This window comes from Kitasatospora sp. NPDC023120 (genome assembly GCF_055560835.1).
Genome location: NZ_JBVHHY010000012.1, coordinates 1 through 112,388 on the forward strand (window position 1 = coordinate 1; position 112,388 = coordinate 112,388).

The 112,388-nt window shown below is 73.2% G+C and carries 100 protein-coding genes and 1 pseudogene (1 of these 101 running past the window's edge); 58 read left to right on the forward strand and 43 right to left on the reverse strand.

All coding sequences use genetic code 11. The features are described 5' to 3' along the window. The first annotated feature begins 236 nt into the window (after nt 1-236). Entirely contained in the window at nt 237-995 is a 759-nt protein-coding gene (locus tag ACZ3TI_RS18905) for a DeoR/GlpR family DNA-binding transcription regulator (RefSeq protein ID WP_465727465.1), read from the forward strand. Nucleotides 996-1,023: 28 nt separating this feature from the next. Here ACZ3TI_RS18905 and ACZ3TI_RS18910 read toward each other — a convergent pair whose 3' ends face one another. Continuing rightward, nucleotides 1,024-2,715: a GMC family oxidoreductase gene (locus tag ACZ3TI_RS18910; protein ID WP_465727467.1), complete on the reverse strand. Its 1,692-nt coding sequence runs from the start codon at nt 2,713-2,715 to the stop codon at nt 1,024-1,026. A 21-nt stretch (nt 2,716-2,736) separates the two neighbouring features. Beyond that, nucleotides 2,737-3,144 (reverse strand): hypothetical protein, encoded by a 408-nt coding sequence (locus ACZ3TI_RS18915; RefSeq protein ID WP_465727469.1) that lies wholly within the window; start codon nt 3,142-3,144, stop codon nt 2,737-2,739. 97 nt (nt 3,145-3,241) lie between these two features. On the opposite strand from ACZ3TI_RS18915, the gene ACZ3TI_RS18920 reads away from it, so the two are divergent. Next, entirely contained in the window at nt 3,242-3,874 is a 633-nt protein-coding gene (locus tag ACZ3TI_RS18920) for a nucleotidyltransferase domain-containing protein (protein ID WP_465727471.1), read from the forward strand. Nucleotides 3,875-3,907: 33 nt separating this feature from the next. Here ACZ3TI_RS18920 and ACZ3TI_RS18925 read toward each other — a convergent pair whose 3' ends face one another. Continuing rightward, a complete protein-coding gene (locus tag ACZ3TI_RS18925; RefSeq protein ID WP_465727473.1) occupies nt 3,908-5,473 on the reverse strand; it encodes a PucR family transcriptional regulator in 1,566 nt (521 codons plus the stop codon). A gap of 199 nt (nt 5,474-5,672) precedes the next feature. Here ACZ3TI_RS18925 and ACZ3TI_RS18930 point away from each other — a divergent pair, with 199 nt between their 5' ends. From ACZ3TI_RS18930 to ACZ3TI_RS18950, 5 genes are all read left to right on the forward strand, one after another. Further along, nucleotides 5,673-6,743 (forward strand): ABC transporter ATP-binding protein, encoded by a 1,071-nt coding sequence (locus tag ACZ3TI_RS18930; protein WP_465727934.1) that lies wholly within the window; start codon nt 5,673-5,675, stop codon nt 6,741-6,743. A gap of 39 nt (nt 6,744-6,782) precedes the next feature. Then, on the forward strand, nt 6,783-7,979 hold the full coding sequence (locus tag ACZ3TI_RS18935) for an ABC transporter substrate-binding protein (protein ID WP_465727475.1): 1,197 nt from the start codon (nt 6,783-6,785) through the stop codon (nt 7,977-7,979). Nucleotides 7,980-7,982: 3 nt separating this feature from the next. After that, nucleotides 7,983-8,912 carry an ABC transporter permease gene (locus tag ACZ3TI_RS18940; protein ID WP_465727477.1) on the forward strand — a complete coding sequence of 310 codons (930 nt, stop codon included), beginning with the start codon at nt 7,983-7,985 and terminating at the stop codon, nt 8,910-8,912. 9 nt (nt 8,913-8,921) lie between these two features. Next, nucleotides 8,922-9,734 carry an ABC transporter permease gene (locus ACZ3TI_RS18945; protein WP_465727479.1) on the forward strand — a complete coding sequence of 271 codons (813 nt, stop codon included), beginning with the start codon at nt 8,922-8,924 and terminating at the stop codon, nt 9,732-9,734. A gap of 227 nt (nt 9,735-9,961) precedes the next feature. Next, nucleotides 9,962-10,315 carry a zinc ribbon domain-containing protein YjdM gene (locus tag ACZ3TI_RS18950; RefSeq protein ID WP_465727481.1) on the forward strand — a complete coding sequence of 118 codons (354 nt, stop codon included), beginning with the start codon at nt 9,962-9,964 and terminating at the stop codon, nt 10,313-10,315. Between the two features lie 87 nt (nt 10,316-10,402). On the opposite strand, the gene ACZ3TI_RS18955 is transcribed toward ACZ3TI_RS18950, so the two are convergent. From ACZ3TI_RS18955 to ACZ3TI_RS18975, 5 genes are all read right to left on the reverse strand, one after another. Then, nucleotides 10,403-11,161: a maleylpyruvate isomerase family mycothiol-dependent enzyme gene (locus tag ACZ3TI_RS18955; RefSeq protein ID WP_465727483.1), complete on the reverse strand. Its 759-nt coding sequence runs from the start codon at nt 11,159-11,161 to the stop codon at nt 10,403-10,405. Between the two features lie 231 nt (nt 11,162-11,392). Then, nucleotides 11,393-13,552 (reverse strand): bifunctional polysaccharide deacetylase/glycosyltransferase family 2 protein, encoded by a 2,160-nt coding sequence (locus ACZ3TI_RS18960; RefSeq protein ID WP_465727485.1) that lies wholly within the window; start codon nt 13,550-13,552, stop codon nt 11,393-11,395. A gap of 61 nt (nt 13,553-13,613) precedes the next feature. Beyond that, nucleotides 13,614-14,426 carry a hypothetical protein gene (locus ACZ3TI_RS18965; RefSeq protein ID WP_465727487.1) on the reverse strand — a complete coding sequence of 271 codons (813 nt, stop codon included), beginning with the start codon at nt 14,424-14,426 and terminating at the stop codon, nt 13,614-13,616. A gap of 209 nt (nt 14,427-14,635) precedes the next feature. Further along, nucleotides 14,636-15,325, reverse strand: a complete 690-nt coding sequence (locus tag ACZ3TI_RS18970) for a phosphonatase-like hydrolase (protein WP_465727489.1) — start codon at nt 15,323-15,325, stop codon at nt 14,636-14,638. A 4-nt stretch (nt 15,326-15,329) separates the two neighbouring features. After that, a complete protein-coding gene (locus tag ACZ3TI_RS18975; protein WP_465727491.1) occupies nt 15,330-16,091 on the reverse strand; it encodes a GntR family transcriptional regulator in 762 nt (253 codons plus the stop codon). Between the two features lie 197 nt (nt 16,092-16,288). Between ACZ3TI_RS18975 and ACZ3TI_RS18980 the strand changes: the two genes are divergently transcribed. The 3 genes from ACZ3TI_RS18980 (at nt 16,289) to ACZ3TI_RS18990 (ending at nt 20,967) form a co-directional block, all read left to right on the forward strand. Next, a complete protein-coding gene (locus ACZ3TI_RS18980) occupies nt 16,289-17,485 on the forward strand; it encodes a TIGR03364 family FAD-dependent oxidoreductase (RefSeq protein WP_465727495.1) in 1,197 nt (398 codons plus the stop codon). Nucleotides 17,486-18,010: 525 nt separating this feature from the next. Further along, nucleotides 18,011-19,381: an alpha/beta fold hydrolase gene (locus ACZ3TI_RS18985; protein WP_465727497.1), complete on the forward strand. Its 1,371-nt coding sequence runs from the start codon at nt 18,011-18,013 to the stop codon at nt 19,379-19,381. Then, nucleotides 19,378-20,967 carry an alpha/beta fold hydrolase gene (locus ACZ3TI_RS18990; protein ID WP_465727499.1) on the forward strand — a complete coding sequence of 530 codons (1,590 nt, stop codon included), beginning with the start codon at nt 19,378-19,380 and terminating at the stop codon, nt 20,965-20,967. The genes ACZ3TI_RS18985 and ACZ3TI_RS18990 overlap by 4 nt, the downstream gene beginning before the upstream one ends. 108 nt (nt 20,968-21,075) lie before the next feature. On the opposite strand, the gene ACZ3TI_RS18995 is transcribed toward ACZ3TI_RS18990, so the two are convergent. Beyond that, complete coding sequence (locus ACZ3TI_RS18995) at nt 21,076-21,567, reverse strand: DUF1269 domain-containing protein (RefSeq protein ID WP_465727501.1); 492 nt, start codon at nt 21,565-21,567, stop codon at nt 21,076-21,078. Nucleotides 21,568-21,901: 334 nt separating this feature from the next. On the opposite strand from ACZ3TI_RS18995, the gene ACZ3TI_RS19000 reads away from it, so the two are divergent. The 4 genes and pseudogenes from ACZ3TI_RS19000 to ACZ3TI_RS19015 form a co-directional block, all read left to right on the forward strand. Then, complete coding sequence (locus ACZ3TI_RS19000; protein ID WP_465727503.1) at nt 21,902-22,054, forward strand: cation-transporting P-type ATPase; 153 nt, start codon at nt 21,902-21,904, stop codon at nt 22,052-22,054. Next, entirely contained in the window at nt 22,051-23,817 is a 1,767-nt protein-coding gene (locus ACZ3TI_RS19005) for a SulP family inorganic anion transporter (RefSeq protein ID WP_465727505.1), read from the forward strand. Before ACZ3TI_RS19000 ends, ACZ3TI_RS19005 begins: the two co-directional genes overlap by 4 nt. 175 nt (nt 23,818-23,992) lie before the next feature. Then, complete coding sequence (locus ACZ3TI_RS19010; protein ID WP_465727507.1) at nt 23,993-24,796, forward strand: DUF2182 domain-containing protein; 804 nt, start codon at nt 23,993-23,995, stop codon at nt 24,794-24,796. Nucleotides 24,797-25,015: 219 nt separating this feature from the next. Beyond that, nucleotides 25,016-25,516, forward strand: a pseudogene (locus ACZ3TI_RS19015) (coagulation factor 5/8 type domain-containing protein); the annotation flags it as partial. Between the two features lie 58 nt (nt 25,517-25,574). Here the strand turns inward: ACZ3TI_RS19015 and ACZ3TI_RS19020 are convergent. Both ACZ3TI_RS19020 and ACZ3TI_RS19025 read right to left on the reverse strand, forming a co-directional pair. After that, nucleotides 25,575-26,594, reverse strand: a complete 1,020-nt coding sequence (locus tag ACZ3TI_RS19020) for an outer membrane protein assembly factor BamB family protein (RefSeq protein WP_465727509.1) — start codon at nt 26,592-26,594, stop codon at nt 25,575-25,577. A 415-nt stretch (nt 26,595-27,009) separates the two neighbouring features. After that, nucleotides 27,010-28,170, reverse strand: a complete 1,161-nt coding sequence (locus ACZ3TI_RS19025) for a polyprenyl synthetase family protein (protein ID WP_465727511.1) — start codon at nt 28,168-28,170, stop codon at nt 27,010-27,012. A gap of 409 nt (nt 28,171-28,579) precedes the next feature. Here ACZ3TI_RS19025 and ACZ3TI_RS19030 point away from each other — a divergent pair, with 409 nt between their 5' ends. Beyond that, a complete protein-coding gene (locus tag ACZ3TI_RS19030) occupies nt 28,580-30,244 on the forward strand; it encodes a phospholipase D-like domain-containing protein (protein ID WP_465727513.1) in 1,665 nt (554 codons plus the stop codon). Nucleotides 30,245-30,346: 102 nt separating this feature from the next. After that, the gene (locus ACZ3TI_RS19035) at nt 30,347-31,894 is read left to right on the forward strand and encodes a long-chain-fatty-acid--CoA ligase (RefSeq protein ID WP_465727515.1); all 1,548 of its coding nucleotides are present in this window, start codon (nt 30,347-30,349) and stop codon (nt 31,892-31,894) included. Between the two features lie 101 nt (nt 31,895-31,995). Here ACZ3TI_RS19035 and ACZ3TI_RS19040 read toward each other — a convergent pair whose 3' ends face one another. Next, entirely contained in the window at nt 31,996-32,829 is an 834-nt protein-coding gene (locus tag ACZ3TI_RS19040; RefSeq protein WP_465727517.1) for a PIG-L family deacetylase, read from the reverse strand. A gap of 162 nt (nt 32,830-32,991) precedes the next feature. Then, nucleotides 32,992-33,657 (reverse strand): TetR/AcrR family transcriptional regulator, encoded by a 666-nt coding sequence (locus tag ACZ3TI_RS19045; RefSeq protein WP_465727519.1) that lies wholly within the window; start codon nt 33,655-33,657, stop codon nt 32,992-32,994. Nucleotides 33,658-33,776: 119 nt separating this feature from the next. Here ACZ3TI_RS19045 and ACZ3TI_RS19050 point away from each other — a divergent pair, with 119 nt between their 5' ends. The 5 genes from ACZ3TI_RS19050 to ACZ3TI_RS19070 all read left to right on the forward strand — a co-directional run bounded on the left by ACZ3TI_RS19050 (nt 33,777) and on the right by ACZ3TI_RS19070 (nt 38,239). Next, nucleotides 33,777-34,181, forward strand: coding sequence for a cupin domain-containing protein (locus tag ACZ3TI_RS19050; protein WP_465727521.1), 405 nt, complete (start codon nt 33,777-33,779; stop codon nt 34,179-34,181). Nucleotides 34,182-34,346: 165 nt separating this feature from the next. Beyond that, entirely contained in the window at nt 34,347-35,300 is a 954-nt protein-coding gene (locus ACZ3TI_RS19055; protein ID WP_465727523.1) for an ABC transporter ATP-binding protein, read from the forward strand. Continuing rightward, nucleotides 35,297-36,157 (forward strand): ABC-2 transporter permease, encoded by an 861-nt coding sequence (locus ACZ3TI_RS19060; RefSeq protein WP_465727525.1) that lies wholly within the window; start codon nt 35,297-35,299, stop codon nt 36,155-36,157. Before ACZ3TI_RS19055 ends, ACZ3TI_RS19060 begins: the two co-directional genes overlap by 4 nt. 97 nt (nt 36,158-36,254) lie before the next feature. Then, the gene (locus ACZ3TI_RS19065; RefSeq protein WP_465727527.1) at nt 36,255-37,565 is read left to right on the forward strand and encodes a sensor histidine kinase; all 1,311 of its coding nucleotides are present in this window, start codon (nt 36,255-36,257) and stop codon (nt 37,563-37,565) included. Next, nucleotides 37,562-38,239, forward strand: coding sequence for a response regulator (locus ACZ3TI_RS19070; protein ID WP_465727529.1), 678 nt, complete (start codon nt 37,562-37,564; stop codon nt 38,237-38,239). Before ACZ3TI_RS19065 ends, ACZ3TI_RS19070 begins: the two co-directional genes overlap by 4 nt. A 4-nt stretch (nt 38,240-38,243) precedes the next feature. Here ACZ3TI_RS19070 and ACZ3TI_RS19075 read toward each other — a convergent pair whose 3' ends face one another. The 4 genes from ACZ3TI_RS19075 to ACZ3TI_RS19090 all read right to left on the reverse strand — a co-directional run bounded on the left by ACZ3TI_RS19075 (nt 38,244) and on the right by ACZ3TI_RS19090 (nt 40,694). Continuing rightward, nucleotides 38,244-39,011, reverse strand: coding sequence for a phosphatase PAP2 family protein (locus tag ACZ3TI_RS19075; RefSeq protein ID WP_465727531.1), 768 nt, complete (start codon nt 39,009-39,011; stop codon nt 38,244-38,246). Between the two features lie 140 nt (nt 39,012-39,151). After that, the gene (locus ACZ3TI_RS19080; protein WP_465727533.1) at nt 39,152-39,391 is read right to left on the reverse strand and encodes a hypothetical protein; all 240 of its coding nucleotides are present in this window, start codon (nt 39,389-39,391) and stop codon (nt 39,152-39,154) included. Between the two features lie 34 nt (nt 39,392-39,425). After that, a complete protein-coding gene (locus ACZ3TI_RS19085; RefSeq protein ID WP_465727535.1) occupies nt 39,426-40,121 on the reverse strand; it encodes a hypothetical protein in 696 nt (231 codons plus the stop codon). A gap of 159 nt (nt 40,122-40,280) precedes the next feature. Continuing rightward, nucleotides 40,281-40,694, reverse strand: coding sequence for a MarR family winged helix-turn-helix transcriptional regulator (locus ACZ3TI_RS19090; RefSeq protein ID WP_465727537.1), 414 nt, complete (start codon nt 40,692-40,694; stop codon nt 40,281-40,283). A gap of 54 nt (nt 40,695-40,748) precedes the next feature. Between ACZ3TI_RS19090 and ACZ3TI_RS19095 the strand changes: the two genes are divergently transcribed. Continuing rightward, entirely contained in the window at nt 40,749-41,558 is an 810-nt protein-coding gene (locus tag ACZ3TI_RS19095) for an SAM-dependent methyltransferase (RefSeq protein ID WP_465727539.1), read from the forward strand. Nucleotides 41,559-41,734: 176 nt separating this feature from the next. Then, on the forward strand, nt 41,735-42,517 hold the full coding sequence (locus ACZ3TI_RS19100; RefSeq protein ID WP_465727541.1) for a VOC family protein: 783 nt from the start codon (nt 41,735-41,737) through the stop codon (nt 42,515-42,517). Between the two features lie 186 nt (nt 42,518-42,703). Here ACZ3TI_RS19100 and ACZ3TI_RS19105 read toward each other — a convergent pair whose 3' ends face one another. Continuing rightward, nucleotides 42,704-43,318, reverse strand: a complete 615-nt coding sequence (locus ACZ3TI_RS19105; protein WP_465727543.1) for a helix-turn-helix transcriptional regulator — start codon at nt 43,316-43,318, stop codon at nt 42,704-42,706. 227 nt (nt 43,319-43,545) lie between these two features. Between ACZ3TI_RS19105 and ACZ3TI_RS19110 the strand changes: the two genes are divergently transcribed. Continuing rightward, on the forward strand, nt 43,546-46,755 hold the full coding sequence (locus tag ACZ3TI_RS19110) for a bifunctional cytochrome P450/NADPH--P450 reductase (RefSeq protein ID WP_465727545.1): 3,210 nt from the start codon (nt 43,546-43,548) through the stop codon (nt 46,753-46,755). 83 nt (nt 46,756-46,838) lie between these two features. Here the strand turns inward: ACZ3TI_RS19110 and ACZ3TI_RS19115 are convergent, their stop codons facing one another. From ACZ3TI_RS19115 to ACZ3TI_RS19135, 5 genes are all read right to left on the reverse strand, one after another. Then, on the reverse strand, nt 46,839-47,732 hold the full coding sequence (locus tag ACZ3TI_RS19115) for a S1 family peptidase (protein WP_465727547.1): 894 nt from the start codon (nt 47,730-47,732) through the stop codon (nt 46,839-46,841). Nucleotides 47,733-48,419: 687 nt separating this feature from the next. Beyond that, a complete protein-coding gene (locus ACZ3TI_RS19120; protein ID WP_465727549.1) occupies nt 48,420-49,220 on the reverse strand; it encodes a metal-dependent hydrolase in 801 nt (266 codons plus the stop codon). Between the two features lie 122 nt (nt 49,221-49,342). Further along, nucleotides 49,343-49,894: a GNAT family N-acetyltransferase gene (locus ACZ3TI_RS19125; RefSeq protein WP_465727552.1), complete on the reverse strand. Its 552-nt coding sequence runs from the start codon at nt 49,892-49,894 to the stop codon at nt 49,343-49,345. Nucleotides 49,895-49,919: 25 nt separating this feature from the next. Next, nucleotides 49,920-50,633, reverse strand: a complete 714-nt coding sequence (locus ACZ3TI_RS19130) for a hypothetical protein (protein WP_465727555.1) — start codon at nt 50,631-50,633, stop codon at nt 49,920-49,922. Nucleotides 50,634-50,720: 87 nt separating this feature from the next. Then, nucleotides 50,721-51,404 carry a phosphoribosyltransferase gene (locus tag ACZ3TI_RS19135; RefSeq protein ID WP_465727557.1) on the reverse strand — a complete coding sequence of 228 codons (684 nt, stop codon included), beginning with the start codon at nt 51,402-51,404 and terminating at the stop codon, nt 50,721-50,723. Nucleotides 51,405-51,623: 219 nt separating this feature from the next. Here ACZ3TI_RS19135 and ACZ3TI_RS19140 point away from each other — a divergent pair, with 219 nt between their 5' ends. The 8 genes from ACZ3TI_RS19140 (at nt 51,624) to ACZ3TI_RS19175 (ending at nt 61,859) form a co-directional block, all read left to right on the forward strand. Then, complete coding sequence (locus tag ACZ3TI_RS19140) at nt 51,624-52,067, forward strand: STAS domain-containing protein (RefSeq protein ID WP_465727559.1); 444 nt, start codon at nt 51,624-51,626, stop codon at nt 52,065-52,067. An 11-nt stretch (nt 52,068-52,078) separates the two neighbouring features. Beyond that, nucleotides 52,079-52,540 (forward strand): ATP-binding protein, encoded by a 462-nt coding sequence (locus tag ACZ3TI_RS19145; protein WP_465727561.1) that lies wholly within the window; start codon nt 52,079-52,081, stop codon nt 52,538-52,540. A gap of 149 nt (nt 52,541-52,689) precedes the next feature. Next, nucleotides 52,690-53,061 carry an STAS domain-containing protein gene (locus tag ACZ3TI_RS19150; protein WP_465727563.1) on the forward strand — a complete coding sequence of 124 codons (372 nt, stop codon included), beginning with the start codon at nt 52,690-52,692 and terminating at the stop codon, nt 53,059-53,061. 154 nt (nt 53,062-53,215) lie between these two features. Continuing rightward, entirely contained in the window at nt 53,216-57,040 is a 3,825-nt protein-coding gene (locus tag ACZ3TI_RS19155; RefSeq protein ID WP_465727565.1) for a HAMP domain-containing protein, read from the forward strand. A 22-nt stretch (nt 57,041-57,062) separates the two neighbouring features. After that, complete coding sequence (locus ACZ3TI_RS19160; RefSeq protein WP_465727567.1) at nt 57,063-59,420, forward strand: SpoIIE family protein phosphatase; 2,358 nt, start codon at nt 57,063-57,065, stop codon at nt 59,418-59,420. A 94-nt stretch (nt 59,421-59,514) separates the two neighbouring features. Continuing rightward, nucleotides 59,515-59,964 carry a hypothetical protein gene (locus tag ACZ3TI_RS19165; RefSeq protein ID WP_465727569.1) on the forward strand — a complete coding sequence of 150 codons (450 nt, stop codon included), beginning with the start codon at nt 59,515-59,517 and terminating at the stop codon, nt 59,962-59,964. 39 nt (nt 59,965-60,003) lie between these two features. Then, nucleotides 60,004-60,534, forward strand: a complete 531-nt coding sequence (locus ACZ3TI_RS19170) for a hypothetical protein (protein WP_465727571.1) — start codon at nt 60,004-60,006, stop codon at nt 60,532-60,534. A 167-nt stretch (nt 60,535-60,701) separates the two neighbouring features. After that, nucleotides 60,702-61,859 carry a baeRF2 domain-containing protein gene (locus ACZ3TI_RS19175; protein ID WP_465727573.1) on the forward strand — a complete coding sequence of 386 codons (1,158 nt, stop codon included), beginning with the start codon at nt 60,702-60,704 and terminating at the stop codon, nt 61,857-61,859. A gap of 139 nt (nt 61,860-61,998) precedes the next feature. On the opposite strand, the gene ACZ3TI_RS19180 is transcribed toward ACZ3TI_RS19175, so the two are convergent. After that, nucleotides 61,999-62,910 (reverse strand): S41 family peptidase, encoded by a 912-nt coding sequence (locus tag ACZ3TI_RS19180; protein ID WP_465727575.1) that lies wholly within the window; start codon nt 62,908-62,910, stop codon nt 61,999-62,001. A 58-nt stretch (nt 62,911-62,968) separates the two neighbouring features. Between ACZ3TI_RS19180 and ACZ3TI_RS19185 the strand changes: the two genes are divergently transcribed. Next, nucleotides 62,969-63,511, forward strand: a complete 543-nt coding sequence (locus ACZ3TI_RS19185; protein ID WP_465727577.1) for an ArsR/SmtB family transcription factor — start codon at nt 62,969-62,971, stop codon at nt 63,509-63,511. Between the two features lie 22 nt (nt 63,512-63,533). Here the strand turns inward: ACZ3TI_RS19185 and ACZ3TI_RS19190 are convergent, their stop codons facing one another. Then, the gene (locus tag ACZ3TI_RS19190) at nt 63,534-64,160 is read right to left on the reverse strand and encodes a DUF4937 domain-containing protein (protein ID WP_465727579.1); all 627 of its coding nucleotides are present in this window, start codon (nt 64,158-64,160) and stop codon (nt 63,534-63,536) included. Nucleotides 64,161-64,420: 260 nt separating this feature from the next. Here ACZ3TI_RS19190 and ACZ3TI_RS19195 point away from each other — a divergent pair, with 260 nt between their 5' ends. Both ACZ3TI_RS19195 and ACZ3TI_RS19200 read left to right on the forward strand, forming a co-directional pair. Then, entirely contained in the window at nt 64,421-65,116 is a 696-nt protein-coding gene (locus ACZ3TI_RS19195; RefSeq protein WP_465727581.1) for a scabin-related ADP-ribosyltransferase, read from the forward strand. Between the two features lie 281 nt (nt 65,117-65,397). Further along, the gene (locus tag ACZ3TI_RS19200; RefSeq protein WP_465727583.1) at nt 65,398-66,129 is read left to right on the forward strand and encodes a ribonuclease H family protein; all 732 of its coding nucleotides are present in this window, start codon (nt 65,398-65,400) and stop codon (nt 66,127-66,129) included. Between the two features lie 99 nt (nt 66,130-66,228). Here the strand turns inward: ACZ3TI_RS19200 and ACZ3TI_RS19205 are convergent, their stop codons facing one another. Beyond that, a complete protein-coding gene (locus ACZ3TI_RS19205) occupies nt 66,229-67,485 on the reverse strand; it encodes a hypothetical protein (RefSeq protein WP_465727585.1) in 1,257 nt (418 codons plus the stop codon). Nucleotides 67,486-67,890: 405 nt separating this feature from the next. On the opposite strand from ACZ3TI_RS19205, the gene ACZ3TI_RS19210 reads away from it, so the two are divergent. Further along, the gene (locus ACZ3TI_RS19210; RefSeq protein WP_465727587.1) at nt 67,891-68,598 is read left to right on the forward strand and encodes a hypothetical protein; all 708 of its coding nucleotides are present in this window, start codon (nt 67,891-67,893) and stop codon (nt 68,596-68,598) included. 79 nt (nt 68,599-68,677) lie between these two features. Here the strand turns inward: ACZ3TI_RS19210 and ACZ3TI_RS19215 are convergent, their stop codons facing one another. Together ACZ3TI_RS19215 and ACZ3TI_RS19220 are read right to left on the reverse strand one after the other, a co-directional pair. Next, on the reverse strand, nt 68,678-69,250 hold the full coding sequence (locus ACZ3TI_RS19215; protein WP_465727589.1) for a PH domain-containing protein: 573 nt from the start codon (nt 69,248-69,250) through the stop codon (nt 68,678-68,680). 144 nt (nt 69,251-69,394) lie between these two features. Beyond that, nucleotides 69,395-69,547: a DUF6183 family protein gene (locus ACZ3TI_RS19220; protein WP_465727936.1), complete on the reverse strand. Its 153-nt coding sequence runs from the start codon at nt 69,545-69,547 to the stop codon at nt 69,395-69,397. Nucleotides 69,548-69,731: 184 nt separating this feature from the next. Between ACZ3TI_RS19220 and ACZ3TI_RS19225 the strand changes: the two genes are divergently transcribed. Next, entirely contained in the window at nt 69,732-70,994 is a 1,263-nt protein-coding gene (locus ACZ3TI_RS19225) for a YncE family protein (protein ID WP_465727591.1), read from the forward strand. Nucleotides 70,995-71,230: 236 nt separating this feature from the next. Here the strand turns inward: ACZ3TI_RS19225 and ACZ3TI_RS19230 are convergent, their stop codons facing one another. Beyond that, complete coding sequence (locus ACZ3TI_RS19230; protein ID WP_465727593.1) at nt 71,231-71,932, reverse strand: DUF3592 domain-containing protein; 702 nt, start codon at nt 71,930-71,932, stop codon at nt 71,231-71,233. A 259-nt stretch (nt 71,933-72,191) separates the two neighbouring features. On the opposite strand from ACZ3TI_RS19230, the gene sph reads away from it, so the two are divergent. After that, nucleotides 72,192-73,169 (forward strand): sphingomyelin phosphodiesterase, encoded by a 978-nt coding sequence (sph, locus tag ACZ3TI_RS19235; protein ID WP_465727595.1) that lies wholly within the window; start codon nt 72,192-72,194, stop codon nt 73,167-73,169. Nucleotides 73,170-73,332: 163 nt separating this feature from the next. Then, nucleotides 73,333-74,145 carry a thioesterase family protein gene (locus tag ACZ3TI_RS19240; protein WP_465727597.1) on the forward strand — a complete coding sequence of 271 codons (813 nt, stop codon included), beginning with the start codon at nt 73,333-73,335 and terminating at the stop codon, nt 74,143-74,145. Nucleotides 74,146-74,191: 46 nt separating this feature from the next. Here ACZ3TI_RS19240 and ACZ3TI_RS19245 read toward each other — a convergent pair whose 3' ends face one another. Together ACZ3TI_RS19245 and ACZ3TI_RS19250 are read right to left on the reverse strand one after the other, a co-directional pair. Beyond that, a complete protein-coding gene (locus ACZ3TI_RS19245) occupies nt 74,192-75,517 on the reverse strand; it encodes a radical SAM protein (RefSeq protein ID WP_465727599.1) in 1,326 nt (441 codons plus the stop codon). A gap of 261 nt (nt 75,518-75,778) precedes the next feature. Then, a complete protein-coding gene (locus tag ACZ3TI_RS19250; protein WP_465727601.1) occupies nt 75,779-76,099 on the reverse strand; it encodes a hypothetical protein in 321 nt (106 codons plus the stop codon). A gap of 485 nt (nt 76,100-76,584) precedes the next feature. Between ACZ3TI_RS19250 and ACZ3TI_RS19255 the strand changes: the two genes are divergently transcribed. After that, a complete protein-coding gene (locus ACZ3TI_RS19255) occupies nt 76,585-77,883 on the forward strand; it encodes a family 2 encapsulin nanocompartment cargo protein terpene cyclase (protein WP_465727603.1) in 1,299 nt (432 codons plus the stop codon). 74 nt (nt 77,884-77,957) lie between these two features. After that, nucleotides 77,958-78,836 carry a geranyl diphosphate 2-C-methyltransferase gene (locus ACZ3TI_RS19260; RefSeq protein ID WP_465727938.1) on the forward strand — a complete coding sequence of 293 codons (879 nt, stop codon included), beginning with the start codon at nt 77,958-77,960 and terminating at the stop codon, nt 78,834-78,836. Between the two features lie 76 nt (nt 78,837-78,912). On the opposite strand, the gene ACZ3TI_RS19265 is transcribed toward ACZ3TI_RS19260, so the two are convergent. Further along, nucleotides 78,913-79,557, reverse strand: a complete 645-nt coding sequence (locus ACZ3TI_RS19265) for a dihydrofolate reductase family protein (RefSeq protein WP_465727605.1) — start codon at nt 79,555-79,557, stop codon at nt 78,913-78,915. A 300-nt stretch (nt 79,558-79,857) separates the two neighbouring features. On the opposite strand from ACZ3TI_RS19265, the gene ACZ3TI_RS19270 reads away from it, so the two are divergent. Continuing rightward, nucleotides 79,858-80,928 carry a phosphatidylinositol-specific phospholipase C domain-containing protein gene (locus tag ACZ3TI_RS19270; RefSeq protein ID WP_465727607.1) on the forward strand — a complete coding sequence of 357 codons (1,071 nt, stop codon included), beginning with the start codon at nt 79,858-79,860 and terminating at the stop codon, nt 80,926-80,928. 125 nt (nt 80,929-81,053) lie between these two features. Beyond that, nucleotides 81,054-81,404, forward strand: a complete 351-nt coding sequence (locus ACZ3TI_RS19275; RefSeq protein ID WP_465727609.1) for a 5-carboxymethyl-2-hydroxymuconate Delta-isomerase — start codon at nt 81,054-81,056, stop codon at nt 81,402-81,404. Nucleotides 81,405-81,488: 84 nt separating this feature from the next. On the opposite strand, the gene ACZ3TI_RS19280 is transcribed toward ACZ3TI_RS19275, so the two are convergent. Next, nucleotides 81,489-83,102, reverse strand: coding sequence for an alpha/beta hydrolase (locus ACZ3TI_RS19280; protein WP_465727611.1), 1,614 nt, complete (start codon nt 83,100-83,102; stop codon nt 81,489-81,491). A 145-nt stretch (nt 83,103-83,247) separates the two neighbouring features. Here ACZ3TI_RS19280 and ACZ3TI_RS19285 point away from each other — a divergent pair, with 145 nt between their 5' ends. The 3 genes from ACZ3TI_RS19285 (at nt 83,248) to ACZ3TI_RS19295 (ending at nt 87,401) form a co-directional block, all read left to right on the forward strand. Next, nucleotides 83,248-84,603, forward strand: a complete 1,356-nt coding sequence (locus tag ACZ3TI_RS19285) for an MFS transporter (RefSeq protein ID WP_465727613.1) — start codon at nt 83,248-83,250, stop codon at nt 84,601-84,603. A 161-nt stretch (nt 84,604-84,764) separates the two neighbouring features. Then, nucleotides 84,765-85,592: an SAM-dependent methyltransferase gene (locus ACZ3TI_RS19290; protein WP_465727940.1), complete on the forward strand. Its 828-nt coding sequence runs from the start codon at nt 84,765-84,767 to the stop codon at nt 85,590-85,592. A 165-nt stretch (nt 85,593-85,757) separates the two neighbouring features. Further along, complete coding sequence (locus ACZ3TI_RS19295; protein ID WP_465727615.1) at nt 85,758-87,401, forward strand: purple acid phosphatase family protein; 1,644 nt, start codon at nt 85,758-85,760, stop codon at nt 87,399-87,401. A 102-nt stretch (nt 87,402-87,503) separates the two neighbouring features. On the opposite strand, the gene ACZ3TI_RS19300 is transcribed toward ACZ3TI_RS19295, so the two are convergent. From ACZ3TI_RS19300 to ACZ3TI_RS19320, 5 genes are all read right to left on the reverse strand, one after another. After that, complete coding sequence (locus ACZ3TI_RS19300; protein ID WP_465727617.1) at nt 87,504-89,006, reverse strand: cytochrome P450 family protein; 1,503 nt, start codon at nt 89,004-89,006, stop codon at nt 87,504-87,506. An 11-nt stretch (nt 89,007-89,017) separates the two neighbouring features. Further along, complete coding sequence (locus tag ACZ3TI_RS19305; protein ID WP_465727619.1) at nt 89,018-89,641, reverse strand: GTP-binding protein; 624 nt, start codon at nt 89,639-89,641, stop codon at nt 89,018-89,020. Next, complete coding sequence (locus tag ACZ3TI_RS19310) at nt 89,622-89,981, reverse strand: DUF742 domain-containing protein (RefSeq protein ID WP_465727621.1); 360 nt, start codon at nt 89,979-89,981, stop codon at nt 89,622-89,624. The genes ACZ3TI_RS19305 and ACZ3TI_RS19310 overlap by 20 nt, the downstream gene beginning before the upstream one ends. Nucleotides 89,982-90,043: 62 nt before the next feature. Then, entirely contained in the window at nt 90,044-90,430 is a 387-nt protein-coding gene (locus ACZ3TI_RS19315) for a roadblock/LC7 domain-containing protein (protein WP_396545994.1), read from the reverse strand. Between the two features lie 17 nt (nt 90,431-90,447). Next, the gene (locus ACZ3TI_RS19320) at nt 90,448-92,091 is read right to left on the reverse strand and encodes an ATP-binding protein (protein WP_465727623.1); all 1,644 of its coding nucleotides are present in this window, start codon (nt 92,089-92,091) and stop codon (nt 90,448-90,450) included. Nucleotides 92,092-92,483: 392 nt separating this feature from the next. Between ACZ3TI_RS19320 and ACZ3TI_RS19325 the strand changes: the two genes are divergently transcribed. From ACZ3TI_RS19325 to ACZ3TI_RS19370, 10 genes are all read left to right on the forward strand, one after another. Beyond that, nucleotides 92,484-93,254 (forward strand): Crp/Fnr family transcriptional regulator, encoded by a 771-nt coding sequence (locus ACZ3TI_RS19325; protein WP_465727625.1) that lies wholly within the window; start codon nt 92,484-92,486, stop codon nt 93,252-93,254. 131 nt (nt 93,255-93,385) lie between these two features. Next, entirely contained in the window at nt 93,386-94,312 is a 927-nt protein-coding gene (locus ACZ3TI_RS19330; RefSeq protein WP_465727627.1) for a hypothetical protein, read from the forward strand. Next, nucleotides 94,309-96,456 carry a hypothetical protein gene (locus tag ACZ3TI_RS19335; protein WP_465727629.1) on the forward strand — a complete coding sequence of 716 codons (2,148 nt, stop codon included), beginning with the start codon at nt 94,309-94,311 and terminating at the stop codon, nt 96,454-96,456. The genes ACZ3TI_RS19330 and ACZ3TI_RS19335 overlap by 4 nt, the downstream gene beginning before the upstream one ends. After that, nucleotides 96,446-97,402, forward strand: coding sequence for a hypothetical protein (locus tag ACZ3TI_RS19340; protein WP_465727631.1), 957 nt, complete (start codon nt 96,446-96,448; stop codon nt 97,400-97,402). Before ACZ3TI_RS19335 ends, ACZ3TI_RS19340 begins: the two co-directional genes overlap by 11 nt. Before the next feature lie 101 nt (nt 97,403-97,503). Continuing rightward, nucleotides 97,504-97,947 (forward strand): Pycsar system effector family protein, encoded by a 444-nt coding sequence (locus tag ACZ3TI_RS19345; RefSeq protein WP_465727633.1) that lies wholly within the window; start codon nt 97,504-97,506, stop codon nt 97,945-97,947. Nucleotides 97,948-98,083: 136 nt separating this feature from the next. Continuing rightward, nucleotides 98,084-99,019 carry a class I SAM-dependent methyltransferase gene (locus ACZ3TI_RS19350; protein WP_465727635.1) on the forward strand — a complete coding sequence of 312 codons (936 nt, stop codon included), beginning with the start codon at nt 98,084-98,086 and terminating at the stop codon, nt 99,017-99,019. Next, entirely contained in the window at nt 99,003-99,638 is a 636-nt protein-coding gene (locus ACZ3TI_RS19355) for a GNAT family N-acetyltransferase (protein WP_465727637.1), read from the forward strand. Before ACZ3TI_RS19350 ends, ACZ3TI_RS19355 begins: the two co-directional genes overlap by 17 nt. 87 nt (nt 99,639-99,725) lie before the next feature. Next, complete coding sequence (locus ACZ3TI_RS19360; protein WP_465727639.1) at nt 99,726-100,175, forward strand: hypothetical protein; 450 nt, start codon at nt 99,726-99,728, stop codon at nt 100,173-100,175. Nucleotides 100,176-100,190: 15 nt separating this feature from the next. Beyond that, nucleotides 100,191-101,336: a sensor histidine kinase gene (locus ACZ3TI_RS19365; RefSeq protein WP_465727641.1), complete on the forward strand. Its 1,146-nt coding sequence runs from the start codon at nt 100,191-100,193 to the stop codon at nt 101,334-101,336. Continuing rightward, a complete protein-coding gene (locus ACZ3TI_RS19370) occupies nt 101,333-101,941 on the forward strand; it encodes a response regulator transcription factor (protein WP_465727643.1) in 609 nt (202 codons plus the stop codon). Before ACZ3TI_RS19365 ends, ACZ3TI_RS19370 begins: the two co-directional genes overlap by 4 nt. 210 nt (nt 101,942-102,151) lie before the next feature. Here the strand turns inward: ACZ3TI_RS19370 and ACZ3TI_RS19375 are convergent, their stop codons facing one another. Then, nucleotides 102,152-103,159 (reverse strand): NADP-dependent oxidoreductase, encoded by a 1,008-nt coding sequence (locus ACZ3TI_RS19375; RefSeq protein WP_465727645.1) that lies wholly within the window; start codon nt 103,157-103,159, stop codon nt 102,152-102,154. A gap of 203 nt (nt 103,160-103,362) precedes the next feature. On the opposite strand from ACZ3TI_RS19375, the gene ACZ3TI_RS19380 reads away from it, so the two are divergent. Then, a complete protein-coding gene (locus ACZ3TI_RS19380; RefSeq protein ID WP_465727647.1) occupies nt 103,363-103,929 on the forward strand; it encodes a Uma2 family endonuclease in 567 nt (188 codons plus the stop codon). 71 nt (nt 103,930-104,000) lie between these two features. Here the strand turns inward: ACZ3TI_RS19380 and ACZ3TI_RS19385 are convergent, their stop codons facing one another. The 4 genes from ACZ3TI_RS19385 to ACZ3TI_RS19400 all read right to left on the reverse strand — a co-directional run bounded on the left by ACZ3TI_RS19385 (nt 104,001) and on the right by ACZ3TI_RS19400 (nt 111,159). Further along, entirely contained in the window at nt 104,001-105,032 is a 1,032-nt protein-coding gene (locus ACZ3TI_RS19385; RefSeq protein WP_465727649.1) for an LLM class flavin-dependent oxidoreductase, read from the reverse strand. A 222-nt stretch (nt 105,033-105,254) separates the two neighbouring features. Beyond that, nucleotides 105,255-105,644 carry an SCO5389 family protein gene (locus ACZ3TI_RS19390; protein WP_465727651.1) on the reverse strand — a complete coding sequence of 130 codons (390 nt, stop codon included), beginning with the start codon at nt 105,642-105,644 and terminating at the stop codon, nt 105,255-105,257. Nucleotides 105,645-105,830: 186 nt separating this feature from the next. Then, complete coding sequence (locus ACZ3TI_RS19395) at nt 105,831-107,363, reverse strand: MFS transporter (protein WP_465727653.1); 1,533 nt, start codon at nt 107,361-107,363, stop codon at nt 105,831-105,833. Between the two features lie 187 nt (nt 107,364-107,550). Further along, nucleotides 107,551-111,159, reverse strand: a complete 3,609-nt coding sequence (locus tag ACZ3TI_RS19400; protein WP_465727655.1) for a hydantoinase B/oxoprolinase family protein — start codon at nt 111,157-111,159, stop codon at nt 107,551-107,553. 160 nt (nt 111,160-111,319) lie between these two features. Here ACZ3TI_RS19400 and ACZ3TI_RS19405 point away from each other — a divergent pair, with 160 nt between their 5' ends. Then, nucleotides 111,320-112,388, forward strand: the 5' portion of a protein-coding gene (locus ACZ3TI_RS19405) for a Rossmann-fold NAD(P)-binding domain-containing protein (RefSeq protein WP_465727657.1). The gene runs 113 nt beyond the window's last position; the window shows 1,069 of its 1,182 coding nt (coding positions 1-1,069); its start codon is at nt 111,320-111,322; its stop codon lies beyond the right edge, outside the window.

A 112,388-nucleotide genomic window follows, 5' to 3' on the forward strand; every position in this document is an offset into this window, starting at 1 on the left:
GATCCGGTCGCCCTCGACGGCCAGGCGGCCGCCCTCGGCGACGACGCCGTCGGGCAGGACCAGGCGGGCTCCGGCCAGGGCGGTACGGTCACGGTTCGTGATGATCGCGATCTCCTCGGCCTGTGCTCACAGTTGCTCGAATCTGCGCAAGTATAAGCAGGAATCGACGGTCGGATCGCGGCTGCCCGACTGCTTCCGGAATCCACCCCACCTGTTGCCTGACCTACACTCCGTTCATGCTCAAAGCTGATCGCGCCGCCCGGATCCTGTCCCACATCACCGAGGTGGGGAGCGCGGATGTGCACGCGCTCTCCGAACTGCTCGGGGTGTCGGGCGCGACCGTGCGCCGCGACCTCCAGGAACTGCACGACCAGGGCCTGCTCCACCGCACCCACGGCGGAGCGGTGACGGGGTCGGTGAACCTCGAGCTCCCGCTCCGGCACCGCAGCGGCAAGCAGCAGGAGGAGAAGCGCGCCATCGCCCGCGCGGCGGCCGAACTCGTGCCGGAGGGCGCCGTGGTCGGCCTGTCCGGCGGCACGACCACCACCGAACTGGCCCGGATCCTCGGCGAGCGGGGCAACGTCACCGTCGTCACCAACGCCGTCAACATCGCGGCCGAGCTGATCGTGCGCCCCGAGGTCCGGCTGGTCGTGATCGGCGGCATCGCCCGCTCGGCCAGCTACGAACTGGTCGGCCCGGCCGCGGACGCCATGCTCCAGCGCTACCACCTCGACCTCGCCTTCATCGGCGTGGACGGCCTGACCGCCCGGGAGGGCTGCACCACCCACGACGAGATGGAGGCCCAGACCGACCGTACCTTCGTGCGCCGCAGCGCCCGGGCGGTCGTCCTCGCCGACCGGACCAAGGTCGGCCAGGTCACCTTCGCGTCGATCTGCCCGCTCTCCGACGTGCACGACCTGGTCACCGACAGCGGGCTGTCCGACGCCCAGGAGAAGGCCATCGCCGACTCCGGCGTGCGGATCCACCGGGCCTGACGCCAGGAGTCAGGCCCGGCTCGGTGCGCTACAGCGCGGCGGCCAGCTTGTCGGCGGCGCGGAGGGTGACGGCGGCCAGGGTGATGGTCGGGTTGGCGGTGCCGCCGGTCGGGAAGACCGAGGAGCCGACGACCCAGATGCCGGGGTGGTCGTGGGACTGGCCGAACTCGTCCACCACCGAGTCCGCGCCCGTCGTCCCCATCCGCATCGTCCCCATCAGGTGGCCCGAGCCCTTGTACTTCCCGGTCGGGGCCGCCGGGGAGATCTCCTCCGCGCCGATGGTGCCCTCCAGGTACTGCCAGATCCGGTGGGCGACGCTGTGGCCGTACGCCAGCGCGGCCTTGGAGTAGGCGTCGATCCGGTAGTCGAGCCTCGGGCGGGGCAGTCCGAGTGCGTCGAGCTTGTCGGACAGCGTGACCCGGTTGTCCGGGTTCGGCAGCTGCTCGGTGGAGTAGCTGAAGCGCAGCATCCGGCTCACCCGGTGGTTGAGGGCGTCCCTGAGCTCGGTGCCGGTCGTGCGGATCTTCTTGGTGGCGGTGTCGAACAGCAGGTGGTCGAGCGCGGTCTCGGGCGATTCGGTCCGCCCCCAGCCGTCGTTGCCGACGGTCATCCGGAAGCCGCCGGTGTCCCTGCGGAACGCGCCGTCCCGGAAGTTCTCGATGCCGAGCGTGCTCTGCGGGCCGCGGAAGGGGAAGACCGGTTCGCCGAGCAGGCCGACGACCTCGTCGGTCAGATGGTCCATCAGGTTCCGGCCGACCTGGTCGCTGGTGTTCTTCAGGCCCGAGATCAGCCAGAGCTTCGGCGTCTCGACGGCGTTGACGGCCAGCACCACGTGCCGGGCGGTGACGCTCTCCTCGGCGAGGTCGGGCACGGACCAGTTCTTGAAGGTGACCGTCGACGCCTCGTCCTGCTGCTGGGCCACCTTCGTGACCACGCGGGCGCCGCGCAGCTCGACCCCGAGGCCCAGCGCCTTCCGCACGTGCCGCCCGGCGTCGTACTTCGCGCCGGACGGGCAGATCGGCAGACAGCTGGAGTTGCCCTGGCAGGAGCTGTACCCCTGGTACTCCCGGGAGTTGCGGGCCTGCGGCGTGGTGATCGGGACCACCTCGACGTTGTCGACGGGCGGCATGTCCGCCAGCGCCGCCCGCACCCGCAGATCGCCGTAGCTCGGTGCGATGCCGGGCATCGGGAACCGGCTGCTGCGCCGGGTCAGGCCCGCCCACTCGGCGTCGTTGCCGGAGACGCCCAGCTCCTGCTCGGCCCGGGCGAAGAAGGGCTCCAACTCGTCGTAGTCGAACGGCCAGTCCACCCCGCGGCCGTAGACCGTGGCGAGCCGGAAGTCGTTCGGCAGCCAGCGCGGGCAGTTGCCCCGCCAGACCCAGGTGCTGCCGCCGGTCATCCGCTGGAAGCCGCTCTTGAACAGGTCGGGGCCGACCTGGTCGTAGTAGAGGTTCATGACGGTCCTGTCGCCGACGCCGTCCTGGGAGGGCGCGAAGCCGTCCTTGTTGTTGAGCAGGTCGGCGTACGGCGTCGGAACGGCCTTGGTGGGGGAGAGCTGGTAGGCCTCGACGAACGCGGCCCGTTCCGCCGGGCCCGTGTCGTTGTTGCCGGCGTCCAGGATCAGGATCCTGGCGTCGGGCTTGGCGGTCTTGACCGTGCAGGCGGTGAGCGCGCCGGCGACGCCGGCGCCCACGATGACGAGGTCGAAGTCGAAGTCCATGGTGGTCGGTTCCTCTCCCGCTCAGGGGTGCTGGGTCCAGTAGCCGTAGCCGCTGGGTTCGGGCGGGACGGGGGCGGCGGAGCCGGGGTGGGCCTGGATCACCTTCCAGATCAGGCCGGAGCGCCACTGCGCGGAGGAGCCGGGCGGGTCCGTCGTCTCGTCCGGCCGGGCGAACTGCCCGGTGAACCAGACGGTGACGGTCGCCCGGGCGGCGAGCGCGAGCGCGGTGTCGCCGTCGAGCGCGGTCTTCAGCGCCTTGTCGGTGTCGCCGGTCGCGGTGGCGGCGCGCCAGGCGTCCAACAGGCGGTCGAGGTCGGCGGGATAGGCCGCTTCGAGTCGCAGCCGGAAGGCCTCGGCGAGCTGCTCGTCGAGGGCGGGCTCACCGGTGAGGTGCTCGGAGAGCGCGAGGAAGTCCGTGGCGGGTGACATGTGGCGGGTGCCTCTCGTGATCGAGTCGGCACCCAGTGTGACGGCGTTCGCCCGCAAACCACGGGAGGGCCTCCGGCGAGTTGGGTAGGCTGACGGGATGACCGAAGGACTCCCTCCGGGAGGCGTCGAGCTCAGCGAATCGGCCGCCGAGGCCAGGTGGACGAACGCCTGGACACCCACCCAGGTGGCGGCCCGGCTGGCCGGGGTGTCCGTCCCCTGGTGCGTGGCCGGGGGCTGGGCGGTCGACCTGTTCAGGGGCGGGCGGACCCGTCCGCACGGTGACCTCGAGATCGCCGTCCCCGCCGAGGGCTTCCCCGAGATCCGGGCGCGGTTCCCCGGGTTCGCGTTCGACATCGTGGCGTCCGGGCACATCTGGGAGACGCCCGCACCGGAGGTCTGGGAGCTGACCCACCAGACGTGGCTGCGCGACCCGTCCACCGGGGACTTCCTGGTGGACGTGTTCCGCGAGCCGCACGAGGGCGACACCTGGATCTGCCGGCGCGACCCGTCGATCCGCCTGCCGTACGGCGCCGTCGTCCGCCGCACCTCCGACGGGATCCCCTATCTGGCGCCGGAGTTGGCGCTGCTGTTCAAGGCCAAGGCCCTCCGCCCCAAGGACCGGCACGACTTCACCGGCGCGGTCGCCCTGATGGACGAGGCCCAGCGGCGGACCCTCGCCACGCTGCTCGCCCGGGTGCACCCGGGGCACGGCTGGCTGGACGCCCTCTAGCCGCCGCGAGCCGGTAGCCGGATCTTGGGGCGGTCAGTCCTGCCGGGAGACCGCCGACTCCCGGTCGGGGTAGGCGGCGAGGAGGGCGAGCCAGAGCTGGAAGCGGTCCTGCATGGACTGCAGGGACCGGCCGGTGAGGCGCTCGATCTGGTCCAGGCGGTAGCGGACGGTGTTCCGGTGGACGAACAGCCGGTCCGCGACGGTCTGGACGGAGCAGTCCGCGGCCAGGTAGGCGTGCAGGGTCGAGACGAGCTCGGCCTGGTTGGCCCGGTCGAAGCGGGTGAGCGGGCGCAGCACCTCGGCGGCGAGCTGCTTCAACGGCAGATCGGGGCTGGACAGCAGCAGGCACGGCAGGTTGAGCGGGTCGCCGGCGTGGACGCCGGGGCCCCTGGTGAGGGCCGCCTGCGCCTCGAACCAGCTCCAGCGCAGACCGTCGACGCCCCGGTAGCAGCCGCCGATCCCGACCGAGGCGCGGGTGTCCAGACCGGACAGGGCGGTGCCGAGCCGCCGGGCCGGCTCCTCCGCGGGCGCGGACTGCGGGAGCACCGCCACCAGGTACCGGTTGACGACGGCGGTGAGCGCCGGCTCGGGGGAGTCGGGGCGGTCGGCGGTCAGCCAGGGCAGCCGCGCCAGCCGCCGGTCCGCCGCCGGCCCCTCCTCCTCCGGCGCCAGGCGGCCCAGGACGACCCGGTGGGCGGCCTTGGCGTCGAGCCCGAACGCGGCGAGCCGGCGCTCGGCGGCCGCCGGTGCGAGCACGTCCCGCACGATGTCCTCGAGGACCTGGCCGACCAGTTCCCGCCGCCCGGCCAGGTGGGCCTGACGGCGGGCCAGCTCCAGCCCGACCAGCCGTACCGCGTACGGGAGCACGTCCGCCGCCCGGCCGGGCGAGCGCAGGCAGAGGAACGCCAGGACCACCCCGTCGACCTGCACCGGCAGCCGCAGCGGTCCGGCGCGACCGGGCCGGTCCGGGCCCTCGGCGCCGTCCGGTCCCACGGCGTGATCCGAGGACAGCGGCCCGGCCGCCCGTACCTCCGCGAGCAGCGCGCCGGACCGCTCCGGGGCGGCGGCGAGGACCGTGCCGTGGCGGTCGACCACGGCGACCTCGGACCCGCAGGCGCGCCGCAGCACCCGCAGCAGCGCGGGCAGCCCCTCGCCGGTCAGCAGGGCCTGGACCAGCAGGTCGTGCTGGTCGACCAACCGCCGCTGCGCGCTGTGGTCCTCGGTCGCGATCCGCTCGGCGACCAGGCGGTTCACCGCGATGAACGGCGTCTCGTACGGGACCTCCAGCACCGCCAGACCCAGCCGCTCCGCCTCGGCCACCGTCGCCCGCGGCACGGTGGTGTGGCTCAGCCCGGTGCCGAAGCCGATCCCCGACGCACCGGCGGCCGCCACCCGCTGGACGAAGGCGGTCTGCGCGGCGGTGGTCCGCTGCCGCAGTCCGGTGGTGAGGAGGAGCTCCCCGCCCGTCATCCACGGTGTCGGATCGGCGAGTTCCGTCACCGCGACCCAGCGGACGACCCGTTCGACCCCGGCCGCGCCGGTACACAGCCGCAGGCCGAGGTCCTGTTCCCGAAGCAGTTCGCGCAGCGTCACCGACATGCGCCGGACTGTAGTGCCGCACAACTCGGGGAGGGAAGACCGTGCAGGCGTCCATGGCCGGATCGAGGGAATCTCCCTACGTTTTCGTACGCCCCTCTCGCACCACCAGCCCCGCGGCACCGTCCCCGCGACACCGACCGTGGCGAGACCGACCATGCGACACCGACCGGAAGGGCCGTACGAGTTGACGCAGGACGTGATGGACGACAGCGAGCGCTCGCCGCGACCGGCCCCGGCCCCGGCCCCGGGCGCGGTCCGGCTCGAAGCGCTGGCGAAGACCTTCGACGGCCAGGTCCGCGCGGTCGACGGCGTGGACCTGGAGATCGGCGAGGGCGAGTTCTTCGCGATGCTCGGCCCGTCCGGGTCCGGGAAGACCACGGTGCTGCGCATGATCGCGGGCTTCGAGGCGCCGACCTCGGGCCGGGTGCTGCTGGGCGGAGCCGATGTCACCGGTCTCGCCCCGTTCGACCGGGACGTCAACACGGTGTTCCAGGACTACGCGCTCTTCCCGCACATGACGGTGGAGCGCAACGTCGGCTACGGCCTGATGGTCCGCCGGGTGCCCAGGGCCGAGCGGGCGGAGCGGGTGCGCGCGGCGCTCGCGATGGTCCGGCTCGAGGGCTTCGAGCGGCGTCGGCCCGCCCAGCTCTCCGGTGGACAGCGCCAGCGGGTGGCGCTGGCACGGGCGTTGGTGAACCGCCCGAAGGTGCTGCTTCTCGACGAGCCGCTCGGCGCCCTCGACCTGAAGCTCCGCCACGAGATGCAGGCGGAGCTCAAGCGGATCCAGCGCGAGGTGGGGATCACCTTCGTGTTCGTCACCCACGACCAGGACGAGGCGCTGACGATGAGCGACCGCGTCGCGGTGTTCAACGCGGGGCGGATCGAGCAGGTCGGCTCGCCCGCCGAGGTGTACGAGCACCCGGCCACCGCCTTCGTCGCCGGTTTCGTCGGCACCTCCAACCTGCTGGACGGTGCGGCGGCGGAGCAGGTCGTGGGCGAGGCCGGGCTGTTCAGCGTGCGGCCGGAGAAGATCCGGATAGCGCACCCGGACGATCCCGCCGGGCCCGACGAGCTGTCGGCGGTCGGGCGGGTGGCCGAGGTGGTCTACGCGGGCGGGCACACCCGGCTCCTGGTCGACCTGGAGGCCGGCGGGCGGCTGACCGCCGTCCGGCAGAACCTCGACGAGGGCTCGGCCGACGTCCTCCGCCACCGCGGCACCGACGTCGTGCTGGCCTGGCAGCGCAGGCACACCGTCCGCGTCGGCGCCTGAACCCCCCCATCGCCTCCTCGAAGATCGGAACACACCGCCATGCGCATCCCCGCCACCGCCCGTACCGCGGCCGCCGCCGCGGCCGTCGTCCTGCTGGCCGCAGGGTGCGGCAGCTCCGCCGGGACGAGCAGCACCGCCCACGGTCTGAACCCGCCGAAGCTTCCGATGCCGCAGTCCCTGGGCGCCGGTGAGGGCCAGGTGAACCTGGTCGCCTGGGCGGGCTACGCCGAGGACGGCTCGGACGACAAGAACGTCGACTGGGTCCACCCCTTCGAGCAGCAGACCGGCTGCAAGGTCAACACGAAGATCGCCGGCACCTCGGACGAGATGGTCTCGCTGATGAAGACCGGCCAGTACGACGCCGTCTCGGCGTCCGGCGACGCGACGCTGCGGCTGATCGCGGCCGGCGACGTCGCACCCGTCAACACGGGCCTGGTGCCGAACTACGCCGACGTCTTCGAGGGCCTGAAGAACCAGCCGTGGAACTCGGTGAACGGCCAGATGTACGGCATCCCGCACGGCCGCGGCGCCAACCTGCTGATGTACCGCACCGACAAGGTCTCGCCGGCGCCGGACTCCTGGCGCGTGGTCTTCGACGGCTCCTCGTCCTTTGCCGGGCACGTCACCGCCTACGACTCCCCGATCTACATCGCCGACGCGGCGCTGTACCTGATGCAGGCCAAGCCGGACCTGGGCATCAAGAACCCCTACGCCCTGGACGACACCCAACTCAAGGCCGCCGTCGACCTGTTGAAGGCCCAGCACCAGGCGGTCGGCGAGTACTGGAGCGATTACCAGAAGGCCGAGAACTCCTTCAAGACCGGTGACACCGTGGTCGGCACCACCTGGCAGGTGATCGCCAACATGGCGCAGGCCGACAAGGCGCCGGTGCAGGCGGTGCTGCCGAAGGAGGGCGCCACCGGCTGGTCGGACACCTGGATGGTGTCGGCGAAGGCCGCGCACCCCAACTGCGCCTACCAGTGGATGAACTGGATCGTCTCGCCGAAGGCCAACGCCCAGGTCGCCGAGTGGTTCGGCGAGGCCCCGGCCAACGCCAAGGCCTGCGACCAGACCTCGGACAAGAACTTCTGCACCACCTTCCACGCCACCGACGAGCCGTACTGGAAGGACGTCCACTACTGGACCACCCCGGTCAAGAACTGCCTGGACGGCCGCGGCGCGTCCTGCACCGACTACGCCGCCTGGACCGCCGCCTGGACCGAGATCAAGGGCTGACCGATGGCGATCAACGCCCAGCGGCAGGTCGGCACGGGGCACGGCGGCACACGGCGCGGCGGCGTGCGGCGGGGCGCCGTGCGGCAGGCGGCCTCCGTCCTGCACCGGCACACCCGGCTGCGGCTGGCGCTGCTGCTGGCCGCGCCAATGGCCTGGCTGGTGCTCGCCTACCTGGGCTCGCTCGCGGTCCTGCTCCTCTCGGCCTTCTGGGCGGTCGACGACTTCACCTTCGACGTCGTCCGGGTCTGGAACACCGCCAACTTCCACACCGTCCTCACCGAGCCGGTGTACCGGTCGATCGCCCTGCGCACCCTCGGCATCGCCGCCGCGGTCACGGTGATCGACGCCGTGGTGGCGTTCCCGATGGCCTTCTACATGGCCCGGATCGCTCGCCCGCGCACCCGCAAGCTCCTGGTGGTCGCGGTGCTGACCCCGCTCTGGGCGAGCTACCTGGTCAAGGCGTACGCCTGGCGGACCATCTTCAGCCAGGGCGGGGTGCTCGACTGGCTCGGCGGCCCGGTCGGGGTGGGCAGCCCCGGGTACGGCACGACGGCGGTCATCGTCGTCCTCGCCTACCTGTGGCTGCCGTACATGATCCTGCCGATCCACGCGGGGCTGGAGAACCTGCCGGCCAACCTCCTCGACGCCTCGGCCGACCTGGGCGCCTCCGCCGGACGGACCTTCCGCTCGGTGGTCCTCCCGCACGTCCTGCCCTCGGTGTTCGCCGGGTCCGTCCTCACCTTCTCGCTGAGCCTGGGCGACTACATCGCCGTGCGGATCGTCGGCGGGAAGACCCAGATGCTGGGCACCGCGATCGCCGACAACGTGACGCTCAACCTGCCGCTGGCCGCCGCGCTGTCCTGCGTACCGGTGGCCCTGATCGTCGGCTACCTGCTCGCCGTGCGCCGGACCGGCGCCCTGGACTCGCTGTAGGGGAGCACCGTGGTCTTCTCCCGCCGGACCCGCATCGCGCTGCGCGCGGCCACCGTCGTCGGCCTCGCCGTCGTCTACCTACCGCTGCTGCTGGTCCTCCTCAACTCGCTCAACCGGGACCGCTCCTTCGCCTGGCCGCCGACCGGGCTCACCACCGAGTGGTGGGTCCGGGCGTGGCAGTCCGACGGCGCCCGCAGCGCGCTGCTCGCCTCGCTGCGGGCGGGGGCGGGGGCGACGCTGGTGGCGCTGGTCCTGGGCACCATGACCGCCTTCGCGGTCCAGCGCTACCGGTTCTTCGGCCGGCAGACGGTGTCGTTCCTGGTGATCCTGCCGATCGCGCTGCCCGGCATCGTCACCGGCATCGCCCTCAACGCCGCGTTCCGCACCGTGCTGGGCCCGGCGGGCATCGGCTTCGGCATGCTCACCGTCGTCATCGGGCACGCCACGTTCTGCATCGTCGTGGTCTTCAACAACGTCATCGCCCGGCTGCGCCGGATGTCGCCCTCGGCGGAGGAGGCCTCCGCCGACCTCGGCGCGCACACCTTCCAGACCTTCCGGTACGTCACCTTCCCGGCCGTGCGGTCGGCACTGCTGGCGGGCGGGCTGCTGGCCTTCGCGCTCTCCTTCGACGAGATCGTGGTGACCACCTTCACCGCCGGGCCCGGCGTGCAGACACTGCCGGTCTGGATCTACGCCCACCTGGCACGGCCCAACCAGGCCCCGGTGGTCAACGTGGTGGCGGCGGTCCTGGTGCTGCTCTCCGTCCTCCCGGTGTACCTGGCCCAACGGCTGTCCGCCGACACCCCGGGCGGTCGGCCCTGACCCCGGCCGCCCGGCATCGCGGTAGGCGCCGGCGACCGCAGCCTGCCCGAACGCCGTCGGGACCCGGGCATCCGTGTCGGCATCCGCCACATGACGAACAAGCGATTTGAAAAATTATTCATATCCATAGATCCTGACGTGACCGCGGTGTTCGACGGGGAACGGTGCGAGCGGCCGGCCCAGTCCCGCTGACCACGGAAAACCCCGAGCGACTGGATCCTGTGAGCATGAGCGACAATCTCCCCGCCTGCCCGAAGTGCGGCGGCGAGTACACCTACGAGATGGACGCGCTGATGGTCTGTCCGGAGTGTGGCCACGAGTGGGCGCCGGGTGACGCCGCGGCTCCGGCCGGGGCGGGCGAGCGGGTGATCAAGGACTCGGTCGGCAACGTGCTGAGCGACGGCGACACGGTGACGGTCGTCAAGGCGCTCAAGGTCAAGGGCAGCGCCTCCGGTATCAAGGCGGGCACCAAGGTCCGCAACATCCGCCTGGTCGACGGTGTGGACGGGCACGACATCGACTGCCGCATCGAGGGCTTCGGCGCGATGCAGCTGAAGTCCAGCGTGGTCAAGAAGGCCTGACCCGCCGGCCCCGCCCGTACCGCGGCCCGAGGGCCCGTCCGCCACGCGCGGACGGGCCCTCGGGCTTTCGGTGCCCGTACGGCCGGGTCAGAAGGCGGAGTTGGCGAACCAGTGGGCCAGCAGGTCCTCGTCGCCGGTCACCTCGACGCGGTCGGCGGTGCGGTCGAGGCGGCCGTAGAGGACGAGCAGCAGGTCGGCGGCGGTGGCCCGGAGGGTGGCGTCGGCGGGCGTGTCCGTGGCGTCCTCGTCGAGGGCGAAGCCGTCGGGGCGCAGCCGGACCAGCCAGTCGCCGGCTCCGTCGGTGCGGGTGAAGCGGATGGTCCGGTGGTCGGCGCGCAGCTCGGCGGTCCTGGGGGCGAAGAGGGCGGCGAAGGGCAGGTTGGTGAGGAACTCGGCCACGCCGTCGGCGGCGAGGGCCGGGTCGAGGTCCGGGGTCAGGCCGAGCGCGAGTTCGGCGTCGACGCGGTGGACGAGGGTCTCGAACAGCATCCGGCGCACCCAGAAGCGGGCGTGCTGGTCGGCACCCCAGGCCCACATCGGGGCGTCGAGGTCGGTCTCGGCGAACGCCTTCGCGGCCTGCTCGGCGGACTCGGCGAGCCAGGCGGGGTAGTCCTCCGGCCGTTCGGGCAGCTGCAGGTCGACGTCGCGGCTGCGCGGCGGCTCCTGGATCCGCTGCCGGAGCAGGACGGTGAACCAGCGGTGCACGCTGCCGGTGTGGCGGACGAGGTCGGCGAGGGTCCAGCCCGGGCAGCCGGGCACCGGGAGCGACGGGTCGGCGTGCTCCACGGCGGCGACGAAGCGGGCGGTCTCGGCGGCGACGGCGGTGCCGTGGTCGAGCGGGGTCATGAACGGTTCTCCCAGGGGTGCGGGTCTGGCGGGCGCCCAATGTTTCAGCACATGAAGCAATCGGGGTGACGCTAGGCCTGAAAGGTTGAACCTGTCAAGTATTTCCCGAGCCCGCCCGGGTGGAGAGCCGGTCCCCGCCCGGACGGAGACCCGGTCCCCGCCCGGACGGGCAGCACGGCTCAGGGCAGCACAGCTCAGGGCAGCAGGGCTCAGGGCAGCAGGGCTCAGGACTCAGCCACCCGCCGGGACCCGCAGGGTGCCGTACCGCTGCATCCGCTGCCAGCGCAGCCGGGATCCCGCGAGCGCGGTGAAGACCGACTGGATCACCACCAGGTACATCAGCTGCCGGTAGACGAACTGCTGCAGCGGCAGGCTCCACAGCGGTCCGAGGCGTTCCTTGTCGAGCCGGAACGCGTAGGCGCCCATCAGCATCTGGACCAGCAGGAACCCCGCCCAGAGCCCGATGATCCGCACCGGGTCGAGGAAGACCAGCCCGTACAGCGCGAACACGTCGACCACCGGGGCGAGCAGGGGCAGCAGCACCTGGAACGTCAGCAGGTAGAGCAGCCCGCGTCGGCCGAGCTTGCCGGCCTGCCCGCCCTGGACGAGCGCGCCGCGGTGCTTCCACATCGCCTGCAGGGTGCCGTAGCACCAGCGGTAGCGCTGGCGCCACAGGGCGCCCAGCGAGGCGGGGGCCTCGGTCCACGCCTTGGCCCGCTCCTCGTAGACGACCCGCCAGCCGGCCCGGCAGAACGCCATGGTGAGGTCGGTGTCCTCGGCGAGGGTCTCCTCGCCCACACCGCCGACGGCCAGCAGCGCCGAGCGGCGGAAGGCGCCGACCGCGCCCGGCACGGTGGGCATGCACTCGGCGAGGTCGAAGAGCCGGCGGTCCAGGTTGAAGCCGACCACGTACTCGATGTGCTGCCAACGGCCGAGCAGGCCGCCGCGGTTGATCACCTTGGCGTTGCCGGAGACCGCCCCCACCGTCGGGTCGGCGAACGGCTGCACCAGTCGGCGGACGGCGTCCGGCTCGAACACGGTGTCGCCGTCGACCATCACCAGCAGCTCCGCGCGGGCGGCGGCGATGCCGGTGTTGAGGGCGGCCGGCTTGCCCGCGTTCTCCTGCCGGATCACCCGGGTGTACGGCAGGTGGAGCGATTCGACCAGGTCGGCGGTGCCGTCGGTGGAGCCGTCGTCGACCACGATCAGCTCCACCGGGTGGTCGGAGGCGAGCAGCGAGCGCAGCGCGGCCTCGATCCCGGCGGACTCGTTGTACGCGGGCACGATCACGCTGACCGGCTCGGTGACCGGCGGTCCCCAGGGGCGGCGGCGCAGCCGCTTGTGCCTGCGGGCGGCGACCAGGACGGCGACGGCGCGCAGCACGCTGATCGCGCCCGCCGCCCACAGCAGCCAGCCCAGGGCGGTGAGCGTCCAGTCGCCGCCCCGGAGGAGCCAGATGAACGCGGTCCCCTGGAGCCGGTCGGCGGTCCCGGCCGGGTGCACCGGGTCGGCGAGGCCGACGGCGTCGCTGACGGTGGTGACGTGCAGGCCGCGCGCCTTCAGCTGCGGCAGCAGGGTCGAGAGCGCCGCGACGGTCTGCGAGCGGTCCCCGCCCGCGTCGTGCATGAGCACGATCCGCCCCGGGCCGCCCGGGGCGTCGTCCAGGGTCTTGACGATCTGCGCGGTGCCCGGGCGGCGCCAGTCCTCGCTGTCCTGGGTGGTGAGCACGGTCAGGTATCCCGCCTGCCCGGCCTGCCGCACGGCGTCCCACTCGCGGTCGTCCAGGGCGTCCGCGCCGGAGGAGTACGGCGGTCGGAGCAGCGAGCTGGTCACCCCGGCCGAACCGGCCAGCGCGAGCTGGGTCTCGCGCAGCTCCAGCGAGCGGCGCCAGCCGGGTGCCGGGCCGAGGTCGGTGTGGGTGAAGGTGTGTACGCCGATCTGGTGGCCCTCGGCGACCATCCGCCGGACCAGGTCCGGGTGTGCGGCGGCCTGGGTGCCGACCACGAAGAAGGTCGCGTGCACCCCCTCCCGCCGCAGGACGTCGAGGATCTGCGGGGTCCAGGTCGGGTCCGGGCCGTCGTCGAAGGTGAGGGCGATGGTGCCGGGCCCGGGGGTGGCGCTGCGCGGCTGCGGACCGGCGGCGTCGATCACCGGACCGCCGTCGCGGATCGCCGCCGGGACGGTGCCCGCGCCCGCGTGCGTGGCCGACTGGTCCGGGCGGTCGTCGAAGGTGTGCTGGGTGTAGCCCTGGAGCAGCAGGGCGCCGGAGAGGGTGAGCATCAGGGCGGTCAGCAGCAGCCAGTGGGTGCGCAGCGGGCCCTGCCGGACCACGCCGCGTCGGCCTCTGCGGTTGCGGCCGGGGGCGGGGGTTCGTCGTCGGGTTGTGCTCATGGTGCTGCTTTCGGGGGTGCGGGGGGTGTGGGCGGTGCGGGGGAGTGTGCCCGGTCGGGTGTCAGGGTTTGGCGGGCTTGTTTCCCGAGTTACCCGGCGGGATGCTCGGGCGGCCGTGTCCGGGGGTGGGCGTGGGCTTCGGCGGTGTCGTGGGGGTGGCGGCCGGCGCCGGCGCACTCGGCTGGCCGGTGCCGGGCTCGGTCGGTGCCGCCCCGCCGGGCGTGGTCGGGCGCTGGAGGCCGACCGGAGTGGTGCCGCCCTGGCGGGTCGGCGTCGTCGTGTGCGGCGCGCCGGGCGCGGCCTCGGCTGCGGCCTCGGGGGTGTCGGACGGCGTGTCGGACGATGTGTCGGACGGTGTGGGAGCCGACGCGGGCATGCTCGGCGCGGGTGGCTGGGGCAGCGGGAGGAACGGCGCGTTCACGGTCGGGCCGCCGAGCAGGGTGCTGCCCAGGAGCATGAGGTACCCGCCCGCCGGCACGGCCAGCACCGCGCCGAGCCGGCGCATCCGGCGCTGGCGGCGGCCGGAGGAGTCGACGAACACGGGCGGGGGCGCGGCCTGCTCCTCCGTGGTGTCGGTGACGGCGGGCAGCTCGGCGGTGGCCGGACCCTCCGCGATGACCGGGTACTCCGCGGTGGCCGGGCCCTCCGGGTGGCCGGACCACGGGAGGTGCCCGGTGGGATCGACCGCGACGGCGGGGTCGACCACGGGGGCGGGGTCGGCCGCGGGGGCGGGGTCGGCCGCGGGGGCGAACTGCTCGGTCGGCGCCCCGGCAGCCGCGTCGCCGGGCGAGGGAGCGGGGAAGTACCGCGGGACCAGCGGAGGCTGGGGCTGCTCCTCGGCGGTCGGCCACGGGCCGTACGACGTGACGGGCACGGTATCGAGTCCAGGTGTTGTCGGTTCACAGGGTTGCCACGGCCGTACCCGCCGGTCACTGCGGGACCGGCGGTGCGATGGTCGTACCTGTTCAGCGCCGACTCGCGGTGTGTTGTCACACCCCTTTCCGCGGAGCTCGGTCGGGAAGCATCCGAGCCGCCGGGGCGGCGCACGCCCCGGCGGCTCGGGTGAGGGCCCGTGTGACGGAATCAGGCCGTGGGCCGGACCTCCGGGAGGGACGGGATATCGGCGACGCTGTCCAGCACGTAGGTGTGCGGGTGCCCCTCGAAGTCGCCGCGGCCGAGTTCGCCGGTCAGCACACCGATGACCACGCCCGCCCCGGCGTTGGCGGCGGCCTCGACGTCCACGACGGTGTCCCCGGCGGCCAGGACCCGGCGGACGTCGACGACGCCGGTCTTCTCCATCGTCCGGTGGATCATGTGCGGCGCCGGGCGCCCGCGCGGGACCTCGTCCGAGGTGACGACCGCGTCGAGGTTGCCGCCCTCGCCGGTGGACCAGCCGAGCGACTCCAGCAGCGGGTACGCGACGTCGTCGCTGAAGCCGGTGGTCAAGGCCACCTTGATGCCCCGCCGGCGCAGCTCGGCGAGGGCCGCCTCCACCCCGGGGATGGCCTGCGGGGGAGTGGTCCGGTACGCCTCGCGCAGGAACTCCGCGAAGGCCGCGTAGCTCTCCTCGACGAGCTCCGGGGTCGGGGTGCCGCCGCCGAGGCGGACCAGGGCGGTGATGGCCTCGCGCTTGTCGGTGCCCATCCAGGTCTGGAGGTCGGCCTCGGTGACGCCCACTCCGGTCCGCTCGACGGCGGTGCGCAGCGCCCGGTAGACGGCACCGGCTTCGTTGACGGTGGTCCCGGCCATGTCCAGGGCGACGAGCTCGATCACGGTGTCAGTCCTCTTCGGTGCGGTAGCGGCCGATGACGGTACGGCCTTCGATGGTGTTCTCGATGGTGAAGGTGGCCATGGCGGGCAGGTAGCGGTCGTCCGCGTCCTCCAGCGGCACGCCGAGGCTCGACGTGGTCAGCCGCCGTACCCGCAGCAGCGGGTCGCCGACGGGGACCCGGAGCAGCTCGGCGTCCTGCGGCTCGGCGGCGACGGCGTCGATGGTGTGCCGGGCGCGGTGCAGGTCGACCTCGCGGCGCAGCAGTTCCTCGTAGACGGAACCGGTGTCCGGGTCGAAGTCGAACAGGATGCGGCCGACCTCGTGGACGAAGGTGGAGCGCTCCAGCATCGCCGGGACGCCGTCCAGCAGCCGCAGCCGGACGAGTTCGACCACCGGTGCGCCCTCGGCGAGGCCGAGCCGGGCCGCCGACTCAGGGGTCGCCCGGCGGCGGGCCACCTCGATGGTGGTCTGCCCGGGTTCGCGGCCGATGCCGCGGGCCCACTGGGTGAAGGACAGGAAGGTGCCGAACGGCTGGGAGGGGGTCGTGCGGCGGGCGACGGGCGGCTTCCCGCGGCCGCCGACCAGGCTGCCCTCGTGGCGCAGCAGGGCCAGGGCCTGGCGGACCGGGCCGCGGGAGGTGCCGAACTCGGCGCAGAGCTGCGCCTCGCTGGGCACCGGCCGGCCCTCGGGCCACTCGCCGGACTCGATGCGGCGCTGGAACTCGGCGCCGAGCCGTTGGTGGAGCGGGAGCTCCTCACTTGTCTGCACAAGTGGACTATGACACCCGAGGGCGGAACTTCTCAAGGCGGCTCCACCGGTCGGCTGCCGGGCCCGTCACCTGGTCGTTCACCCGGCTGTTCACCCGGACAACCGTCCCCGACCGCCGGTCGTCAGGTGGATGAACGCACGGTAACTTGTATAGACACCCCTTGACGTTGAGGCCGACGAGCCCGGAATCTGGAGCCATGAGCAGCAGCCCCGAACTCACGACCGCCTCCGCCGCCTCCCGTCCGTCCGCGCCCGGCACACCCGGCCGCAGCGACGTGGTGATCGTCGGCGCCGGCATCATCGGCCTCGCCCACGCCTTCGAGGCGCTGAGCCGCGGACTGTCCGTCACCGTCCTCGAACGCGACCGGCAGCCCGTCGGTGCCTCGGTCCGCAACTTCGGCCACTGCTGCATCAGCGCCCAGGACGGCGAACTGCTCGCCCTCGCCCAGCGGTCCCGGCCCGGCTGGCTGCGCGCCGCCGAGGCCGCCGGCATCTGGGCCGAGGAGGCCGGCACGCTGGTGGTGGCCCGGTCGGCGACCGAGGTGGCCGTCCTGGAGGAACTGCGCGCCGAGCGCGGCGGCGACGAGGTCAGGCTGCGCACCGCCGCCGAGACGGCACGGCTCCTCGGCCGCGCGGACGGCGAAGCCGGTGATCTGGTGGGCGGCGCGCTGCTGCCCGCCGACCTGCGGGTGAACCCGCGCGAGGCGGCGCCCGCCCTGGCCCGCTGGGTGGACCAGCAGCCGGGGGGCCTGGTCCGGTGGGGCACCGCCGTCACCGGCGTCGAGCCCGGCACCGTCCACACCACCCGCGGCCCGGTCCACGGCGACCGGATCCTGGTCTGCGTCGGCCACGACCTGGACTACCTGTTCCCCGACATCGCCGAGGACCACGAGATCCAGCGCTGCCGGCTCACCATGGCCCGCGCCGAGGCCCCGGCCGGCTTCCGCACCGACTCCGCCGTGCTGACGGCCACCTCGATGCTCCGCTACGACGCCTTCACCACCCGCCCGTCGGCCGCCCGGCTACGGGAGGAGGTCGAGGGCCACAGCCCCGAACTGCTCGGGATCGGCGCCAATGTGATGTTCACCCGGCTCCCGGACGGCACCCTGCTGGTCGGCGACTCGCACCACTACGACGCCACCACCCCGCCGTTCGTGGAGGAGCGCACCCACGAGCTGCTGACCGACGCCGTCGCCCGCGTCCTGGGTGGGGAGCGCCTGCGGATCCTCGAACGCTGGCAGGGCGTCTACGCCAGCAGCCCCCGCGGTCCCCTGCTGGTGCGCGACCTGGCACCGGGAGTGCGCGCGATCTCCGTGACCTCGGGCATCGGCATGACACTGTCCTTCGGGCTCGCGGCCGCCACCTTCGACGGCACCCTCGCCCCGAGCGCCTGACCCCGACGCGGACCGCCCGGTGGCACCAGCCACCGGGCGCTCCACGTTCGCGTCCCCAGGCTCACCCTGCACGGCCCGGTCCTCGCCCCCGTGCTCCAAGTGGCGTTCACGAGTGGTGGACGACGGCCCACGAACGCAGGCTGGCTCCCGGTGATGCCCACCCGAACCACAGGGGCGGCGGGCGGGCGCCGCACGGCGTCGTCCCGAACCGGGGCGGCCGGGAACACCGGGAGTCGGTAGCACATGGTCGAACAGGGCATCAGTCCGAGCCGCCCGCCGTCCGTTCGCGGAAACGGCAGATCCGCACGGAGACGGGCGAGACACCGGCCCCCACGGGGGCGCTCCCGGGGAGCACGCAGCGGGGCGGCGCTCGCCGCGGCCGGACTGGCCTTCCTGGGGGCGATCGGGCCGACACCGAGCAGCGCGGCCTCACCATCCGTCCATGAGTCCGGGTCAGGAACGCGGGCACACTTCGTGCCTGGCCCCTGCCCCCAGACCGCCGAGCCGGTCCCCGGGCGGTGCGGGATGCTGGAGGTGCCCGAGAACCGCTCCCTGCGCCACGGGCGGACCATCCGGCTGGCCGTCGCGCTCATCCCCGCGGCCTCCGCGACGCCGGCCGGGGAGCCGGTGGTGTTCATGGAGGGGGGACCGGGCGGAGACGCGTTCGGGAACATCCCGTTCCTGATCGACGCCGGCGTGAACCGGGACCACGACCTGATCGTCATGGCCCAGCGCGGGACCCTCCACTCGGAGCCGAACCTCGCGTGCCCGGAGGTCGACCGGTTCGAGGCGCAGGCCGTGGGGCTGCCCTTCACCGCGCCGTCGACCGGGGAGCTCCGGGTGCGGGCGTCGAAGGAGTGCCGGGACCGTCTGACCGCCGAGGGCGTCGACCTGAGCGCCTACAACACCACCGAGAACGCCGCCGACTTCGCCGACCTCCGCAGGGCGCTGGAGATCGACCGGTGGAACGTCTACGGGTACTCCTACGGCACCAACCTCGGCCTCACCTACCTGCGCCTGCACCCCGAGGGGATCCGCTCGCTGGCGATCGACTCGGTCGCACCCCCGCCGGTGGTGACGCTGCCGTGGACCTGGGACAGCTTCCGGGAGGGGGTCGACGCGGTCTTCGCGGCGTGCGAGGCCCAACCCGCCTGCCGGAGCCGCTACCCGGACCTCCAGCGGACGCTGACGGAGCAGGTCCAGCGGCTGGAGGAACACCCCCTGACGCTGACGGTGCCGCCACCGGGCGGCGGAAGCCCGGTGAAGGTCGTCCTCGACGGGGGCACGCTGGTGGACCTGGTGGTGGCCAAGGCCGTCCCGTTCGTCGACCTCCCCGCGGCACTCGACGAACTCGCCCACGGAAATCCGGACCGCTTCGCGCGGGCCCGCGCCGCGGCCGCGACGCCCGTCATCGGCGAGTTCGCCACCGGGATGAAGGAGTCGATCGCCTGCAGCGAGTGGGCGCCGGGCTACTCGCAGTCCGACGTGCTGGCGGCGGGGCGCCGGAACTACCCCGACTGGCCGGATGCCGTCCTGGCCCAGGCGCCGCAGCTGCCCTTCCAGTACGACGTGTGCCGGATCTGGGACGTCCCGGACCGCACGTCCGTCCAGCGGGTGACCACCGTCAGCGACGTGCCGTCGCTCGTCGTCTCCGGCACCTTCGACTCCAAGACCGGGGCGAGCTGGGGCCAGTACGCGGCCCGGACGCTGTCCCGCTCGACCGTCGTGCGGATCCCGGGCATCGGCCACTGGGTGGTTCCCCAGTCGTGCTGCGCGCAGAGCGTCCTGGCCTCCTTCCTCCGCAACCCGACCGCGCCCGACACCGCCTGCGTGGCGGATCTCGCTCCCGCACCCTTCACCATCACCCCCGTCACCCCCGAAACGGAAACCGCATGATGCCCGTCCCCCCGCCCCGCCGCCGCACCGCGCGAGGGCTGCGCGCCACCCTGTCCGGGGCCGCCGCCGGGCTCCTCGTCGTCGGCCTCGCCGCACTGCCGGCCCGGGCCGAGTCCGGCGCCAGGGAGCGGCTCGGCACCGTCGCCCACACGGTGGGCCACGCCCACTTCGAGCCTGGCCCCTGCCCCCGGACCGCGGACCCGGCACCCCCGATCGAGAACCCCCGCTGCGGAACGCTCACCGTGCCCGAGAACCGCTCCCGGCACGACGGGCGGACGATCACCCTCGCGGTCGAGATCGTGCCGGCCGCCAACGGCAGACCGGCGCCCGACCCGATCGTGTGGCTCGCCGGCGGCCCCGGCGACGACGCGGTCTCCGAGATCCAGCTGGCGCTCAACGGCGGCCTGAACCGCGACCGGGACGTGATCTTCATGTCCCAGCGGGGCACCTACTCGGCCGACCCGGCGCTCACCTGCCCGAACATCGACGAGTTCAACGCCCGTGCGCTGAACCTGGTCTACGGCGCGCCCTCCACCGGGCGCCTGCACGTCGACGCGACCCGGGCCTGCCGCGACGAGCTGGCGAGCCGAGGGGCCGACCTCAGCGCGTACAACGGCACCGAGAGCGCCGCCGACTACGCCGACCTGCGCGAAGCGCTCTGCATCGAGCAGTGGAACGTGTTCGGCATCTCCTACGGCACCGACCTGGCCCTGCTCTACATGCGCCTGCACCCGAAGGGGATCCGGTCGGTCGGCATCGACGGCGTCCTGCCGCCGTCGCTGGCCGGAGGGGCCGTGACCTGGAAGGCCGCCCGAGAGGGCTTCGACGGCCTGTTCGATGCCTGCGCGCGGCAGCCCGCCTGCAACGACCGCTACCCGGGTCTGAAGGGCACCTTCGAGCGCCTCGTCGGTGAGCTCGAAGCCCGACCGCTCACCACCACCGTCACCGTGCCGGGGCAACCGGCGCCGGTGGAGGTCGTGCTGGACGGCGGAGTCCTGGTGAACTGGCTGGTCTCCGCCACCCACCTGGCGGCCGGCGTGCCCCGCTCCATCGACGAGCTGGCCCACGGCAACCCGCGGCGGATCGCCGAACAGTGGGCGGGCGGCAAGCTCAGCCCGCAGGCCATCGGCAGGGTCTCCCACGGGCTCGCCTACGGCGTCTTCTGCCGCGAGTGGACACCGTTCGAGAGCCAGGCGGACGTGACCGAGGCGGGGCGGCGCGAGTTCCCGTCGTTCCCCGACTCGGTGCTGGTCAACGCCCCGCTGCTCGCCTGGCTGCACGCGGACTGCGACGCCTGGGACGTGCCGCCGGCAGCGTCCTCGATCCGGGACGTGACCCGCAGCGACATCCCGACCCTCGTGCTGTCGGGCGGGTTCGACGCCCAGACCGCACCGAGCAGCGGGCCGTACGCCGCCCGCACGCTGAGCCGGTCCACCGAGGTGACGGTCCCCTACGTCGCCCACGTGGTCTTCGCCGACTCGGCGTGCGCGCAGTCGATCACGCGGTCGTTCTTCGAGACTCCGATCACGCCGGACACGGGCTGCCTCGCGGGTCTCCAGCCGCCCGCGTTCGAGATCGCGCCGTAAGGCCGCATGTCCGCAGGGCCGGCCGACCCGGGTGACAGGCCCGCCGCGTGGGGGAGCGGCGGGCCTGCGGGCAGGGCCCGGGGTGCCGGTCGCGGGGGCGCCGGGGTCTCACTCGCCCTCGGTGAAGGCCTCGCGCAGCCGGGCCTCCTCCTCCGCCGAGAGGTTCGTCTCCAGGAGTTCGGCGTGCAGGCCCTCGAACGCGGACCTGACCCCGTCGATCACGGCGTCCGAGCTGAGGACGAACAGCGCGGAGGTACCGGGCGTCACCTTCTTCCGCAGTCGCTTGACGAAGTCCTCGTCGATGCCCACGTGCGCGAGGTGGCCCCCCAACGCGCCGCCGGCCGCGCCCACTGCCGCGCCGAGAACCGGGACGAAGAAGATCAGCCCGAGGAAGAAGCCCCAGAACGCACCGCCCACGGCTCCCATACCGGTCATGTCGCTCAGATGGCGGGTCCTGGGCTTCCTGGCATCGCCCGGCCAGCTGACCACGGCTCCGTCCTGGACCTTGATCAGTTCCTGGCGCTGCAGCTTCCTCAGGGTGTCGAGGGCGTCGTCGGCCCCGGTCGCGGTGGGGAAGCGCCATACCGTCAGGGTCGCCATCTCGGCCTCCGATCACAGGGGATGCACGGCAGCCCCATCCTCGGCCCGGTGCCGGGGACCCGCCACACGGCCACCGGTGGAGCGATCCGCGGCCCGGACGACCGGCAGCCGCGGGTCGGCCGACCCGGACGGAGGCGGTCGGATTGCCGCGAGCACCCGGGGGCCACAGCGTGGCACGTAGCACTCTCCGGGAGAGGACATGGTAGGGGCGATGTCGGACAAACGGACGGCGAGAAGCACCGGACGGACTGACGCACCGCGGCCTTCCCCGATCCCACCGGCGGATCCCACCGGCGGATCCCATCGGCGCCTTCCCGGACCGCGAGGAGTGAGCATGACGGAGCAGTCCGACCTGCCCGGACCGCAGGAGTCCCCGGCCCCCTGGTACGCGCGTCCTCCCCAGGAGGTCGCGGCCGCGCTCGGGGTGGACCCGGCGCGCGGGCTCAGCGCGGCCCGGGCGGCGGAACTGCTCGCCGCCGGTCCATGACGGCGCCCCCGCAGCTCCCGGGGAGTCCCCGGTCCGCCGGTGCCCCCGACGACGGGTGGCGCCGCGTCGTGCCCACCCTGCCGGGACTCGCGGTGCTCCGCGGCTACCGGCGGGACTGGCTGCGGGGCGACCTGGTGGCCGGGGCCACGGTGGTGGCCTACCTGGTGCCCCAGGTGATGGCGTACGGGAGCGTGGCGGGCCTGCCGCCGGTCACCGGGCTGTGGGCCATCCTGCCCGCGATCGTGCTGTACGCCCTCGTCGGCTCGTCCCGCCTGCTGTCGGTCGGGCCGGAGTCGACCACGGCGCTGATGACCGCCACCGTGATCGGGCCGCTGGCCGGCGGCGACACCGCCCGGTACGCCGTCCTGGCCGCGAGCCTGGCCGTGGTGGTCGGCGTGCTGTGCGTGCTGGCCTGGCTGGCCAGGCTGGGCTTCGTCGCCGACCTGCTCTCGCGCCCGGTGCTGATCGGCTATCTGGCGGGCGTGGCACTGATCATGATCGTGGACCAGCTGTCCAAGCTCACCGGGGTCGACGTGCGGGGGGAGGGGTTCTTCCCGCAGCTGAAGTCGTTCGCGTCGAACGTCACCGAGGCCAACCTGCCGACGGTCGCCTTCAGCGCCGCCACCCTGCTCTTCCTCCTCCTGGTGGCCCGTCTCCTCCCCCGGCTGCCCGGCCCGTTGCTGGCCGTCGTGCTCGGCACCGCGATCTCGGCGGCGTTCTCTCTCGAGGATCACGGCCTCGCGGTGATCGGCGAGATCCCGGCCGGTCTGCCCCGCCCCGCGCTGCCGGACCTCACCCAGCTGAACCGGCTGGTGATGCCCGCGCTGGGCATCCTGCTGGTCGGCTACACCGACTTCATCCTCACCGCGCGCGCCTTCGAGGGAGCCGGTGAGGAGCGGCGGTTGGACGCCAACCAGGAACTGCTGGGCCTCGGTGCGGTCAACCTCGGCGCCGGCTTCTTCCAGGGGTTCCCGGTGAGCAGCAGTGCCAGCCGTACCGCGCTGGCCCAGTCGGCCGGCGGACGCAGCCAGCTGTACGCGCTCACGGCCGGCGTCGGCGTGGTCGCCGTGCTGCTGTTCCTCAGCCCGTTGCTGCACGACACACCGGACGCCGTGCTGGGCGCACTCGTGGTGTTCGCGGCGCTCCGGATGATCGACCTCGCCGGCTTCCGCAGGCTGGCCTCCTTCCGGCGCCGCGAACTGCTGCTGTCACTCGGCTGCATGATCGGAGTGCTGAGCCTGGACATCCTCTACGGCGTGCTGGTCGCGGTGGGCCTGTCCGTGATCGAGCTGCTCAGCCGGGTCGCGCGGCCGCACGACGCCGTGCTCGGCCTGGTACCGGGAGTGGCCGGCATGCACGACGTCGACGACTACCCCGAGGCGCGGACCATTCCCGGTCTGCTGGTCTACCGGTACGACTCCCCGCTGTTCTTCGCCAACGCGGAGAACCTCCGGCGCCGCGCGCTGGCCGCCCTGGCCGAACAGCCGGAGCCGGTGCGGTGGTTCGTCCTCAACACCGAGGCGAACGTGGAAGTGGACATCACCGCGCTGGACTCGCTGGACGCCCTGCGCCTCGAACTGGACGCCCGCGGCATCGTCCTCGCCCTCGCCCGGGTCAAGCAGGACCTGCGCGACGAGCTCGACGCGTACGGCCTGAGCGAGTCCGTCGGTGCCGACCGGATCTTCCCCACCCTGCCGACGGCGGTGGCCGCGTACCGCTCGTGGGCGGGCGACGACGGCGCCCCGGACGACCCTGCTCGGTGAGCGGCGGCGTCGCGCCCGGACACGGCCGGTGACCGCCGTTGACCGGACCGTCCCGCCGCGCCCGCCGGCTCCGGCAGGCCCGGCGCCGGCGAGTACCGCTGGTCAGGATCCCGGCGGACGGGTACCGCGGCCGGGGGATGTGTGCTGTCCTGGAAAGACCAGGCAGGAGAGCGCGATGCATACCGTCACCGTGGAGAAGCAGCCGCTGCGGACCGGGGTGCTGATGCCCGCGAGGGACCTGGCGGTGGCCTGGGGCCTGATCGTGCTGATCGCCGTGCTGGCCTGGGCGATCACCGTCGGACAGGCCCGGGACATGGGGATCGGGCCGGGCACGATGGGCATGGCGCTGCCGCTGTTCCTGCTGCTGTGGCTCGCGATGATGGCGGCGATGATGCTGCCCTCGGTCGCGCCGGTGGCGGTGACCTGGGCGCGCGGCATCGGCCGGCAGTCGACCGGATGGGCCTGCGCGCTGCGCACCACCGAGTTCCTCGGCGGCTACCTGCTGGCGTGGACGGCCTTCGGGCTGCTGGCGTACGGAGGTCTGGCGATCACCGGCGACCTGGTGGGCCGGAATCCGGACGCCGGGAAGTGGATCGGCGCGGCGGCCTTCGCACTCGCCGGGCTGTACCAGCTGGGGCCGCTGAAGTACGTCTGCCTGCGGCACTGCCGCAGCCCCATGGCGCAGCTGATGCGCTACGCGGCCTGGCGGGCCCCCGCACGGGACCTGCGGGTGGGGGCGCGCCACGGGGCGTTCTGCGTGGGCTGCTGCTGGGCGCTGATGGTGGTGCTGGTGCCGCTCGGGGTGATGAACGTGGCGGCGATGGCCGCGATCGCGGTGGTGATCTTCCTGGAGAAGCTGTGGCGGCGCGGCCCGCAGCTGGCCCGGGTAGCCGGGGTGGCCTTCCTGGTGCTGGCGGTGCTGGCTCCCTTCCAGGGCTGGCTGCTGCCGGGGCTGACACCCGGTGACATGCCGATGTGACGGGGACGAGCAGGGGCCGGTCGAGCAAGCACTTCCCGTTCGACTGGAGCGGCCCCGAGTGACGGGCCCCTCGTAGCTCATGGGCGGGGGCCCCGGGGTCCCGGCTCCGGTGGGCGGCGATCAGACCAGGGGATGATTTCGAGCTTGACCTTGATCCCCGTCTGCTGCTCGAACACCGTCAACTCGGGCCCCATGACCCGGCGGATGGGAAGGCGAACCGTCGACCACACCTGGATCTGGCGGGCCGACCACGGCACCGGCGTCGGCTGGGACGTCAACCCGGCCGACTACGGGCTCGTGGTGCGCGGCGCCGACGTGCTCGGCACCGGACTGTTCGTCGAGCACTTCAAGAAGTACGACGTCGAGTGGTCCGGCGAGCGCGGCCGCACGGTCTTCTTCCAGAACGAGAAGGCGTACGACGCCCCCGACCAGGCGTCGATCCAGAACGGCTCCACGCTGGGCTTCGCCGCCTACAAGGTCGACGACACGGTCACCGCCCACGAGGGCTGGGGCCTCGGGAGCTACTGCTACTTCAACGTGGACCCGAGCATCCGGATGGACCACGGCTTCGAGGCGCCGACCCGGGCGGGCGTGCGGTTCCACGACCTGCTGGTCGTCTCGCTCGGCGGCAAGGGCCAGTACAACCACGTCATCGACGGCACCGGCGCCGCCACCTCCGGCACCTCGACCACCCCGTCGACGGTGGTGGCCTACCCGTAGACGTCCGCACACCGGGGCTGCCGCCGACGGGTGGCAGCCCCGGATCCACCGGGCGTCGTCACAGCCGCCACGCCCGCAGGCTGTTCCGGGTGACGGTCAGCAGCCGACCGGCCCCTGGGGCCTGTCCGGCGACGGGCCCCAGCCCGCGCACGGCCGCGATCCCGCCGCCGATCCGCTCCCGCCCGAGCACCTCACCCCCGGCGCCCAGGCGGAACAGCGCGCCGCCCTCGGAGGCGACCACCGCGCCCCGCGCCGTGCGGACCACCCCGTGGGCCACCGGTGTCGCCACCTCGGCCCGCCACCGCCGCGTCCCGTCCAGCGGATCGACCGCCACGTACCCGCCCCCGGACCGCACCTCGCGGAACCACAGCATCCCGTTCACGAGCAGCGGCGCCTCACCAAGTAGCGGGCCCCGGTGGGTCAGCAGCCGCTCGCACCGCCGCCGAGCGTGCCAGAGCACCACCACCGTGCCGCCGGCACAGCTCACCGCGCAGCGATCGGCGTCCACCACCGTGAACACGGCACGCCCGTCGGCACCCGTCAACGGCTGGGGGAGCTGCCAGGACGCCAACTCCCGTCCGTCCCGCGGATCGAGCAGCCAGGCCCGTGCGCCGTCGCCCAGCAGGAGCCCGCCGGCCCAGGCGACCGGCAACTCCGTCGCCGACCACTCCCGTCCCCACGGCCCCGCCGTCCGCCACAACGGGCGACCGTCCGTCAGGTCGAAGGCCGCCGGCGGCGTGTACCCGCGCCACCCGCCGACCAGCACCACGCCGTCCGCGACGGCGACCTGGCCGGTCCACCGCGCCACCGGGGCCTGCCAGAGCACCTCCCCGGTGGTGAGGCCGAGGCACGACAGCACCGGCCGGTCCTGCGGCAGGACGAGCACCCGCTGCCCCGTGACGACCAGCGACCGCGGCCAGGCCCCCACCGGGACGTCCCACTCCGGTGCGCCGTCCGCCGCCCCCAGGCACACCAGGCGGGTGCCCCGCTCGTGCACCACCACCCGCTCACCCGCGACCGCGAACTTCGAGTACGCGCCCCGCTGGTGCAGCACCCGCTCCCACAGTTCCTCGACCATCGTCGCCCTCCCGCCCGCTCCCCACCCGGCCGAGGCCGGCCGGCGCCCGCCGGAGGCGAACCGGGCAGGATACCCCCGGACCGCGATCGAACCGGCCGCGGCCCACGCCCTCCGACCGTCACCCAGTCGGGTGATCCGATCGAGGCCCGGCCCGGGCGTACGGGCGGAGCGCGGACACTGGGCATCCCGGCACCTCCGCGGTGCCCGTGCCCGACAGGAGTGCCATGACCGCACCCCGAAGCGGGCACCCACGAGGAGCTGATGGCCGAACCCACCGACTACCGCGAGGCCTACCGGCTCCAGGCCGCCCAGTACGGCATCGGCGACCACCTGCCGCGCCAGACCACCACCGAACCCGACCAGCAGGAGGCGCAGTGAAAGCGTTCCACCCCACCTTCGGAGAACACGAGCGACGTCACGCGCGCCTGCGGGCGCGGCCGGCGGCGCGGCCTACGGCGTGCAGGCGGGCGGTGTCCGGGGTGGGGGGCAGCAGGGGTTCGAGTGCCTGCCAGGCGGCGGTGCAGAGCCGGTCGGCGTCGCGTTCGCTCGCGGCGGCGGCCCCGCAGTCGAGGAGGGCGTGGCGGGCCGCGTGGATGTCGGCTTCGGTCGCGTCGCCGGTGCGGATCGTCGTCCACAGGGCTTCGGCGGTGGGGCGGGGGAGGAGCGTGACGGCGTGCGCCAGCGGCAGGGTGACCTTGCCGTTGCGCAGGTCCTCGGCGACCTGCTTGGTGAGGGCGCCGTCCGCGCCGGTGACGCCGTGGAGGTCGGCGACGTCGTCGGTGATCTGGTAGGCGGTGCCGATCGCGGCCCCCCAGTCCAGCAGTGCGCGGCTCAATGCGGCGTCGGCGCCGGCGGCGATCGCGGCGATCTGGCAGCACGCCCCCACCAGGGCACCGGACTTCAGGCGGTGGGTGGCGAGGACCAGTTCCAGGAGCGGGGCGTTGTCGCCGGTGGCGAGGGCCCGGTCCATCTCGCGGTGGTGGCCCTGGATGTCGAGCGCCTGCCCGGCGTGGGCCGCCCGCAGTGCCGCGAGCAGGGCTTCGCGCATCCGGCCCTGCAGCGCGGGGTCGTCGGGAGCGCTCAGGGCGATGGCGCGGTCGAAGGCGAAGTAGGCGCAGGTGCCCGCGGTCAGGGCCGCGGGCAGGCCGTACACCTCGTGTGCGGCGGGCTTCGCGCGGCGCATCGTGGAGCCGTCCTGGACGTCGTCCACGATCAGCGAGCCGGTGTGGGCGAGTTCCATGGCGGCCGCCAGGACGCCGAAGCGGTCGCCGTCGCCGCCGAGCAGGTCGACGATCTGCATCAGCAGCATCGGACGAAACCGCTGCCCGCCCGCGTCCACCATGTGCCGCACGGGTTGGGCCAGGGCCCGGTGCAGTCGGCGGTCGAGGGCGTACGCCGTGTCGGCGGACAGGCCGCTGCCGTGCCCGCCCGCGAGCCACACGGCCAGTCCGCCCGGGGCGGGCGGGCAGAGCCGGTCCAGGTGGTGCTCGATCCCGCGGCCGGTTCCGGAAGCCTGGTTCACGGTGCACGGACCGTTCCCGAACGGTCCGACGTCCTCGGCAGGTGCCATAACCATGCACTCACCATAGGGTTGGGCAGGGTGAAGATGGTGGACCGAACGGCGGACGGCGTGGTCGGAAGTCCCGGAACGGGGCGTTGTCCGCCCGGCGGGTGCGCCGTCACCATGGAAGGCCCGGCCCGGTGTCCCGTCAAGGCGGCCGGCCGGCGCAGTCCCTCCGCCTCCACTCCGTCGTCGTTGGGGACCAGTACGCGCACGGGGGTTCCCTTTTGGGTCGGGGGAGTTCCTCCGCGCGCGCCGCCGCCGTTCCCGTCACCGTCGCGGCCGTCCCCCGCCGTGAGCGGCGCTGCCGTCGAGGAGCCCGGAGCGGGCCTTGGCAGGAGCCTGACACCGAGTCAGGTTACCCTTGGGTAATCAACGGATGTTCCCCGGTGAACACCCCTGGCCTGCCATGAAGGACCTGTACGTGCTCGATCACCAGTCCCGCCGTTCCGGCCGCCGTCTCGCCGGTTCGGCGCTGGCCCTCGCCACCGCCGTCTGCGTGCTGCCCGTCGCCCCCGCGGTCGCCGACCAGGCCCCCGCGCCGGCCCCGACCACGCAGGCCGACGCCACCCCGCACCTGGACGCGGTGGAACGGACACTGCGTCAGGTGTCCCCCGGCCTGGAGGGGACGGTGTGGCAGCGCACGGCGGGCAACCGGCTCGACGCGCCGGCCGACGACCCGGGCGGTTGGCTGCTGCAGACCCCCGGCTGCTGGGGCGACCCCTCCTGCACCGAGCGCACCGGCACCCGCCGCCTGCTCGACAAGATGCGCGAGAACATCTCCCACGCCACCCGGACCGTCGACATATCGACCCTGGCGCCCTTCCCGGACGGCGCCTTCCAGGACGCCATCGTGGACGGCCTCAAGGCCTCGGTCGCCGCCGGGAACTCGCCGCACGTCCGGATCCTCGCCGGGGCCGTGCCGCTGTACAACATCACCACGCTCCCGTCGAAGTACCGGGACGAGCTGGTGGCCAAGCTCGGCGGCGCCGCCGGCCGGGTCACGATCGAGGTCGCCTCGATGACCACCGCCAAGACCGCGTTCTCCTGGAACCATTCCAAGCTGCTGGTCGTCGACGGACAGAGCGTCATCACCGGCGGGATCAACAACTGGAAGAACGACTACCTCGACACCGCCCACCCGGTCACCGACGTCGACCTCGCGCTGAACGGCCCGGCCGCCGCCTCCGCCGGCGCCTACCTGGACACCCTCTGGGACTGGACCTGCCGCAACACCGGGGTGTTCTCCGCCGCCTGGTTCGCCTCCACCGACGGCGCCGCCTGCACCCCCGACCTGGAGAAGCGGCTCAACCCGCCGGCCGACCGGGCGCCCGCCACCGGCGACCAGTCCGTGATCGCCGTCGGCGGCCTCGGCGTCGGGATCCGCGACAAGGACACCGCCTCCGCCCACCGCCCGGGCCCGGTGCCCACCCCGAACGACCTCAAGTGCGGTCCGATCGGCCTGCACGACAACACCAACGCCGACCGCGACTACGAGACCGTCAACCCGGAGGAGCCCGCGCTGCGCGCGCTCATCGCGAGCGCGAGCAGCCGCATCGACATCTCCCAGCAGGACGTCACCGGCCCCTGCCCGCCGCTGCCCCGCTACGACGTGAGGACCTTCGACCTGCTCGCGGCCAAGATGGCCGAGGGCGTGAAGGTGCGCATCGTGGTCAGCGACCCGGGCACCCGGGGCACGGCCGGCAGCGCCGGCTACTCGCAGATCAAGTCCGTGGACGAGATCAGCGACACCCTCCTCGCCCGCCTCACCGCCCGCCTCGGCGACCCGGCGCAGGCCGAGGCGACGATGTGCCGCAACCTCCAGCTCGCCCCGTTCCGCGCCGCCGCCACCCCGACCTGGGCCGACGGCCACGCCTACGCGCTGCACCACAAGCTGGTCTCGGTCGACGGATCCGCCTTCTTCCTCGGCTCCAAGAACCTCTACCCGGCCTGGCTGCAGGACTTCGGCTACGTGGTCGAGAGCCGCGCCGCCGCGGCGCAGCTCGACGAGCGGCTGCTCACCCCGCAGTGGCAGTACTCGCAGGCTGCCGCGACCGTCGACTACAGCCGGGGCCGCTGCGAGCACTGACCCCGGACGTCACCGGGCGAACCCGCGTGTGGGATGCCTTGGCCGCGGGTCGCGCCGCGAGTAGTCTGCGGCGCGACCCGGAACCGTGCCTTCGGAGGCGCCATGCTGAACCTGTCGGTCCTGCTCGAGGATTCCGCCCGTACGCACCCGGACCGGGACGCGGTGGTCCTCGGCGCGACGCGGCTCACCTACGCCCAGGTCGACGCCGCCGCGAACCGGGTCGCCAACCTGCTGGTGGAGCGCGGGATCCGGCCCGGCGACCGGGTGGCGCTGAGCTGCCCGAACCTGCCGCAGTTCCCGATCGTCTACTACGGCATCCTCAAGGCCGGCGGGGTGGTCGTCCCGCTGAACATCCTGCTCAAGGCGCGCGAGGTGGCCTACCACCTGCGCGACGCCGAGGTGCGGGCGTACTTCTGCTTCGAGGGGACGCCGGACCTCGCCATCGGGACGGAGGGCCGGAAGGCGTTCGAGGAGGTCGAGGGCTGCGAGCAGTTCTTCCTGATCACCGCCGACCCGGCCGCGCCCTCGCCGTCCGAGGGCGCGGAGACCCTGGACGCGGCTCTTGCCGGTCGGTCGCCCGTCTTCGACCCGGTGGCCACCGAGGCGACCGACACCGCGATCATCCTCTACACCTCGGGCACCACCGGGCAGGCCAAGGGCGCCGAACTCTCCCACGTGAACACGGTGTTGAACGTGCTGGCGTGCAACCGGCTGTTCCGCGGCGCACCGGCCACCGACAGCCACCTGCTCTGCCTGCCGCTGTTCCACACCTTCGGCTCCACCGTCCAGATGCACACCGGCTTCTCGACGGCCGCGACCCTCCACCTCGTGCCGCGCTTCGACCCGGAACTGGTCGTGCGGCTGATGGACACTGAGGAGATCACCTTCTTCGCCGGTGTCCCGACCATGTGGTGGGCCCTGCTGGGCGCCCTCACCGACGCCGTCGACGTGGACCGGATCGCCCGCAACCTGCGCATCGGCGTCTCCGGCGGTGCCCCGCTGCCGGTGGAGCTCCTCAACCGGATCCAGGAGCGGCTGCACATCCGGATCCTGGAGGGGTACGGCCTCTCCGAGACCTCGCCGGTGGTGACCTTCTCCGACCCGGACCGCGAGCCGCGCCCGGGCTCCGTCGGCGTGCCGATCTGGGGCGTCGAGCTCAAGCTGGTCGACGCCGACTGGTCGGAGGTCACCGGGCCCGGTGCCGTCGGCGAGATCGCGGTCAAGGGCCACGCCGTGATGAAGGGCTACTACAACCGGCCCGAGGCCACCGCGGAGGTGATCAGGGACGGCTGGTTCCGCACCGGGGACCTGGCCCGCCGGGACGAGGACGGCTTCTACTACATCGTCGACCGGGCGAAGGACATGATCATCCGGGGTGGCTTCAATGTGTACCCGCGCGAGATCGAGGAGGTGCTGATGACGCACCCGGCGATCAGCCTCGCCGCGGTCGCCGGCGTGCCCCACGAGAGCCACGGCGAGGAGGTCAAGGCGTACGTGATCCTCCACCCCGGCGCCGAGGCCACCCCCGAGGAGCTGATCGCCTGGGGCAGGGAGCAGATGGCCGGCCACAAGTACCCGCGGATCGTGGAGATCGTCGACGACCTGCCGATGACCGCCACCGGGAAGATCCTCAAGCGCGAACTCAAGTGACCGGCAGGGGAGCTCGCTGCTCTCGACGGTGCGGGCGAGGCACCCCCGCCCGGGTGCGGTCCGGCGCGCCCGGGCGGAGTGCCTCGCGAGGGTGACGGCGGTCAGCGCAGTCCGGCGAAGAGGTCGGTCTCGGGCACGGACGTGCCGGTGGAGTCCTGGACCCGGACGAAGGTCTCCACGCCCCACAGTTCGTTGAACCGCTCCTTGCCCATCCGCAGGAAGAAGATGTTCTCGCCCTGGCTGGCGTGCGCGGCGAGGGCGTCGAACTTCTGGTCGGCGAACTCGGTGGTGTCCACCCAGGTGGTGATCTCCTCGTCGGGGAGTCCGATCCCGGGCAGTTCGCCGGCCTCGGTCGGGTCCGGCTCCTCGAAGTCCGCGCCGAACTCGCGCATGAGCTCCCCGAAGCGCTTCACCATCGAGTGCGGCGCCGTCGTCCAGTAGACCTTGGGCGTCAGCCCGGTCAGCTCCAGCGCCGCCATCGTGATCCGGTGTGCCTGGATGTGGTCGGGGTGGCCGTAGAACCCGTTCTCGTCGTAGGTGACGACCACGTCGGGCTGGTACCGGTGCATCAGTTCGGCGAGCCGGGCGGCGCCCTCCGGAACCGGCGTCTGCCAGAACGAGCCGGGTGCGTCGTTGGTCGGCCAGCCCATCATCCCGGAGTCGGCGAACTCCAGCAGCTCCAGGTGGCTCACCTTCAGGACCTCGCAGCTCGCCTCGAGTTCCTGCCGGCGCATCGCGGCGACGGCCGCGGGGTCGTGCCCGGGGTCGCCCGGCTTGACACCTCCCGGGCCGTCACCGCAGCCGCCGTCGGTACACGTCACGAGGACCGTGCGGATGCCCTCCGCCGCGTAGCGGGCGAGGACACCCCCGGTTCCGCTGGCCTCGTCGTCAGGGTGGGCGTGCACTGCCATCAGCGTCAACGGCCGGTCAACCATGTAAACCATCCTCCGGTCTGCACGTGCTCGGGACGTGCTCGTTCCGAGTCTGCGTCACGACGGCACTCGACCGCCGCGCAATAACGGGGTCAACCGATCGGTCGGGCTCCTGCTTCCCGGAGGCGGAGACGATCGTCGGGCCGGCGGGCGGGCAGCCGTCGCTCAGCCGCCGAGCAGCCCGTCCACCAGGGAGCGCAGCCCGTCCCGGTAGGTGTCCTCGGCGGTCAGCGGCTCCCAGCGTCCGGCGACCCGTGCCAGCCGGGGCAGCTCGTTCGGGTCGATCCCGGCGAAGACCTGCTCGCGGTAGGTCGGGCGGTCGTCCGCGCTGCGCCGGCGGGCAGCCGTCGCCCGGACCACGATCTCGCCGGCGGTGTAGTACCAGATCGCCCGGTAGCCCTGGACGGCCCGCTCGATCGACAGCCCGCAGCCGACCAGGCCGTCGACGATCTGCTCGACGAACCACAGGGCGTGGGTGGACATCAGGTCGTCGGCGGTCAGCACCTCGACGATCCAGGGGCAGTCGGCGAGCGCCTCGTGGATCGCGGCCGCGGCGGCGACGACCCGCTCGCGCGGCTCGCCCGGCAGCTCGACGGGCCGCAGGGCGCGGGCGGCGTAGTCGTCCAGCAGCAGGACGAGCAGCTCCTCCTTGTTGCGGACGTGGTGGTAGAGCGCCATCGGCGTGCTGCCGACCTCGGTGGCCAGGCGACGCATGGTCAGCTTCCCGACCCCCTCCTCGGTCACGATCCGGCGGGCCGTGGCGACGACCTCCTCCCGGGAGATGCGGGGAGGTCGACCGGTGGCCTTGCGCGGTGCGGAGGGCTGCTGCATGCCCCCATCATCCCCCGGGGCTCGACAGCGGTGATCCTTCGGGGTAGTTTTCTTACATGTACGAAAACGCGCTGACGCCCGCCGGTCCGGCGGAGCGGCACCGGGAAGGGAACACCCTCATGACGACGACTCCGATCGCCTCGGTCGACCTGTTCGCCTCGGCCCTGCACATCCACCCCGACGGCGACGTCCGGGCCACCGAACGCCGGATGACCGGCGGCGACCCCGGCGCCTGGCAGATCGCCACCTTCCACGTGGAGACCGACGCCGACGTCCACGCCGACCACTGGGAGATGCACCCCGAGGCCGAGGAGGCGGTCTGCTGCCTGGCCGGCGGCGTCCGTGTCCACTTCCGCCCCACCGCTCCCGGCGACACCGAGGAGACGGTGCGGCTGGCGGCCGGCACCGCCGTGGTCGTCCCGCGCGGCCGCTGGCACCGCCTGGAGCTGGACGAGCCCAGCGACCTGATGTCGATCACCCTGCGCACCGGCACCCGGCTCGAACGGCGCGGCGACGGCGACTGACCGCGGACCGGCGGACCTCCCGGGCGTCGCGGCAGCCCGTGGTACCGCGGTACTACGCGCGAGTCGATGATCGGTCCCCGGTACCACGGATCCGGCCGCCCCTGCCCCTAGCGTGGGAGGCGAGGGCGGCCGGGACGGCCCGGCCCCGGAGCACAGGGATGACCGATGATCGAGGCGCACCAGCTCACGAAGCGGTACGGCGAGAAGACCGCCGTGGACCGGCTGGACTTCACGGTCCGGCCGGGTACGGTGACGGGCTTCCTCGGGCCCAACGGCGCGGGCAAGTCCACCACCATGCGGATGATCGTCGGGCTCGACGCCCCCACCGGCGGGACGGTCCGGGTCAACGGCCGCCGCTACGCCGAGCACGCGGCGCCGCTGCAGGAGGTCGGCGCGCTGCTGGAGGCCAAGTCGATCCACCCGGGCCGCTCCGCCTTCAACCACCTGATGGCCCAGGCCCACACCCACGGCATCCCGCGCCGCCGGGTCGACGAGGTCATCGAGCTGACCGGGCTGCAGTCGGTCGCCCGCAAGCGCGCCGGGGCGTTCTCGCTCGGCATGGGCCAGCGGCTCGGCATCGCCTCCGCCCTGCTGGGCGACCCGGCCACCGTGATGCTGGACGAGCCGGTCAACGGGCTCGACCCCGAGGGCGTGCTGTGGATCCGCAACCTCCTCACCGGGCTCGCCGCCGAGGGGCGCACCGTCTTCGTGTCCTCGCACCTGATGAGCGAGATGGCCCTGGTCGCCGACCACCTGATCGTCGTCGGACGGGGCCGGTTGCTGGCCGACACCACCGTGCAGGAGCTGGTCCGCCAGGCCGGCGGCGACGTGGTCAAGGTCGCCAGTGCGGACCCGGCCGCGCTGCGAGCCGCGCTGGGCGGACCGGGCGTGGAGATCACCGGCCGGGCCGGCTCGGAGGAGCTCCTGGTCACCGGCCGCACGGCCCGTGAGATCGGCCTCGCCGCGGCGGAGCTGGGCATCGCCCTCTTCGAGCTCACGGCACGATCGGTCTCCCTGGAGGAGGCGTTCATGGAGCTGACCCGCGACGCCGTCGAGTACCACGGCACCACCACGGCCACTGCCGTCACCGGCACCGAGACCCCGAGGAGCGCGGCATGAACCGCGGTACGACCGTCGCACCGAGCCCGACGTCGGACGCGCCCGCGGACCCGCGGTCCGCCCGCCCCGTCTACAAGGTGACGGCGCTGCGCGTGCTGCGCTCCGAGTGGGCCAAGCTGTGGTCGCTGCGCTCCACCTGGATCACCCTCGGCCTGGCGCTGCTCTTCCTGGTCGCCTTCGGTCTGATCGCCGGGTCCCAGTTCAAGTCGCGGCTCACCGACGGCCGCCCGATGGAGCGGGACTTCGCGGCGGCCAGCGCGCTGAGCCTGTCGCTGTTCGGCACCAACTTCGCCCAGTTGGCGCTCGGCGTCCTCGGCGTCCTGGTCGCCGCCGGCGAGTACTCCACCGGCATGATCCGCTCCACCCTGGCCGCGGTGCCGCGTCGGCTGCCGGTGCTGTGGTCCAAGGCCGCCGTGTTCGGGGCGATCGCGCTGCTGCTCGGCACCGTCGGGGCGTTCGCCACCTTCCTCGTCGACAGCCGCATCCTCGCCGACACCCGCGTGGCGATGACCCTCTCCGATGCCGGGGTGGTGCGCGGCCTGTTCGGCGCCGGGCTGTACCTCGCGCTGGTCGGCGTGATCGGCGTCGCGCTCGGTGCCCTGCTGCGCTCGGTGGCCGGCGGCATCGCCGTCCTGGTGGCCACACTGATGCTGATCCCCGGGCTGACCGCCCTGCTGCCCAGCTCCTGGCAGGACCACATCAGCCCCTACCTGCCCAGCCACGCCGGCCAGTCGATGTTCGCCCTCCACCACGACACCACCATGCTCTCGCCGACGGCCGGGCTGGTCGTCTTCCTCGGCTGGACGGTGCTCGCCCTGGCGGGGGCCGCGGTGCGCCTGGTGCGCAGCGACGCCTGACGGCTCGGGGAGCCTGAGAGACTCGGAGTGCGGCGCCGGAGCAGACCGGCGCCGCTTTCCGCGATCACGACGACACGCCACCAGGGAGGTGCCACCGGTGAGCGACCACGCCACCACCGCCGACCCGTCCGCCGGAGCCGAGGTCCTGTCCGGCCCGCTGTTCGGGCGCCTGGCCCGGATCGGCCAGCGGGTGCGGCAGGCGGACCGTGACCACCCCTGGGTGCTCGACGCCGCCGTGGTCGCCGCCGTCTTCCTGCTGTTCTGCCTGCCCGACCTGCTCCCCGGGCACGCCGAGGGCGGCTACCGCGAGCACCGGATCGTCCTCACCCGGCTGTCGCTGCCCGCGACGCTGGCGCTGCAGGCGGGCGTGGTCGTCCCGCTGCTGTGGCGCCGCCGTCGGCCCACCGCGGCGTTCGTCGCGATCATGGCGGTGTTCGTCCTGCAGTGGTCGCTGAACGTCGGCCTGCGCGCCGACGTCGCCCTGCTGGTGGCCCTCTACAGCCTGGCCCTGCACGGTCGGCTGCGGCACCTGGCCTGGTCCTGCGCGGCCATGGTCGGCGCCGTCACCGTGGTCGCCGTCGCGGTGTCCGGCGGCGGACTGCCGGTCGGGGACGCGCTGTTCTTCCTGTTCAGCGCCGCGACGGCGGCCGTCGCCCTGGGCATCGCGGTGCGCGTCCGCCGCGCCCAGCTCGCCGGACTGCGCGAACGCGCGGCCCGACTGGAGGTCGAACGCGACCAGCGCAGCCGGCTCGCCGCCGCCACCGAGCGCGCCCGGGTGGCCCGCGAGATGCACGACATCATCGGCCACAACCTGTCCGTCATCGTCACCCTCGCCGACGGCGGCGCGTACGCGGCCCAGGCCGCCCCCGAACGCGGCCGGGAGGCGCTGCTGCTGATCGGCGACACCAGCCGCCAGGCGCTCGGCGAGCTGCGGCGCATGCTCGGCGTGCTGCGCGACCAGGGCGAGGAGGCCGCCGAGTACACCCCGCAGCCGGGCATCGCCGACCTCGACGGGCTGTGCACGCGCATCCGCGCCGCCGGGCCGCAGGTGGTGTACACAGCGGCCGGCGACCTCGGCCGGCTGGACCGCGGCATGCAGCTGATGGCGTACCGCATCGTCCAGGAGTCGCTGACCAACGCCCTCAAGCACGCCGGACCCGACACCCGGGCCCACGTCACCCTGACCGCTGACGCCGACCGGCTGCGGGTCCGCGTCCAGGACAGCGGCCCGCCCCCCGGTGCCCGCACACCCGCGCAGCCCGGCGGCGAGGGCCACGGCCTCGCGGGCATCCGCGAGCGCGCGGCGCTGTACGGCGGCACCGTCACCGCGGGCCCCGGCCCCGGGGCAGGATGGACCGTCGACGCGGTACTCGACCTCACCCCCGACCCGACAGGCGGCCCGACGTGACCACCGTCCTCATCGTGGACGACCAGCCACTGCAGCGCTACGGCTTCCGCATGCTGCTGGAGAGCCAGCCCGACACCGAGGTCGTCGGCGAGGCCGCCCACGGCGGCGAGGCCGTCCGGCTCACCGCCGACCTGCGGCCCGACGTCGTACTGATGGACATCCGGATGCCCGGCATGGACGGCATCGAGGCCACCCGGCAGATCGTCGCCGGCGGCGGCCGCTCCCGCATCCTGGTGCTCACCACCTTCGACCTCGACGAGTACGCCCACGCCGCGCTGCGCGCCGGTGCCAGCGGCTTCCTGCTCAAGGACGCCCGCCCCGAGGAGCTGCTCTCCGGGATCCGCTCCGTCGCCGAGGGGGACGCCGTCGTCGCCCCCGCCATCACCCGGCGCCTCCTGGACGCCTACGCCCACCGCCTGCCGGCCCGCCCGCCCGGGGCCGAGCCCGTCCCCGACCCCCGGCTGGACGCCCTGACCGACCGCGAACGGGAGATCCTGGTCGCCGTCGCCCGCGGCTGGACCAACGGCGAGATCGCCCAGCGGCTGGTGCTCGCCGAGTCGACCGTCAAGACGCACGTCAGCCGGGTGCTGGCGAAGATCGGCGCCCGGGACCGGGTGCAGGCGGTGATCTTCGCGTACGACCGCGGGCTGACCCGCCCGCAGCCACCGGCCTGAGCGCTCACGGGCTGCCCGGTGCCCCGGCGTCCGGCTCACCGGTCTCAGGTTCGCGGGTCTCCGGCTCGCGGGCGTCCGGCTCATCGGCGTCGGCCGGCGGCGCGGTGCGCTGGAGCGGGCGGAGCACCACGGCGCCGGCGGCGAGCCAACCGGTGGCGAGGAGCCAGCCGCCGAGGACGTCCAGCGGCCAGTGCACCCCGAGGTAGACGCGGCTGAGGCCGATCACGAGGGCGAACACCGCCGCGCCCGCGATCGCCTCCCCGGCCGCCGCCGAGTGGGCCCGGGCGAGGGCCAGCGCGAGCAGGCCCGCGCTGAGCGTGGCGGTGAAGGAGTGCCCGGACGGGAAGGAGAACCCGGACGCGTCCGTCGCCCAGTTCATCTGCGGCGGCCGGGGCCGTCCGCAGGCGTGCATCACCCCCAGCCGCACCAGCTGGCCCGCGACCAGCCACAGCACCGGTGCCGCCAGCAGCAGGACGGCACGGCGCGGATTCCGGGGCACAGACGCGGCCCGGAGGGTGACGGCCCCGGCGGCCAGGGCGAGCAGGTACGGCACCACGGCGGTGCCGAGCCAGGTGAGCGCGACGGCGGCGCTGCGAGCGGCGTAAGGCCGGTGGGCGGCGCTCCAGTCGTTCACCGCCTGCTCGAACGGGAACGGCGCCCAGCCACGGCTGGCCAGCAGCAAGGCCAGCGCGGTGAACAGCAGTGCCGCGGCGGCGGTGACGAGCGGCCACGGGCCGTCGAGCGGGCGGGCACCCCTCGCTGCGAGGTCCATCGGGCACTGCGCCTTTCCTCGGGGACGGGAGCCGGCCGAAGCCTCCGACCGGGCGGACGGCGACGCCATGCCCATGCTCCCGGCGCGCACCACCGGGCGGCGCTCAGCCACGCCACGCCGATGCTCCCGATGCGCGGGCGTCAGTCGGCCGCGCTGTCGGTCACGGTGCCGACCGTGGTGCCCGCCGTGATGACCAGCCAGCCGAGGAGGGGAATGCCCAGGGTGACGGCGAACGGCGGCTGGACGGTGGTGAAGAGGAAGCTCCCGAGCATGGCGGCGACGGTCGCCAGGCCCACGAGCAGGAGCAGTCCCCGGGCGAGTACGCGGGCGACGGCCGCGAAGGCCCGGGGCGGCCCCGCGTCCCTGATGTGTGCGTCCATCGAGACCCCCTCGATCGCGTCCGGGTCGGAACGGTCAGGCCTCGAGGGCCGCCGCCGTGATGCAGGCGGTCATGAGCAGCCAGCACAGGACGGGGATGCCCAGGGCGAGGGCGAAGGGCCACTGGGCGAGGCAGAGGATGAAGCTGCCGACGAAGGTGAAGGGGATGAGCCACGATGCGGCCACGGCCGGGATCGACATCGAATCCCCGCGCGGCCAGGCCAGGCCGTAGGCGGTCAGGGCCGTGCCCGCGCCGATCAGGAGGGCCACTTTGAGGGAGCTCAGCCAGGGGATGTCGGGCACCGTGGCGCGGTGTCCGTGCCAGGAGACCTCCACGAGCCGGCCGTTCCAGATCTTCAGGTCCACGTCCGTGCCGACCTTGGCCTCGTCGTAGAAGGCCTCGCCGACGCTGATGGTGTGGGCGGAGGCCGTCTCGCGGGAGACGGTCAGGTCGTAGGAGGTGGAGTCGCCGCTGGTGTCGACCTTCCGCGCGGTCACCTTGCCCGTCTCGTGGCGGACGCAGGGCGCGCCGGGCGCGGCGGCGGCCGTTCCGCAGTCCGGGGCGTCGCGGTAGGCGTCCACCGAGCGGTAGGCGTCCACGTACCAGGTGAATGCGAGGGCGACGGTGGCCAGGCCTGCCACCAGGAGCAGTGCCTGGGCCACTACACGGCCGATCACTTCGGCGATCCGGGCCGGGCCGGGCGGCCTCGCGTCCTCGATCCGTGCGCTCATCGAAACCCCCTGGATCCGCGTCCCCGGGCACCTCCCCGGTGTCCTGGCAGGGATGCTCCCAGGGACGTTCCCGGCGGGGGAGCATCCTGCCCTTCTTGTAACGGAGTTGTGGAACTTCCGTCGCGCGGGGCGGCGCGGGGCGGGGCAGGGTGGCGTGGGTCAGGGGAGCATGAGGGCGGCGAGTTCGTCGAGCAGTTCGGTGACCCGGCGGGCCCGGTCCGGATCCGGGATGGCCTTCGCGATGACGGGTTCGGCGGGCTGGGCGACCCGGGCGTGGATGGCGCTCCGGGCCCGGTCGGAGACGGTCAGCAGGGTGCGCCGCCCGTCGGCCGGGTCGGCGGCGGCGTCGAGCAGGCCGGCCTCGCGCAGCCGGGCGACGGAGACGGAGACATGGCTCTGGGCGAAGCCGGTGCGGACCCGGATCTCCTGGACGGAGGTGGCGGGATGTCGGTAGACGTCGGAGATCACGGCGATCTCGCCGGCGGTGAGGTGCGCGGAGGCCGGGTCGGTGATCATCGCGCGGCTGAGTTCGGTCAACCGCTTGCCGAGTCTGAGGAGTTGCACGCCGTCCATGTCCACCAGAATACATCTTCACAGATGCATCGGTGGCGATGTAGATTGCCGGGCATGACGACCTCCGAACCGCTCAGCCCGGTCTCCCGCACCGCCCTGTCCGTCGCCCTGGTGCGGGCCTACGAGAGCTCGCGCCCCGACCCGCTCTTCGTCGACCCGTACGCCGCCGCGTTCGTCACCGCCGCCGACGTGCCGACTCCCGCCGCCGGCCCGGACAGCAGCTTCGCCAAGCGCCTGGTCGCGCACGGCATCCTGCGCACCCGCTTCTACGACGACCGCCTGCTCGCCGCCGCGGCCGACCAGGTGGTGCTGCTCGCGGCCGGCCTCGACACCCGCGCCTACCGGCTGGACTGGCCGGCCGGCACCCGGGTGTTCGAGCTCGACCTGGGCCCGGTGCTGGCCTTCAAGGAGCGGGTCCTCGACGGGCTCGGCGCCGAGCCGCGGACCGGGCGCACCACCCTGCCCACCGACCTGCTGGACCCGGACTGGCCCGCCCGGCTGGTCGACGCCGGGTTCGACCCGTCGCGCAGCTCGGCCTGGCTGGCCGAGGGCCTGCTGGTCTACCTCGCGCCCGAGGAGGCCGCCGCCCTGCTCACCGCGGTCGCCGGTCTCGCCGCCCCGGGCAGCCGGCTGCTGCTGGAGAAGGGCCGGGACGTCGCCGCCACACCGCACGACCCCGCCCTCGCCCACATCACCGACCTGTGGCGCGGCGGACTCGGCCCGGACACCCACGAGTGGCTCGACCGGCACGGCTGGAGCACCGAACTCACCACCCTGGAACGTCTCGGGGAGGCCTACGGTCGTCCGCTGCCGCGCCCCACCAGCTCGGGCTTCATCGAAGCGGTGCGCCGGACGACCGGCTGAACCCCGTCCAGGGCGGATCGCCGCTCGGTCCGGATCCGGTAAGCCCGACGGGGCACCCGGCCCCGCCGGGGGCGGCGCCCGGGTGGCGGGGCCGCCCGGCGGCGGCGAAGGTGTCACAGGGGGTCACACCGAATGCCCCGGGACGACGGGGCAGCACCGCACGGAAGAGACCGCAGATGCCTGAAGTGACCGCTGAGCACTACCAGCCCGGCACGCCGTGCTGGGTCGATCTGATGGCCCCTGACCAGCAGGCGGCCATCGACTTCTACAAGGACCTGCTCGGCTGGGAGGGCGAGATCGGCCCGCCCGAGTTCGGCGGGTACGCGATGTGCACGCTGAACGGCAAGCCGGTGGCCGGAATCATGAGGGCCCAGCCGATGAACGAGGGGGACCCCACCCCGCCGACGGTGTGGACCACCTACCTGGCCAGCGCCGACGCGGACGCCACCCAGGCCGCGATCGGCGCGGCCGGCGGCACGGTGATGTTCCCGGTGATGGACGTGGGCACCGTCGGCCGGATGCTGGTGGCGACGGACCCGACCGGCGCCGTCTTCGGCGTCTGGCAGCCGCTCGACTTCTACGGCGCGGTGGTGGTCAACGAGCCGGGCGCACTGACCTGGAACGAGCTGCACACCTCGGACATCCCCGCCGCCGCGGCCTTCTACAAGGACGCCCTGGGCATCGCCTCCGCCCCGATGCAGGGCGTGGACGACTACCACTCGCTCAACGTCGCCGACCGCCCGGTCGGCGGTATGACCACCATGGAAGGCACACCTCCCGGGACGCCCCCGCACTGGCTGACCTACTTCCGGGTGGACGACACCGACAGTACGGTCGACGCGGCGGTGAAGGCGAAGGGCAACGTGCTCGTCCCGCCGTTCGACATGAGTGCGGGCCGGATGGCCGTCCTCCAGGACTCGCAGGGCGCCGTCTTCGCGGTGATCAACCCGTCGACGTAAGTCGGCCGAGCCCGCGTCTCCTGTCAGTCCCGTCGGCCTCGGCCGGCGGGACTCCTGACGCATGCCGTCCTCCTCCTCGATACGGCCCCCGCGCGGGGAGGCTGCCCAGGGGTGAGGGCGCCGATGCACACGTCACTCCGGAGTGTGGTTCCAACCGCTTTCCACACCACCGTTGTTGACGTCAGGTCACCAGGTGGCGGGCTTCGGCGGCCAGATGTCGGCCGCGAGCACGCCGGTGGCGTAGGCGCGGGCGACCAGGGCGGTGCGGTTGGGGACGCGCCACCGGCGGGAGAGCCGGGCGAGGTGGTAGTTGACGCCGTCCGTGGTGAGCCCGATCTCCCGGGCGATCTGCGCGGTGGTCGCGCCCCGGGCGGCCGCAGCGAGGATCCGGGCCTCCACCGGGCTGACCTCGGTGCGCGGGCTCGGCGGCGGTGCCTCGCGGGGCGCCTCGATGGTGCGCAGCGAGAGCAGCAGGTTCGGGGTCTGCTCGGGGGTGTCGCTGACCAGGTCGACGGTCATCTCGCCGTGCCGTTCGCCGCCCACGGCGGGCGTCCAGGAGACCCGGGCCGGGTACTGCGAGCGGCGGTGCATCCGGACGGCCTCGGCGAGCGCCTGCAGGGTGTCGCTGTCCCGGAGGGTGAAGAACTCGAGGATCTTCCGGTCGCGAAACTGCCCCGGCAGGAGGCCGAACTCGGCGGCCATCGCGCGGTTGACGATCAGGGTCCGGCCGCCGAACTCGACCACCGCGATCGGCAGCGGCACGTGGTCCATCAGGCGCAGCGCCCGGTTGCGCCAGATCACTGCCGCATCCTGCCGGCGCCCCGGCGCCGGGCCGCAGCCCTCGGTCGGTCCCATCCGTGCTCTCTCCTCCCCCGTGGCGTCCGCGCGCAGCCGGAGCCGGCGGTCCATGGGCAAGTCCGCGGACGCTCCGGGTACTACACAATCATGTAGTGATCACGGCCGGGCCTCCCTCCCGGTGGGCACAGAGTGGGGGGAGCCGAAATTTTCTGCTGCGGGAGGGACCCACCATGACCGACACCATCACCGAGTCCAGGGCCGGAACCGGGGCCGGAACCGAGAGCGAAGCCGGCCGCGGGACCCCGGCCGTCCCCCTGGTGGACATCTCGTCGGCGCCGCCGATCGCCGCCCCGATGCTGCGGACCATGGAGCTGGCCAGAGTGCACGGCCCGGCCTTCATGCAGCGGCTGCACGGCCGGGACACCCTGATCGTCAGCGGCCTGGAGCTGGTAGAGGAGCTGGCCGACGAGACCCGGTTCACCAAGTCGATCGGACCGGGCCTGGAGAACGTCCGTCAGTTCACCGGCGACGGCCTGTTCACCGCGTACAACGAGGAGCCCAACTGGGCGCGGGCGCACGACATCCTGATGCCCGCCTTCGCGCTCGGCTCGATGCGCACCTACCACCCGGTGATGCTGCGGGTGGCCCGCCGGCTGATCGACTCCTGGGACCGCCGGGAGAGCGCCGCACTGCCGGTGGACGTGCCCGGCGACATGACCCGGATGACCCTGGACACCATCGGGCTGGCCGGCTTCGGCTTCGACTTCGGCTCCTTCGAGCGGGACGAGCCGCACCCCTTCGTGGACGCGATGGTGCGCTGCCTGGAGTGGGCGATGACCAAGCTCACCCGCGACCCCGAGCTGGACCACGCCGAGCGTGACGCCGCCTTCCGGTCCGACGCCGACTACCTGGCCAACGTGGTCGACGAGGTGATCGCCACCCGTGCCGGGGAGGAGGAACAGGGCCCGGCCGAGGACCTGCTGGGCCTGATGCTCGGCGCGGTCCGCCCCTCGGACGGCACCCGGCTGGACGCCGAGAACATCCGCAACCAGGTGATCACCTTCCTGATCGCCGGCCACGAGACCACCTCGGGTGCGCTCTCCTTCGCGATGTACTACCTGGTCAAGCACCCGGCCGTGCTGCGGCAGGTGCAGCAGGAGGTGGACGCGCTCTGGGGTGACCAGGCCGACCCGGAGCCCTCCTACGAGGACGTCGGACGGCTGCGGTACACCCGGCAGGTGCTCAACGAGGCACTGCGGCTGTGGCCCACGGCGCCGGCCTTCAGCCGCGAGGCGCGCGAGGACACCCTGCTCGGCGGGCGGATCCCGCTGCGCGCCGGGGAGACCGTCTTCGTCTCGACCCCGATGCTGCACCGCGACCCGGCGTGGGGCGACAACCCCGAGCTGTTCGACCCGTCCCGGTTCGACGCCGAGCCCGAGGCGGCCCGCTCCCCGCACGCCTTCAAGCCCTTCGGCACCGGCGAACGCGCCTGCATCGGGCGGCAGTTCGCGCTGCACGAGGCGACCATGCTGCTCGGCATGCTGGTCCACCGCTACCGGCTCATCGACCACGCCGACTACCGGCTGACCATCAAGCAGACCCTCACCATCAAGCCCGACGAGTTCACCCTCGGCCTCGCCCGGCGCACGCCCGCACCCGCGACCGCCGAGCCCGCAACCGGCTCGGGCACCCGGGCCGGCGCCGCCGCCGAGCGCCCCGGACGGGTCCGCCAGGGCACCGGGCTGCTGCTCCTGCACGGCTCCAACTACGGCGCCTGCCGCGAGTTCAGCCGGCAGCTCGCCGAGGCGGCCGCCGACCTCGGCTGCGAGACCGCGATCGCCCCGCTGGACGCGTACGCGGAAGGGCTGCCCACCGACCGTCCGGTGGTGATCACCGCCGCCTCGTACAACGGGCAGCCGACCGACGACGCCGCCGCCTTCGTCCGCCGCCTCCAGGAGGACGGCGCGCAGGACGGCACCGCGGACGCTGCGGCGGCGGGTGTCGAGTACGCGGTGCTCGGCATCGGCGACCGCACCTACGCCGCCACCTACCAGCGCATCCCCGCCCTGATCGACGACCGGCTCGCCGCCCTCGGCGGCACCCGGCTGCTCGACCGCGCCGAGGCCGACGCCTCCGGAGACCTGTCCGGCACCGTACGGCAGTTCACCGAGGCGCTGCGCCTCGCCCTGCTGGAGCGGTACGGCGACGCCGACGCTCCCGCCGCGCCGCAGCGGGAGGCCGCGTACACGGTGACCGAGGTGTCGGGTGGACCGCTGGCCGCGCTGGCCGCCCGGCACGACATGGCCGAGCTGACCGTCACCGCCGTCGACAGCCTGACCGACCCCGGATACCCCCGGGTCAAGCGGCTGGTCCGCCTCGCCCTGCCCGAGGGCGCCGGCTACCGGACCGCCGACCACCTCACCGTGCTCCCGGCCAACGACCCTGCCCTGGTCGAGCGCGCCGCCAAGCTGTTCGGCGCCGACCCCGAGGCCGTGCTCAACATCGTCGCCCACCGGCGCACCGGCCTGGCCGTGGACCGCCCGCTGTCGGTGCGTGAACTGCTCACCCACCACGTCGAGTTGCAGGACCGCCCGACCGCCGGGCAGCGCGCCGCGCTGGCGGACCTCAACCCCTGCCCGCCCGAGCAGGCCGCGCTGCGCGCGCTGCCCGAGGACGACCCGCGCACCCTGCTGGACCTGATCGAGGACCACCCGGCCCTGCAGGGGAACCTGACCTGGCCGGTGCTGCTGGAGCTGCTGCCGCCGATCCGGCCCCGGCACTACTCGATCTCCTCCTCGCCCGCCTGGGACGCGACCGAGGTGGACCTGATGGTCTCCGTGCTCAGCGCCCCCGCCCGCTCCGGCCGGGGCACCTTCCGGGGCACCGGCTCCGGTCACCTCGCGCGGCTGGCGGAGGGCGACACCGTGCTGGCCCGGGTCCAGCCCTGCCGGGAGGCGTTCCGGATCGGGCACCGCACCCCGGTGATCATGATCGCGGCCGGCACCGGCCTGGCGCCCTTCCGCGGCGCCGTCGCCGACCGGCGCGCGCTGCGCTTCACGGGCGCCGAACTCGCCCCCGCGCTGCTGTACTTCGGCTGCGACGCCGCGGAGGCGGACTACCTGCACCGGTTGGAGCTGGAGACGGCCGAGCGGGAGGGCGCGGTCTCGATGCGGCCCGCCTTCAGCGAGCGGCCGCAGGACGGGCGGCGCTTCGTCCAGGACCGTATCGCGGCGGAGGCGGAGGAGGTCTGGGCGCTGCTCGAGGCGGGCGCCGAGGTGTACGTGTGCGGCGACGGCGCGCGGATGGCGCCGGGTGTCCGGGCGGCGTTCCGGGAGCTGTACCGGGAGCGGACGCCGGGGGCCGACGAGCAGCGGGCGCAGGCCTGGCTGCAGGGGCTGATCGAGGCCGGGCGGTACGTCGAGGACGTGTACGCGGGCTGAGGCCCGGCTCCTGACGCGGCCGTCGGCCCGCTGCGCGAGGCGGCGGGCCGACGGCCGCGTCCCGGGGGACGGGAGTCCCGGGGTCAGTACACGTTGACCCCGTACGCGGCGAGCGCCGCGTTGACCGGCTGGAAGAAGGTCGTCCCGCCGAGGGTGCAGTCGCCGTTGCCGCCCGAGGTGAGGCCGAGCGCCTTGGTGCCGTCGTACAGCGGGCCGCCCGAGTCGCCGGGCTCGGCGCAGACGTTGGTCTGGATCAGGCCGCTCACCGTGCCGGCGTCGGTGTAGCGGACGGTGGCGTTGAGCCCGGTGACCTTGCCGCCCCGGGTGCCGGTGGTCGAGCCGGTGCGCTTGACCTGCTCGCCGACGAACGCGTTCGGCGCGGAGGTGAAGCCGCCGGGGTGGGCGAGCGCCGAGTTGTCGTAGCGGACGAGCGCGTAGTCGTGCCCGGGGAAGGTGGAGGCGACGGTCGGTCCGATCGACGTCTTGTGGGCGGAGTCGGTGTACCACTGCGCGGCGACGTTCCCGCAGTGCCCGGCGGTCAGGACGTAGTGGGCGTTGGCGTCCGCCACGTTGAAGCCCAGCGAGCAGCGGTACTGGCCGCCGTAGATGGCGTCGCCGGCGGCGAGCAGCGGGGTGAAGGTGCCGTGGACGCGCTGGATGGTCAGGATGGCGGCGTCGTCCCCGGCGGCCCTGGTGATCCGGTTGAGCGCCGCCGGGGAGACGGTGCTGTCGGCGGTCAGCACGACGCGTCCGGCGGCCGGGTCGACGTACCACGCGGTGCCGTCGACCTCGGCGCGCAGGACGGTGTCGCTGACGGCCGCGAGCCGTTCGGGTGTGGGGGTGGGTGTGGGGGCGGGGGCGGCCGCGGCGCCCGGCACGGCGACCGCGGTGGCGGTCAGCAGGCCGAGGGCGACGGCGAGCAGGCGGGTGCGGCGCCGGGTGGTGCCGGGGGAGGGGGTCCTGCGCTTGGTCCTCACCGATCTCCTCTGGGAGTGAGGGGCCCCGTGCGGGTCGGGGGCCGTGAGGCGCGGTCAGACGGTGGGCGGACCCCGGCCGTGCTGTCCGGAAGCACGACGGATGATCTGCCCCTGACAGGCGCTGACCGGAAGTATCAGGAACCGGACCTTTCGGTACAAGCTTCCTGACCGGGTGTCGGCGGACCCGCGCGCGGTCGGACGAGCGCGCGGATCCGCCGTTCGGCGGTACCCCGCCGGTCGAGGGGGCAGGCGGGCACCGGCTCCGGCTCGGCGAGCCGCCGTCCGCGGTGGAGGGCACGCAGGGCGAGCGCGCACAGCACTCCGAGGGCGCACAGCGCCAGCCAGAGGAGCGCGGACAGCTTCCGACCGCTCTGGCGAGTCGTCAACTCTGGCATGTGAAAAGCGATCAGAGGAAAGTGTTATCTGCGCGGTCCGGTGAGGTCTCCCAGGTGCGGGAACGGACGCGCGATGCCGCGGGTGAGGGTCCGCGGCGGGCCGACGGAGTTCGAGATGGGGCGCTCCGCGCGGAGGTGCAGGCCTCCGACCGCGTCCGTTCCCGCCGCGCCGCCGGATCGTCCCGTCCGGGCCGGGCGCGCCCGGCGGTCCGCCCGTTCCCCCCACGACGGCGGACCGCCGGGTTCACCCGCCGGCACTCGTGCGGTCCGGCCCCGGCCGTTGCCGGAGAACTCAGCCGTTGCCGAAGAAACCGAGGGCGCCGATCGCGCAGATGCCGCCCGCACCCATGAACACCGGGGTCAGCACCTTGAGTTCCACCCAGCTGCCGGCGCGGAAGCGCATGCCCTTCGGCGGACCGATCGGGTGCCAGCGCTTGCGCCCGATCGGGATCGGCCACAATACCGGGCAGCCCGAGACGGTCAGCGCGTCACCGAGGCAGTGCACCAGGGCGCCGAGGGCGATCGGCAGCCCGATCCACAGGTACTCCTGGCCGGGCTGGTCGAAGAGCCACTGCGAGCCGTTGCCGGGCCGGTCCAGGACCTCGGCGAGCATCCACGCGCTGGTCGCCCCCAGCAGCCACACCAGGACATCGCTGGAGACCCGGGCATGACGCCACAGCAGCCCCTCGATCGCCAGCACCATGTGCACGAACAGCACCGCCAGCACGCCCCAGCGGCCGCCGAACCCGGCCACCGCCGCGGCGCCCGCCCCGCACAGCAGCGCCCAGGGCCAGGTGTGCGTCAGCGTCCGGTGGCCGCCCGAGCGGCGCGGGTCACCCTTGCCCCGGGTGGCCTTGTAGACGGCGTACGAGAGGTTGTCGATCACCTCGCAGAGTGCCCGGGACACCGGCCCGAACGCCCGGGATATCGTGGCCGCCTTGTGGTCGAGGTCGGGCGCCAGGGCGGCGCCCGCGCAGATCAGCGCCCCCGCCACCAGGACCGGCCAGGGCATCGGCTCCCCCATCCCGGCCGCGACCGCGCCCACCCCCAGCCAAGCCGCCGCGCCCGACAACGAATGCGCCGGTCCCATCATGTCCGTACACCCACCGATCCGATCCGATCCGTCCTCAATGCGAGGACCTGACAGCACGGCAGCCTATCCGTACAAGATCACGAAACAGTGGCCCGCGGAGGTGGGGGTTCGAGGACGGAGCCCTACGGCCGGCTGAGTCGCCAGACCTGCTCCTCGCCGCTCTCGGCCGGGGCCAGCGCCTCGGAGGGGCGGCGCAGGCGGACGGTGAAGCCGAGGCGGGCCGGGACGGCACCGCTGGCGCGGTTCGCCGGGTCGTGGACGATCTCGACGTGCTCCACCCCGGGCAGGTGGAAGGCCTGCTCGACCAGGGCCGCCGCGGCGCGGGTGGCCAGGCCGCGGCCGGTGGCGGCGGGGTGCAGCCAGTAGCCGATCTCGCGGACGTCGTCCGGGGTGGACTCACGCCGGTGCAGTCCGCAGGCGCCGACGACGGCGCCGTCCAGCACGATCGCGTAGGCGAAGTCCTGCCCGCTTGCCCAGCGCTCCGCCCGGGCAGCCAGGTACTCGGCGGTCTGGGCGCGACTGTGCTCGGCGACCCACGCCATCCACGGCCGCAGGTGCTCCAGCGACTCGTCGATGACGGTGAAGAGCTCGGGGAGGTCCGCCTCGCCGGCGAAGCGGCGCAGCGTCAGCTCGCCCAGCGCGATGACGGGCTGGGGGTATTCCGGATGGTCCATGGAGAGAGGATGGTCCGGGTCCGTCTCATCCGGCAACAGGTTTGGGCGGCTCCGGCGGGCGGCTCGCGGCACGGGGGGTGTGCCGGGTGCGAGCGCGGTGGAGCAGGGCGCCGAGGCCGGCCGCCGTGCCCGCGACGACGAGCAGGGCGGCGTCGAAGAAGCCCGCCAGGGAGAAGTCGAAGCGGCCCGCGGCGGCGGTGGCGGTGAACTCCGGATCGACCAGGCCGCCCGGGTCCTCGGTGACGCTGACGTGCTCGCCGACGGTGTCCCGGGCGCCGCACTCCACCGAGTCGTCGCGCTGCGGGGTGCCCTCGTAGCGCACCTCGCACCGGTAGGTGGTGGTCTTGCCGTGGCTGACCCGGATGCCGGTGACCGTGCCCGGGTGCGCGACGCCGCGCATGCCGAGCACGGTGGCCTGGGTGGCGTCCAGGCTCACCAGCGGAACCGCGATCAATGGGACGGCCGCCAGCGCCAGTGCCAGGAGCCGCAGCGGCCGCGCCTGGCAGAAGCTGAGCAGGGCGTGGACGAGGCCGAACATCGCCAGCAGGACCAGCACCAGCGAGGGCACCAGCAGCCACGGCCCGCACGCGCCCAGTGCCCCGCCGAGCGGCAGCAGCACGGCGGCGGCCGGGATCCACAGGGCCGTGAGCAGCGGACGCCGCGGCCAGGGCGGGTTGTCCTTCCCGTCCCGGTCGCGCCGCTTCCGCAGGCCCGGGGCGGAGGTCTCGCTTCGCGTCACGGGGGGAGATCCTGCCAGCCCGGCCTTGCGGCGGTGCGGGCGCCCCGTGCCCTTCGGGTCGCTTCCCCCGGGCATGGGCTCCCTCGGTCAGACGCCCTCGCCGACCGGGCCGGGCAGGACGGACGTGGCGTGCCGCCGCAGCAGGACGGCGGCCTCGCGGTCGGTGACCTCGTGGAACTCGCCGTACCAGGGCCCGGCGGCGTGCGCGTAGCGGGGCAGGTGGAGGCAGACCAGCTCGTCGACCTCGTTGCGCAGCTCGGCGGCGAGGCGGGCGTCGCAGACCGGCGCCGCGAGGACCAGCCGGTCCGGGCGTTCGGCGGCGACGGCGTGGACCGCGGCGCGGACGGTGAGCGCGTCGGTCAGCCCGTCGGAGACCAGGACGGCGGTGCGCCCCCGCAGCGGGTGCCGCGACCTGCCCTGGCGGTAGAGCGACTCGCGGCGGTGCACCTCGACGCGCTCGCGCTTGACGCTCGCGCCGAGCTCCGCCGCGGTGACACCGAGGCTCTTCAGGGTGTACCGGTCGAACAGCGGCGGGTCGCCGTCGGCGATCGCGCCGACCGGCTGGTCGTGGCCGGGGACGACCAGCGGCCGGACCACCGAGGCGTCGAGCGGGGCGTCCAGCGCCTCGGCGACCTCGGCGGCCACCGGAAGCCCGCCGGGGGCGAGGCCCAGGACCACCACCCGGCGGCGTTCCCGGACGTCGAGGAGCGGGACGAGCCGCTGGGCGAGCTGGTGCCCGGCGGTGCTGCGGTCGAGGAATCTCACGGACACGTCGTCCTCCTCGGGACGTTCTCGGGAGGGCACCTATGCCTCCCACTGGGCGGCTTCCCCGTCCCGCGCCGCTCTAACGTCCGCAGGAAGCAGGAAGCAGGAAGCAGGAAGCAGGAAGCAGGAAGCGGGAAGCGGGAACCGGGAGGCGCGGCTCGGCAGGGCGCGCGCGATGATGGTCCCGACGGCGCCCCGCCGTCCCGACCGGACCGGGAGCGAGCCATGCCACGGCCATCCGAAGAACCCCGGGAGCCCACCGGGGGAGAGGCGTCCGGCGCCTTGCGCGTCTCGGTGGTCGACGACGGCCCGGTGCGGATCGTCACCGCCGCCGGGGAACTGGACCACGACACCGCGGACGGGCTGCGCGCCGTGCTCGCCAGGCCGATGGCGGACGGCTTCGCGCTGATCGTGGTCGACCTCGCGGAGCTGCGGTTCTGCGACTCGACCGGACTGAACGTGCTGCTCCGCGCCCGTCTGGACGCGGAGGCGGCCGGAGTGCGGCTGGAGCTGGTCGGTCCGAGCCCCGTGATGGCGCGGCTGTTCGCGATCACCGGCGCCGACCGCGTCTTCCGGATCCACCCCGACGTCGGCTCGGCGCTCAAGGCAGCCGGGCCGGGCACCCAGGGACCTTCCGACGGCGCCGCGGCCCCGCCCGGGCCGGTCTGAGGCGGCCGGCCGTGGACCGTCCCGGCGCCGACGGGCTGCCCGGCCCCGAGCAGACCAGGCGGCTGATGCTTGAGGGCAGCTCAGGCGCGGTGCAGCGCAGCCGTGAGTTCAGCCGGCAGGCGCTGCTGTCCTGGCACTGGCTGCCGACTGCCGACGAGGAGCGGCGGCTGGTGGTCGAGGACGTCCTGCTGATGGTCTCGGAGCTGGTCACCAACGCCTGTCTGCACGCCCCCGGCGGTCCGCGCGAGCTGCGGCTGCGGTGGAACGGGGACCGGCTGAGGGTGGAGGTCGCGGACGCCAGCCCGGTGCCGCCGCGGCTGCGCCCGTACGCCGACCCGGGGCGGCCGGGCGGGCACGGGTTGCGGGTGGTGGACCGGCTCTCCCGGGCCTGGGGCTCGCAGCCCGAGGACGGCGGGAAGCTGGTCTGGCTGGAGGTGCCGGCCCCGCCGCCGCCGGGCTCCGGGCGGGCGTGACAGCAGCGGGGCGATGGCGGGATTCCTCGCCCCGGGGCGTTTCCGGCCGCCCGTACCGGATAGCCGCGTGGTCGGAGGCATCGGCGGGCGGGAGAACCATGGGCTCCCACCGGCAGACGGCCCGGACCGAGCGGGAGGAGCCCGCAGCCATGACACAGAGACCGCCGAAGTCCGGAGCCCCGGGTGCCGACCGGCTCGAGGGACTCACCGTCACCGACCGGTCGTGGGCCCTGGGCACCGTGCTCGTCCTCCACGGCGAACTGGACCTCGACTCGGCCGCCGACCTGCGGGCCGCCGTCGACCGGGCCCTCGCCGGGTCCGCAGGCGTGATCGTGATCGACTGCGCCGGGCTGGAGTTCTGCGACTCCACCGGGCTCAACGCCCTGCTCCGGGCCCAGGGGCGGGCCGAGGCCGAGGGGAGCCGGATCGAGCTCGCCCGCCCCAGGCCGCTGATCCTGCGCATGCTCGAACTCACCGGGATCGCCGATGCCTTCCCGGTCCGGGAGACCGTGCCGGGCTGACCCCACCGGGCCGACCCCGCCCGGCGAGGCTCCCGGCCGCCGCCGCAGGGCCCGCGGTGGCACAGTGGGAGCAGGGCGGCGGACCTGCCGCCCCCGCAATCGGGGTGCCCGGACGGCGCACCCCGGCCGTGCGAGCGATCCGGACGGTGGACGGATGGACGAGCACCCGGTACCCGCCAGCCAACCCGTACCCGGCAGCCACCCGCTGCAGGGCGGCGCCGCGGCCGACCCGGCCGAGCAGGCGCTGCGGCAGCTGCTCGCCGGGCTGACGGCGGTACGCGACGGGGACTTCCGCACCCGGCTCACCCCGGACCGCCCAGGGGTGCTCGGGGAGATCGCCGAGGTCTTCAACGGGATGACGGACCAGCTGGCCCGGGTGACCTCCGAGGTGACCAGGGTGGCCCGGGAGGTCGGCACCGACGGGCGGCTGGGCGGTCAGGCGCAGGTGCCGGGGGTCGCCGGGACGTGGCTGGAGCTCACCGACTCGGTGAACGCGATGGCCGGCAACCTGACCTGGCAGGTGCGGAACATCGCCCAGGTGACCACGGCGGTGGCACGCGGGGACCTCACCCAGAAGATCGAGGTGGACGCGCGCGGCGAGATCCTGGAGCTGAAGAACACCGTCAACACCATGGTGGACACGCTCTCCTCCTTCGCCGCCGAGGTGACCAGGGTGGCCCGGGAGGTCGGTACCGAGGGCCGGCTGGGCGGCCAGGCGCAGGTGCCGGGCGTCGCGGGGACGTGGCGGGACCTGACCGACTCGGTGAACGCGATGGCCGGCAACCTGACCTGGCAGGTGCGCAACATCGCCCAGGTCGCGACGGCCGTCGCCGAGGGCGACCTCACCCAGAAGATCTCGGTGGCCGCGCGCGGCGAGATCCTGGAGCTCAAGACCACCATCAACACGATGGTCGACCAGCTGTCCTCCTTCGCCGCCGAGGTGACCAGGGTGGCCCGGGAGGTCGGCACCGAGGGCCGACTGGGTGGTCAGGCGGACGTCCGGGACGTCTCCGGTACCTGGAAGTCGCTCACCGAGTCCGTCAACGTCATGGCCGACAACCTCACCGCCCAGGTCCGCGCCATCGCCTCGGTGACCACCGCCGTCGCCGAGGGCGACCTCACCCAGAAGATCCGGGTCGACGCGCGCGGCGAGATCCTGGAACTGAAGGAGACCATCAACACGATGGTCGACCAGCTGTCGTCCTTCGCCGACGAGGTCACCCGGGTCGCCCGCGAGGTCGGCACCGCCGGGAACCTGGGCGGCCAGGCCACCGTGCGCGGCGTCTCCGGCACCTGGAAGGACCTCACCGACAACGTCAACGTGATGGCCTCCAACCTGACCGGCCAGGTCCGCTCGATGTCCGAGGTCGCGACCGCCGTGGCGCGCGGCGACCTGTCCCGGAAGATCACCGTGGAGGCCAAGGGCGAGGTCGCCGCCCTCGCCGACGCGATCAACACCATGGTCGACACCCTGTCCGCCTTCGCCGGCGAGGTCACCCGCGTGGCCCGCGAGGTCGGCACCGAGGGCATCCTGGGCGGCCAGGCCCGGGTGCCCAACGTCGCCGGGACGTGGAAGGACCTCACCGACAACGTCAACTTCATGGCGCACAACCTGACCAGCCAGGTGCGCAACATCGCGTCGGTCACCACCGCCGTCGCCGAGGGCGACCTGACCCGCAAGATCGACGTGGACGCGCGCGGGGAGATCCTGGAGCTCAAGACCACCGTCAACACCATGGTCGACCAGCTGTCCTCCTTCGCCGCCGAGGTGACCAGGGTGGCCCGCGAGGTCGGCAGCGAAGGGCGGCTCGGCGGCCAGGCGCGGGTGGAGGGCGTCTCCGGCACCTGGAAGCGGCTCACCGAGAACGTCAACGAGCTGGCCGGCAACCTGACCCGGCAGGTCCGGGCGATCGCCGAGGTCACCAGCGCCGTCGCGGCCGGCGACCTGACCCGCTCGATCAGCGTGGACGCCTCCGGCGAGGTCGCCGACCTCAAGGACAACATCAACGCCATGGTCGAATCGCTGCGCGAGACCACGCTCGCCAACCAGGAGCAGGACTGGCTGAAGACCAACCTGGCCCACTTCTCCGCCGCCATCCAGGGCCGCCGGGACATCCGCTCCGTCGCCGAGATGATCACCGACGAGCTGACCCCGCTGGTCGGCGCCCAGTACGGCGCGTTCTTCCTCGCCGAGGAGAGCGAGGCCGGCGCCGAGCTGGTCCTGATCAGCGCCTACGGCCGCCCCGCCGGGGAGCACCGCCGGCTGCGGCTGGGGGAGTCCCTGGTCGGCCAGGCCGCCCGCAGCCGGCGCAGCATCCTGGTGGACGACCTGCCGCCCGGCTACGCCACCGTCGCCTCGGGCGCGGGCTCCGGTGACGCCTGCTCCCTCGTCGTGCTGCCGATCGCGCTGGAGGAATGGCTGATCGGCGTCATGGAGTTCGCCTCCGTCCGCCCCTTCACCCAGGTCCACCGCGACTTCCTGGACCAGTTCGCCGAGGCCTGCGGCGTCAACATCGGCACCTTGCTGGCCAACGCCCGCACCGACGAACTGCTCGGCGAATCCCAGCGGCTCACCGCAGAACTCCAGTCCCGCTCCGGGGAGTTGCAGGAAGGACAGGAGGAACTGCGGCGCTCCAACGCTGAGTTGGAGGAGAAGGCCGCCCTGCTCGCCCAGCGCAACCGGGACATCGAGGCGAAGAACCTGGAGATCGAACAGGCCCGCCAGGAACTGGAGGAACGCGCACGGGAGCTGACCCGGACCTCGCTGTACAAGTCCGAGTTCCTGGCCAACATGAGCCACGAGCTGCGCACCCCGCTCAACAGCCTGCTCATCCTCGCCCAGCTGCTCGCCGAGAATGCGAGCGGCAACCTCACCCCCAAACAGACCGAGTACGCGGGCGTGATCCACTCGGCCGGCACCGACCTGCTCCAGCTCATCAACGACATCCTCGACCTCTCCAAGGTGGAGGCGGGGAAGATGGAGCTCACCCCCGAACCCTTCGCGGTGCGAGAGCTGCTGGAGTACGTCGAGTCCGGCTTCGAGCCGCTCGCCGACCAGAAGGGCCTCGCCTTCGAGGTCACCGTCGACCGGGACGTCCCGGAACGGATCGTCACCGATCAGGCCCGGCTGCGCCAGGTGCTGCGCAACCTGCTCTCCAACGCCGTCAAGTTCACCGACAGCGGCCGGGTCGAGCTGCGGATCCAACGCGCCGAAGGAGCGGAGCTGCCGCCCGAACTCGGCCGGGAGCAGGAGGCGGTTGCCTTCCACGTCGAGGACACCGGGATCGGCATCGACCCCGCCCACCTGGACGCCATCTTCGGAGCCTTCCAGCAGGCCGACGGCTCCACCGCGCGGCGCTACGGCGGCACCGGCCTCGGCCTGTCGATCAGCCGGGAGCTCGCCCGGCTGCTCGGCGGCGCCATCAGCGTCCGGTCCACCGCCGGGCAGGGCAGCTGCTTCTCCCTCTACCTGCCGCTCGGCCGGCCCGAGCAGCGGTCGGGCGAGGACCCGCAGGACGCGCCAGGGGTCCCGGAGGAACCGGCTGCGGAGGCCCCGTCCGCTGCCGGCCCGAGCGCGGACGGCCCGAGCGCGGACGACCCGCTCACCGGGCGGACCGTGCTGATCGTCGACGACGACGTCCGCAACGTCTTCGCGCTCACCGCCGCCCTGGAACAGCACGGACTGACCGTCCTGCAAGCCGGCGACGGCCGCGCCGGGCTCGACCTGCTGCGCGCCCACCCCGAGACCGACCTCGTCCTGATGGACGTCATGATGCCCGGTATGGACGGTCGCGCGGCCATCGAGGCGATCCGCGCCGACGCCCGCTTCGACCGGCTGCCGGTCGTCACCGTCACCGCCAAGGCCATGCCCGGCGACCGGGACCGCAGCCTGGCCGCAGGCGCCGACGACCACGTCACCAAGCCGGTCGACACCGCCCACCTGCTCGACCGGATGCGGACCTGGCTGGACGCGTCATGACGACCGACCTCCCGGACCCGCCGTGACCGCTGCGCAGGGGCCTGCGGACGACGCGGCACGGCAGCCCGCGGACGCCGCCCACGTCACCCGGGCCCTGGCCGAGGCCGTCCGGCGGCTGCAGGGCGCCGTCGTCCGCACCCACGCCGAGGCGCGGACCAGGGCCGCCGTCGACCTCGCCACCGGCATCCTGGCCGAGCGGCTCGGCCTGCCGATCACCGAGGCCGCCGCGCACCTCGCCCGGCTGGCCCGGGAGGCGGGGGTGCCGGTGGTCGCGCTGGCGGCGGAGATCGCGGGGCTGCCGGAGCCGGAGGCGGGGGCCCGTGGTGCCCTCGCCCCGGACCCGCTCGACACCGGTCCGCCCGTCGCGCCGGCCCTCGCCGCCGCGCCCGACCTGCAGCGCGCCGCCGAGGCCGTGCTGGACCAGACCGGCGCGGCGCTCGGCGCCCGGGCCGTCGCCGTCTGGCTGCGGCTGCCCGGCGGAGCGCTCGCGCTCGCCGCGCACGCCGGGCTGTCCGCCGACGAGGCCGCCGCCTGGGACCGGGTGCCGCCCGGCGTGTCCACCCCGGCGCAGCGGGTGGTCGACGGCGGCGCGGAGCTGTGGCCCGGCGAGCCGGGGACCGACGCGCCCTCGGTGGGTGCCGGATCCGCATCCGCCCGCGCCGTCCTGCCGCTGCTCGACCGGGGCCGCCGCCTGGGGGCGCTCGAACTGCTCTGGTCCGGCCCCGCCCCGGAGATCGGACCGGCGCAGCGCCGCCGGCTGTACGCGCTCGCCGACCTCTGCGCGACCCTGGTCGGCCCCTCCCCGGAGTCCGCGGCGGCCGAGGTCTCCGAGGTGCCCGAAGTGCCCGAGGAGGCCACCGCCCTGCTGGCGGGCCTGCTCACCCCGGCGCTGCTGCTGGAGCCCGTCCTCCGGGACGACCGGGTCGCCGACTTCACCGTCCGCCGGGTCAACGCCCGGTTCCGTGACCCGCTCGGCCGCCCCCGGGAGGCCGTGGAGGGCGCCTCGCTGCTGGAGACGTACCCGGTCGCCTGCGCCGCCGGGCTGCTGGACCGCCTGGTCCGGGTGTACGAGACGGGGGCGCCGCTGTCGGCCGAGCCCGTCCGGCTGGTGTTCCGGGACACCGGGCCTCCCGTCCCCGCCGCCGTGCCACCGGCCGTCCCCGCCGCCGTGCTGCTCACGGTCGTCCCGCTCGGCGGCCGGCTGCTGGTCTGCTGGGAGCCGGCCGACGAACGGGCCGGGGACGACGAGCGGACGGACCTGCTGCGCCAGGCCCAGCGGTTGGCCCGGGTGGCCGGGTTCGAGGAGCGTCCGTCCGAGGGCCGGGTCCGCTGGAGCGACGGGCTGCGCGAGCTCTACGGGCTGCCGCCGGACGCGGCGCCGGTGCCGCTGACGCGGCTCGCCCGGCACACCCACCCGGACGACCGTGCCGCGATCCGGCGTCTGCTGGACACCGTCCGGCACCGCCACCGCACCGCCTCCGCGGTCGTCCGACTCAACCGGCCGGACGGCACCCACCGCTTCATCCGGGTGATCGCCGAGCCCGTCCTGGACGACGCCGGGCGCCTCAGCGCGATCCGCGGCGCCTACCACGACGTCTCCGCCCAGCACTGGACGGAGGTCGCGCTCGGCGCCACCCGGGAGCGGCTCGCCGACAGCGAGCAGGAGTCCGCCGAACGCGAGCAGCTGGCGCTGCGCCTCCAGCAGGCGATCCTCCCGGCCGCGCCGCCCCCGCTCGGCGTCACCGGAGTGCACGCCGCCGTCCGCTACCGCCCTGCGGCCAAGCGCGACCGGGTCGGCGGCGACTGGTACGACGTGCTGCCGCTGCCCGACAAGCACGTCCTGCTCGCGGTCGGCGACGTGGCCGGGCACGGCGTCGGCGCGGCCACCGGGATGGTCGCCCTGCGGCACGCCCTGCGTGGCCTCGCGGTCACCGGCGCCGGCCCGGCCCGGCTGCTGGAGTGGGCCAACACCGTCGCGCTGCGCGAACCCGGTCAGGTCACCGCGACCGCGGTCTGCGTGCTGCTCGACCCGGTCGGCGGCGGGCTGCGCTGGGCCCGGGCCGGTCACCTGCCGCCGATCCGGCTCGGCGCGGACGGCGCCCAGGTGCTGCCGCTGCCGCACGGGGTGCTGCTCGGCGCGCTGGACGACGCCCGGTACGAGGAGCGCACCGCCCGGCTCGACCCCGGGGACGTCCTGCTGCTCTACACCGACGGGCTGGTCGAGCGCCGGGACCGCCCGGTCGAGGAGTCCGTCGAGCAACTGATCCGCGCGGCCGGAGCCCCCGGCCCGGACCTGGAGCAGTACCTGGACCGGCTGCTCGAGCTCAGCCCCGCCGACACCGGCGACGACACCTGCCTGATCGCCGTCCAGACCGAGTAGGGCCTGCCCGGCGGGCCGTTACGAACGGCGCGGCCCGGGTAGGCGCGACCTGTCGGGGGCCGAGGGTCCGACTACAGGACGGGAAGGAATCCCCATGATGCTGCTGGGACTTCTGCTGATGTCGGCGTCCGGCGCGTTCGTCGGGCTGCTGATCGCGGACAACCTCTCCGGTGGGCCCGACTACCAGGTGACCATCCTGGGCAACGACCTCGTGACGATGAACAGTCTGGGCATCTTCCTCTCCGGTGTGGCGCTCGCGCTGATCTTCTGCCTCGGCCTCGCACTGATGCGGTCGAGCCGGCGGGCCGCGCGTCCGGTGGGAGCGACGGGACCGGTGCACCGCCGGGCGCGCCACCACTGGACGGGCTACCGGGAGTTCGAGCCGGAGGAGCCTGAGGAGAGGGCCGCCGAGCCGGCAGAGCCGGTCGCCGAGCGGACCGCCCAGCGGACCGCCGAGCGGACCGCGGAGCCGGCCGCCGAGCCGGACCGGCGGGAGACGACGCCACCGCCCCGAGGCCGGATCCGGCACCTCTTCGGACGCTAGCCACCGGCCGCCGCGCCGGTACGGAGGAGGGCCGATCGCATGTCGGGGGCCCGGACGCAGTCCGCCCGCCGAGCACCGTCCGTGCGCGGGGAGGCACGGGCGTTGCGGCTGCCGCTGGCGGACCGGCCCGGGGGAGCGGCCGAGGCACGTGCCTGCACCGCCCGGTTCCTGGCCGATGTGGCCGACCGGGGGGTGGTCCGGGACGCCGTGCTGCTGGTCTCGGAACTCGTCGGCAACGCGCAGCGCCACACCAGCGGCCCCCGGGCGCTGCTGCTGGTGCGGGGAGCGGGGGTGCTGCGGATCGAGGTCAGCGACTCCAGCCGCCGCCCACCGGTACCGCGGGCGCCGTACGGGTCGTACCGGACGAACGGCCCGGAGGGCTCGGATGGCTCGTACGGGTCGGAGGGCTCGAACGGGTCCGACGGAACCGGAGGAACCGGCAGCTCGAGCGGCTCGGGAGCCTCGGGAGGCCTCGGACTGTTCCTGGTGGGCCGGCTCAGCCGGTGCTGGGGCTGGCGCCTCCTGGGAACGGGCAAGGCGGTCTGGTGCGAGCTGCGGGTGCCCCCGTAGCGGTGCCCACGTAGCGGTGTCCCCGCAGCGGTGTCCTCCGCGCCCAGCCGGGTAGGTGCCCGAGTAGCCGGGGAGAGCTCGATCAGCCCGGGAAGGCCGCCGCGGCGCGCCCGTCTGCCACGGCAAGCCCACTCACGACGAAAGCCCATCCACCACGGGAGGCCACCATGGACCTCGCGTTCCTCACCCCCCTGCTCGACCGGCCCGGACCCTGGGCCAGCGTCTACCTCGACACCGACCGCGCCACCGAGGACGCCGTCCGGCGCCGGGCTCTGATCGATCGCGCCGCCGTGCACCGGCTGGCCGAGGCCGGCGCCGACGAGTCGAGCTGCGAGGCCGTCCGCGACCACCTGGCCGCCGAGCCCACCGCGGGCTCCCCGCCAGGGCGGGCGCTGTTCGCGGCGGACGGCGAGGTGGCCCTGGACGTCCCGCTCGTCGTCTCCCCGCCGGACGTCGCCGCCACCTGGGCGCCGCTTCCGCACACCAGCCCGCTGGTCGGCCTGCTCGACGACGCCGCGCCCGCCTGCCTGGTCGCCGCCGTTGACCGCACCGGCGCCGCGCTGGAGCGGTACGAGCTCGGCCGCAGCGCGCCGGCCGGCACGGTGGAGGGCCCGCAGTGGCAGGGCCGGGGGCACCGCGCCCCGCCCACCGACCGCTACGAGTGGCACTACCGGCACCGGGTCGAGGACACCTGGGAGCGCACCGCCGGGATCATCGCCGACCACCTCGCCCGGGTCTGGCCGGACAGCGGCGCCAGGCTGCTCGTCCTCACCGGGGACGTCCGCGAGCGCCGGGCGGTCCACGACCGGCTGCCGCGGCAACTGCAACCGCTCACCGTCGAACTGGACGGCGGCGGACGGGCTGACGGGATCGCCCGCGAGGCCTTCGACCGGCGGGTGACCGAGGCCTGGGACGACCACCGCGCCCGCCACCTGACCGAGGTGCTGGACGCCTACCGCACCGCGGTCGGCCGCCCCGGCGAGCACGGCACCGACGCCGCCGGCACCCAGACCGCGCCCGGTCCGGCCGCCCGGGGCATCCCCGCCGTGGTGAGCGCAGCCCGTCAGCACCAGCTCTCCGCACTGCTGCTGCAGGCGAGCGGCCACGACCCGGAGCGCCCGGTGTGGACCGGCCCCGAGCCTGAGCACATCGGCGTCCACCGGGCCGACCTGCGCGACATGGGCGTCCCCCACCCCGAACAGGCCTCCGCCGCCGACGCCCTGCTGCGCGCCGGTGCGGCCTGCGGCGCCGAGGCGCTGCTCGTCCCGGACACCGTCCCCGGCCCGCCCGGCGGCCTCGGCGCAGTGCTGCGCTGGCCCGCCTGAGGGTCTGGCACTAGCGCTCGGAGCTGCGCGGCAGGACCGGCTTCACGTCCAGCACCGGGGTGCCGTCGGTGGCCTCCAGGTCGCCGACCCGCAGCCGCAGGCCGTCCGGGTGACCCGGTGCAGTCCGATGGGGTTGGTGTTACGCCAGGCGTTCCACGGCCAGGGCCAGTGCGCGGTCGAGGGCCTCCCCGGCCTCGCACGGGACGTCGGGGCGGACGCCGGTGCCCTCCCAGTTGGTGCCGGAGACGGGGTTGACCGCGCGGGCGACCGGCACGCTGAGTTCCAGGTGCGGGTGGACCGTCCAGCCGTCGCGCGGATGCGCGCCGCCCCGGGTGGTCTCCCCGACGACCTCGGCGCGGCCGAGCTGCTGCAGGTCGTAGGCGAGCTCCTCGGCCGCGGAGAAGGTGCTCCCGCTGGTCAGCACGTAGAGCGGCTTGCTGCCGCCGAAGCGGGCGCCGGGGACGAACGCGGGTGTCCAGGACTGCTCGGCCACTTCTCCCTGCTTCGAGAGCATGGTGTTGAGGTGCGTGCGGCCGTCGAGCAGGTAGCCGCAGACGAAGGCGACCGTGTTCGGGTCGCCGCCGACGTTGCCGCGCAGGTCCAGGATGAGGGCGCGGGCGGGGGCCACCAGGGAGAGCGCGGCGGCCAGCGGCTGCGCCGCCCAGTCCAGCGGGAACAGCAGGGGTGCGAGCTCCAGCACCGCGACGCCGCCGTCCAGGAGCTCCACGCGCGGGGCGCCGCCCAGGGAGGTGTCGAACTTCCGCCGCGCCGCGGCGAACTTCGCTTCGCCCTGCTCCGGCGGCACGGGTATGGCGTGGTGATGGAGGGCCAGGTGCAGGTCGCCGTTGACGGACCGCAGGTCGGCGGTGACCGCTTCGGCCAACTCCTCGGCGGTTTCCACCCGGTAGGAGCCCTCGGCACTCCGGCGCCGCAGCAGCGCCGCCAGCTGCCGGGCGGCGTCGGGGAAGACGTAGTGCTCGGAGACCAGGTCGGCGATCGACTCGACGACGGCGACGGTGTCCAGTGCGGGCAGCGATGTGGTGGAAGTCATGGGAGGGAGTAGACCAGCCGGCTTGCCAAAGCGTCAACCGTATTTAACGCTTGATGGTGTGAGCCATGAACCGGATGAAGACGTCCAGCGGATCAGCACCCCGCTGCAGCACACCGCACTCGCCCACCCCCTGCGCCAGCGCCTGCTCTTCGCCCTGAGCAGGCAGCCGTCGACGATCAGCCGGCTCGCCGCGCAACTGGGGGTGAACAAGGGCAGCGTCTCCCACCACCTGAGGGTGCTGTGCGAGGCGGGGCTGGTCCAGGACGCCGGAACGCGACAGGTGCGCGGCGGCACCGAGAAGTACTACCGGCGGGCCGCGGAGCGCCTCCTCGTCGACGAGCCGCAGGCCGAGGGCACCGCCGCGCTGTTCGGCGCCGTCGCCCAGGAGCTGGACCGCTCACCCACCGACCACCTCCTGACCCTGCGCCACCTCCGGCTCAGCCCGGCCAAGGCGGCCCGGCTCGCCGAGGCGCTGGCCAAGCTGGTCGACGAGACGGAGGAGGACCCGGAGGGCGAGCCGGTGCACGGCCTCCTGGTGACGCTCTACCAGCAGGCCGGCCCCACCCCGCGAACCACCGGACGCCTGAGCCCCCAGGCTTGAGCGACCCGCTTGGGCAGCCCGCCTAGGTGACTAGCCAGGTCGGCTCGAGGGGGATCACGTGCCCGGTGAGGGACCGGACGTCTGCCGGGACGTCGGCTCGGGCGAGGAGAGCGGGGAGGTGGTCGGCGGTGTAGGAGCGGTGGGCTTCGGGAGTGGACCAGAGCGTGGCGACGAGGAACCGGTCGGCGGCGAGGCGGATGACGGCGCCCGCCAGCATGCCCGCGGCTGCCCTCATCCCCGGGGCCCAGACGCCGCGTTGGACGTCCAGGAAGTGCCTGGCGCGGCCGGAACGGAGCCGGCAGTCGGCGACGCGCAGCGCGGTGGCGCGGGCGAGGGCGTCGGTGAGGGAGGCGGCCGCGCCGGGCATGGCGAGGACGACCGGGCCGGTGTCGACCCGGATGGACGTCCAACTGTCCTGCTGCGCCGCCTCGCCGGCGATCCGGTCGTGGCGCTCGCGCATGAACCGGGCGTACGCGGGCTCGTCGGCCCACAGGGCGAGCAGGAGGGCCCGATCGTCGTCCGATGCCCAGCCGCCGGTCTGCCCGACCAGTCCCGGCTGGTCGGAGACCACCGCCCAGCGACGCTGACCCGCGGCGAACACCTCACGCGCGCCGGGCCGGACCCGGCAGTCGATCCACTTGCCCCACATGGGGCCATCATGCCGCGCCGGACGGGGCGGGCGTCAATCGGACCCGGGTCGCGGCGGAAATCGGCCCAGGGACGTAGGCCGCGTAGCCGGAGCACGGCCGGATGCCGCGGAGTCCCGGCATTGCCGCCATCGTCTGGCGACCGTGTCGCGGTACGACTAATCCACTCCTGCGGGTGGTAGCGGCGTATCGATGCCGGTGAGCGCCGGTCGGTGCGCCTATAAAGGGGCCCGTCATGTTGATCAACTGATGGGCCCTCACCATGTTGCAGGCCGCTCTGCGGGTGCTTGCCGCAGTCTCGCTCGCTTCCGCCGTCTCCGCCGTCGCCGTCGCCCCGGCCGCCGCCGCCTCGCCGGCGGCGCCCGCGGTGCGGGCGGCTGCCGACGACGACCTGACCAGTCCCTGCGGGCCGGTCCGGGACTACCGCGCCTCGGACTGGTGGCGGACGACGACCGAGCCGCAGATCGCCCAGACGGTCGCGTCCACCGCGACGAACGAGAACTGGCAGTGGCGCGACGACGTCAACACGCTCTGGCGCGGCGACACCCGGGAGAACGTGGAGGACATCTTCAAGGCCGGCTTCACTCCCCGCGGTGAGGCGGTGACCCCGCTCGCCGAGTACATCGTCAAGGGCGGCGGGCAGAACAGCGCGCACCTCAGCACCAGTTGCGCGATGTGGGTGGCGCAGAAGTTCGCCACGTACGGGACCGCCAAGACGGGCTGGGTCTACGAGATCTACGCCCCCGGCGGCATCGACGTCAACGCCACCGCCCGCCTCAACAGCTACCAGTCCCCGTACCTGTGGAACAAGGAGATCGACTTCCCCGGCGGGGTCGGCGGCCGCTACCTCAAGGGCGCCTGCAAGTACCACCTGACCTACACCGACCCGGACACGAAGGTCAGCACCTTCGAGAACCTCGGCTGCAAGTCCAACCCCGACTTCGCGCCCTACCTGTAGCAGAGGGGCACCCCTCAGCGGGTGCCGACCGGGGGCAGCCGGTCCAGGATCCGCTCCATGCGGGCGGCGCCCTGCTCGGCTGGTCGCTCACCCAGCTGGCCGGTGCCGCCGGGCTCGGCGGTGACGGTCCGCTGCGGGGGAACTACGACCCGCTGACGGGGGAGGGGCGCAACGCGACCAACTTCAGCTGGTCGGCGGCGCTGCTGCTGCCGCTGCTGCGGGAGTGAGGCGGGAGCCGGCCGGCTTTGGCTCCGGGCCGTCCGACCAGGCATGATCGGGGCATGGTCGAACGAGTCATTGCAGCGTGTGACGGAGCAGCCAAGGGCAACCCCGGTCCGGCGGGCTGGGCGTACGTGGTGGCGGACGCCGCCGGGGCGCCCCAGCGCTGGGAGGCCGGTGCGCTCGGGCACAGCACCAACAACGTGGGCGAACTGACGGCGCTGCAGCGGCTGTTGGCGGCGACGGACCCGGCCGTCCCGCTGGAGGTGCGGCTGGACAGCACCTACACCCGCGACTCGGTGACCAAGTGGCTGAAGGGCTGGAAGCGCAACGGCTGGAAGACGGCGGCCGGCAAGCCGGTCGCCAACCAGGAGCTGATCCAGGCGATCGACGCGCTGCTGGAGGGCCGGGACGTCACCTTCGTCTACGTCCCGGCCCACCAGGTGGACGGCGACCCGCTGAACGCCATCGCGGACAAGGCCGCCAGCGACGCCGCCCGCACCCAGCAGGACGCCTCCGGCACCGGCGCGAACCTGCCCGAGCCGGACCCGGCAGCCGCCCCGAAACCCCGCACCACCCGCACCGGCACCCGCACCGGCACCCGCACCGGTGCCTCCGGTACGTCCGGCGCGTCCGGCACCGCCGCGAAGCGCACCGGCTCCGGCAGCTCCCGCACCCTCGCCGCCCGCTACCCGGGCACCTGCCCGTGCAGCCGCCCGTACGCCAAGGGGGACAAGATCACCAAGGTCGGCGGCAGCTGGGGCCACCCGGAGTGCGCCACCGCCCACGCCTGACGGAGACGCGAAACGGAGACGCGAAACGGAGACGCGAAACGGAGACGCGAAAGGCCGACCGCGGATGCGGTCGGCCCTTCGCGGCGGAGTCGGGCCGGATCAGCCCTCCTTCGTCATCTCCTTGATGTCCTCGAAGGTCATGCCGAGGGTGTTGTAGGCACGGGCCTGGGCCTCCGGGACGCCGAGCTTGGCGAGCTCCTTGAGCTGCGCGTCGGTCAGCGGAGCGGCGGTGGTGACCGGACCGCCCGCCGGACCGCCCGCGGTCGCCGGGTTGAAGCCGGGACCCGCGCCGGGGCCGGCAGCGAGGCCGAGCACCGCCTTGGTCAGGTCCTCGGTGGTCAGCTTGACCGCGTCGGTCGGGACCTGGACGTTCGGGGCAGCCTGGTCGAAGGCGAGCTTCACCGGGAAGTTGACGCCCGGGTCGATCTTGCTCGGCAGCTGGGCGAGGTCGAAGGTGGCCGAGGAGAAGGCACCGTTCTTCAGGTAGAGGTCGACGCCGACCTTGCGGTCCGGCACGTCGCTCGGGGCCTGGGACGGGAACTTCTTGAACTGCTGCGGGAACTTGTCCGCGACCGGCTTGACGGCCTTGAACATCTCGTCCACCAGCTGGCGGGCCGGGGCGCTCATCCAGATGTGGTCGGTGCCGTCCTTGCTGCCCTTGTCCTCGTACGTGACGGTGCGGGTGAGCACGTCCTTGAGCGAGTTGACGAGCTGCTTGACGGCCTCCGGGTCGGCGGTCGGCTTCGCGCTGTGGGCGGCCTTCTTGCCGTCGTCCTTCTTCGCCTGGTCGGCGAGCTCCTGGAGGTCGAGCTGGACCCACTTGCCGGCCAGCACGTCCTTGACCGCGCCCATGTCCGCCGGCATGTCCTTGCTGACGGCGTCGATCTCGGACGGGTCCTCGCCCATCAGCTTGAGCGCGCCCTTGGCGTCGACGTGCAGGTAGCCCTTGGCGTCGACCTGGCGGTACTCCAGCAGCGCGGTGCCGCTCCGGTCGGCGATCACGTAGGACACGCGCACCGACTTGTCGAGCGTCAGGTCGTTGTTCGGGGTCTGGCTCTTGGCGTTCTTGAACGCCTCGATCTCCTTGAGCGGCTTGTCGGCGGAGATCGCGACGGTGAACGAGAGACCGGACAGCGCCTTGGCGCCCTTCTCGGTCATCTCCTTCTCGGCGTCCTTGTCCGCGGTGGCCTTGTCGAAGGCGATGATCTGCTCGGGGGTGGCGTCGATCGAGAGCTTGAAGCCGGCCGACTTGCCGTCACCGACCTTGCCGAAGGCCTTGGACACCTTCTGAGCGGCGTTGAGCTGCTCGACGGTGCCGCAAGCGGTGAGACCGGTGGCGAGGACGGATGCGGTCACGGCGACGGGCATCGCACCGCGGGCGGCCTTGCGGATGGCGGTGTTGATGGTGCAACTCCTGTGGTACTGGGCCCGATCGGACGACCGGGCCTTCCCTCCCCTGTGGCTCGAAGCGCCACAGTGCATACACATGTGATCACATTATCAGTAGGCAGTCACACCATTATTTGGTGCAGGCTTTAACCGATATGGCCGAGAACGTCCCGCACTGGCCGGATCGTTTCGCTGCCGCCGGTGATGGTAGCGCTGCCGCATCCGTCCACCGAACCACGCACCCCCATGCCGAAGGATGGCAGAACCTTTGCCAAGAAGAGGTGTTCAGGGCCCGAGCACCTCCTGCTAGCCTCAGCCGGTTTCCTGCCGGGCAAGGTCGGCGGACATGACGGGGTAAGAGGTACCGAAAGCATGGCAATTCGCCGGGCGAAGCAGAAGGCCCAGGTCATCGAGAAGCTCTCGCAGGTGGCACCGCCTGGGGAGACCTTCATCGCGTGCGTGCACGTGGAGACCGGACCCAGCCCGTGGCTCAACATGGTCTTCGACGAGGTGCCGCTGCTCGGCCTGATCGTCGCGCTGACCCGCCGGTTCTACTTCCTGACGCTCACCAACAGCTCGATCGTGGTCAACACGGCCAGCCGCTGGACCAACCGCCCCGGTGAGGTGGTCGCGGTCTTCCCGCGGCACGCCTTCCCGGTCAACCGGATCAAGCGGGCCTCGATCTGGAGCTCGATGTACCTGCAGCTGCCCGGCAGTGACAAGCCGACCCGGCTGAACGTCCACCGCTACTGGCGGGTGGAGCTGGACCAGCTGAGCGCGGCCTTCCCGCCCGGGTCGATCGACCCGTCCTCGCAGCCGTTCGAGCTCGCACCGCAGGGCATGCCGTACCCCGGCCCGCAGGGCCAGCCCTTCCCGCAGCAGCAGCCGTACCCGGCGGCTCCGCAGGCGCAGCCGTACCCGCCGCAGCAGGCCTACCCGGCGGCCCCGGCCCAGCCCTACCCGCCGCACCAGCCGTACCCGCAGCAGCAGCCGTACCCGGCGGCTCCGCAGGCGCAGCCGTACCCGCCGCAGCAGGCCTACCCGGCGGCTCCGGCCCAGCCGTACCCGCCGCAGCGGTGACCTCGCCCCAGGCGGGCTGACCACGCCTCGGCCCCGGCTCCTTCGTGGGAGCCGGGGCCGATCGGCTTTCAGGCACGCCCTACGGCTGGGTCAGGATGGCGATGGCGATGACCACGACGCAGAGGACGAGCCCGAGCAGCACGCCGATCACGGTGGGCGTCAGCCGGTCCCGGAACTGCTTGGCCGGCCGGATGCGCTGCGTCGCGTGGGTGCTGTACTCCCACCAGTTCACCAGGCGCTGGAAGTTCACCTCGAAGTCCGGGGTCTGGTAGGCAGGGCTGGTCTGCAGGCCGGGCAGCGAGCGGCGCCGCCCGTCGGTGAGGAAGATCCGCGCCGCATGCGACACCGAGCCGTTGCCCTTGGTCTCCCGCATGTCGACCCAGCGGATCTCGTGCCACGGGTAGGTGCGCCCGCGCCCGAGGCCCCAGCAGACGGTGACGCCGTCGGCACCGACCCGGCTCCAGGAGCGCCAGCTCAGGACGAAGGCCGGGACGGCGAGCAGCAGTGTCCCGAGGACCAGCCAGAGCGCGCCCCAGGGGCCCATCTTCATGCCGCCGACGACGAGTTGGACCACGATCACCAGGAGTAGTGGGAGGAAAGTCGACCACGAGGGCCGGAACAGGTCTTTCCCCCGGAAGATCAGTTCGTTCACACGGCGCACATTACGCCTGCGCTCCGGGGCGGAGAAGGGGGGTGCGGACGTTCCCTGCGCCACAGCCGCGGCAGGTGGTGCGTCAGCGGATCCGCCGCCGGTGGCGCCGCAATAGCCCCATCTGGGTGGGAGGTGCTTCGCAGGTCAGCCCCCGTCGTAGTCGGTGGCGGCCAGGGCGGCCAGGCGACGCCCGTCCTGGGTGAGCGTCAGCAGACCGACGTCCATGGAGTCCCGGTTGAACCAGTCGTTGGACGCGTCGAAGGCGTATCGCCGCCGCGCTGCACGCCCGCTACGAATCCTGACCGGCCAGTCGGTCCACGAGCTGCCTGATCTTCTCCGTCATGCCGGTGAGCCTACGGCGCGTGTCGGCACGATCCGCTGCCGATGTCTTGCCAGGCGGCCCGACCCCTCCCTACCGTCGAATGGCGCAAGCTGACAGTCCGTCTCACAAGACGTCGTGCCACCCCGCGAAGGAGCGACGATGCCCAGGACAGGTCCCCGGCGCCGACTCGGCGTCCGATCCCTCTGCACGCTCGCGGCCGCCCTCGGCCTGCTCGCCCCGGCCGCCGCCGGCACCAGCGCCGCCGCCGCGCCGGCCCTACGGGAGGTGATGTTCGTCGGCAACAACTGGGACGGCACCGCCGACGTGATCGAGTCCTCCGGCGCCCTCACCAGGGTCGGACGGATCGACGTCATCCCCGACAAGGACCAGCGGCTCGCCGAGATCTACCTCAACCCCGTGAAGCTCGCCTTCTTCCTCGGCGTCCGGCTCGGCCCCGGCGAGGGCCACGACCAGTTCGTCGACGACATGTACAGCACGCCGGACGGCACCGCCGTGGTCGTCTCCCGGCCCAGCTTCGCCGACGTCGTCTCCCTCGATCTCGCCACCGGGCGGATCAACTGGCGCTTCCCGGTGGCGGGTTACCGCGCCGACCACATGGCGCTCTCTCCGGACGGCACCCGGGTGGCGGTCTCCGCCTCCACCGCGAACACGGTCCACGTCCTGGACGTCCGCACCGGCGCCGAGCTCGGCTCGTTCCGCACCGGGGACAAGCCGCACGAGAACATCTTCACCGACGGTGGCCGGCAGCTGTGGAACATGTCCATCGGCAACGTCGAAACCGCCCTGGACGCACCGTGGCTGGACTGGACGAAGGGCGATCGGCACATCACCGTCGTCGACGCGGCCACCCTCGTCCCGATCCGGGTGATCGACCTGCGCAAGCGCCTCGACGACGCCGGCCTCGGCGGCCTGTCCAACGCCGTCCGGCCCGCCGTCTTCTCCCCGGACGGGACCCGGCTCTACTTCCAGGTGTCGTTCTTCAACGGCTTCCTGGAGTACGACGTGGCGGCCGACCGGATCACCCGGGTCAAGACCCTGCCGGTCAACGCGGCCGCCGGGACGGACCGCACCGCATGGCCCAACGACTCCCGCCACCACGGCCTGTCGATGAGCCCGTCGGGCGACCGGCTCTGCGTCGCCGGCACGGTGGACGACTACGCGACGGTGGTCGACCGCGCCACCCTCCAGGAGGGGCCGCTGGTGCCCGCGTCCAAGCCGTACTGGGCGACGGTGAGCGGGGACGGCAAGTCCTGCCTGATCTCGGAGAGCGGCGCGGACCAGGTCACCGCGATCGACTTCGCGACCGGGCGCAAGACCGCCTCGGTCGCGGTCGGTCGCCACCCGCAGCGCGTGCGGCTCGGCCACGTGCCCACCGGCTGGACCGGCCCCGCGGTGCGTTAGTCCCGGCGCCGCGCGGTGCATGTGTGGGGTGTCGGGGATTTGGCGGAATCGTGTAACAGCAACGGCGTGGCCGACGTCTTCCGGCGGGACCTGCGGACCGGCCGGGTCGAGCGGGTCGGTGCCGCCGCCGATGGTGCCCAGCCGCCCGGGGCGTCCTCCGCGCCCGCCGTGGACGCGCTCGGCACCACCCTGCTGTTCGGCGCCCTGAACGGCACCCGCGCGGACGTCCTCGCCCGCTACCTGCCGCTGCTCCGACCGGCGGTCGTGGCCGCCTCCCGCAGGGTGCGGCGTGTCGCGGCCAGGGTGAGCAGGCCCCACAGGACGGCGAGCACGGCGGTGACGTAGACACCGGTGCCGCGGAAGGACAGGTCCTCGTCCGTCGAGGCGGGCGGGGCCCAGCCCGCCGGGTCGACCAGTACGGTCACGGTGTCGCCGATGTCGGACCTGCCCGCGCAGCCGAAGCCGCCGACCTGGGCGTGCGGCAGCGGCTGCCCGTCGGTGCGGCGGATGTCGCAGGTCCAGCTGACCCGTCCGCTGCGGTCCTTGGCGCTGTGCGCGTCGGTGACCACCACCTCGGTCTCCACCGCGCGACGGGCCATGATCTGCGCGCGGACGCTGGGGGTCGGAAGCATCATCAGCAGCACGCCGACCAGCACGGCCGGCCAGATCACCCAGCCGCGCGCCCGGACGAACCCGATGCCGATGACGCCCGCCGAGAACAGCAGGAACGCCGCAACGGTGCACAGGAGTTGGTAGTCCGGGTTGCTGGCGATCGCGAGCAACGCAACCATCAGCACCGGGGTGAGCAGTCCGACCAGCCACGCGGTTCGGCGGACCGTCCGGGGCGACAGCTGCTCCGCCGGGCGCCTGCGCACCCGCTTCGGGAGCTTGACCACTCCTTCGGCGAGCGGTCTCTTCTGCTTCTTCCTGCCTGCCATGGAGCCCCCGTTCCGGTGTGTCTTCCGTGCTGTCCCACACCTGTTGCCGTGCCGGTGTCCTGTGCCCGTTCCCTGCTTGCGACAGTGTGACCGCAGCCCCCGGCGTCCGGAAGAGCGGGTGCCGGTCCCGGTTCGGGCGGGAGTTACCGACGAGTTCACCGAACGCACGCCCGAAGTCTTGCGAGCCGTGCCGGTCAGCAAGTTGGATACACAACATCCCGCAACCCGACGGGTCCACGACATGTTCTACGGAGCTCAGATGCCGCTGCCGTCCGTCCGCCGTGCCCTCGCCGCCGGCGCCGCCGCCACCGTGCTCACCGCACTCGGCGCGGCCCCCGCCTCGGCCGAGAGCGCGCCGTCGACCGCGCCCCCGCTCGACGTGCTCACCTACAACGTGTTCCTGATGAGCACCTCGCTCTACCCCAACTGGGGCCAGCAGTACCGGGCGCAGGCGATCGCCTCGGCGGACTTCTTCCAGGGTCACGACGTGGTCGTGCTGGAGGAGGCCTTCGACAACGCGGCCTCCGACGCGCTGACCTCCTCGGCCTCGGCCGCCTACCCGTACCACACGCCCGTGGTCGGCCGCTCCACCAGCGGCTGGGACGCCACCTCCGGCAGCTACAGCTCCACCACCTCCGAGGACGGCGGAGTCACCCTGCTCAGCAAGTGGCCGATCCTGCACAAGGAGCAGTACGTCTACAAGGACGCCTGCGGCTCCGACTGGTGGTCCAACAAGGGCTTCGCCTACGCCGTCCTGGACGTCAACGGCCGCCGCACCCACGTGGTCGGCACCCACCTGCAGTCCACCGACTCGGGCTGTTCCAGCGGCCAGGCGGCGGACATCCGGGCCAAGCAGCTCACCGCGATGCGCGGCTTCCTGGACACCAAGCGGATCCCGGCCGACGAGCCGATCGTCCTCGCGGGCGACCTCAACATCGACTCCCACGGTTCCGAGTACCAGGCGCTGCTGACCAACGGGAACCTCGCTCCGGCTTCCGCCCGCACCGGCTGGCCGTACTCCTTCGACACCGTCGACAACTCCGTCGCCGCCTACCGCTACCCGGGCGAGCCCAAGGAGGACCTGGACTACGTCCTCTACCGCGCCGACCACGCCCGCCCGCAGCAGTACACCAACGAGGTCCTCCGGGTGCACAGCGCGCCCTGGACGGTGAGCAGTTGGGGCAAGAGCTACACCTACACCGACCTCTCCGACCACTACCCGCTGGCCGCGCACTGACGGTCCGCCGGTGACGGGCGCGGCGGGGCGCGGTGTGGGATGCGTCACCGTCACGCCCCGGGGGCGGTTCGGCCCCTTACGATCCTGAACGCCGAGGTCGGGCGCCGTCGCACCCCGACGGCGCCCGCCCGGTGACCAGCGATCGGCCCGAGGAGAAGCGCCCGTGTCCACCCCCACCACCGCGCCCGACAGCTACTACCAGCGCACCGGCGACAACCGCTACAAGCCCACCCTCCAGGCCCAGGGCGCCTGGCACCCCGACGAGCAGCACTTCAGCCCGCTCGGCGGGCTGATCGTCCACGCGATCGACCAGTACCGCGCCGGGCGCCCGGGCGGCAACGGTCACGGCCTCGCGCTGGCCCGGATCAGCTTCGACATACTCGGCCTGATCGCCCTCGAGGAGTTCGAGGTCACGGTGGAGACCGTCCGGCCCGGGCGCACCATCGAGCTGGTCGAGGCCACCGTGGTGATCGGGGAGCGCGCCGTCGTCCGGGCCCGCGCCTGGTTCCTCGCCGAGCTCGACACCGCCGCCGTCGCCGGCACCCACGACCGTCGGCTGCCCGCGCCGGAGGAGTTCGAGCCCTGGACGATGAGCGGCGTCTGGGGCGGCGGCTACATCTCCTCGATCGACGTCCGCCGCCGCGAGACGGCCCCGGGCCGCGCCGCCGCCTGGATCTCCAGCCGGGCCGGGCTGGTGGCGGGGGAGCCCAGCAGCCCGCACGCCTCCTTCGTGGCCCTGGTGGACACCGCCAACGGCATCGCCGTCCGCCAGGAACCCACCGAGTGGATGTTCCCCAACACCGACCTGACCATCCACTTCCACCGCCGCCCCGAGGGCCGCTGGACCGGACTGGACACCAGCGTCAGCTTCGGCCCGGCCGGGCACGGCGTCACCAGCACCGTCCTGCACGACGGGCAGGGCCCGGTGGGCCGTGCCGAGCAGATCCTCACCGTCCGCCCGCAGCAGGGGAGTTGAAGCTCTCGGCCGCTGCCGCCCGAGCGGCAGCGGCCGAGCAGTCGGCTCACCCGGACAGCGAGTCCATGAAGGAGCTGACCGAGAACACCGCGTTCCCCGGGCCGGCCGGGCCGTAGCCGGGAGGGGAGGAGAGGCCGAACTCCTCCAGGGTGGCGCGGTAGGTCTGCAGCAGCCGGATGTGGTACTCCAGCGGCGCGCCCTGCGGGTTGGCCTTGCCGAGCGGGGTGGTGGGCTCGGGGCACCAGGTGGTGAAGCGCGGGACCACGCCGTGGGACATGAAGAAGCGCAGGCCTTCCTCGGTGGAGGCGATCGCCTCGTCCACGGTGGTGAAGCCGAAGGGCTCGGCCATCTCCACGCCCGCGACGAAGTTGGGGATCACGTTCTCCGGGCCGAACACCTCGGTGGAGTCGAGGATCCGGCGGTGCCACTCGTCGCGGCCGACGTAGCGCTCCTTGCCCGGGCAGTAGAGCTCGAAGAGCCGCTTGTCCCACACTTCGAAGTTGGGGTGGTAGATCCGCACGCCGTAGTCGTGGAAGCGCTGGACGTCCTCGCGCGGCAGCGCCTGCGCCACCACCTTGCCGATCCAGCGGCCGGGGAAGCGCTCCTCGATGGCCTTGGCGTACTGCCCGTAGAAGTCGGCCTCGTCCCGGCCGCCGACGTGCGAGGTGATCGCGCCGCCGGTGAGGGTGTACGCCTGGGAGGCCCGGGCGGTGTCGTGCTCGTCGATCAGCGCCAGCGCCTCCAGCACCTCCTCGACCGGCTTGACCCCGGTGTACGGGCGGCCCGCGGCCTTGTGCTGGCGCCAGTTGTGGTTGATGTCGCAGTACTGGCACTCCTCCTTGGCGCCGAAGTACTGGCAGACCCGGAACACCGTGAGGTAGATCAGGTAACCCCACTGGATGGTCGGGGCGACCTCCATCACCGACTTCCCGTTGGCGAGCGTGTGCCGGTAGTAGTCCGGCATCGGCGGCAGCCCGACGTCGGCGATCCGCGCGCCGTCCAGGTAGAGGCCGAGCGTGCCGTCCTCACCCGCGCCGACCCGGTACGGCGAGTCCGGGTTGACCCGAACCGACACCACCGTGCGGCGCAGCCCGTACGGCCCGCCGGTCAGCACGACCTCCTCCGGCGGCCGGTTGAGCGCGGCGGCGCCCAGCTCGGGCAGGGTGCGGTGGTCGAAGGAGAAGATGAAGTACGACTTCGGCTTGACCTCACCGCCCCCGTCGGCGCCGGCGCTGCCGCTGAGCGCGGACTCGTCGAAGGCCATGCCGCCGCGCAGCAGGTCCTCCTTGATCACCGCCTCCCGGGGCACGTCGGGATAGCGCTCCATGAGCCCCTCGACGAGTGCGGTACGGCTGCGGGCCTGGCTCTCCATGCGCTGGTCTTCCTTCCTGGCCCCGATCGTCCACGGCGCCGCGCCCATTCTTCTCCCCCTTACGCACCCGGGCGCGCCCGGGCACGCGGAGGAAGATCGACTCGTCCATCGTGCGGGCCCAGCCTGCCGCCCGCCTCCACCCGCAGGCCGATGACCACCGGGACTCCGGTCCTAGGCCCTCTCGTTCGGGCCTGATCCCGTCGGGGAGTGGGAAGTCGACCGGGTCGACTTCCCACTCCGCGGTCCGGGCAGCTGCCCGGGCTAGCGGGCCATGCCGAGGCGGGCGGCGGAGGTGCCGGGCCCGGCGGGGCCGCGCAGGAGGCGGGCAGGCAGGGTGGTCCGGGCCGGGAAGTCGGTGTACCAGTCGCTCATCAGGCAGAGCTCGTCGGGTGACGCGTCGGGGTGCGTCCAGGCGGCGAAGAGGGCGAAGTCCATCGCGCTGAACCGCGCCTCGTTCCAGACGGGTTCGAGCATGTCCATCTCGCGGACCCAGAGCAGGCTGTGTGCCCGAGCCGTCTCCAGGCGGGGGTTGAGGCGGGCCGGCCACGGCATGTAGAAGTCCGGCATCGACACAGCTGCCACTGCGCGCGTTCCTTTCGGGAGGTGCGGGGGTGGGATCCCATGCGCGGCGGACGACTGCCGGTCGGTCATTCGTATTCGAACAGCATCCGCCATAAACGGCCCAACGCGCTTGGAGGCGGCGGGACACGAGGAATGTTCACCAGGTTGACGCGGCACCCGGGCGGGCCGGGCCGGGTCGGCCGGTTCGGGGCTGGGGCGCCCAGGTGCGGGGCGGGCCGATGCATGACAGGAGCGCTCCCGAACGCCGTCAGCATGAACGTTCACCCTATCGGGTGTAGAAGATCGTCCGTTGCGTTCCGGAACGCATACCCGCACCTACGGTTGGGACTCGAGCGAGACGGGGGCCTGCCGCGTGGAGTTCCCCTTCGCGGCAGTCGAGATGACGGCCCGTCATATCGTGCGATCCTTTCCAGAGGAGGCTCCATGCCCCTGCGTGTCGGACCGGACTCACCACCCGGGCTCGTTGCCGCCCCGGCGGTGGGCCCATGAGTACCCCGGCGATCGAGCGGATCCTGCGCGGTCCCACCGGACTGGGCACGTCCGGGCTGCAGTTGAGGCCGCAGGTGCACGTGCCCGAGGCCCGGGAGCCCGAGATCGCGGCCCCGGAGGTGTCGGTCCCCGAGGTCTCGGCTGCGGAGGCTCCGGTGTCCGAGGCCGTGGTCCCCGATGTCGAGGCGCCGTCCGTACCGGCCTTGTCCCTTCCCGCCCTGTCCGTCCCCGCCCTGTCCGGGCTGATCCCGCCCGGGTCGGGTCGGCCCACCGTGGCTCCGGCCGCCGAGGCGCCGGTCGGCGGCAAGCCCAAGACCGGCGACCCCATCCCCGGCCTCTACCACCACCCGATCGCCGAGCCCGACCCGGCCCGGGTGGAGGCGCTCAGTCTGAAGATCAAGGCCTGGGCGATCGACGAGGTCGAGCTCTACCCGCCGGAGTGGGAGAAGGACTTCGACGGCTTCTCCACCGGGCGCTACATGGTGGCCTGCCACCCCGACGCGCCCAGTGTCGACCACCTGATGCTCGCGGCGCGCCTGATGGTGGCCGAGAACGCGGTGGACGACTGCTACTGCGAGGACCTCGGCGGCTCGCCCGTCGGTCTGGGCAGCCGCCTGCTGCTCGCGCACACCGCGCTGGACGCGCTGCACACCACGCCGGAGTACCACCCGGCGTGGGAGGCCTCGCTCGCCGCGGACGCGCCCCGGCGCGCCTACCACTCGGCGATGGAGTACTTCGTCCACGCCTCCACGCCCTCCCAGGCGGACCGCTTCCGGCACGACATGGCGCGGCTGCACATGGGGTACCTGGCGGAGGCGTCCTGGGCGGAGGCGGAGCACATCCCGGAGGTGTGGGAGTACCTGGCCATGCGCCAGTTCAACAACTTCCGCCCCTGCCCGACGATCACCGACACCGTCGGCGGATACGAGCTGCCCGCCGAGCTGCACGCGCTGCCCGCGCTGCAGCGGGTGATCGCACTGGCGGGCAACGCCACCACGATCGTCAACGACCTGTACTCGTACACCAAGGAGCTGTCCAGCCCCGGGGTGCACCTGAACCTTCCCGTGGTGATCTCCGAGCGCGAGGGCGTCTCGCGCAAGGAGGGTTTCCTGAAGGCGGTCGAGGTCCACAACGACCTGATGCGTGCCTTCGAGGCCGAGTCGGCCGCGCTGGCCGTCGCCTGCCCGGTGCCGACCCTCGTCCGCTTCCTGCGCGGCGTCGCCGTGTGGCTCGACGGCAACCACTACTGGCACCAGACCAACACCCACCGCTACACCCTGCCCGACTTCTGGTGACCGCCCGACCCGGCAGTCGCCCACTTTTCGACCACCGTCCGTAAGAACCTTTGAGAATCCTGGAGTTGACCCGCATGTCCCTGACCGACGACATCACCACCCCCGGCAGCGCGATCCCCGGCCCGGCGACTCCCTACCAGGGCGACATCGCACGTTACTGGGACCACGAGGCACGCCCGGTCAACCTCCGCCTGGGCGACGTGGACGGCCTCTACCACCACCACTACGGCATCGGTGAGATCGACCAGGCCGCGATCGGCGAGCCGGCCGACAGCGAGCGCGAGAAGAAGGTGATCGCCGAGCTGCACCGCCTGGAGTCCGCCCAGGCCGACGTGCTGCTCGACCACCTCGGCAAGATCCCGGCCGACGGCACCCTGGTCGACGCCGGTTGCGGCCGCGGCGGTTCGATGGTGATGGCCCACCAGCGCTTCGGCTGCCGGGTCGAGGGCCTGACCCTCTCCGCCCAGCAGGCCGACTTCGGCAACAAGCGCGCCGCCGAGCTCGGCATCGGCGAGTTCGTCCGTTCCCGGGTCGCCAACATGCTGGACATGCCGATCGAGACCGGCTCCGTCGCGGGCTCCTGGAACAACGAGTCCAGCATGTACGTCGACCTGCACGACCTGTTCGCCGAGCACTCCCGGGTGCTGAGCGTCGGCGGCCGGTACGTGACCATCACCGGCTGCTGGAACCCCCGTTACGGCCAGCCGTCGAAGTGGGTGTCGCAGATCAACGCCCACTTCGAGTGCAACATCCACTCCCGCCGGGAGTACCTGCGGGCGATGGCCGACAACCGCCTGGTGCCGCAGGCCGTCATCGACCTGACCCCGGACACCCTGCCCTACTGGGAGCTGCGGAACACCACCTCACTGGTCACCGGCATCGAGGAGGCGTTCATCGAGTCCTACAAGGACGGCTCGTTCCAGTACGTGCTGATCGCGGCCGACCGGGTCTGATCCCGGCCTGTCCCGGCTGACGGCGGCGGCCTCCCCGTGGACGTGGGGAGGCCGCCGCCGTACGTTCGAGCCCCCGCTACCGCCGGGTGAAGGTGAGGTGAGTGACGCCGCTCGGCCCGGCCACCGCCTCGGTGCGGAAGCGCTCCTCGAGCCCCTCGAGCCCCGCCCAGAGCGGCTCGCCCCGCCCGAGGACGATCGGTACCACGACCACGTGCAGGTGGTCGACCAGGTCGGCCTCCAGGAAGGCGCGGACGGTACGCGGACCGCCGCCGATCCGCACGTCCTTCCCGCCGGCCGCCTCGCGGGCCTGCCGCAGCGCCTCCTCGGGTGTCGCGTCGATGAAGTGGAAGGTCGTCCCGCCCTCCATCTCCAGCGTCGGGCGCGGGTGGTGGGTGAGCACGAAGACCGGGGTGTGGAACGGCGGGTTGGGGCCCCACCAGCCCTTCCACTCCTCGTCCTGCCAGGGGCCGCGCTGCGGGCCGAACTTGTTGCGGCCCATGATCTCCGCCCCGATGTCGTCGCCCCAGGCGCGGGCCATCGCGTCGTCCACGCCGGTGTCGCCGCCCTCCTTGCCCTGCATCCGCCGGAACGTCCGGGTCTGGAAGAACCAGCCGTGCAGCCGGTGGCCGGCATGGCCGAACGGCTCGTCGAGGCTCTGGCCCTCGCCGGTGCCGTAGCCGTCGAGGGAGATCGAGAAATTGTGGACCCGGACCAGGGACATCGGCTTCCTCCGCCGCTCGGCGCCTCGGTGCGGGCGGGCCGCACCCTGTTCGCGGGCCCACGCTAACCCGCTGGGCCGACACCTTGAGGCTCCGTCACCACCGTTGGGCGTGGCGCGGCGACGAGACCGTCGGGTCGCGAGTGGCGGATGTGGACGACGGGGAGGGGACCGGCGGAGAAGCAGTACAGCCGTCACGCTATTGTCGTGCCTTCTTCACGCGAAGCACGCCCGGGTCGGCGATGCTTCGTCAGGCCGCCCTGAGGAGGGCGCCTGCACGTTCCGAGCCTCGGGGGGTTCCCAATGACCATGCGCCGTACCCTGTCCGGATTCCTGGCAGCCGGCCTGCTCGCCGGCGCCGCCGCACTGTTCGCGACCGCCCCGGCGGACGCCGCCCCGAGCGGGACGGGCGACCTGCCCTTCGGCTCCGCCACCACCGTCGGCCTGCACAACACCTACGACCCGGCCGCCTTCCCGTACCTGGCCCAGGGCCTGGACACCGGCACCGGGATGATCGAGCTCGACCTCTGGCCGAACATCGTGACCAAGGAGTGGAAGGTCAGCCACTCCAACCCGCTCGGCAACGCCAACAACTGCACCGCCGCGACCACCCCCGCCCAGCTCTACAGCGGCGGCACCAACAAGAACCTGGAGAACTGCCTGGACGACGTCCGGGTCTGGCTCGCCGCGCACCCGGCGGCCGGGCCGCTGGTCATCAAGCTGGAGCTCAAGCCGGGCTTCTCCGCCAACCTCGGGATGGGCCCCGACCAGCTGGACACGCTGATAGCCCAGCACCTCGGCTCCGCCGTGCTGCGCCCCGCCGACCTGCTGGCGAAGCCGGGCGGCGGTTCCTACCCGAACCTCGACGCGGCGGTGCGGGCGGGCAACTGGCCGAGCCGCTCGGCACTGGCCGGCAAGGTGCTGCTGTACGCGATCCCGGGCACGGTCGAGTTGGACAACCCCTTCGACTCGCTGCACACCGACGTCGAGTACGGGCGGCACCTGCGCGACCTCGCGGCGGCGGGCCGGATCGGCCAGGCCCAGGTGTTCCCGTCCGTGCTGGGCGCCGAGGGCGGCGACCCGCGGAGCCAGTACACGGGCGCGGACGCCTCGATCCGCCCGTGGTTCGTGGTCTTCGACGGCGACGCCGCCACCTACGTCGACGGCATCGACACCGCCTGGTACGACGGCGCGCACTACCTGCTGGTGATGACGGACGCCCACAACGTCGCGCCGGAGATCAGCGGCACCGACCCGACGGCCGACCAGGCGCGGGCCCGCGTCGAGCAGCTGGCCAAGGCGCACGCGAGCATCGTGTCGAGCGACTGGCGCAAGCTGCCGACCGTGCAGTCGCTGGTGCTGCCGCGCGGCTGACGCGCTGACACCGTGACGCCGTGACGCCGCTGGGCGGCGGGCCTCCTGGCCCGTCGCCCGTCGCCCGTCGTCCTTCGGCGCAGGGTAGCGTCGGCGTCGTACTGTCCGACTATCGGGAGGTTCCCGTGCCGCAGATCCTGGTCGACCACTCGGCCGAACTCGACTTCGACCGGGCGGCTTTGGCCGCCGAGGTCCATCAGGCGATCACCGGGGTCATCGACACCACCGTGGCCGAGTGCAAGACCGTCTTCCGGCCCGCCGCACACCACCGGGTCGGCGACGGCACCTCCGGCGAGGCCGTCCTCCTGGTCGAGGTGAAGATCCTGGCCGGCCGCACCGCCGCCCAGCGCGCCGAGCTGACGGACCGGGTCCTCGCCGTCCTCCGCTCCCGGATCGCCGGGCCCGCCGCGATCGGCGTCCAGGTCACCGAACTCGACCGCGACACCTACCGGTTCGTCCACCACGCCGGGCACTGACCGGCGGCGGCAGCACAGCGGTCCCGCGCGCCCGGCTCGAAGGCCGGGGGCACGGGACCGCTGTCGGTCGTGGGCCAGGGCGGGTCAGTCCGTCGCGCAGTGCGTGCCTGCGGCGGGAACGGTGCCGTCCAGGAGGAAGGCGTCGACCGAGGCGCGGATGCACTTGCTGGCGCCGTACCCGGTGTGGCCCTCGCCGTCGCGGGTGAGGAGGACGGCGTTGCCGAGCTCGGCGGTGAGCTTCTCGGACCACGCGTACGGGGTGGCCGGGTCGCCGGTGGTGCCGACGACCACGATGGGCGCGGCGGCGGTGGACTTGATGACGTGCGGCTTCTCGGTGGCGCGGAACGGCCAGATCCGGCAGTCCGGGTCGAAGAGCGCCGAGAGCGGGTCGTGCTTGCTGACCAGCGGGGCCTTGGCGGCGAGGTCGGTGAGCGCGGCCTGCAGCTGCTCGCCCGCCGGGGCGTCGGTGGCGCCGTCGGCGCAGTGGATGGCGGTGTAGGCGTCCGCCGAGGGCTCGTAACGGCCGTCCTTGTCACGGCCGTTGTAGCCGTCGGCGAGGGCCAGCAGGTCGTCGCCCTTGCCGCGCATCATCGCCCAGCCGAGCGCGTTGCGCAGCCCGGTCCAGGCCTTCTCACCGCCGTAGAGCCGGCTGAGCACGCCGGTCCAGGCCGCGCTGGAGGTGAGGGTGCGGCCCTTCGACGTCTTCAGCGGCTTGTCCTTGAGCCCGTCGAGGAAGTCGGCGAGCTTCTGCGGGGCCCGGGCGGCGTCGTTGCCGAGCGGGCACGGGTCCTTGGCGACGCAGTCGGCGGCGAAGGCTTTCAAGGCGCGCTCGAAGCCGGCCTGCTGCTCGATGTTGTGCTGCACCAGGGAGAAGGACGGCGAGGTGGCGCCGTCGAGGACGAGCCGGCCGACCCGGTCCGGGAACTCCTCGGCGTACAGCGAGCCGAGGTAGGTGCCGTAGGACATCCCGAGGTAGCTGAGCTTCTGGTCGCCGAGGGCGCCGCGCAGCACGTCCATGTCCCGGGCGGTGTTCCGGGTGCCGACGAAGGGGAGTACCTGGGCGTACTTGGCCTGGCAGGCGTCGGCGAGCTGCTTGCCGTGGTCGTCGCCGGGCGTGTCGGTGGTGAGCCAGCCGTCCCGGGCCTGGTCGTCCAGGCACTTGATCGGGCTGGTGCCGGCGACGCCGCGCGGGTCGAAGCCGACGATGTCGTAGCGGTCGTGCAGCGGGCCGTCGAAGCCCTTGGGGTCGTAGGTGACCATCTGGACGCCGGAGCCGCCCGGGCCGCCCGGGTTGAGCAGCAGCGAGCCGATCCGCTGGTCGGCCTTAGTGGCGGGGTTGCGCACCACGGCGACGTCGAGGGTGCCGGTGGCCGGGGCGGTGTAGTCGAGCGGGACCTTCAGGGAGGCGCACTGCAGGGCGGAGGTGTCGGCTTGGTTCTGTGGGTCCTTCGGGCAGGGCGCCCAGGCGAGTTGCTGGCCGTAGAAGGCCTTGAGCGCCGGGTCGGCGGCGCCGGTGGGCTTGGCCGTCGGCGTCGGGGTCGGGGTGGTGCTCGGCGTCGCGGCGCTGGTGGCGGCGGCCGTGGTGGTCGTGGGTGCGGCCTTGCCGCCGCCTCCGCCGGTGCAGCCGGCCAGCAGGGCGGCGGTGGCGAGGGCGGCGACGGCGGCGGGCAGGGCGCGCCGCGGGGTCCGGGGGATCATCGAATGCACCGCACACAAATATCACCAGGTTGTCACATCAGTCACATCGATAATTCGCGGTCGTACCGAGGCGGGTCGGGCCGCGCCGGACCGGACTTGGGAGTTCCCGATTCCACCGGGCCCCGAACGGTGCCATGCTGGGGCCATGACAGAAAGCAGCGCGGTCGCCTCGCTCCGTGACCGGTCGGAAGTCGGCGGGCGACGGCGGGAGTTGGCGGCCGCGACGGTGGGATCGGTGGTCGAGTCCTTCGACTGGAACATCTACGCCGTCGTCGCGCCGTACTTCGCGGCGGACCTCTTCGGCCACGGCAAGCACGGGGTCAGCGGGGTGCTCGGGGCGTACGTGACCTTCGCGGTGGGCTTCGTGGCGCGGCCGGTCGGCTCGTACCTGATCGGGCGGCTCAGCGACACCCGGGGGCGGCGCTTCGCGCTGAGCCTCGGCATGGCGGTGATCGCGGCGGCGAGCCTGGGCATCGCCGCGGTGCCGGGGCAGGGCACCATCGGGGTCTGGGCGGCGGTGCTGGCGGTCCTCGCCCGGGTGGTGCAGGGGCTCGCCTTCGGCGGGGAGGCGCCGAGCGTCGCCGCGTACGTGACCGAGACGGCCCCGCCGCGGCACCGCTTCGCGTTCAGCTCGGTCTCCTACGGCGGGATCATCCTCGGCTCGCTGCTCTCCTTCGGCGTGCTCACGCTGCTGATCCACACCATCGGCAAGTCCGGCCTGGAGAATGGTGGTTGGCGCTGGGGCTTCGTGGTCGCCGCGCTGCTCGGGCTGGCCGCCGTCTGGGTGCGGCGGGCGGCGCCGGAGAGCGCGGAGTTCCACCGGGCCCGGGCGGCCGCCGCGCGGGACGGCGCCCGCACGCCGTTCCTGCGCACGCTCCGCGAGCACCGCTGGGCGGCGTTCACCGTCTTCCTCAACACCCTCGGCGGGACGGTCGGTTACTACTTCGCGCTGGTCTACCTGCCGCAGTACGCCGCCGCGTACCACGTGATCGACAAGGAGGAGGCGGCCTCCTTCATGACCGTGGTGCTCGGCGTGGTGCTGGTCACCATGCTGCTCACCGGCGCCGCCGCCGACCGCTTCGGCCTGCTGCCGGTCGCCCGGATCGGGTTCGGCCTGCCGATCCCGCTGGTGGGCGTGCTGCTCGCCGGGCTGCGCCAGGGCTGGCTGCCGTTCCAGGTCGTCGCCGTACTGCTGGGGATGCTGGTGGCGACGGTGCTCGGCACGCTCAACGTCTTCACCGGGCTGCTCTTCCCTACCGAGGTGCGGGCGGTCGGCCTCGGCGTGGTCAACGCGGCCACCATCGCCGCGTTCGGCGGCACCTTCCCGTTGCTCGCCGAGTGGTTGAACGGCCGGCACTGGCTCGGCGTGATCCCCGGGTACGTCACCGTCTGCACGATCGGCCCGGCCCTCGGACTGCTGACGGCGATGAAGGTGCCCTCCTTCGCGGCCGCCGTCCGGAACGGCGGTACCGTGACCCGGCGTTCACCGGGATCCACCTGACGGGCGATCATCGACTGTGGTTGAGTGTTCCGGACATACGCCGAACGGGGAGGGCGCGCGTGGACACCGACACGCCGGGCAACAGCGCTGCGGAGAGCAACGCATTCGACAGCGACGCATTCGATACCGACGCATTCGACACCGGCGCATCCGAGAGCTGGCTGACCGACGCCGGGTTCGAGGAGCCGCCGCAGGTCGACCTGCGCACCGACCGGGCGCACTCCGCCCGGGTCTACGACTACCTGCTCGGCGGCAAGACGAACTTCCCGGCGGACCGCGAGGTCGGCGACCGCGTCCTGGCCGACCTGCCCGGCGCGCGCGAGGGCGCCACCGCCGCCCGCGCGGTGATGCGCCGGATGGTCCGCCGGCTCGCCGAGGTGCACGGCATCCGCCAGTTCCTCGACGTCGGCACCGGCATCCCCACCGCGCCCAACCTGCACGAGATCGTCCAGTCGATCGACCCGGCATCCCGCGTGGTGTACGTGGACAACGACCCGATCGTGCTCGCCCACTCGCGCGCGCTGCTCACCAGCACCCCCGAGGGCCGTACCGCCTACGTCCAGGGCGACCTGCGCGACCCGGAGCTGTTCCTCGCCGACCCAGCGGTGGCCGGCACGCTGGACCTGAACGAGCCGGTCGCGCTGACGCTGATCAACATCGTGCACTTCCTCTCCGACGAGGCCGCGCACCCGCCCGTGCGCAAGCTCCTGGACGCCCTGCCGGTGGGCAGCTTCCTCGCGCTCACCGCGGGCACCGGCGACACCGCACCCGACCGGGCGGAGATCGGCGCCCGCCGCTACGCGGAGGCCGGGATCGAGGTCCACATGCGCTCGCACGAGGGCGTCGAGCGCTTCTTCACCGGGCTGGAACTGGACGACCCGGGCGTGGTCCTGATCAACCGCTGGCACCCGGAGCTGGGCGAGGCGCCGTCCCCGATGCTGGCCGACGAGCAGGTCCCGGTGTACGGGGGAGTGGGCCGCAAGGTCTAGTCGGCCGCTGCCAGGGCGCATCCGCGCCCGAACGGTCCCGCCACCGCCGATATTCCGTCATTTTGACGACCGTCAAAACCGGAGCTTGTCGAAACGATCGTCTTTACGTGCACATGTCATTACAGTGACTGCCTGTCGAACCCCCACTCGGCAAGCGGAGTCCCCATGACCATTGCACGCAGGTCCATCCTCAAGAGCACCTCGGCGGCCGGAGCCGCCCTGGTGGCAGCAGGCTCGACGGCGGCCGCGCAACCCGCGGCCGCCCAACCGGCCGACGACGCCCCCAGCAGCCCCCTCCTGCAGTCCACCCCGCACCGCAGCGGAGCAGCCGGCGTCATCGGCCTGCACCTGCAGTTCGGCACGGACCCCAGCACGGAGATGACCGTCTCCTGGCTCACCCCGCAGTCCGTGCGCCGCCCGCTGGTCCGCTACGGCACGCCGGACGGCGGCCTCGGCCGGGTCGTCCAGGCCGAGACCCAGACCTACCGGGACTCGATCGACAAGGTGGAGGTGTACGTCCACCACGCCCGGCTCAGCGGCCTGCGCCCGGGCACCACCTACCTCTACAGCGCCGGCCACGACGGCGCGAACCCCGAGACCGGCACCTTCACCACCGCCCCGCGCGGCCGCGCCCCCTTCACCTTCACCAGCTTCGGCGACCAGGCCGCGCCCAATCTCCGGCGCCTGGTCAAGTTTCCCGAGGGCATGCCCTCGCCGCTCGGCAAGTACCCGGTGTTCATGAGCAGCCAGGTCGGCACCGCGGCCTCCGCCGACATCGTCGCCGCGGTGGAACGCGTCGGGCCGCTGTTCAACCTCATCAACGGCGACCTCTGCTACTCCTCCTACGCCGGCCGGCACGGCCAGAGCCGCACCGCGACCTGGGCCGACTGGTTCATCAACAACAGCCGCTCCACCCGGCTGCGGCCCTGGATGCCCTGCGTCGGCAACCACGAGAACGAGGGCGGCAACGGCCCGATCGGCGCGCTCGGCTACCAGGCCTACTTCGCGCTTCCCGACTCCTCGGCCTCCTCTGACGAGGAGACCCGGGGCATGTGGTACGCCTTCACCGTCGGCTCGGTGCGCTTCATCAGCCTCGCCAACGACGACGTGGCGATCCAGAACTCCGGCGACATCTACCTGCGCGGCTACTCCGGCGGCGCCCAAGAGCGCTGGCTGGAGCGCGAGTTGCGGGTGGCGCGGAGCAGTCGCGCGATCGACTGGATCGTGGTGTGCATGCACCACCCGATGATCTCCAGCTCCATGCACGGCGCCGGCAGCGACCTCGGCATCCGCGAGACCTGGGGCAAGCTGTTCGACGCCTACGGGGTCGACCTGGTGGTGTGCGGCCACGAGCACTACTACGAGCGCTCACACCCCGTCCGCGGCACCCTGCCCAACGACACCCGCACTCCGGTGCCGACCGAGACCCGCACCGACATGATCGACACCGGACGCGGGACCGTCCACATGATCATCGGTGCCGGCGGCAACGCCGCCACCACCCAGGACGACCTCTTCCAACAGCCCAAGGGACGGGTGGTCATCGGTCTGGAGGACCCGAAGCCGGGCGCGCCCTACCGGGAGTCGATCTGGCTCACCGAGGACGCGCCCTGGGCCGCCGTCCAGGACCGCCAACACGCCCACGGCTTCGCGGCCTTCGAGGTCGACCCCGGCGACCGCCGCGGCGGCACCACCACCATGAAGGTCGTCTACTACACCTTCGAGGGGCCGCACGGCGACCTCACCCCGGTGGACACCTTCACCCTGTACCGGCGGCGGACCGACGGGCGGGTCGGGCGCGACGACTGACCCCCGGCAGGGCGGGCCGAGGCTCAGCGGCGTGGTTCAGCTGCGTGGTTCAGCCGAGGGGCTCAGCCCGCCCCGCCCGGGTTCAACGTGTCCCGCGCGGGTTCAGCGCCGGAAGAAGCCGGTCAGCACGTCCCACCAGCTGCGCCGCTGCGCCGGGACGGTCGGGGCCGTGGCCCCGACCGTCCCGCCCGCGCCCGAGGACGCGGCCTCGATCCGGTCGGCCCGCGCGGTGTCCGCCGCCCGTTCGGCGGCCGCCGCCACCGCCGCCGCCCGCTCGGCCTCCGCGACCGACTCGGGGTCCGGCTCGATGTCGCGCGGGGTGAACTCCACCGGCAGCGCCGTCAGGTGCCGGGAGATCCAGGCCGAGCTCCAGGTCAACTCCTCCTCCGGGACGGCGAGTCGCACGTCCGGCAGCAGGGTGAGCAGGATGTCGATGCCGGCCTCGGCGACGTGCCGCCCGATGTCCTGGCCGGGGCACTCGTGCGGCCCCGCGCCGAAGGACAGGTGGGAGCGGTTGCCGTACAGCGGGGTGGCCAGGTCGGGGCGGACCACCGGGTCGACGTTCCCGGCGGCGAGCCCGAGCAGCAGCAGGTCCCCGGCCTTGATCTGCTGCCCGCCCAGCTCGGTGTCGGCCGTCGCCCAGCGGCCGGCCACCAGGGACATCGGCGGGGAGTCCCACAGCACCTGGTCCAGCGCCTCGCCCAGGGTCATCTGGCCGCCGGAGAGGTGGGCGCGGAAGCGCGGGTCGGTGAGCACCATCTTCAGCGAGTCGGCGATCAGGTTGACGGTGGTCTCGTTGGCGGCGAGCAGCACCACCCGCAGGTGCTCCATCACCTCGTCCTCGGTCAGCCCGGCCGGGTGCGCCAGCAGGTGGCTGGTCAGGTCGTCGCCCGGTGCCTCGCGCTTGATGGCGATGGTCCGGCGCAGGCCGGCCACCACGTACTCGTTGCTGGCGATCGCCGTCTCGGTGCCCTTCATCAAGTCCCGGGCGGCATCGACCAGTTGGGGGCCGTACTCGTCGGGCATGCCGAGCAGCTTGGTCATCACCAGCATCGGCAGGTGCTCGGCGAACTGGGTGATCAGCTCGGCCCGCCCGGTCGGCCCGACCACCTGGACCAGGTCGGTGGTGAACCGCCGGACGTGGCGGCGGATGCCGCGCCGGTCGAAGCGGTTCAGACCGTCCAGCACGGCGCCGCGCAGCCGGCGGTGCTCGTCGCCGTCCGCGAACACGCAGATCGGCTGCCAGGCGATCACAGGGAGCAGCGGGGAGTCCATCGGGAGCTCGCCGGTGCGGAACGTCGTCCACAGCCGCGAGTCGCGGGAGAACAGCGTGGGGGTGCGCATCGCGGTGATGTTGGCGCCGTGGCCGAGGATCAGCCAGGCCCGGTGGTCGCCGTGCAGCAGCACGGGGGCCACCTCGCCGTACTCGGCGCGCAGCTTCTCGTAGAGGCCCGCCGGGTCGGCCTCGGCTTCCGGACCGTACAGGCGGCGCAGGCCGCCGGGGCCGATCGGGCTGTCCTTGTCGATCGGGTCGGTGGCACGGCCGTGCGCCGGGCAGCCGGGCGGCGGGGTGGGTGCGGCGTGGTCGGGGAACGGGGTGGTCACAGGGTCTCCGGTCACAGGGTTCGGGTCGGGGGCGCGGCGAGCTCGTACAGGTAGTGCATCAGCGTCATCAGGGTGTCCCGGCTGGACTGACGGCTGCGCGCGTCGCAGGTGATGATCGGCACCGCGGCCGGCAGGTCGAGCGCGCCGCGCAGCTCCTCGAGCGGGAAGGTGGGCGCCTCGGGGAAGCCGTTGACGGCCACCACGAAGGGCACGCCGCGCTCCTCCAGCCGCCCGATCACCTCGAAGCTGACCTCCAGCCGGCGGGTGTCCACCAGCACCACCGCGCCCAGGGCGCCCTCGAACAGGCCGTTCCAGAGGAACCAGAACCGCTCCTGCCCGGGGGTCCCGAACACGTACAGGACGAGCCGGTCGCTGATGCTGATCCGGCCGAAGTCCATGGCGACGGTGGTGGAGGTCTTGAGCTCGACCCCGGTCGGGTCGTCCACGCCGACCCCGGCCTGGGTCATGGTCTCCTCGGTGGTCAGCGGGCGGATCTCGCTGACCGAGCCGACCAGCGTCGTCTTGCCGACGCCGAAGCCGCCCACGATCACCACCTTGACCGCCGTGGTGACGGTGTCCGGTAGCAGGTCCGCGCCGGCCGGCCCCACCACCGTGTCAGAGCCGCTGAAGTCCATGGATCACCGCCTCCAACAGGGCCCGGTCGGGAAGTTCCGCCGCGGGTACGGCGGCGCGGGCCTCGATCAGTTCGTCGTCGAGCAGGTCCGCCAGCAGGACGGTGACCACGCTCGTGGGCAGCTCCAGGTAGGCGGAGACCTCCGCCACCGAGAGCGGGGAGCGGCACAGCCGCAGGATGGCCGCCTGCTCGGGCTGCAGGGCGGGGGTCGGCTCCGCGCGCGAGACGATCAGGGTGACCAGGTCGAAGACGCCCGGCCCGGACGGACCGCTGCGGCCGCGGGTGATCACGTACAGGCGGTCGGGCTCGGGGCCGTCCCAGCCGCCCTGTTCTGCCGTCATGCAACCGCCTCACTGTGCTCGTTCATGTGCCCGTCCCGCCACCGGGGCGTGCCGGGGCCGGTTCACGCGACCACCTCGGGATTGCGCGGCGGCGTCGACAGGTGCTCGCCGATCCGGGCCACCAGGTCGCGCATCTGGTGGCTCACCAGCCCGGCGTCCACGCCCTCGTCGGCGAGCACCGCGAGGTAGGCGCGGTCGCCGGCCGCCATCAGGTAGAAGTAGCCGCCGTCCACCTCGATCACCACCAGCCGCATCGAGCCGTCGCCGTGCGGGAACTCGTGCCCGACGGCGGCGGCCAGGCTCTGCAGCCCGGCGCAGGCGGCGGCCAGGCGGTCGGCGGTGTCCGGGTCGGCGCCGTACTGGGCGATCCGCAGTCCGTCCGCGGACAGCACGATGATGTGGCGCACGTACGGGACGCTGTCCGCGAGGTCGTTGAGGATCCAGTCCATGTTGCTGCGGTGCGGAATCACTGCTCGCCTTTCCCTGCCGTCTCTTCACTGGTGTGTCCGGTCGGGCCCGCGGCCGGGCCGTCGTCATCGAGGGACGCCGTGGTGCCCTTGTAGCCGCCCATGAACGCCTCCAGCCACAGGCCCGGCTGCGTCGGTTCCTTGGCGGGGCGGGGAGCCTGGCCCGCCGTCGGACCGGCGGTCGGGCCGGTCGGCTGGCCGGCGGCCCGACCGGGCGCGCCGTAAGCGGTCCGGGGCAGCGGGCGGTGGCGGCGGCGCTGCGGCAGTCCGTTGGCCGTCCGCTCGGTCACGATCACCTCGTCGTCCCCGGCCCCCGCCGAGGCGGACGGCGGGACGACCGGGGAGCCCCACGGGTTGGTCGAGCCGTACGACGGGCCGACCCCGGCCGAGGTCGTCCGGGCACCCCACGGCCGGGTCGGCGCCGCGGGCCGGGGCGGGTTCGGCGGGAGCGGGCGCGGGCCGGAGAAGGCACCGATGCCGTGCGCCCGGCCGGTCGGGGGAGCGGTGGTGAGCAGTTCCTGGGGCACGACCAGCACCGCGCGCACACCGCCGTACGCGGAGCGGCGCAGCGACACCTGGAAGCCGTACGCCTGGCAGAGCCGGCCGACGATGGCGAAGCCCAGTCGGGGGGACTCGGTGAGGTCGTCGAAGTCCTTGGAGACCATGGCCTCGCGCATCGCGCGCTCGGCGCGGGCGGTGGCCTCGTCGGTGAGGCCGAGGCCGCCGTCCTCGATCTCGATCGCCATTCCGCTCTGTACCTCGGAGGCGCTCAGGTGCACGTGGGTGTGCGGCGGGGAGTAGCGGGTGGCGTTGTCCAGCAGCTCGGCGACGGCGTGGATCAGCGGCTCCACGGCCGGGCCGGTGACCGAGATCTGGGCCACCGGGTGCAGGTCGACCCGCTGGTACTCCAGGATCCGGGACATGCCGCCGCGCAGCACGCTGTAGAGGGCGATCGGCCGGGTCCACTGACGGCCGGGGCGGGCACCGGAGAGGACGGCGATGCTGTCGGCGAGGCGGCCGGTGAGCGCGTTGCCGTGGTCCAGGCGCAGCAGGTCGTCGAAGACCGCCGGGTCGTTGCCGTGCCGGTCCTCCATCTCCCGCAGGTCCTTGGCCTGCCGGTGGATGATCGCCTGGACCCGGCGGGCGATGTTGACGAAGGCGCGCTCGGCGGAGTCGCGCCGGCTGACCTCGTCGTCGACGGCGACGGCGACGCCGCGGGCGACGGACACCAGGGACTTGCGGAACCTGGGCGAGACGGACACGGCGTGCTGCTCGATCGGGTCCAGCAGGACGTCCATCGAGTACCCGTACCGGGCCCCGGAGACCACCCGGCGCAGCTCGACCTCGGCCAGCCGGGCGAGCTCGTCCTCCTGCCCGGTCAGCCGGCGCTGCAGGTCCTCCATCTGCCTGGCGCTGCGGTCCCGCAGCTCGCTCAACGCCCGCCCCCGGCGGGCCGACTCGGCGGCCACCACGGCCACCAGCACGGTGCCCGTCGCCCCGCACCACAGCACCCCGGCCCGGGCCCCGGCGGACACCACCGCCGCGGCGACCGCCACGGCCGCCGCCATCACGGCCGTCGGCAGCAGCCAGCCGAGCAGAGGCGCGGGGCGCCGTCTGGCGGGTGACGATCCAGCTCGAAGCATTCAGCATCCTCAAACGATCGGAACAGTACGGGGACGGACGGCGACCGGCTCCGGCGGCGTGGTGCTGCAGCATAGCCAAGTTCAGGACAATCCTGACCTAAGCTCAAAAATACTGTCTCTCAACCGACTTGTGGCAACTTGCCGGACATGCCCGATATCTCGCACGCCAGTCCCACTCCGGGCGGAACGCCGCCCCGCACCAGGCTTCTCGCCCTGCCGCCCCCGCACCGCCAACCCGGCCCGGATTCGCCCATGCGAAGGGTTTTCGCGCCAAGTCCCCGCGTGGCGAGGAGAGTTCGTGCTAAGGACCACCGAAACCCCGTCAACCCGCCGCCAGTTCACCACCCGCACGGGGGGCCACGAGCGGGTCGGGCAGGCCCTAGGGTTCGTGCATGACCGATCACGGCAGTCGAACCCCGCACCCGCCGGGGCGAACGGGCGACCCGCAGGGCCGGGCGGATGAGCAGGGCTGGACGGATCCGCAGGGCCGGACGGATCAGCCGGGTCAGAGCCTGCGCCGGCTGATGGGCCCCGGGGCCTGGGCGAGCATGCTGGAGGGCGCGTTCGAGCGCCGGCACCCGATCGGCACCACCCTGCTGCGGCAGGGCGAGCCGGGCACGCACGTCCTCGCCCTGCTGGCCGGGGTCGCCAAGGTGAGCCGCCGGGAGCGCAACGGGGACGTCCGGCTGCTGGCCTTCCGCGGCCCGGGCGAACTGCTCGGCGAGGTGGCGGTGCTGGACGACGGCGTCCGCTCGGCGAGCGTGCACGCGACCTCGGACTGCACGGTCGCGGTGCTCACCAAGGCGGCGTTCCTGAGCTTCGTCACCGAGCGGGACCTGTTCCCCGTGATGGTGCGCTACGCCATGGGCCGGCTGCGGGAGTCGGACCTCGCACGCTCCGGCGGCGACGTGGTGGCGCGGCTGGCGGCCGCACTGGTCACGCTCGCCGACGTCTCCCGGGGACCGGCGGGCAGGGCAGGGGAGGGGCGGGTCGAACTCGCGCTGACCCGTGACGAACTGGCCCAGCACCTCGGCGTGTCCCGGAACACCGTCAGCGCGGCGCTCGCCGGGTTGGCGGCCCAGCGGGTCGAGGCCGGACGGAAGGCGATCGCCATCGGCGACCTCCCCGCACTGCGCCGCGTCGCCGAGGCGCTCCACGGCTGACGCCCTCGGCTGACGTTGTCGGCAGGTGTGACCTCCGTCACCGGATTTCCGCACTGAGCGAGCACACCGGGCGACGCCTTCTCGCGAAGCTTGGTGGCACAAGGTCAGTTCGGGAACGACGAGGAGCAGAGATGACGGAGTTCGACCAGCCACTGCCCGGGGCCAGCGCCCTGCCCTACAGCCGCAGCCGCCAACTCCCGCCCTACCGCGGGATCGTCGCCGTCGACGCCAAGGACTTCACCGGGTACCCGGCGATCGAGCACGGCGTGATCAGCCAGGCCGTCCCGCAGGTGCTCCAGTGGTCCTTCGAGAAGGCGGGGCTCGCGGAGGTCTGGAAGGACCGGAGGTTCCCCAACTCGACCGGTGACGGCTACGTCTTCGGTTTCGACCCGGCGTGGATGCCCTTCCTGATCCACCCCTGGCTGAACACCCTGCAGGATGTGCTCACCGAGTTCAACGTGCACTCGGTCGGGACGGTGCGGATCCGGCTGCGGGTCAGCCTCAACATCGGCCCCCTCCCGGACACGGGCGGCGAGTTCGACGGCAACGGCACCCCGAGGAACGACACCCACCGCCTGCTCGACTCCCGTCCGGTCAAGGCCATGCTGGCCGCCTCCAACGAGAGCATCACCCAGGTCGCCGCCATCCTCTCCGACCGCTGCTACCAGGACGCGGTCGCCGGCGGGTTCACCGGACGCCACCCCGACCACTTCATCGAGGTCCCGGCGACGGTCGAGGGCAAGCGCTTCGACCAGCGGGCGTGGCTCTACGTGCCCGCGCCGTCCGGCAACCTGTACGACCGCAGGATCCTCGGCGACGCGGTCATCGAGGAGCAGGAGCGGAGCACCCCTGCGGCCCAGCCCGCGGACGACCGCCGCGCGCGGCGGACGGTGGTCAACCAGCGGGCCGACGGCGGCAACATCAACAGCGGCACGGTCCACGGAGGACAGAGCGTCACCAACGCGGGACGCGACTCCTACGGCGGCTTCGGCGGCGACTTCGTGGCCGGCAACAAGGGCGACACCGTCCACGGTGACAAGAACGAGCACCACCGGTGAGCCCTGACGGTGGGGGCTCGCCCGACGAGCTCGACTTCGAGGTCTTCGCCGATAAGTTCACCGACGGATCCAGCTCCTGGTGGGGCCGTCTTCGGCAGACCGTCATCTACGCTCCGGGCGGCAACATCAACACCGGAGAGGTCCACGGGGACCAGCATGTCGAGACTACCGGCGCCGTCCCCGTTGGCATTCGACCGGTGGAAGCGCAGGACGGGCCCATCTCCCCGCTGGAGATCCTGGCCGCCCGAACCGGATTCGCAACACCGGACTGCTTCCCCGAAGCGCTGGAGCAGCTTCGTACCCGCCTGCTCTTCCTCGTCGGGGAACCCGGCACCGGGAGGCGCACCACGGCCCTCAACCTGCTGTTCGAGTGCAGCGGGCACAGCACCCTCCTGCGCGCGCTCGACAGCGACTCGGACCTGTCCGTGTGGGGGCCGACCCAGCGCGAGGCGCGCGGCTATCTGGTGCACGGCCTCTCACCGGAGGTCCGGCTCGGCCCGGCGGCGATCGCCAGGCTTCGACGGCGGTTGGACGACGCCGACGCCTACATGGTGGTGATGCTCCCGCACGACGCGGACCGTCTCCGTGCCCTGGCCCGCGATCTGGAGATCACTCCGGTGCGCTACCTCTCCCCGACGCCGCGTGCGGTCTTCGAGGCGCGCCTGGACGGCGCCGTTCCCGACGGCGCCCGACGCCGGGCGTTGCTGGACCGGCTGGGGCCGGACCTCGACGGTCTGCTGGCGCCCGGGCTGGTGCCGGCCCAGGTCGCCGAACTCGTCGCGGAGGTGAGCCGGGCCGGTGACGAAGGTCCCGACCCGGCCGATCTCGGTGAGCGGCTCAGCTTCCTCGCGGAGACGGAGGTCCCCGACCTGCTGCACGCGCTTCGAGAGGACCCGGACGGGCTTGCGTTCCTCCTGGTGACGAGCGTTCTGGAAGGCTTCGACCGCAGGATCGTGCGGGACGAAGCCGACCGGCTGCTCAGGCTGGCCGACGGCCGCCTCGACGCGCTGCTGCCGGTGAGCGTGGACGAGAACGGCGACCAGCGGCGATCCGTTCGCAGCGAAGCCCCTCGCGCGAACCCGAGGTTCGCCTTCCGACGCTCGCTGGACGCACTGCTGGCGACCGTCCGCGCCGAGTGCCTGCCCAGCGAGACGCGGCGGACCTGGGGCTACGCCTACACGGTGGAGCCGGTCCGTTTCAGACGGCACCGACAGGCGGAGTCGGTGCTGCGCCACGTCTGGCGGCAGTACGGCGAGGTGTCGGCCCTGCTGGCCGAGTGGATGAACGTGGTCGCCGAGACCGAGCCCGAGCTGGCCGAGCCGGTGGGCCACGTGGTGGGGCTGGCCGCCGGTTGGACGGGCGGCCGCCGGGCCCTTCGACACATCTACGATCTGGGCCGGTCCGACCGTGTGCACAGCCGTAGTGCCGCTGCGTACGCGCTGGGCGTCGCGGCGCAGGACCCGATCCTGGCGGCCGAGGTGAAACACCGCCTCAGGAGCTGGAGCCGCCAAGGCGGTTGGCGACTGCGGTCCACCGTGGCCGAAGCCTGCGGCGGGGACTTCGGGGTCTCACGGCCGGAACTCGCGCTGCTGCTGCTCCGGCATTGTTACCGGGGAGAGGAAGGGAAGGAGAGCACGGTTTCCGTCGCCGTGCGCGGTGGTCTGCAGAGGCTCTTCGTGGACGGCAACCAGCCGGCCGTCCTCGGTGAACTCGTGGAGTGGGCGGACCAGCCGGGGGATCACGCCACGCTCTCGTTGGACGTCTTCGCCGGGCTGCTGCTGGTCCCCACATGGTTCCAGCAGCAGCTCGGCGGCGACGGCGAGTTCGCCGAGGCGGTGATCACTCTGGTCCGGCGGACACTCAACGACGACCGCACCTTCGACCATGCCAGTCTGGCGCTGGTCGACTGGTGTCGCCAGGCGATCCGGGACGAACCGCTGCGAGCCGCCGTGGAGACGTTGCTCACCGCGCTCGCGCGGGACATGCGCTCCGGCGAGCTGAGACTGCTGGTCGAGATCGACGGCGACGACACCCCCGACCTGGTCGGCCGCGACATCGCGCACACCGCTCTGGAGGCCTGGCGGCGAGGAGAACCCGGGCCGTACCGGTCGGCTCGTTCATTCGGAGGCTTTGATGACCAATGAGACTGACTCTCCCGTCTACACCCAGGCCACCCGTGCCCCCTGGCGGGAGATACTCCGGCACCGCTGGTCCGGGCGGCGCGACCGCGTCCTCGTCCTGCGGGACCGGGACGGGCACCACCACCAGCTCGGGGCCCGCCGCCGGAGCGTGCCCGAGGGCCAGGACGGCGGAGCCGGGGCCCGGGTGGGGCTGCGAGGGTTCGACCGGGCGTACCTGGTCGAGCTGGACGAGCGGTCGAACGTCGGCGCCGTGGGCCTCCCCACCCCGTACGGCACGGAGCCGCTGGAGGTCGACGTCCTGTGGTGGGTCCACGACGCGGCGCAGGTCGTGCGAACCGGGACCAGCCGGGGCTGGCGACCCGTCCGCAAGGACCTCGACCGGCGCCTGCACCAGCTCAAGGAGCAATTCGCCGCCGCAGGGGCCCGGCTGGGCGCGGACGAGCTGGTGCAGTACCTGGCGGCCCCCCGCGTGCTGCCCGAGTACGGGCTCAGCTACCGCGTCACGGACGTCTCCGCGCGCGAGCACGGAACCGAGCCGCGGCTCGGGGAGCCCCACGCGGCGGACCTGTGGATCGACACGAGCCCGGCGGAGTACGAGTTCTGTCGACGGCACGTCCAGGACGGTCCGGTCGCCCTCGCGGCGCTCTGGCTCGCCAGGAAGCCCGACGAGGTGCGCGACGTCCTGGACTGGACCGTCAATCATGCGGACCTGCTCCGCGGCGAGACCACCTGGCAGGACCGGTTGGCGGGCATGCTGGGCACGTTGACGGCGCAGGAGCAGCAGGAGCTCTCCCGGATGCTGCGCGACCGGCTCGTCGCCCTGGGGCGGACGGTTCCCGGACCCGGACCCGGACCGGGTCCGCAGGCTCCGGGACCGGAGTTCGTGAAGATCCGTTCCCAGGCCGACGGCTGGAAGCCCGGTGCCGTGCCGAACGGGAGCCCGCGGTGATCCGGGCGTGCGGCGTGCGGCGTGAGCGGGCGCGGCGCCACCGGGCTTCGGTGCGGACGGCGGCGTCCGGCCCGTCCTCGCTGTCGGCGATGGAGCGCCTGATGGCGTCCAACAGCGCGGAGCTCGTCCGGGCCGACACCAAGGCCGCCGTGTTCCTGGCGTTCACCGGCGCGGTGCTCGCCACCTTCATCCCCTTGGACAGCGGCAGCGGCGCTCCGGGGAGCCGGCTCCTGCGGTGGACCGCCGTGGCCTGCGCCTTGCTGGCCGTCGCCTGCTTCGCCTCCGCGCTCGTGCCGCGCCACCGCAAGGGGCGGCACGGCGGGCCGGCCGGTCCGGGGTACTTCGAGCACATCGCCCCGGACGCCGGTCCGGACGGGCTGCGCAGCGCCTTCGAGCGGGCCGAGCGCGATCCGGCGGGCCCGCTGCTGGCCGCGCTGGCCGGGACCAGCGCGATCATCCGGGCGAAGTACCGCTGGATCGAGACCGGAACCGTCCTGCTCCTGCTGGCGCTACCGCAGTTCGCGCTGACCCTCCGTCCGCTGTGAGGGGACGGGCCCCGACCGTGCCACGGTCGGGGCCTGCGCGGATGTCGGCATCGGCGTCGGCGTTGGGCAACAAATGTTGCTCTTCGAAGCAACGACCATTGACGGATCGCGGCGGTGGCCCCTACAGTGCGGGGCCATGGAGACGGACGATCTTGGTCGGCGGGTGGCGGAGGATGTGGCCGGTGCGGGCGGCGTGGAGGGGCTGCGGCGGCTGTCGGGGGTGATCGAGGCGCTGGAGGAGCGTCGGACGGAGCTGGTGGAGGAGCTGCGGCGCGGGCACGAGGCGACCTGGGAGGAGATCGGGCGCGCCTGCGGGATGACACGGCAGGGGGCGACGCGACGCTGGGCCGGGCGGCTTCGGGCACGGTCCTTCGGGGTCGCGGCGGCCGCGTACCAGACCGGGCGGCCGGGCTATCCGCAGGCGCTGGTCGGCTCGGCGGTGCCGCGGGAGGCCCGGCGGGTGCTCGATCTGGGCGCCGGTACGGGCAAGTTGACCCGGCTGCTGGTCGACGCGGGCCTGGACGTGGTGGCGGTCGAGCCCGACGAGGGCATGCGCGCCCAGCTGGCCGCGGCAGTTCCCAAGGCGGCCGTCCGGGCGGGGTCGGCGGAGCGCATCCCGCTGCCGGACGGGAGCGTGGACGCGGTCGTGGTGGGGCAGGCCTGGCACTGGTTCGACCCGGCGGTCGCGGTGCCGGAGGTCGCCCGGGTCCTCGCCCCCGGCGGGACGCTCGCGCTGGTGTGGAACGTCCGGGACGAGTCCGAGCCCTGGGCCGCCGAACTGGGCGCGCTGATGCACCGTTCGACGCGGCAGCGGATCGACACCAGGCCCGTCCTCCCGGCGCCCTTCGGCGCGTCCGAGCGGCTGGAGATCCGCTGGGAGCACCGGACCACGCGGGCCGGGATCGTGGACATGGTCGCCTCGCGCAGCTACGTCATCGCGCTGCCGGAGGCCGAACGCGCCCGCCTGCTGGCCGACGTCGAGCACCTGCTGGCCACCCACCCCGACCTGGGGGGCCGGGACGCCATCGCCCTGCCGTACGTGACGAGGTGCACCCGTGTCCGCCTCGGCTGAGCTCCGGCCCGAGCTCCGGCCCGAGCCCCTGCCAGGGGACCGGCCCGAGCCCCTGCCAGGGGACCGGCCCGGGGCCCGTTCCGTCACCGTCCGCCGCCTGGGCCGCGCGGACGCCGAGCCGTACCGGGCCTTCCGCCTGGAAGCCCTGCGCGCGACACCCGACGCCTTCACCTCCAGCCACGCCGAGGAGCACGCCAAGCCGATGGCCGCGACGCTGCGCCGCCTGGCCGAGGCCGAGGACGGGCCGGGAGCCCTGCTCGGGGCCTTCGACGCCACCGGCACACTGGTCGGCACCGCCGGACTCCGGGTGGCGCCGCGGAGCCAGGAGCGGCACAAGGGCACGCTGTACGGCATGGCCGTCGCCCCCGGCGCCGCCGGCCGGGGGATCGGCCGGACCCTGGTGCACGAGGTGCTGCGCACGGCCGCCGAGGACGGGCGGCTGCGGCAGGTGCTGCTGACCGTCTCGGAGGGCAACGAGGCGGCCCTGCGCCTCTACACCGGCTGCGGCTTCGAGGTCTGGGGCCGGGAGCCGAGGGCCGTCCTGGTGGACGGGCTGGCCGTCGCGAAGCTGCACATGGTGCGGCTGCTGGACACCGAGCCGACAGTGGCCGGGCACTGACACGTGTCCGGGCGCTGACAATTGTCATGCCGCACCGGTGCGCGAGCACACTGCCCCGCGCACCGGTCCCGCGCCCACGATGGGCCCATGACCTCCACCGACACCGACGCCGACACCGACGCCGAAGCCGTGACCGGCCTGCACCACCCCGACACCCGGCGGGCCTTCCGCACCGTGCGGCGGTTCGTCCTCGCCTACCTCGGCCTCAGCATGCTCACGCTGGCGGTCGCCTTCGTCCTCCGCGACCACACCTCCCTCGTCACCCCGGCGGTCTGGGTCCGCGGCACCGCCGTCGTGATCAGCGCCGCCGTGACCCTGCTGTTCACCGTCCGCGCGGCCCGCGGCTCCCGGGGCGCCTTCCGGCGGCTGCGGATCATCTCGGCGGTCATGCTCGCCGCGATCGCTACGATCATCGTCCTGCCGGGCGTGTTCCCGCTCTGGATGAAGGCCGAGCAGGGGCTGTGCGGGCTCGCCCTGCTGGGCGTGGCCGTCCTGGTCAACGGGCGGCACCTGCGTACCCTGTTCGCCAGGCTCTGAGGAGGGGGAGCAAGGGTGGCCGACCTCGGTCGCGATACCGCGCCGGACTCCGCCCACCGCTGGGGGCGGGGTTGGCGGCGCGTGCTGCTGGGCACCGGGATGCTCGTCTTCCCGGCGCTCACCGCCGTCGCCGTGAGCGGCAACGTCGACGGGGCGGCGGCGGTCGCGGGGTACGCCGTGGTCACCGCGTTCTGCCTCTGCTACGCGCTCACCGCCGTCGCCCTGGAGAGCGACCGACGGCACTGGATCGGCCCGCTGTTGGCGGCGATGACCGCCCTGTTCCTCGCCGCGCTGCCGTTCGCCCACGCGGACGCCTTCTTCCTCGCCACCGTGGTCGTCTCCGCGGTCGCTGTGCTGTGGCGCGAGCACGCCGCCGGGGTGGTGACCGTCGCCGCCCTGGCCGCGTTCCTGGTGCCGTGGGCGGTGCGCCCCTGGCACTCCGGGCCGGGCGGATTCCAGGCGCTGGCCCTGCTGTTCACCGCGCTCACCTGCGGTGCCTTCGCCGAGATCGCCGCCACCAACCGGGAGTTGGTCGCCGCCCGGGCCGAGGTGGCCCGGCTGGCCTCCGAGGCCGAACGCAACCGGATCGCCCGCGACTTGCACGACCTCCTCGGACACTCGCTCACCGCGATCACCGTCAAGTCCCGTCTGGCGCAGCGCCTCGCCGACAAGGACCCGGGCCGGTCGGTCGCCGAGATGGCGGGCGTGGAGACGCTCTCCCGGCAGGCACTGTCCGACGTCCGCGCCGCCGTCACCGGCTACCGCGAGGTGACCCTGGCCGGCGAGCTGGCCCGCGCCCGCGAACTGCTGCGCGCCGCAGGGGTGGTGGCCGACCTGCCGACGGCGGCGGACGCGGTCGGGCCGGAGCACCGCGAACTGTTCGGCTGGGTGCTGCGCGAGGGCATCACCAATACCGTCCGGCACGCCCGCGCCGCGCGCTGCTCGGTGGTGCTCACCGCCACCACGCTGGAGATCCGCGACGACGGGACCGGCGGCACCGCAGAAGGCCGAGGGGACGGCAAGGGCCTCACCGGCCTGCGCGAACGCGTCGCGGCCGTGCGCGGTACGGTCGAGGCGGGCCCGCTCACCCCGCGCGGGTGGCGGCTGCTGGTCACCGTGCCGCCGGGCGGCTCCGACTCCCCGTACGAAGGGACGCAATGACGATCCGCCTGCTGCTCGCCGAGGACCAGGAGCTGGTGCGCACCGCGCTGCGCGCCCTGCTCGACCTGGAGGACGACTTCGAGGTGGTCGCCGCCGTCGGGCGGGGCGACCGGGTCGCGGAGGCAGCCCGGGAGCACCGGCCGGACGTCGCCCTCCTCGACATCGAGATGCCCGGACTGGACGGGCTGGCGGCGGCCGCCGTCCTGGCCCAGCAGGCGCCGGAGTGCCGGGTCGTCATCCTCACCACCTTCGGCCGGGCCGGCTACCTGCGCCGGGCCATGGAAGCCGGCGCGGTCGGCTTCGTGGTCAAGGACGCGCCCGCCGAGGTGCTGGCCGACGCCATCCGCCGGGTCGCGGCGGGGGAGCGGGTGGTCAACCCGGAACTCGCCGCCGCCACCCTCGCGGCGGGCGCCTCCCCGCTCACCGCCCGCGAGCGCGACGTGCTGAACGCCTCCCGCCCGGGCGCCGGGGTGGCCGAGATCGCCGCGAAGCTCTACCTCTCCGAGGGGACGGTCCGCAACTACTTCTCCTCGGCCATCGCCAAGACCGGCACCCGCAACCGTACCGAGGCCCTGCGGGTCGCGGACGAACGCGGCTGGCTCTGACCCGGACGGCCGGCGGCCCCGCTGTCGGTCCTCGGTGCGAAGATCACGCCCATGGAGCGATTCCGGGAGCTGACGGCTCCTCCGGAGTCGGTACCGCTCACCCGTACCCGCGCGCCTCTCACCCCGCGCCCGGCCGCGCGCCGGGGGAGCCGCCCAAGGCGTCCCGCAGGGCCGGCGTCGAGGCGGGCGGAACGGACCAGGAGGAACGGATCAGGCCAGGCGGAGCACCAGCTTGCCGGTGTTCTCGCCGCGGAACAGCATCTGGAAGGTCTCCGGGAAGTCGTCCACGGTGCCCTCCACCACCTGCTCCTTCACCTTGATCCGGCCATCGCCGATCCAGCCCGCGATCTCGGCGGCCGCCTCCGGGTACCGGCGGGCGTAGTCGAACACCACGAAGCCCTCCATCCGCGCCCGCCGCACCAGCAGCGACAGGTAGTTGGACGGGCCCTCGACGGCGGTCTCGGCGTTGTACTGGCTGATCGCCCCGCAGACCACCACCCGGGCGTGCATCGCGAGCCGGGTCAGCGCGGCGTCCAGGATCGGGCCGCCGACGTTGTCGAAGTAGACGTCGATGCCGTCCGGGGCGTGCGTGCGCAGCGCCTTGCGGACGTCCTCGGAGCGGTAGTCGATCGCCGCGTCGAAGCCCAGCTCCTCGGTGAGCAGCGCGCACTTCTCGGGACCGCCCGCGATGCCGACCACCCGGCAGCCCTTCACCTTGGCGATCTGCCCGACCATGCTGCCGACCGCCCCGGCGGCGCCGGAGACCACCACGGTCTCGCCCTCCTTGAGCGCCCCGACCTCCAGCAGCCCGAAGTAGGCCGTCATACCCGGCATCCCGAGGGCGCCGAGGTACGTGGACAGCGGCGCGAGCGCGGGATCCACCGTGACAGCGCCCTTGCCGTCCGACACCGCGTACTCCTGCACCCCGAAGGCGCCGACGACGTGGTCCCCGACCCGGAACTTCGGGTGGTTCGAGGCGACGACCTCGACCACCGAGCCCGCCCGCATGACCTCGCCCAGCCCCACCGGCGGCAGGTACGACGGCCGGTCGTCCAGCCACCCCCGCATCGCCGGGTCCAGCGACACGTACCGCGTCCGCCCCAGGAACTCCCCGTCCCCGGGCACCCCCACGGCCTGACTCCCGTGCGCCCAGTCCTCCGCCCGGACCTCCCCGACCGGCCGACTGGCAAGACGGATCTGACGGTTGACTGCGCTCATGGCGTCTCCTGGTCATACACACTCGGGCTCTGGAACTCGACGCCCCGATTCTAAGCAAGCGCTTATTCATATGACTAGACATTGTCCGGAACCAGTCGGGTGAGCGCCAGTGAAGTGCGCGGATGCAGTCGTGAGGCGGCGGTAGCCTTTGCGTCGGGCGGCCCCCTGAGCGCGGACACCGGCGCCGGACAGGAGAGCACAACGTGAGCGCAGCGCATATCGGCCCGGGCGACTACAGCCGAGTTCCGAACCCGGAGCAGGCACTCAAGTACGCCATCCAGCACATCTCGGGTGACCGCGTGGAAATCATCGAGGGAGTCATCACCCCGGTGTCGCCGTCCTGGGCGCATGAGAGCGCCGTTGACCTCGTCCGTGAGCAGATCGGGTCGCGCATGCGTGAGCTGGATCTCCGCGCTGGCTCCGGAAATCTCGATCTGCCGGGAACTGAGAACTTCTACGTGCCTGACATGGCCGTCGTGCCACGCGAACTGGCAAAAGTGGAAGGCGCATTGCTGCCCGACCAGACGGTTCTCGTGGTCGAGGTCACCTCGCCCTCGAACGGCGATACCGACCGGACCGTCAAGCGCCGCCGGTACGCGCAGTTCGGTGCGCCGCTCTACCTGCTGGTGGACCGGCAGGAGCGGACGTGCACATTGTTCTCCCAGCCGGGTTCGCTCGGGTACACCCGGATGGAGGGGCCGCATCCGTTCGGGGTTCCGGTGCGACTGCCCGAACCGTTCGGACTGGACCTGGACACCGCGGAGTTCTGATCCCTCCGCCCGCCCGTGGTCGCGTCTCGCGTACCCGGTGGTCGGAGGGGCCCGGCGGGCGGTGGGCCCGGTCAGTCCCGGCCCGGCTGCCAGCCGAGTGCCGGTCCGAGGCGGGTGGCGAGGTCGGTCAGGATCTGCACGTAGTCCCGGTGCTCGAAGGTGAACGGCAGCGCGAAGGCGACCTCGTCGACCTCCCGGTATCCGGCGTGGGCGTGCAGCCGCTCGACGAGCTGCTCGGAGCTGCCGACCAGGTCGGCGGCGAACAGCAGGCGGGCGGGTCCCTGCGGGCCGAGTGTGCGCGTGGTGCGGGAGAGGGCGTACGCCTCGTACTTGGCGCGCTGCTCGGGCGTGGCGGTGTCGGTGGGGATGACCACCAGGCCCTGGGAGACCCGGGCGTGCTCGCCGTCGGGGTGGCGCTCGCGGAAGGCACGGATCTGGCCGGCCTGGATGGCGGCGAAGTCCGGCGGGGCGTCGTCCGTCTCGGCCTTGACCACGCTGCTGGTGAGCAGGTTGAGCCCCTGCTCGCCGGCCCAGCGGGCGGAGCGCAGGCTGCCGGCGCCGTACCAGAGCCGGGAGGCGAGGCCGGGGGAGTGCGGCTGGACCCGGCGGGAGTACACCTCGATGCCCTCGGTGCCGGCGAAGTCGGAGGCGTCCTCGCCGCGGACGAGGGCGAGCAGACGCTCGGCACGGCGGGGGCTGAAGTCCTCCTGCTCGCCGGTGTCGGGGTAGAGCGCGCCGCGTACGCGCTCGTAGTGGGTGGGCGGGCCGACGCTGAAGCCGGGGTTGAGCCGCCCGCCGGACAGGACGTCGACGGTGGCGAGGTCCTCGGCGAGCCGCAGCGGGTTCTCCCAGCCGAGCGGGGTGACGGCGGTGCCGAGCTGGATGCGGCTGGTGCGCTGGGTGGCGGCGGCGAGGACGGCGACGGGGGAGGAGATCCCGTACTGGAGGTGGCGGTGGCGCAGCCAGGCGCTGTCGAAGCCGAGTTGTTCGCCCAGGGTGATGAGGTCGAGGGTGGACTCGTGGCCCCGGCGCGGGTCGGCTTCGTCGAAGAGGCCGATGGTCAGGAAGCCGAGCTTCCGCAGTGGGCGAGGGTCCGTCGACATGGTGGGCGGCTCCGCGGGGTGTGAGGCGGCCCCGGGGGAGGGGCTGGTCCGGTGGTGCCCTCCGAACGTACGCAACCGCCTCCCGGCCCGACAAGATCGGCACGCCATCCGGTCACCGGGCGCAATGCTCCGCAACGGGGCGCAATGCGGCGTCACATGCGACGGGGCGTGCGGCGGGCGTGCGGCGGCCCCCGCCCGGAGGGGCAGGGGGCCGCCCGGTCGTCAGCAGCTGCGCAGCTCCGGGCTCTGGTTGCGGATCTGGTTGTGCAGCGAGGTGAACTCTCGGTACGCCGCGCTGTCCTCGGCGCCGGGCCGGAAGGCACCGACGCGGTGGCAGTTGACGAAGGCGAGCTTCACCCCGAAGTGGTCCTCCAGGCTGCCCCGGATGGCGTTGCTGGCGAGCGCGCGCAGCAGCTGGGCCCGCTCCTCGTCGCTGGGCGTGGTGTTGTCGGTGGTGAACTCCTCGTCGCCGGCAGCGAGTTCGGTGCTGAGACCGGCGACGACCCGGTAGGCGTACGGGAGCGAGGCGCGGACGGTCTCGAGGAACTCGGCCTCGTCCACGCGGCCCTCCCGGGCCTGGGCGAGGAGGGCGGGGGAAACGTCGAGCGACATGGGTGTCCTCTTTCGGGGGTGTGCGGAGCGTGCGGGCATCGGTGGGCAGCAGCCACCCGCAACAGCTATCGAAGATGAAAACCATTGCAAGAAAGACTCTCCCGGTCCGCCCGACGCCCTGTCAAGCGGCCTCCCCCGAAGGGCTGTAACATCCTCGACCGCTGATCGCCTCGGAGGGCTGACGGCTCAGGTCTTCTCTGCCGGTTCGGGCACCGGCACCCGCCGGACCTTGATGACGAACACGGCGATCACCACCGCGAGCGCGGCGAAGACCAGGCCCATCTGGAACGCGCTCGCGATGCCGTGCACCAGCACCTGTGAGGAGTAGGGCTCCGGCAGCCGGCCGGTCGCCTTGAAGCGGAGCGCCTCCTGCGGGGTGGCCTGCTGGAGGAACGCGCTCACCTGCCGGCCGGCCTCGTTGCGGCTGGCGGTGCCGTACACCGTGACCAGGATCGACAGGCCCAGCGAACCGCCGACCTGCTGGGTGGTGTTGAGCATGCCGGTGGCGGCGCCGGTCTCGTGCGGGGCGACCTTGGAGACGGCGGTGAGCATCACGGGGACGAAGATCGAGCCCATGCCGAAGCCGAAGAGCAGGGTCGGGCCGAGGACGCCGCCGACGTAGGTGGTGTCGATGTCGATCTGGGTCGCCCAGGTGACTCCGGCGAGCACCAGGACGGAGCCGGTGACCAGGAACGGCTTGGGCCCGTACCGCAGTTGGTTGCGGGCGGCGAACTGGGCGGCGGCGATGATGGCGGCACTGATCGGCAGGAAGGCGAAGCCGGCCCGCAGCGGGCTGAACCCGAGGATCTCCTGCACGAACAGGGTGATGAAGAAGAAGATGCTGAACATCGCCGCGGCCACGCAGAGCATCAGCCCGTAGGCGCCGGAGCGGTTGCGGTCGCGGAACAGGTGCAGTGGGGTGATCGGCTGGGGCACGCGCCGCTCGTTGACCAGGAACGCCGTCAGCAGCACCGCGGCGAGGCTGAACGCGGTCAGGGTGACGGTGTCCGTCCAGCCGTGCTCGGAGGCGCGGATGAAGCCGTAGACCAGCGAGACCATGCCCGCCGTGGCGGTGAACGCGCCGGTGAGGTCGAAGCGCCCGGGGTGCCGCTCGGACTCGTTGATGTAGAGCGGCGCCAGCAGCGCGATCGCGAGGCCGATCGGCACATTGACGAAGAACACCCAGCGCCAGGACAGCCAGGACGTCAGCATGCCGCCGAGCAGCAGCCCGATCGCACCGCCCGCGCCCGCGACGGCGGAGTACACGCCGAAGGCCCGGTTGCGCTCCGGGCCCTCCTTGAAGTTGGTGGCGATCAGCGCGAGCGCGGTCGGCGAGGCGATCGCGCCGCCGAGCCCCTGCAGGGCCCGGGCGGCGAGCAGCCAGGCGGAGGACTGCGCGACCCCGCCGAGCAGCGAGGCCAGGCTGAAGACCAGGACACCGACGATGAAGACCCGCCGTCGGCCGAGGATGTCGCCCGCGCGCCCTCCGAGCAGCAGCAGCCCGCCGAAGGTCAGGGTGTAGGCGTTGATGACCCAGGACAGGTCGGTGGTGTTGAACCCCAGCGCCTGCTGGATGTGCGGCAGCGCGATGTTCACGATCGTGATGTCGAGGACGACCATCAGCTGGGTGGCCGCGATGACGGTGAGGGCTATCCCTGGGTGCTGGCCCCGACGGGCGGTCGCGGGCGGAGCCGTGGCCAGGGCACGCGAGGTGGCCATGGCAGGTTCCCCAATGGCTCGGGAGCGAACGACGGGCAGGGGACGGATTCGTTCACTGACACCGACACTAGCTCCGGGAGATAGGGAACACAACCGTTCATTACGGACAAGCGGTGATTTCCGGACACCGGGGGCGAACCGGTCCGCGGCCAGCCGGACGGGCGGCGGGCGGAGCGGGCGTCCGCGGTCAGGTGTCCGGCGTGGCCGCCGTGTCCTTCGCGGGGGCTCCGTAGCCGCCGCCGCCCGGGGTGCGGACCTCCAGGGCGTCGCCGGCCGCGACTTCGGTGCTGCCGCAGCCGGGCAGGTCGTCGGTGGTGCCGTCGGCGCGCAGGACGCGGTTGGTGCCGAGGGCGCCGGGGGAGCCGCCGTCGAGGCCGTACGGGGGGACGCGGCGGTGGCCGGAGAGCAGGCTGACGGTCATCGGCTCGCGGAAGCGCAGCCGGCGCAGGGCGCCGTTGCCGCCGTGCCGGCGGCCGGCGCCGCCGCTGTCGGGGCGGACGGCGAACTCCTCGACGAGGACCGGGAGGCGCCACTCCAGGACTTCGGGGTCGGTGAGACGGGAGTTGGTCATGTGGGTCTGGACGGCGTCCGCCCCGTCGAAGCCCGGGCCCGCGCCGGAGCCGGAGGCGATGGTCTCGTAGTACTGGTGCTCGGCGTTGCCGAAGGTCAGGTTGTTCATCGTGCCAGAGCCTTCCGCCTGCACGCCGAGCGCCGCGTAGAGCGCGCCGACGATGGCCTGCGAGGTCTCCACGTTGCCGGCGGCGACGGCGGCCGGGTATTGCGGGGCGAGCATCGAGCCGGGTGGGACGACGATCCGCAGCGGGCGCAGGCAGCCGTCGTTGAGCGGGATGTCGTCGGCGACGAGGGTGCGGAAGACGTACAGGACGGCGGCGGTGACGACGGCGGAGGGCGCGTTGAGGTTGCTGTCGAGCTGGGGCGAGGTGCCGGTGAAGTCGATGGTGGCGCTGCGGTCCCGGCGGTCCACGCGGACGGAGACGGCGATCACGGCGCCGGAGTCGGTCTCGTAGCGGTACGAGCCGTCGGTCAGGTCGGCGACGGCCCGGCGCACGGCCTGCTCGGCGTTGTCCTGGACGTGCCGCATGTAGGCCTGGACGACGTCGAGGCCGAAGTGGTCGATCATCGCCTCGACCTCGTCGACGCCCTTGCGGTTGGCGGCGATCTGGGCGCGAAGGTCGGCCAGGTTGGTGTCCGGGTCGCGGGACGGGTACCGCGCCTCGGTGAGGAGCCGGACGGTCTCCTCCTCGCGCAGCCGTCCGTCCGCCACCAGTGGCCAGTCGTCGAAGAGCACGCCCTCCTCGTGGATCTCGTGGCTGTCGGCGGGCATCGAGCCGGGGGCGGTGCCGCCGATCTCGGCGTGGTGGCCGCGGGAGGCGACGAAGAACAGGACCTCGCTGCCGTCCGGGTCGAAGACCGGGGTGACCACGGTGATGTCGGGCAGGTGGGTGCCGCCGTGGTACGGGTCGTTGACGGCGTAGGTGTCGCCCGGGCGCAGCTGCGGGCCGCGCCGGCGGAGCACCTCCTTCACGGTGGTGCCCATCGAGCCGAGGTGGACGGGGATGTGCGGGGCGTTGGCGACGAGGTTGCCGTCGGGGTCGAAGAGGGCGCAGGAGAAGTCCAGCCGCTCCTTGATGTTGACCGACTGGGCGGTGGACTCCAGCCGGGCGCCCATCTGTTGGGCGATCGCCATGAAGAGGTTGTTGAAGACCTCCAGCAGCACGGGGTCGGCGGCAGTGGTGACGGCCTCCTCGGCCGCCGCCCTGACCTGCTCGACGAGAAGATGCCCGGCGGCGGTGACGGTCGCCTTCCAGCCGTCGTCCACGACGGTGGTGGCATTGGCCTCGGCGATCACGGCCGGGCCGGTCAGGGTCTCCTCCGGTTGCATCGACTCGCGCTCCAGCAGCGGGACCCGGCGCCACTCGCCGCCGGTGCGGAGCCGTACGGTGACGGGTTCCGCGGGCTGCTCGGGGCCGGGGGAGAGCACGTCGAGCTCCGGCTGCTCGGTGAGGCCGGTGCCCTCGACGGCGAGGGCCTCGACCACCAGCGGGCGGTCCATCAGGAAGGAGTAGGTGGCCCGGTGCCGCTCCTCGAACTCGGCCCGCATCCTTGCCGGTTCGTCCAGCGGGACGCCGATCGCCGTGTCGGTGCCCTGGTAGCGCAGCCGGGCCCGGTGGGTCAGCCGGATCCGTTCCCGCGGAACGCCCTGGTCGAGCAGTTCGCCGGTGGCGGCCTGTGCCAGTTCGTCCGCGAGCGCCCGGACGGCCCCCATCTCCTGCTCCGCCAGCGGGCGTTCGACGGCCCGCTCGCGCAGGACGGTGGTGTCGGCCAGGCCGATGCCGAGGGCGGACAGCACCCCGGCCATCGGGGGGACCAGTACGGTGCGGATCCCGAGCGCCTCGGCCACCGGGCAGGCGACCTGGCCGCCCGCGCCGCCGAAGGTGGTCAGCGCGTAGCGGGTGACGTCGTGGCCCTGCTGGACGGAGATGCGTTTGATCGCGTTGGCGATGTTGCCGACCGCGATCCGCAGGAACCCGTCGGCGGCCTCCTCGGCCGTGAGGTCGCCGATCTCCTCGGCCAGGTCGGTGAATTGACTCTTCGTCAGGTCGAGATCGAGCGGCTGGTCCCCGTCCGGACCGAAGACGCGCGGGAAGTGCCCGGCCTGGATGCGGCCGAGCAGCAGGTTGGCGTCGGTGACCGTCAGCGGTCCGCCGTTCCGGTAGCAGGCGGGGCCGGGATCGGCGCCGGCCGAGTCCGGTCCGACCCGCAGGCGCTCGCCGTCGAAGCGCAGCACCGAGCCGCCGCCCGCCGCGACGGTGTGGATGGCCAGCATCGGCGCCCGCAGCCGTACACCGGCGACCTGGGTGGTCACCACCCGCTCGTACTCGCCCGCGAAGTGCGACACGTCCGTGGAGGTGCCGCCCATGTCGAAGCCGATCACCCGCTCGTGCCCGGCGAGTTCCGACATCCGCACCATGCCGACGATGCCGCCGGCCGGGCCGGAGAGGATCGCGTCCTTGCCCCGGAAGTGCCCCGCCTCCGCGAGTCCGCCGTTGGACTGCATGAACATCAGCCGGACCCCGGACAGTTCGTCCGACACCTGCCGCACGTAGCGGCGCAGACCCGGATTGAGGTAGGCGTCGACCACGGCGGTGTCCCCGCGCGGCACCAGCTTCATCAGCGGGCTCGCCTCGCTGGACAACGACACCTGGTCGAAGCCGAGCCGCTCGGCGAGGCGCCCGATCCCGCGCTCGTGGTCGGGGTGCAGGTAGCTGTGCAGGCAGACCACGGCGATGGAGCGGATGCCGTCGCGCAGACATCCGCGCAGGTCATCGGCGAGCCGGTCGAGGTCGGGCGGGCGCAGCACCTCGCCGTCGGCGGCGATCCGCTCGTCCACCTCGACCACCCGGGCGTACAGCGGCTCGGGCAGGGTGATCTCCCGGGCGAAGATCTGCGGACGGTTCTGGTAGCCGATCCGCAGCGCGTCCGCGAAGCCGCGGGTGACGCACAGGACGGTCGGCTCGCCGGTGCGCTCCAGCAGGGCGTTGGTGGCCACCGTGGTGCCCATCCGGACCGACTCCACGTCCGCCTCGAGGTCGGCGTCGGGCGGCAGCAGTGCCCGGATGCCTGCCACCGCGGGATCGCGGTAGCGGGCCGGGTCGTGCGAGAGCAGCTTGTGGGTGAGCAGCCGCCCGTCCGGCGCCAGCCCGACCACGTCGGTGAAGGTCCCGCCCCGGTCCACCCAGAACTGCCAGCCCCCGGGGCCCGTCTTGGAGGCCATGACCGGCTCCCTCCGCCGTGCCCGCCCGGCGTCCTTTGCGCAAGCGGCCCTGCGCACTGCGCGCAGCCCTGCGAGTAGCCCTGCGCACGAGTATCCGACCGGGCGAACGACCGGGGCAAACGGAACATACTGGCCGTGGGGGTCGACCCTGGAGGCGGCGATGACGGCCACGACGGTGGGGGTGCTGCGGGAGACCGCGTCCGGTGAGCGCCGGGTCGCCCTCGTACCCGACCTGGTACCGGCCGTGGCCCGGCTCGGTGCGACGGTCCTGGTCGAGCCCGGCGCCGGTACCCCGGCCGGCCACCACGACGGCGACTACCGCGCCGCGGGGGCCGCGGTGACCGGGCGCACCGAGCTGCTGCGCCGTGCGGACGTGCTGCTGGGCATCCACCCGCCGCACGTCGACCCGGTGCGCGAGCTGCGCCCCGGGCAGGTGCTGGCCGCGCTGCTGCGACCGCACCGGATCCCGTACCTGGTCCGGCAGTGGGCGGAGCGGGGTGTGACGGCGATCGGCCTCGACCTGGCGCCCGACCTGCTCGCCGCGTACCCGCTGGACGCCGAGGCCTCCCAGGCCAGGGTGGCCGGCTACCGAGCGGTGCTGCTCGCCGCCGCGTGGCTGGACCACTGCCTGCCGCCCTGGGGCACGCCGGACGGGCTGCTCGACCCGGTCCGGGTGCTGGTGGTCGGCGCGGGACCTGCGGGCCTGCAGGCCGTCGACACCGCCCGCCGGCTGGGCGCACCGGTCGACGCGGTCGAGCCGCGGCGCCGGGAGCGCGCGGCGGTCGCCGCCCTCGGGGCCGGCCTGCTCGACCTGCCCGGGTTGCCGCCGGTCGGGGACGACCGGGAGCTCTGGGAGCCCCTCGACCAGGAGCACGCCGCGTGGACGGCGTGGACGGCGTGGACGGCGTGGACGGCGGGCCTGGCGGCGGCCGCCGTGCGCTACCGGGCGGTGGTGACGGCCCTCGCCCCGCCGGGCCGCACGCCCCCGGTCCTGCTCCACGCCGAGACGGTGGCGCGGCTGCGGCCGGGCTCGGTGCTGGTGGACCTGGCGGCCGGTCCGGAGGGCGGCAACGTCGAGGGAGCCCTGCCGGACACCACGACGTCGGTGGGCGACGGGGTCACGGTGATCGGCGCCGGAGACCTCGCGGCACAGGTGCCCGGCACCGCCTCGCGTGCCTACGCCCACAACGCGCTCGCGCTGCTCGACCGCCTCTCCCGAGCCGGGTCAC

Excerpts from the sequence above, each read along its gene's own strand:
- ACZ3TI_RS18905 (WP_465727465.1), top strand. The coding sequence starts at position 237 with ATGCTCAAAGCTGATCGCGCCGCCCGGATCCTGTCCCACATCACCGAG.
- ACZ3TI_RS18910 (WP_465727467.1), bottom strand. The coding sequence starts at position 2,715 with ATGGACTTCGACTTCGACCTCGTCATCGTGGGCGCCGGCGTCGCCGGC.
- ACZ3TI_RS18915 (WP_465727469.1), bottom strand. The coding sequence starts at position 3,144 with ATGTCACCCGCCACGGACTTCCTCGCGCTCTCCGAGCACCTCACCGGT.
- ACZ3TI_RS18920 (WP_465727471.1), top strand. The coding sequence starts at position 3,242 with ATGACCGAAGGACTCCCTCCGGGAGGCGTCGAGCTCAGCGAATCGGCC.
- ACZ3TI_RS18925 (WP_465727473.1), bottom strand. The coding sequence starts at position 5,473 with ATGTCGGTGACGCTGCGCGAACTGCTTCGGGAACAGGACCTCGGCCTG.
- ACZ3TI_RS18930 (WP_465727934.1), top strand. The coding sequence starts at position 5,673 with ATGGACGACAGCGAGCGCTCGCCGCGACCGGCCCCGGCCCCGGCCCCG.
- ACZ3TI_RS18935 (WP_465727475.1), top strand. The coding sequence starts at position 6,783 with ATGCGCATCCCCGCCACCGCCCGTACCGCGGCCGCCGCCGCGGCCGTC.
- ACZ3TI_RS18940 (WP_465727477.1), top strand. The coding sequence starts at position 7,983 with ATGGCGATCAACGCCCAGCGGCAGGTCGGCACGGGGCACGGCGGCACA.
- ACZ3TI_RS18950 (WP_465727481.1), top strand. The coding sequence starts at position 9,962 with ATGAGCGACAATCTCCCCGCCTGCCCGAAGTGCGGCGGCGAGTACACC.
- ACZ3TI_RS18955 (WP_465727483.1), bottom strand. The coding sequence starts at position 11,161 with ATGACCCCGCTCGACCACGGCACCGCCGTCGCCGCCGAGACCGCCCGC.
- ACZ3TI_RS18960 (WP_465727485.1), bottom strand. The coding sequence starts at position 13,552 with ATGAGCACAACCCGACGACGAACCCCCGCCCCCGGCCGCAACCGCAGA.
- ACZ3TI_RS18980 (WP_465727495.1), top strand. The coding sequence starts at position 16,289 with ATGAGCAGCAGCCCCGAACTCACGACCGCCTCCGCCGCCTCCCGTCCG.
- ACZ3TI_RS18985 (WP_465727497.1), top strand. The coding sequence starts at position 18,011 with ATGCTGGAGGTGCCCGAGAACCGCTCCCTGCGCCACGGGCGGACCATC.
- ACZ3TI_RS18990 (WP_465727499.1), top strand. The coding sequence starts at position 19,378 with ATGATGCCCGTCCCCCCGCCCCGCCGCCGCACCGCGCGAGGGCTGCGC.
- ACZ3TI_RS18995 (WP_465727501.1), bottom strand. The coding sequence starts at position 21,567 with ATGGCGACCCTGACGGTATGGCGCTTCCCCACCGCGACCGGGGCCGAC.
- ACZ3TI_RS19000 (WP_465727503.1), top strand. The coding sequence starts at position 21,902 with ATGACGGAGCAGTCCGACCTGCCCGGACCGCAGGAGTCCCCGGCCCCC.
- ACZ3TI_RS19005 (WP_465727505.1), top strand. The coding sequence starts at position 22,051 with ATGACGGCGCCCCCGCAGCTCCCGGGGAGTCCCCGGTCCGCCGGTGCC.
- ACZ3TI_RS19010 (WP_465727507.1), top strand. The coding sequence starts at position 23,993 with ATGCATACCGTCACCGTGGAGAAGCAGCCGCTGCGGACCGGGGTGCTG.
- ACZ3TI_RS19020 (WP_465727509.1), bottom strand. The coding sequence starts at position 26,594 with ATGGTCGAGGAACTGTGGGAGCGGGTGCTGCACCAGCGGGGCGCGTAC.
- ACZ3TI_RS19025 (WP_465727511.1), bottom strand. The coding sequence starts at position 28,170 with ATGGTTATGGCACCTGCCGAGGACGTCGGACCGTTCGGGAACGGTCCG.
- ACZ3TI_RS19035 (WP_465727515.1), top strand. The coding sequence starts at position 30,347 with ATGCTGAACCTGTCGGTCCTGCTCGAGGATTCCGCCCGTACGCACCCG.
- ACZ3TI_RS19040 (WP_465727517.1), bottom strand. The coding sequence starts at position 32,829 with ATGGTTGACCGGCCGTTGACGCTGATGGCAGTGCACGCCCACCCTGAC.
- ACZ3TI_RS19045 (WP_465727519.1), bottom strand. The coding sequence starts at position 33,657 with ATGCAGCAGCCCTCCGCACCGCGCAAGGCCACCGGTCGACCTCCCCGC.
- ACZ3TI_RS19050 (WP_465727521.1), top strand. The coding sequence starts at position 33,777 with ATGACGACGACTCCGATCGCCTCGGTCGACCTGTTCGCCTCGGCCCTG.
- ACZ3TI_RS19055 (WP_465727523.1), top strand. The coding sequence starts at position 34,347 with ATGATCGAGGCGCACCAGCTCACGAAGCGGTACGGCGAGAAGACCGCC.
- ACZ3TI_RS19060 (WP_465727525.1), top strand. The coding sequence starts at position 35,297 with ATGAACCGCGGTACGACCGTCGCACCGAGCCCGACGTCGGACGCGCCC.
- ACZ3TI_RS19075 (WP_465727531.1), bottom strand. The coding sequence starts at position 39,011 with ATGGACCTCGCAGCGAGGGGTGCCCGCCCGCTCGACGGCCCGTGGCCG.
- ACZ3TI_RS19080 (WP_465727533.1), bottom strand. The coding sequence starts at position 39,391 with ATGGACGCACACATCAGGGACGCGGGGCCGCCCCGGGCCTTCGCGGCC.
- ACZ3TI_RS19085 (WP_465727535.1), bottom strand. The coding sequence starts at position 40,121 with ATGAGCGCACGGATCGAGGACGCGAGGCCGCCCGGCCCGGCCCGGATC.
- ACZ3TI_RS19090 (WP_465727537.1), bottom strand. The coding sequence starts at position 40,694 with ATGGACGGCGTGCAACTCCTCAGACTCGGCAAGCGGTTGACCGAACTC.
- ACZ3TI_RS19095 (WP_465727539.1), top strand. The coding sequence starts at position 40,749 with ATGACGACCTCCGAACCGCTCAGCCCGGTCTCCCGCACCGCCCTGTCC.
- ACZ3TI_RS19100 (WP_465727541.1), top strand. The coding sequence starts at position 41,735 with ATGCCTGAAGTGACCGCTGAGCACTACCAGCCCGGCACGCCGTGCTGG.
- ACZ3TI_RS19110 (WP_465727545.1), top strand. The coding sequence starts at position 43,546 with ATGACCGACACCATCACCGAGTCCAGGGCCGGAACCGGGGCCGGAACC.
- ACZ3TI_RS19120 (WP_465727549.1), bottom strand. The coding sequence starts at position 49,220 with ATGATGGGACCGGCGCATTCGTTGTCGGGCGCGGCGGCTTGGCTGGGG.
- ACZ3TI_RS19125 (WP_465727552.1), bottom strand. The coding sequence starts at position 49,894 with ATGGACCATCCGGAATACCCCCAGCCCGTCATCGCGCTGGGCGAGCTG.
- ACZ3TI_RS19140 (WP_465727559.1), top strand. The coding sequence starts at position 51,624 with ATGCCACGGCCATCCGAAGAACCCCGGGAGCCCACCGGGGGAGAGGCG.
- ACZ3TI_RS19150 (WP_465727563.1), top strand. The coding sequence starts at position 52,690 with ATGACACAGAGACCGCCGAAGTCCGGAGCCCCGGGTGCCGACCGGCTC.
- ACZ3TI_RS19155 (WP_465727565.1), top strand. The coding sequence starts at position 53,216 with ATGGACGAGCACCCGGTACCCGCCAGCCAACCCGTACCCGGCAGCCAC.
- ACZ3TI_RS19165 (WP_465727569.1), top strand. The coding sequence starts at position 59,515 with ATGATGCTGCTGGGACTTCTGCTGATGTCGGCGTCCGGCGCGTTCGTC.
- ACZ3TI_RS19170 (WP_465727571.1), top strand. The coding sequence starts at position 60,004 with ATGTCGGGGGCCCGGACGCAGTCCGCCCGCCGAGCACCGTCCGTGCGC.
- ACZ3TI_RS19175 (WP_465727573.1), top strand. The coding sequence starts at position 60,702 with ATGGACCTCGCGTTCCTCACCCCCCTGCTCGACCGGCCCGGACCCTGG.
- ACZ3TI_RS19180 (WP_465727575.1), bottom strand. The coding sequence starts at position 62,910 with ATGACTTCCACCACATCGCTGCCCGCACTGGACACCGTCGCCGTCGTC.
- ACZ3TI_RS19190 (WP_465727579.1), bottom strand. The coding sequence starts at position 64,160 with ATGTGGGGCAAGTGGATCGACTGCCGGGTCCGGCCCGGCGCGCGTGAG.
- ACZ3TI_RS19195 (WP_465727581.1), top strand. The coding sequence starts at position 64,421 with ATGTTGCAGGCCGCTCTGCGGGTGCTTGCCGCAGTCTCGCTCGCTTCC.
- ACZ3TI_RS19200 (WP_465727583.1), top strand. The coding sequence starts at position 65,398 with ATGGTCGAACGAGTCATTGCAGCGTGTGACGGAGCAGCCAAGGGCAAC.
- ACZ3TI_RS19210 (WP_465727587.1), top strand. The coding sequence starts at position 67,891 with ATGGCAATTCGCCGGGCGAAGCAGAAGGCCCAGGTCATCGAGAAGCTC.
- ACZ3TI_RS19225 (WP_465727591.1), top strand. The coding sequence starts at position 69,732 with ATGCCCAGGACAGGTCCCCGGCGCCGACTCGGCGTCCGATCCCTCTGC.
- ACZ3TI_RS19230 (WP_465727593.1), bottom strand. The coding sequence starts at position 71,932 with ATGGCAGGCAGGAAGAAGCAGAAGAGACCGCTCGCCGAAGGAGTGGTC.
- sph (WP_465727595.1), top strand. The coding sequence starts at position 72,192 with ATGCCGCTGCCGTCCGTCCGCCGTGCCCTCGCCGCCGGCGCCGCCGCC.
- ACZ3TI_RS19245 (WP_465727599.1), bottom strand. The coding sequence starts at position 75,517 with ATGGAGAGCCAGGCCCGCAGCCGTACCGCACTCGTCGAGGGGCTCATG.
- ACZ3TI_RS19255 (WP_465727603.1), top strand. The coding sequence starts at position 76,585 with ATGAGTACCCCGGCGATCGAGCGGATCCTGCGCGGTCCCACCGGACTG.
- ACZ3TI_RS19260 (WP_465727938.1), top strand. The coding sequence starts at position 77,958 with ATGTCCCTGACCGACGACATCACCACCCCCGGCAGCGCGATCCCCGGC.
- ACZ3TI_RS19265 (WP_465727605.1), bottom strand. The coding sequence starts at position 79,557 with ATGTCCCTGGTCCGGGTCCACAATTTCTCGATCTCCCTCGACGGCTAC.
- ACZ3TI_RS19270 (WP_465727607.1), top strand. The coding sequence starts at position 79,858 with ATGACCATGCGCCGTACCCTGTCCGGATTCCTGGCAGCCGGCCTGCTC.
- ACZ3TI_RS19280 (WP_465727611.1), bottom strand. The coding sequence starts at position 83,102 with ATGATCCCCCGGACCCCGCGGCGCGCCCTGCCCGCCGCCGTCGCCGCC.
- ACZ3TI_RS19285 (WP_465727613.1), top strand. The coding sequence starts at position 83,248 with ATGACAGAAAGCAGCGCGGTCGCCTCGCTCCGTGACCGGTCGGAAGTC.
- ACZ3TI_RS19295 (WP_465727615.1), top strand. The coding sequence starts at position 85,758 with ATGACCATTGCACGCAGGTCCATCCTCAAGAGCACCTCGGCGGCCGGA.
- ACZ3TI_RS19305 (WP_465727619.1), bottom strand. The coding sequence starts at position 89,641 with ATGGACTTCAGCGGCTCTGACACGGTGGTGGGGCCGGCCGGCGCGGAC.
- ACZ3TI_RS19310 (WP_465727621.1), bottom strand. The coding sequence starts at position 89,981 with ATGACGGCAGAACAGGGCGGCTGGGACGGCCCCGAGCCCGACCGCCTG.
- ACZ3TI_RS19315 (WP_396545994.1), bottom strand. The coding sequence starts at position 90,430 with ATGGACTGGATCCTCAACGACCTCGCGGACAGCGTCCCGTACGTGCGC.
- ACZ3TI_RS19320 (WP_465727623.1), bottom strand. The coding sequence starts at position 92,091 with ATGCTTCGAGCTGGATCGTCACCCGCCAGACGGCGCCCCGCGCCTCTG.
- ACZ3TI_RS19325 (WP_465727625.1), top strand. The coding sequence starts at position 92,484 with ATGACCGATCACGGCAGTCGAACCCCGCACCCGCCGGGGCGAACGGGC.
- ACZ3TI_RS19330 (WP_465727627.1), top strand. The coding sequence starts at position 93,386 with ATGACGGAGTTCGACCAGCCACTGCCCGGGGCCAGCGCCCTGCCCTAC.
- ACZ3TI_RS19340 (WP_465727631.1), top strand. The coding sequence starts at position 96,446 with ATGACCAATGAGACTGACTCTCCCGTCTACACCCAGGCCACCCGTGCC.
- ACZ3TI_RS19345 (WP_465727633.1), top strand. The coding sequence starts at position 97,504 with ATGGCGTCCAACAGCGCGGAGCTCGTCCGGGCCGACACCAAGGCCGCC.
- ACZ3TI_RS19350 (WP_465727635.1), top strand. The coding sequence starts at position 98,084 with ATGGAGACGGACGATCTTGGTCGGCGGGTGGCGGAGGATGTGGCCGGT.
- ACZ3TI_RS19360 (WP_465727639.1), top strand. The coding sequence starts at position 99,726 with ATGACCTCCACCGACACCGACGCCGACACCGACGCCGAAGCCGTGACC.
- ACZ3TI_RS19370 (WP_465727643.1), top strand. The coding sequence starts at position 101,333 with ATGACGATCCGCCTGCTGCTCGCCGAGGACCAGGAGCTGGTGCGCACC.
- ACZ3TI_RS19375 (WP_465727645.1), bottom strand. The coding sequence starts at position 103,159 with ATGAGCGCAGTCAACCGTCAGATCCGTCTTGCCAGTCGGCCGGTCGGG.
- ACZ3TI_RS19385 (WP_465727649.1), bottom strand. The coding sequence starts at position 105,032 with ATGTCGACGGACCCTCGCCCACTGCGGAAGCTCGGCTTCCTGACCATC.
- ACZ3TI_RS19390 (WP_465727651.1), bottom strand. The coding sequence starts at position 105,644 with ATGTCGCTCGACGTTTCCCCCGCCCTCCTCGCCCAGGCCCGGGAGGGC.
- ACZ3TI_RS19395 (WP_465727653.1), bottom strand. The coding sequence starts at position 107,363 with ATGGCCACCTCGCGTGCCCTGGCCACGGCTCCGCCCGCGACCGCCCGT.
- ACZ3TI_RS19400 (WP_465727655.1), bottom strand. The coding sequence starts at position 111,159 with ATGGCCTCCAAGACGGGCCCCGGGGGCTGGCAGTTCTGGGTGGACCGG.